Origin of the sequence: Micromonospora sp. 050-3, from assembly GCF_046549335.1 — a bacterium.
In the GTDB taxonomy this organism is placed as follows: Bacteria; Actinomycetota; Actinomycetes; order Mycobacteriales; family Micromonosporaceae; genus Micromonospora; species Micromonospora trifolii.
This window is the reverse complement of record NZ_JAJPVX010000004.1, coordinates 1-113,335: the sequence shown is the minus strand read 5'-3', so window position 1 is coordinate 113,335 and position 113,335 is coordinate 1. Positions and strand designations below refer to the sequence as shown.

The window sequence follows — 113,335 nt, the reverse complement described above, 5'->3', positions numbered from 1 at the left end:
GGCTCCCGGGCGGTCACCGGGCTCTGGGCCTGCCACTGCTGGTCCTGCTGGTAGCGGTCCTCACCACGCTGGCCGGCCTGCTGGTGGTCACCTGGCCCCGAGCCAACCGCGGCACCGACCGGCCGACCCCGGCCCCCTACGCGCCGCCCGCGACCCTCGTCGGTCGGGCGCTGCCCGCACTGGACCTGGTAGACGCGGACGACGCGACAGTGCCACTGCGCGGCCTGCTACCCGCCATGATCATTCTGTTGGACGGCTGCCCCTGCCCGGACCGGGTCACCGACGCTTTGGCGGCCGCCCCCGCCGGCGTCTCAGTGGTCACCGTCACCGGGGGGCGGACGGTCCCGGCCGGGCCCACCATCGGGCGGCAGGCTCGCGCCCTGGCCGACCCCGCCGCAGGGCTGCGCTCGTTCCTCGGTCAACCGGCCCGCCCCGGCGCCGCGACCGCCCTGTTTGTCGACCGGGCCGGCATCGTGACCCGGGTGCTGCCCGAGCTCGGCACCAGCGACTCCTACCGGAACGACCTGAGCGCCCTGGCCGCCTGAGCGGCCCTGTCAGCGAGGGGGCAGGGCGACGAGCTGAGCCTGGATGTCGATGGGCCGGTCGACGGCCGACAGCGACACCCGGAACGGCCCGGCGCCGGGCAGCACCTCGGCATTGGCGATCGTGCCGTCGCAGTCGATGCGCACCGGACCGTTGATCTTGGCGCCGTCGGTCGTAACCGCCATCGCGCCGGGGCGGGTGCACTGGTACTGGAGCAGGTAGCGTGCACCGTCGTTGCCGGCCTGCCGGGTCACTTCCTGGCCGGGGGCGAGGTCCCGCTGCTCCCGCCAGATCGTGTGGTAGAACACGGGCAGGTCGCCCGGGGCGAAGAGCGCCCCAGGATCGCCCTCGATGTCGCTGATCGAGCCGGACTCCGGGTCGATCACCAGCCGCGGGCCGCTTCGCACCCGGAGGACCTCGCCGGTGTTGGGGTCCATCCGCACCGTCAGCCGCTCATCAGGCTCCTCAGCCGCGAGGAGACGTTCCATTGGGGTGCTGACGCTCGGCCCGACCGATGGCACCGCCGCCGCCGAAGGGACAGCCGCCCCGGCCGTCGACGCGGGCGCGGCGGCACGCCACCACCAGCCACCGGCGACCAGGACGGCCACCGCAGCACCAAACAGCACCACCGAGCGCAGCCGGTCGTCCGCCGTCGCATCCACCCCCCGAGCGTACCGGCCGGGCCGACGAGGTTCAGTCCTGTCGATCGAGCAGGGCGGCGTACAGGGTGAGGCCGGGGCCGAAGGCCAGCATGACGATGCGCCGAGCCGCCGGTGTCGCCCTACCCAACCGGTCCAGGATCAGCAGCACTGTCGGCGACGAGCAGTTGCCGTGCTCGTCCAGCGTCGCCCGGGACGCCGCCAGCCCCAGCGGGGGCAACGCCAACTCCCGCTCGACCACGTTGAGGATCCGCGGCCCGCCCGGGTGCACCGCCCAACCGTCCACCTCGGAGCTGGCGACACCGTGCCGTGCCAACAGATCGTCGACCAGCCCTCGGACGTGCCTCGACAGCACCTGCGGCACCTTCGGCGACAGCCCCATCCGGAACCCCGCGTCGGTGACGTCCCAGGTCATGTGGTCGGCGGTGGAGGTGTCGGTGACGGCGGTGACCTCGCGCACCGCGTACCCCGAGCCGCCCGGCACGATCACAGCGGCGACCGCCGCGTCCGAGAAGAGCGCGTGGGAGACGATCTGCTGGGTGTCCACCCGGGCGCTGGACGGCTGGATGTGCAGGCTGGTCAGCTCCGCGCAGAGCAGTAGCGCCGGCCGCCCCCGGGCGGTGACGAAGTCACTCGCCGCGCCGAGCCCGGGCAACGCCGCGTAACAGCCCATGTGGCCGATGAACATCCGCTGGGTGTCCGCAGCCATGCCCAGGTCCCGGGCGAGCAGGATGTCCAGCCCGGGGGTGGCGTACCCGGTGCAGGAGCAGACGACGAACAGCCCGATGTCGCCGGCGCTCAGCCCGGCCGCGGTCAACGCCCGACCCACCGCCTCCTTGCCGAGCGGCAGCGCCTCCACCTGGTAGCGGCGCATCCGGCGCTCGGTCGGCCAGTCCGAGACGTCCTCCAGCAGCGGGTTGACCGCGGCCTGCCGACGGGTCACCCCCGAGTTGGCGAAGATTCGCTGGGCCAACGACCGGGTGGTGCCGGAGAAGTGCCGGGAGAAGAAGCCCTCCCACAACTCGTCCTGCGAAGCGGACGGCGGCTGCGCTGTCCCGAGCCCCGCGATCACTGGTACGGACACGATCCCCACCTCTCGTCAGAAGCTGTCCTCCCCCTGGCCGTCCCACCAGCCACCTCGACTGGTCGTCCTTCCGCGCGAGCCCGGTGCGGCGGGCTCACCAACGCGGTGCCGATCCGTCACGATCCGGGTCGCCGCCCAGCGCGGCGATGCCGAGCCAGTCGGCGCAGACATCCGACGTGGCCGGATGCAGTGAGCCGCAGCGGGCGTCGCGGTAGAGCCGCTCCAACGGGTGACCACGGCGGGTCGCCGAGGTGCCCGCCGCCTCCAGCACCGACGCCGCCACCTCGGCGGCAGTGGTCCCGGCGAGCAGCTTCGCCCGCCACACCCAGCGGTTGGTCTCCTCGTCACCGGGCGCCCCGTCCACCCGGCGGGCCGCCTCGGCCACCACCAGCTGAGCGGCTGCCGTCGCCGCGTCCGCCCGACCCAGCCGGGCCCGCACCGCCGGCAGACCGGCCAGGTTGCGGGCGTTGAGGTGCTCGGCCGCCGCGTCGATCGCCGCGCGGGCCACCCCCACGTAGACGGCCGCGTAGCTGGCCACCAGCCAGTGCGGCATCAGCTGGGCCACCACCAGCGCCAACCCCTCCACCCCACCGAGCAGCCGATCGGCGGGCACTGTGACGTCCAGGTGCAGGTCGTGGGACGAGGTGGCGCGCATGCCGAGCGAGTCCCAGGTCGGCTCCACTGTCAAACCGTCGCCGGCCGGCACCAGGAACTGTGAGACCACCGACTGGTCGGCCGCGCTGCGCGCCGCCACCAGATAGCCGTCCGCGTGCCCGGCGCCGGAGCAGAAGGTCTTGCTGCCCTTGAGATGCCAGCCGCCGTCGGTCGGCTCGTACGCGGTGGTCAGCTGGGACAGCCGCGCGCCCGCGCCACGCTCGCTCATCGCGACCGCGTACCAGGAGCCCTGGGCCGCCGCGCTGAGCAGCCGGTCGCGGGCGACCAGCGCCTCGTCCGGTACGCCCAGCGCCTCGGCCAGCTCCTCGGTGACAGCGCCCAGCGCGCCGGTCACCGAGGCGTGCATGTTGAACACCAGGGCCGTCGCACCGTTGCCCCGGGCAAGCTCAGTGGCCACCGCGGCGTACTCGGCGAAGGTGGCGCCCAGACCGCCGAGCGCCCTGGGCACCATCAGCCCGAACAGGCCGGCCTCGCGCAGGTCGGCGAAGTCGTCCACGGGGAAGGAACCATCCCGGTCGTGCTCGGCCGCCCGCGCGGCGAACCGCGGCGCCAACCGGCGTGCTGCCTCAAGCGCGTGCACCGTCATCTCGTTCCTCCTCGGCGTTCCATACCCCGCCACGGCCGGACTATCCTTTGCGGACCCCCCGGCCCTGGTACAGCACGGCGGTGGAGCGGGTCGGCACGATGCGCGGCGCACGACCGGCGGGCACCGCACCGGCCGTTCGGCTCGCGCGAGCGCGGCGCAGCAGCCAGGCGAACATGCCGCCGACCTGGGGGCGGATGCCCCGCAGACTCAGGTCGACACCGTGTCGGGCGCACTCGGCCACCAGCGCCCGGGCGTCCACGAACAACTGTGGATCGTGGATGCCACGGGGCACCGTCGGCAGCCGCTCGGCGATCCGGACCGCGACGAGCCGGGCCACCGCCGTGTCGTTGAGGGTGTCCAGCACCAGCACGCCACCGGGGCGCAGCAGCCGACACGCCTCGGCCACCGCGCGCGGCCAGGCCGGCACGTGCTCCAGCAGCTCACCCGCCGAGACCACGTCGGCGCAGCCGTCAGGCAGCGGGACCGCTGTGGCATCACCCTGGACCACCCGCACGCCGTGCTGGGCCGCCTGGACCAGCGCCGAGCGGGTCAGATCCACCCCGACGTGGCGATAGCCCTTGCCGGCCAGGTGTGGCGCGAGCAGGCCGGCGCCGCATCCCAGATCGACGAGCAGCGCGTCCGGACGGGTGGCCGGCGGCACCAGCGCGGCACGGGCCTCGGCCAGCCAGTGCAGCATCGCGAACGCGCCATCGGGCCGCCACCACTCACCGGCCAGATCGTCGTACTGACGCGGATCGTTTCGCGGCAGCACCCTCGGACCGGTGGACGCCCCGGCCGCAGCCACGTCTCGCATGGGACCGAGCGTGGCACGACTGCTCGGTAACGACCAGACTTCCCTTATGTCGTCGAGGGTGTTAGGGCTGGTCAGAGCGAGCCATCCGGAACCGGCCGCAGCGGTGACCACGGTGGCCGGTCTGCTGGCCTGGGGAGTCGGCCACCGGCCGGCCGGAATCGTCTCGGTGGTGCTCGCCGTGCTGGCCAGCCAACTCGCCGTCGGCTGGACCAACGATGCGCTGGACGCCGAGCGGGACGCCACTGTGGGGCGTACCGACAAACCGGTCGCCAGTGGCGCGGTCGGTCGACGCGTCACGGCCTGGGCCGCCGCGGCGGCCGCGGTGGCCTGCCCGCTGCTGGCGCTGACCACGAACCCGGTGGCGGCGTTCTGGCTGACACTCGCCCTGGTCTCCGCCCTGCTCTACGACTGGCCGCTCAAGGCGACCGCGTTCTCGGTGCTGCCCTACGCCGTGTCGTTCGGCGCGCTGCCCGCCTTCGTGGTGCTGGCGCTGCCCGATCAGCCGGCCCCGCCGGTCTGGCTGGTGACGGCGGCGGCCTGCCTGGGCGCCGGCGCCCACTTCGCCAACGTGCTGCCCGACCTGGCCGACGACGCCCGCACCGGCGTGCGCGGCCTGCCCCACCGGCTGGGCGCCGCCGGCAGCCGGGTAGCCGCGGCGGGTCTCCTCCTCGCGGCGACAGCGACCCTGGTCCTCGGACCACCCGGGCCGCCGTCGGCGATCGGCTGGGCGGCGGTCGGCACGGCCGCCGTGGTGCCGCCGCTGAGCTGGTACGCCGGGCGCTCGGCGATCCGGGCCGGCCGGCGGCCGGTGGCGGCCTTCCGGGCGGTGATGCTGGTGGCCCTGATCGACGTGGTTCTGCTGGTGGCGAGCGGTCGGGTGGTGTGAACGCCACCCGGGCAGGTGGCATTGCCGGGTCCGCGTGCGGGCCTCGATCAGTCCCAACTACCCTGGAGCGCGGTCTGCGCGGGTATGGCCACCGTGCCCGGCGTACGACCCGGGTGGGGATTGTGACGAGGAGGACCGACGTGACGCGCTCGATCAGGGGATCCCGGCGGGCGGCCCTGTTGCTGTCCGGGATTGCGGCGGCCAGCCTGCTGGCTTCCGGATGCGGCACCGGTCAGATCGCCGAGACCGCGTTGAAGGAGCCGTCGGTCCAGGGCGTCAGCCTCACGACCAGCAACGGTTCCTTCTCGGTGCGAGGCCTGCTCGTGGACTTTCCGGGCACCGAGGGTTACAAGGCCGGCCAGGACGCCGGGCTCGGCGCGGTGATCTACAACGACTCCAAGGAGACGGTGACTGTCACCGTCACCACGGAGAGCGCCCGCGAGGTGGTGATCAGCGGCGGCTCGGCGAGCCCGTCGCCGTCCGCCTCGGAGTCCGCCTCCATGAGCCCGTCGCCGTCCGGTTCGGGCAGCCCGTCGAACTCGACGTCCGGTTCGCCGACCCCGTCGGTGACGCCCTCCGAGACCGGGTCGTCCTCGGCCACCCCGTCCGCCCCGGAGTCGGCGCGGGCGTCCGGTTCGGCCAGCCCCTCCGCCCCGGGCCAGCCGGCCCGGATCGAGCTGGCGCCGTTGAGCTACATCCAGTTCAACTCCGAGGCCACCACCCAGCTCCGGCTCATCGGCCTGAACGAGGCGCTGCGCTCCGGGCAGAACGTCGTCGTGACCTTCGACTTCGGCAACGGCAACACGGTCACCGGCCAGGCACCGGTCGCGGTGCCGCTCACCCCGGCGGCCCCTCCGTCGCCGATCATCGAGCGCGAGGGCGGCTACGAGGGCAACGAGGGCGGCACTACCCACGAGTGACCCGACCCGCACATCGACAAACGCCCCGGCGTGGTGACCACCACGCCGGGGTGTTTTCGTCGTACGCGAGGGCTAGCGTCCTGATGTGACCACCTCCCGATCGACCCCTCCGCGTGGCGGCACGGCCGGTGCCGCCCGTGGTCGGTCCGCCGCCCGCGAGCCGCGTCCGGCCTACCAGTGCGACGCCTGCGGGCACCAGCCGCCCAAGTGGGTGGGGCGCTGCCCGGAGTGCGGCGAGTGGGGCGCGGTGGTCGAGAGCACTGTCACCGGCCCGACCGTCGCCGGTCGGGTGGTCAGCTCCCGGATGCCGTCCGAGCCGGCCCGTCCGATCGCCACCATCAGCGCCGCCCCGGCCCGCGCCGTGCCCACCGGGGTGAGCGAGCTCGACCGGGTGCTCGGCGGTGGCCTGGTCCCCGGTGCCGTGGTGTTGCTCGCCGGCGAGCCCGGCGTGGGCAAGTCGACCCTCCTGCTCGATGTGGCGCAGCAGTGGGCGATCGGTGCCGGCAGCCCCTCACTGGTGGTCAGCGGCGAGGAATCGGTCAGCCAGGTGCGCCTGCGCGCCGAGCGGATGGGCACCCTGCACGAGCAGCTCTACCTCGCTGCGGAGAGCGACCTGGGCTCGGTGCTCGGTCACCTCGACGCGGTCAAGCCGGGCCTGTTGGTGCTCGACTCGGTGCAGACCATCTCGACCACCGGCACCGAGGGGGTGCCCGGTGGGGTGACCCAGGTCCGCGCGGTCACGGCCGCGCTGGTCTCGGTCGCCAAGGAACGGGGCATCGCCACAGTGCTGGTCGGGCACGTCACGAAGGACGGCCAGGTGGCCGGGCCTCGGGTGCTGGAGCACCTGGTCGATGTGGTGCTGCACTTCGAAGGCGACAAGCACTCGTCGCTGCGCCTGGTGCGCGGCGTGAAGAACAGGTTCGGCGCGGCCGACGAGGTCGGCTGCTTCGAGATGCACGAGGGCGGCATCAGCAGCCTGGCCGACCCGTCCGGGCTGTTCCTGACCCGCTACGCGGAGCCGGTCCCGGGCACCTGCGTGACGGTGGCCATGGAGGGGCGACGGGCCCTGGTCACCGAGGTGCAGGCGCTGATCGGCGCGACAGTGGCGGGCTCTCCCCGACGCACCGTCTCCGGCCTCGACTCGGCGCGACTGGCGATGGTGCTCGCGGTGCTGCAACGGCGCACCGAGCGGCTGACCCTGCACGACCGGGAGGTCTTCGCCGCCACAGTGGGCGGGATCCGGGTGGTGGAGCCGGCCGCCGACCTGGCGGTGGCGCTGGCGGTCGCCTCCGGCGGGCTCAACCTGGCGATCGCGCCGCACCTGGTGGCGATCGGCGAGGTGGGGCTGACCGGCGAGGTGCGCCGGGTCGGGGCGGTGCCGCGCCGGCTGGCCGAGGCCGCCCGGCTGGGGTTCAAGGTGGCCCTGGTGCCGCCCGGCTGTGGCCCGGCCAGCACCGGCGCCGGTCCCGGTCAGATGCAGGTGACCGAGGTCACCGACGTCCGTTCGGCGCTGCACCATGCGGCCCGCGCGTCCGCCGAGTGACCCACCGTGCCGACGAGAGCGGCGAAACCGGACAGCACGTCGCAAGCGGGAAACGCTGGAAAGGGCGGCATCGTGACACATCACAGTAACCACGACAGCACCCACCGCACGGCAGTCCGTAGACTGTGCCCGTGCCGATCGACCGCGATACCACCAAGCCAGCCGGCGCGCCGCCCCAGGCCCGCACCGGCGCCGTGGGCTCGCCCGCCCGCCCGATCAGCGTGAGCGTGACTGCGGGGGCCGCCGGGAGCGCCGGAGATCCGCTACGGGCCAATCTCGCTCTGATGGCCCCGGGCACCGCCCTGCGCGACGGTCTGGAGCGCATCCTGCGGGGTCGCACGGGCGCGCTCATCGTGCTCGGCTACGACAAGGTGGTCGAGGGTCTCTGCACCGGCGGCTTCCCGCTGGACGTGGAGTTCTCCGCGACGCGCGTGCGCGAGCTGTGCAAGATGGACGGCGCTGTCGTGCTCTCCAGCGACGGCACCAGGATCGTCCGGGCGGCCGTGCACCTGATGCCCGACCCGTCCATCCCGACGGAAGAGTCCGGCACCCGGCACCGCACCGCCGAGCGGGTGGCCCGCCAGACCGGCTATCCGGTCATTTCGGTCAGCCAGTCGATGCGGATTATTAGCCTCTACGTCAACGGCCAACGGCACGTGCTCGACGACTCGGCGGCCATCCTCTCCCGCGCCAACCAGGCGCTCGCCACCCTGGAGCGCTACAAGCTCCGGCTGGACGAGGTCTCCGGCACGCTCTCCGCCCTGGAGATCGAGGATCTGGTCACCGTGCGGGACGCGGTGGCCGTGGTGCAGCGGCTGGAGATGGTTCGCCGGATCGCCGACGAGATCGCCGGTTACGTGGTGGAGCTGGGCACCGACGGTCGCCTGCTCGCCCTGCAACTCGACGAGCTGATGGCCGGCGTGGACGCCGACCGCACTCTGGTCATCCGGGACTACCTCCCCGTCGGCCGCAAGTCGCGCACCCTGGACGAGGCTCTCGTCGAGCTGGACCTGCTCGGTGCCACCGAGCTGATCGACCTGGTGGCGGTGGCGAAGGCGATCGGCTACCCGGCCGCGTCCGACGCGCTCGACGCCGCGGTCAGCCCGCGCGGCTTCCGGCTGCTGGCCAAGGTGCCCCGGCTACCGGTGGCGGTGGTCGATCGCCTGGTGCTGCACTTCGGCAGCCTCCAGCGTCTGCTCGGCGCGACAGTGGAAGACCTGCAAGCCGTCGAAGGGGTCGGCGACGCCCGGGCCCGCGGCGTCCGTGAGGGGCTGTCCCGGCTCGCCGAGGCATCCATCCTGGAACGCTACGTCTGACAGTGCTCAGCCGGTGACGGTGAGCTTCACCGGGTCGCTGAGCTTCGTGCCGACCCGAGCGAACACCTGGTACGACCCGACCGGCGGGAACGGCCCGGCGGCCAGCGCGCCGTCACAGCGGCTGGTGTCCCGCCCGTTCCACGGCACCTCGTAGGAGCGCTCGAAGTTCGGCGTGAAGGACTGCGGGTCCGAGCCCTGGACCTTGCCGCAGGTGTCCGACGACCAGACCTTCTCGGCACCGGACTTGATGAAGATCTCCTGAAGGTCGGCGCCGACGTTGCGACTGCACGTCCGGTTCGACGTGTTCTTGATCCTCAGTTGCAGCTCGACCACAGCACCCCGTTGCACCGAGGTCGGGCTCGCCGACGAGACGACGCTGATCTCCCCGTCGGTGCAGGTGCCGTCGTCCCCTGAACCGGCCGCCGTGCCCAGCGGTGGCGTGTTGCTGGTGATCGCCGGGCTCGGATTCGCCGGACCCGAATCAGCGGAGGCGGACGACGACGGACCGCCGGTCTGCGGTGTCAGCACCGGCCCAACGGGACCAGACGTCGCAGCGGACGTCGCCGACGGCGAACCTCCCGCCTTCGGCTCCTGACCGCCGGAACGACCCGAACCGGTACAGGAGTAGAGCAGGACAATCAGGAACAGAAACCCCGCTCCGAGTACGACGGCGCGACGCCGCCAGTACACGGCGGGTGGCAGGGGGCCGACCGTCAGACGCATGATGCCCTCCACCGTAGCCGCGCCGTACCCGGCAGTGCCGCGCGACGCGCCGGAGCCACTCCGAGGCGCCCGCACCACCCTCCACTGGGGACGGTCCGGCACCCGATCACAGGTAGACCTTGCGCTGATAGACCGCGTGCGCACCGGCCACCCGGTCCAGGAAGAGTAGCCCCGCACAGTGGTCGATCTCGTGTTGCAACGCCCGGGCCTCGAAGCCGTCGGTCACCAGCCGGACCGGCTCGCCGCTGCCCGGCAGGTCACCCTCCACCACCAGCCGGCTGGCCCGCTTCACGTCCCCGGTCAGGTCCGGCACCGACATGCAGCCCTCACGGCCCGGCTTCCACCGCGTCGCCTCGACCACGCGCGCGTTGCACAAGACGAAGACGCCGTGCACCGTCACCGCCTTCGGGTGCCCCGTCACGTCGACGGCGAAGACTCGAGCGCCCACCCCGACCTGCGGCGCGGCCAACCCGACGCAGCCCGGCGAGACCTTCATCGTGGCTATCAGGTCGGCCGCGAGTTGGACCGTCTCCTTTGCCGTGGGGTCGACCTCGTCCGCGGCCCGACTCAACACCGGATGCGGGGCGGACACCACAGCCCGCACCTCGCCCGGCACGTCCAGCGACTCCGGTGTCCAGTCCCCCAGGCCGACGTCCGGCCCGCGCTCCTCGCCGGTCACAACAGATCCGGGTCCGCCGGCCGGAGGGTGACCTCCACGCCCAGCTCGGCAGCCGTCCGGTGCAGCCGGTCGATCAGAGTGTCCGCCACACCGGCCGGCAACTCGACCTCCGCCAGGACCACGTACAGCGCACCGGTCAACCGGGTACTCAGGTCGGTGACATTCCCCCCGGCATCCACCAGCACCCGCGTCATCGCCGCGACGATCCCCATCCGGTCCGAACCGTGCACCGCCATCACGTACGGCTCACCCGCCGGAGGAACATCGCCGTCCGGGGTGACCGCGCGTACCGTCGCCAGCAGCTGACCGTCGGCGGCCAGCGACGCCAGTGCGGCCTCGACCTCGGCGGCGGCCGGACCGGTGCAGATGAGGGTCATCGCGAAATGCCCCCGCAGCCGCGTCATCGTGCTGTCGGTGAGGTTCGCGCCCAGTCGGGCCAGCACCTCCGCGACGTCGGCCACGATGCCCGGCCGGTCCCGACCGATGACGGTGATCGCGAGCTCATTCATCCGCGCATTCTCCCCCGTCCGCCGAACCACGACGTGGCACCCCGCCCGAGCCGCCCACCCAACGGGAACGCCGGGCGTGACATCATCGACGACGCCATGACTCAACCCGACTTCGCCACACTGGTCAGCCGGTGGTTCCAGCAGCACGCCCGTGACCTGCCGTGGCGCGAGCCCAGTGTCACCCCGTGGGCCATCCTGGTCAGCGAGGTCATGCTCCAGCAGACACCAGTGGTCCGGGTGGTGCCGGCCTGGCAGGCATGGCTGGCCCGCTGGCCCGAGCCGGCCTCGTTGGCGGCGGACACCCCAGCCGAGGCGATCCGGATGTGGGGGCGCCTCGGCTACCCCCGTCGGGCGGTCCGGCTGCGCGAATGCGCTGTCGCGATCGTCGACCGGCACGGCGGCCAGGTGCCGGACCGGCTGGAGCAACTGCTCGCACTGCCCGGCGTCGGCACCTACACCGCGCGGGCCGTGGCCGCCTTCGCGTACGGGCAGCGGCACCCGGTCGTCGACACCAACGTACGCCGGGTCGTGTCCCGGGCGGTGGCCGGCGAACCGGACGCCGGGCCCGTCACCCGACCAGCCGACCTCGTCGCCACCGAAGAGCTGCTCCCGACGGAACCGGCCGCAGCGGCGCTGGCCAGCGTCGCGTTCATGGAACTGGGCGCGGTGATCTGCACAGCCCGATCACCGCGCTGCACCGCCTGCCCCGTCGAGTCGGTCTGCGCCTGGCGGGCGTCCGGCCAGGAGGCGCCGGCCGGGCCGACCCGCAGACCCCAGCGGTACGCGGGCACCGACCGGCAGGTCCGCGGTCTGCTGCTCGGAGTACTCCGGGACAGCACCGGACCGGTCCCCCACCAACGGCTGGACCAGGTCTGGACCGACGACGTGCAACGCGCCCGCGCCCTCGCCGGCCTGGTGCAGGACGGGCTGGTCGAACCGGCTGGCGACGACTCCTTCCGCCTGGTCGGTGACGGCCCGTCCCTCCCCACCTCAGACCTCACCACCTGACCCGCCGACAGTGCGCATCCTGCGCACCGGCCCCACGTCGAACGCCCGAACGCGGTGCACGAAGGCCCGGCGATCGGCGCATTCCACCCCCAGATCGTGCTCGATCCCGGTTGTAGTGGTGTCGGGCGCGCCGGAGGTCACTACATCTGGGATGTAGCGCGATCTTGCGGGCGGGGGCACCGGGGGGTGGCCTGAGCTGAGGGGCACAAAAAGGCGGGGCCCCGGTGGCTTGCGCCACCGGGGCCCCGCCCCTTGCTGGTTGTGTTACTCGTCCACGCCTGCGGCGGCGGTGCCAGCGGCAGTGCCACCGAGGTCGGCCGGGACGGCGTCCGGAACTTCGACCGGCTTCTCCGCGCCCCGGAAGACGAGCTTGGAGTTGTCGATGTCGTCCGGGTCGCCCTCGCAGTCCACCACGACGATCTGACCCGGGGTCAGCTCGTTGAACAGGATCCGCTCGGAGAGGTTGTCCTCGATGTCGCGCTGGATCGTGCGACGAAGCGGACGGGCACCGAGCACCGGGTCGAAGCCCTTCGCGGCCAGGTACTTCTTGGCGTTGTCGGTCAGCTCCAGACCCATGTCCTTGTTCCGCAGCTGGCCCTCGATCCGCTGGATCATGATGTCCACGATCGAGAGGATCTCAGTCTGGCGCAGCTGGTGGAAGACGATGGTGTCGTCGATCCGGTTGAGGAACTCAGGCCGGAAGTGCTGCTTGAGCTCGTCGTTGACCTTCTGCTTCATCCGGTCGTAGTTGGACTCGGAGTCCTCCGACTGCTGGAAGCCCAGCGACACCGCCTTGGCGACGTCACGGGTGCCCAGGTTGGTGGTCAGGATGATGACCGTGTTCTTGAAGTCCACGATCCGACCCTGACCGTCGGTGAGCCGACCGTCTTCGAGGATCTGCAGGAGCGTGTTGAACACGTCCGGGTGGGCCTTCTCGATCTCGTCGAAGAGGACCACCGAGAACGGCCGACGCCGCACCTTCTCGGTCAGCTGCCCGCCCTCGTCGTAGCCGACGTAGCCGGGAGGGGCACCCACGAGCCGGGAGACCGTGTAACGGTCGTGGAACTCGGACATGTCCAGCTGGATGAGGGAATCCTCGCTGCCGAAGAGGAACTCGGCGAGCGCCTTGGACAGCTCTGTCTTACCGACACCGGACGGGCCGGCGAAGATGAACGAGCCCGACGGGCGCTTCGGGTCCTTCAGGCCGGCCCGGGTACGCCGGATCGCCTTCGAGACCGCCTTGACCGCGTCCTCCTGGCCGATGACGCGCTTGTGCAGCTCGTCCTCCATGCGCAGCAGGCGCGAGGTCTCCTCCTCGGTCAGCTTGTAGACCGGGATGCCGGTCCAGTTGCCGAGAACCTCGGCGATCTGCTCGTCGTCAACCTCGCTGACGACGTCCAGGTCACCGGCCTTCCACTCCTTCTCCCGCTGAGCCTTCTGGCCGAGGAGCTGCTTCTCCTTGTCGCGCAGCTGGGCGGCGCGCTCGAAGTCCTGCGCGTCGATCGCGGACTCCTTGTCGCGACGCACCTGGGCGATGCGCTCGTCGAAGTCACGCAGGTCTGGCGGCGCGGTCATCCGACGGATTCGCATCCGGGCACCGGCCTCGTCGATCAGGTCGATCGCCTTGTCCGGGAGGAAGCGGTCGGAGATGTACCGGTCGGCCAGAGTTGCGGCAGCCACGAGAGCTGCGTCGGTGATGCTCACCCGGTGGTGAGCCTCGTAGCGGTCCCGCAGGCCCTTGAGGATCTCGATGGTGTGGGCCAGCGACGGCTCACCCACCTGGATCGGCTGGAAGCGGCGCTCGAGAGCGGCGTCCTTCTCCAGGTGCTTGCGGTACTCGTCGAGCGTGGTGGCACCGATGGTCTGCAGCTCACCACGGGCCAGCATCGGCTTGAGGATGCTCGCGGCGTCGATCGCGCCCTCGGCGGCACCCGCACCCACCAGGGTGTGAATCTCGTCGATGAACAGGATGATGTCGCCGCGGGTGCGGATCTCCTTGAGCACCTTCTTGAGGCGCTCCTCGAAGTCACCGCGGTAGCGGGAACCGGCGACGAGCGCGCCCAGGTCGAGCGTGTAGAGCTGCTTGTCCTTGAGGGTCTCGGGCACCTCGCCCTTGATGATCTTCTGGGACAGGCCCTCCACCACGGCCGTCTTACCGACGCCGGGCTCACCGATCAGGACCGGGTTGTTCTTGGTACGGCGGGAGAGCACCTGCATGACCCGCTCGATTTCCTTCTCGCGCCCGATGACCGGGTCGAGCTTGCCCTCGCGGGCGGCCTGAGTCAGGTTGCGGCCGAACTGGTCCAGCACCAGGCTGGTCGACGGCGCGGCCTCACCCGGCGCGGCACCCGCCGCGGCGGGCTCCTTGCCCTGGTAGCCGGAGAGCAGCTGGATCACCTGCTGGCGGACCCGGTTGAGGTCGGCGCCGAGCTTGACCAGCACCTGGGCGGCGACGCCCTCGCCCTCACGGATCAGCCCGAGCAGGATGTGCTCAGTGCCGATGTAGTTGTGGCCGAGCTGCAGCGCCTCGCGCAGCGACAGCTCCAGCACCTTCTTGGCCCGCGGCGTGAACGGGATGTGCCCGCTCGGCGCCTGCTGACCCTGGCCGATGATCTCCTCGACCTGCTGGCGGACGCCCTCCAGGGAGATGCCGAGGCTCTCCAGGGCCTTTGCCGCGACGCCTTCACCTTCGTGGATCAGGCCCAGCAGGATGTGTTCCGTACCGATGTAGTTGTGGTTGAGCATCCGGGCCTCTTCTTGGGCCAGGACGACAACCCGTCGCGCTCGGTCGGTGAACCGCTCGAACATGCCCTCGTGCTCCTCACGTGCCGTGCGCCTTGATGGTCAAGATCTTGGCGGGGCCGGTGCACGAACGTCCAGGACGGGCGTCCGTGCCTCCTTACTCTATCGTCGCTGACCGACTCAGCTGAGGTCGTGTGTCTCTGCTCTGGGTCGGTTGCACGTCGTTTTGAACAACCGTCCGCGCTCAGGAGGTGTTCCGGTAGCCCTGTCGCTACGCGCAGAGCGAAATCCGACTGGCTCGACGGAAGCCCGATCCGGGGTTCGGAAGCCCTCCGGGAGGCCCGGGAGGGCCGACCGGCGGTCGCGGCGAGCGCCGCGCCGGGCCCCTGGGGGAGGTTGTCCACAGGCTGTGGATAGCTGTTCCACTGGTTGTGGACAACGCCGGTCGGCACGGAATGCTTCCCAACCCCGAACGGACACCACGACGGCACCCGGATACGGCGACGCCGGCCCGGAGAACCCCTCCGGCCCGGCGTCGGTGTCGCCTGCGGTGGCTGCTGGCCACCAAGTCGCTGACGGATCAGCGCTTCGCGTGGAACTCGTCCACGATCTCCTGCGGGATACGACCCCGGTCCGAGATGTCCTTGCCGGCCTTCTTGGCCCACTCCCGGATCGCCTTGTTCTGTTCCCGATCGGCGGTCGCGCCACCCCGACCGCGGGCAGCCCGCCCACCGATCACGACACCGCCCCGGCCGACCTTGGTGCCGGCACCCACGTACGACGCAAATGCATCGCGCAATTTCGCGGCGTTGGCGCTCGACAGGTCGATCTCGTACTGAACGCCGTCGAGGGCGAACTTGACGGTCTCGTCCGCGTCCCCGCCGTCCAGGTCATCGACCAGCTTGTGAATGATCTGCTTGGCCACGTCCCACATTCCTTTCGAGCAGGGTGCTCCTGCTAACGAGAGCACAATAACCCGCGCGCCGCTCGTCGCGTCAATAGGATCCGGTTACGACTCGGCGTGAACCCGGACGGAACTACTCCTGGCGGACCAACGGGAAGAGGATCGTTTCCCGAATTCCGAGGCCGGTCAGGGCCATCAAGAGCCGGTCGATTCCCATTCCCATACCGCCGGCCGGCGGCATTCCATACTCCATCGCCCGAAGAAAGTCCTCGTCGAGCCGCATCGCCTCGTCGTCGCCACGGGCGGCCAACTGGGCCTGGGCGACCAGTCGCTCGCGCTGCACGATCGGATCGACCAGTTCGGAGTACCCGGTGCCCAGCTCGAAGCCGAGCACGTACAGGTCCCACTTCTCGGCCAGCCCCGGCTCGCTGCGGTGCCCCCGGGTCAGCGGGCTGGTCTCCTCCGGGTAGTCCCGCACGAAGGTGGGCGCCTCCAGGCCGGGAACGACCAGTTCCTCGAACAGTTCCTCGGCCAGCTTGCCCGGGCCCCACTTCGGGTCCACGGCCAATCCCACCTTGTCCGCGTACTCCACCAGACGGGACCGTTCGGTACGGACCGTGACCTCCTCGCCCAGCGCTTCGGAAAGCACACCGAACAACGTCACGGACCGCCACTCGCCGCCCAGGTCGAACTCCCGCCCGTCGGCATGGGTCACCACCGTCGAGCCGCTGACCGCGATCGCCGCCTGTTGCACGAGATTGCGGGTCAGCTCGCCGATCGTGTCGTAGTCGCCGTACGCCTGGTACGTCTCCAGCATCGCGAACTCCGGCGAGTGCGAAGAGTCGACACCCTCATTACGGAAGTTGCGGTTGATCTCGAAGACGCGGTCGACACCGCCGACCACGGCGCGCTTGAGAAACAGTTCCGGAGCGATTCGCAGATACAGATCGGTGTTCAACGCATTGCTGTGGGTCACGAACGGTCGGGCTGCCGCGCCGCCATGCAGCAGTTGCAACATCGGCGTTTCCACCTCGATGAAGCCCTGCCCGTGCAGTGAATCGCGGAGACTGCGGACCGCGGCGGCCCGGGTGCGCACCATCTCCCGTGCCTGCGGCCGGACAATCAGGTCGACGTAACGCTGCCGGACGCGCGCCTCCTCGGAGAGGGGCTTGTGGGCCACCGGCAACGGTCGCAGCGCCTTGGCGGTCATCTCCCATTGCTGGGCCAGGACCGACAGCTCACCCCGGCGGCTGGTGATCACCTCGCCGGTGACGCCCACGTGGTCGCCGAGGTCGACGAGGCGCTTCCACGCCTCCAGCCGCTCCGGCCCGACCCGGTCCAGGGAGAGCATCGCCTGCAACTCGGTGCCATCGCCGTCCCGCAGGGTCGCGAAGCAGAGCTTGCCCGTGTTGCGTACGAAGATCACCCGGCCGGTGACAGCGACCTGGTCGCCGGTCGCGGTGTCGGTGGGCAGGTCGGCGTAGCCCGCCCGGACCTGCGCCAGGGTGGTGGTGCGGGGGAAGCCGACCGGGTAGGGCTCGACGCCCTCGGCGAGCATCCGGTCCCGCTTCTCCCGGCGGACCTTCATCTGCTCGGGAAGGTCATCGGCGGGGTCCACTGGCACGGGGTTCTGCTCGGTCACGGCACGCTTCCTCGTCACGGAGATACAGGGGGTCAGGCCCGAGCGTACTCAAGCGGTCCGGAGGCCGTTACGGGATAACCTGCCCGTCATGGTCGATCACACTCACGCCCTGTCGTTCGGTGCCGCCGCGAGTGATTACGACCGGTTTCGGCCGCGTTATCCCGAGGCTGCGATCCGCTGGGCACTCGACGGGCTGAGCGAAGCCCGGGTGGTCGATCTCGCGGCGGGCACCGGCATCCTGACCCGCGGTGTGCTGGCCCTGGGCCACGAGGTCGTACCGGTCGAGCCCGATCCGGGGATGGGGGCGCAGCTCGCCGCCAGCACCCCGGGCACGACGGCCCTGGCGGGCAGCGCCGAGGCCATGCCGCTGCCCGACTCGGCGGCGGACGCGGTACTGGTCGGGACGGCGTACCACTGGTTCGACCGGGAGCCCGCGCACGCCGAGATCGCCCGGGTGCTCCGTCCCGGCGGCACCTTCGCCCCCATCTGGAACATCCGGGACGGCAGCGTCGACTGGGTGACCGAGCTGGGTCGCATCGCCCACTTCGGGGACAAGTCGACCAGCGAGATCTTCGGCGAGCACCCCGACTTCGGCCCCGCGTTCGACGCCGTCGAGAAGCGCGAGTTCACGCACCGCACCACGCTCACACCGGACGAGTTGCTCGGCATGGTCCGCACCCGCTCGTACTGGCTCACCGCCTCCACCAACGATCGGCAGCGAGTCGAGCGGGAACTCACCGAACTCCTGAACACCCACCCCGCCCTGGTCGGCCGGGACACCATCGAGCTGCCGTACCGGACGCTGGTGCTGCGCGCCCGGCGGCGCTGACGCCGGCACGAAGGCCGGCGCCCGACGGCGGCCGGGGTCACAGGTTGCGGTCGTAGACCATCCGCAGACCGATCAGCGTGATCATCGGCTCGTGGTGGGTGATGCTGCGACACTCGTTGATCACCAGGGAGGCGAGGCCGCCGGTGGCGATCACCGCCCGCACCTCGCCCAGCTCCTCGGTCATCCGCTCGACGATCCGGTCCACCTGCCCGGCGAAGCCGAAGTACAGGCCTGCCTGGAGGCACTCAACGGTGTTCTTGCCGATCACCGAGCGGGGCTTTGTGGCCTCGACCTTGCGCAGCTGCGCGGCCCGGGCGGCCAGCGCGTCGAAGGAGATCTCGATGCCCGGGGCGAACGCGCCGCCGAGGAACTCACCGCGCTCGCTGATCACGTCGAAGTTGGTGGTGGTGCCGAAGTCCACAACGATCGACGGCCCGCCGTAGAGGGTGTACGCGGCCAGCGTGTTCACCACCCGGTCGGCGCCGACCTCCTTCGGGTTGTCGATCGCCAACTGCACCCCGGTCCGCACTCCCGGCTCGACCACGACGCTCGGCACTTCGGCGTAGTAACGACTCAGCATGGTGCGCAGCGACCGCAGCGCGGCCGGCACCGTGGAACAGGCGGCCACACCGGTGATCTCGACGTTGTCCCCGGCGAGCAGACCCCGGAACATCAGGCCCAGCTCGTCCGCCGTCGAGCGGGCATCGGTCTTGATCCGCCAGGAGTGCACCAGCTTGTCGCCGTCGAAGGTCGCCAGCACGGTGTTGGTGTTTCCGATGTCGATGCAGAGCAGCACGCACGCAGCCTAGACAACTAGTTGGCGCGCAGGTCCAGCGCGATGTCCAGGATCGGCGACGAGTGGGTCAGCGCGCCCACCGAGAGGAAGTCCACGCCGGTGGCCGCGTACCGGCCGGCCACCTCCAGGGTCAGCCCGCCGGTCGCCTCCAGCTCCGCCCGGTCGCCCACAGCGGCCACCGCCTCGGCCAGCACCTCCGGCGTCATGTTGTCGCAGAGCAGGAAGTCCGCCCCGGCCTCCACGGCCTCCACCGCCTCGTCGACAGTGGTTACCTCGACCTGCACCGGCACCTCCGGGAACGCCTCCCGGACCCGCCGGTAGGCAGCGGTGATGCCACCGGCTGCCAGCTTGTGGTTGTCCTTGATCATGGCCACGTCGTAGAGGCCCATCCGCTTGTTGGTGCCGCCGCCGGCCCGCACCGCGTACTTCTCCAGCGCCCGCAGGCCCGGCGTCGTCTTGCGGGTGTCCAGCACCATCGCCTTCGTGCCGGCCAGCGCGTCCGCCCAGGCGCGGGTGTGTGTGGCCACCCCGGACATCCGGCAGAGCAGGTTGAGCGCCGTCCGCTCGGCCGTCAGCAGCAGCCGGGTCGGGCCGGTCACCGTCGCCAGCACGTCGCCGCGGGCCACCCGCTCGCCGTCGCGGGCCAGCACCGACACCTCGACGGTACGACCGAAGCCCGTCACCTCGCCCACCAGCTCGAACACGGCGGCGGCCACCGCCATCCCGGCCAACACCCCGTCCGCGCGGGCCACCAGGTCGGCGGTGTCGGTCTGCTCCGCCGGAATGGTGGCCACGCTTGTGACGTCCAGGAAATCCGGGCCCAGATCCTCGACCAGCGCGCCCTCGATCACCTGCCGTACGTGCGCCGGATCCAACCCGGCCGCCCGCAACGCCGTCTCCGTCGACTCGATCACGAGTTCCCCTCCCACTGTTGCGTCACCCGGCCCTGCGCCCCGACCGCCCCGACCAGATGGCCCAGCCACCGTTCGTCGGCCGTCGGGAAGTCCTCCCGCCAGTGGCAGCCCCGGGTCTCACCACGGGCGTACGCGGCGGCCACCAGCGTCGATGCCACAGTGAGCAGGTTCGTCGCCTCCCAGTCGGCGGTCCGGGGCCGGCCCCGGGCAACGCCCAGCTCGGTCAACGTCCCGGCCGTCCCGGACAACGTCGCCGCGGATCGGAGCACCCCGGCCCCCCGGGTCATCGCCCGTTGCAGGGTCGGCGTCACCTCCGCGGGCAGCACCCAGCCCGTCCCGCCACGCCAGGCGCCGGTCTCCGCCGGCTGGGCCTGTTCGGGCAGGCCGGCCGCGATGTCCTCGGCGATCCGCCGGGAGAAGACCAGACCCTCCAGCAGCGAGTTGCTGGCCAGCCGGTTCGCGCCGTGCACGCCAGTGCAGGCGACCTCGCCGCAGGCGTACAGGCCGGGGATGGAGGTACGGCCGCGCAGATCGGTGCGGACCCCGCCGGAGGCGTAGTGGGCGGCCGGCGCCACCGGGATCAGGTCGGTCGCCGGGTCCACGCCGATCGCCAGGCAGGACGCCACGATGGTGGGGAACCGACCGGCCAGGAAGTCGCCGCCCAGGTGCCGTGCGTCGAGGAAGACGTGGTCCGCGCCGGTCGCCAGCAGCACCCGGTGGATGCCCTTGGCCACCACATCCCGGGGTGCCAGCTCGGCCAACTCGTGCTGGCCCACCATGAACCTCTTGCCGTCCGCGTCCACCAGGTACGCGCCCTCGCCGCGCAGCGCCTCCGAGACCAGCGGCTGCTGTGCGTGCCCCGCCCCGGGCACCCCCGCGCCGGGCGGGGTGATCAGGGCGGTCGGGTGGAACTGCACGAACTCCACGTCGGTCACGGCCGCGCCGGCCCGCAGCGCCAGCGCCACCCCGTCCCCGGTGGAGACCGCCGGGTTTGTGGTGGCCGAGAAGATCTGCCCCATGCCGCCGGTGGCGAGCACCACTGCACGGGCCAGCAGCGCGCCGACGCCGTCCTCGCTGCCCTCACCCAACACGTGCAGGGTGATCCCGCAGGCCGGGCCGAGGCCATCCGGGCCGTCGCCGGGCGCGCGCAGCAGATCCAGCACGAGAGCGTGCTCGACCAGCCGGATCCACGGGTCGCGCTGTACCGCGGCGTGCAGGGCCCGCTGCACCTCCGCGCCGGTGGCGTCCCCGCCGGCGTGCACGATCCGGTCCGCCCGGTGCCCGCCCTCGCGGGTCAGCATCAGCGAGCCGTCCGGGTGACGATCGAACTCGGCGCCGATCCGCATCAGCTCACGGAGCCGGGTCGGGCCCTCCTCGACCAGCACCCGAACCGCCGCCGGGTCGCACAGCCCCACCCCGGCGACCTCGGTGTCCCGGGCATGCGCCGCCGGGGTGTCGGCCGGGTCGAGCACGGCCGCGATGCCGCCCTGCGCCCACCGGGTCGAGCCGTCGTCAATGTTGACCTTGGTTACCACCGTGACGTGCAGACCGGCCTCACGCAGGTGCAGCGCCGCGGTCAACCCCGCCACGCCGGAACCCACCACGATCACGTCGGTGGTCTCCACCCAGCCGGGCGCGGGCGCGGCCAGCAGCGCGGGCAGGGCAGGCAGGTCGACGGTCGGAAGGTCCATCCCCCCAGTCAACCCGAACCATCCTCGCCCGGGGCGGCGGGGGCGGGACGAGTGTTTTGGGCGACCCCGTCCGGCGCGCGCCGACAGTCAGGCCGTGGTCACTTCGTCCGGACCGGTAGACCAGCCTGGCCCGCGCCCTTCAGCGTGGCGGTCACCGTACGGTCGCTGAGCCAGAGATAGCAGCGGACGCCCCGATCACCGACCGTCCAGCGCCCAGCCCCCGGCGGACGGACCACCACACCGCTGCGGAAGCGCAGCTTGGCGTCGTCCGGCACGCCCGCGTACCGCGCCAGGACGCTGCGACACCCCGTGTAGAGCGGCAGCCAGTCGGCGTCCCGGGTCGGGTACGCCAGATCCGGTGCGCGCCACACCCCGACGAACTCGGCGTCGTGCTGCTTGCCGCACTCCACCGGGGTCAGCGTCTGCACACCACGGCCGGCGCCACCGCGGGTCTGCTGGCAACCGAGGCGCAGCGCGGTGGGACCCTTCAACGCGTCCCGCAGACTGCCCGACCGGACCACAACTGTGGCCGCCGCCTCGACAGTGGTCAGCTCGGTGAGGTCGCAGCGGAACCACCGGGAACCCGCCGCCCAGCCCAGCCCGTTGGGCAGCGCCACGGACAGCCGCAGTCGGCCGGACCGCCAGTCGTCCCCCACGTAGCCGGTCGCCCGGGTGTCGCACTCGGCGAACGCACCCCGCAGCTCGGCCGAACCACCCGCCGGAGCCGTCGTCCGCCCGGCCGGGAACGCCCCGACGTGCACGGTCTCCAGGCGGTGCGGCCCGGCGCAGTCCACCGGCTCATAGCTGGCCAGGCTGACCAGGTCGGTGAAGTCGGCGGCGTGACACACACCGGCGGCCGGGGTGAACGCCGACGGTGCCGGCATCGCCGCCCAGTCGTCGGTCAGATCACCGTCCAGGCCACCAGACCCGGCGCAGCCCACCAGCAGCACTGCCGACACGGCAGCGGCGAACAGGGTCGTCATGGCACGGCTCATCGCGGCCTCCCCCAGCCACCGACCGGCTTCCGCCAGCGTGCCCAGGGTAACCGGAAATGACCTTCCGGTAACAGACCGGAATCGCGGTACGCGGGATCAGACTCCGGACACGGCCAGCGGGCTGGGTACCGGGTTCCCGGCCGTTCCCGGTGCCGCCGCAGCCGGGTCGGCACCCAACTCGATCACCCGGTTGTCGGCGTCGACGTGCACGACACGTGGCCGGTAGGTCCGGGCCTCGGCGTCGTCCATCTGCCCGTACGAGATCAGGATGACCAGGTCGCCGGGGTGCACCAGGTGCGCGGCGGCGCCGTTGATGCCGATCACGCCGCTGCCCCGCTCGCCGGGGATCACGTACGTCTCCAGCCGGGCGCCATTGGTGATGTCCACGATCGCCACCTGCTCGCCGGGGAGCAGGTCGGCGGCGTCGAGCAGATCCTCGTCCACCGTCACCGAACCGACGTAGTGCAGGTCGGCCTGGGTCACAGTGGCTCGGTGGATCTTCGACTTGAGCATGGTCCGCAACATCGGAGTGGCCTTTCGCGGTATCGGTGGGGGGTGGTGCGGCCGGGTCAGGGGCGCGGGGCGAGGTGGATCGCGGCGTTGTCGATCAACCGGGTGGCGCCCACCCAGGCGGCGATCACCAGCCGGGCCGGCCCGGCCACCGGCCCCGGTTCCAACTCGGGATCGGTGAGCACCAGGTAGTCGAGGCGGGCACCGGGCGTACCGGCGCCGAACGCGGCGTGCGCGGCGGTCAGTACCGCCCCCGCGTCCAGGCCGTCGTCGGCGGCTTGCGCGCCGGCCCGCAGCGCTGCGGACAGACTCAGCCCGGCGGCCCGCTCCGGCTCGCTCAGGTAACGGTTGCGGCTGGATAGCGCCAACCCATCCGACTCCCGGACGGTCGGCACGCCGACCACCTCGACCGGCACGTCCAGGTCACGGGCCATCCGCCGGACCAGGGTGAGCTGCTGGTAGTCCTTCTCGCCGAAGAACGCCAGATCCGGCTGGGTGAGCTGGAGCAGCTTCAGCACCACCGTGAGCACGCCGTGGAAGAAGCCGGGGCGACTCGCCCCCTCCAGCTCGGCGCCCAGCGGGCCCGGATCGAGGCGTACACGGGGTTGCCCGTCCGGATACATGTCCGCCACCGACGGGGCGAAGACCAGGTCGGCACCCGCCCGCCGGCACACCTCCAGGTCGGCGTCGAGGGTGCGCGGGTAGCGGTCGAAGTCCTCGTTCGGCCCGAACTGCAACGGGTTCACGAAGACCGTAACCAGCACGTGGTCGGCCTGTTCCCGGGCCGCGCGCAGCAACGTCTCGTGCCCGGAGTGCAGCGCGCCCATGGTCATCACCACCCCGACCGTGCCCTTCAGCCCGGCCCTGGCCTCGGCCAACTCGGCACGCGTGTGCACCACCTGGGTCACAGCGGCACCTCGGTTCGCGACTGCGGGGCTCGCAAGATCGGCTCACTCCTCACGCTCACGCAGCCACCTCCCGACCGCTGTCGGCCAGCACGCCGAGCAGCGACTGTGCGTCCACCGGCCGCAGCCGGCCGGCGGCGATCGCCCGGTCGGCGGTACGACGGGCCAGCGCCAGGTACGCGGGGACGGACTCCGGCGCGGTGGCCGCCAGCCGGGCCAGGTGCCGCTGCACGGTGCCCGCGTCGCCACGGGAAACCGGGCCGGTCAACGCGTCGTCGCCGAGCCGCAACGCGTTCTCCAGGGCGGCCCGCAGCAGCGGGGCGAGTACCTTCTCCGGCTGGGACACCCCGGCGTCCCGCAACCGGTCGGTCGCCTCGTTGACCAGGGTCACCAGGTGGTTGGCGCCGTGGGCCAGCGCGGCGTGGTAGAGCGGGCGGTCCGACTCGGCCACCCACTCGGGCACGCCACCGAGGTCGGCGACCAGCCGGGCAGCCAGCGGGCGCAGCTCCGCCGGGGCGGTCACCCCGTACGAGATGCCGTCCAGCCGGGCCAGGTCGTCCGGCGTACCGGTGAAGGTCATCGCGGGGTGCAGGGCGAGCGGCCGGGCGCCGGCCGCGACGGCCGGCCCCAGCACGGCCAGGCCGTGCGCTCCCGAGGTGTGCGCGACGATCTGACCCGGGTGCAGCGCGCCCCGCTGCGCGAGGTCAGCCACCACACCGGCGAGCCTGTCGTCCGGTACCGCGATCAGCAGCAGGTCGGCGGCGGCGTGGGCCACGGCGGCGACCGGGCGACGGGGCACCTCGGGCAACAGCAGGGCGAGGCGGGCGCGGCTGGCTCCGGAGCTGCCGGAGACGGCAACCACCCGGTGCCCGGCGGCGGCGAGCGCGGCGCCCAGCACGGCGCCGACCCGACCGGCGCCAACGACACCGGCGGTGAGCAGACGGGAGGTGGCGCGGGCGCCGGGAACGGCGCTATCCCACGAGGGGGCGGGCCCGGATGGGCCGGCCGGACGCGGGCGCAACGGTGCGCTCATGACGACGATCCAGTCCTCGAGAAGGGGTACCGGTCGATCGCAAGTATGCGCCCGGCCTACCGAACCCGGACAAGCATGTGTGAAAACCTTCACCACCGAAGGAGAGGCCCCTGTCAACGTCTTCCTGGGGACGACGACGTGATGGTGCTCAGCTCGGTGGCCACCTCGGCGATCAGGTCGGCGAGCGAGGAATCGCCGTCGGGCGCGACCCAGCGGGCGTACGCCACACGGAAGACCGTGCCACCCGACTCGGTGGCCAGCGTGGCCGTGGTCTCGTCGAGGCCCTTGGCACGGAGGGCGGCGCTGACGGCGGCCAGCAGTGCGCCCGTCTTGCGCAGCTCACGCTCCTGCAGCTCCGGGCTGCTCTCAATGATCGACTGGCGCATCCGGACCAGCTCGCGGCGGTCGGCGAAGATGTCCACCGCCATCTGACGGAAGGCGGCGATGACCACCTCAAACGGGGCGGCGTCCGTCTCGGCCACCACCTTGACCAGGGCCTCCTCCACGCGTTCGCTGCCGCTGAAGAGAGCCTCGCGCTTATCGCCGAAGAGCCGGTAGAAGGTGCGTTTGTCGAGGCCGGCACGGGCGGCGATGTCGGCGACCGTGGTCTGCTCGAAGCCGCGCTCGCGGAACAACTCGAAAGCAGCCGCCTCCAGGCGGCCGCGCGCGTCTGGTTGCCAGCGAGCCATGGGGCGATGGTATCCGATGTCACGCTGCGACATTATTTTCCCTGAGCCATGTCACATGGCGACATCGCGAGGTACGGTCATGTCGCAAGGTGACATGGCCCTACCCACGAAGGAATTACCATGCGCGTATTCGTCACAGGTGCCTCCGGCCACCTCGGCTCCGCAGTCGTGCCGGCACTGCTCTCCGCCGGACATGACGTCGTCGGCCTGGCCCGCTCCGAAACATCGGCCGCCGCGATCGAGAAGCTCGGCGCTGAGGTACGCCGCGGCGACCTGTCCGACCTCGACGTGCTCCGTAACGAGGCGGCCACCTCCGACGGAGTCATCCACCTGGCGTTCCGCCACGACCTGATGATCAACGGCGACATGGCCGGCGCAGCCGAAACCGACCTGGCCGCCCTCGGGGCACTCGCTGACGGCCTGGACGGCTCCGGCAAACCCCTGGTCGGCACGAGCGGGACGGCCATGCTCGCGCTGGGCGGCATCGTCGGGCGCCCCGGCATCGAAAGCGACACCTTCCCGAGCGGCTACCGGATCGACGCCGAAAACCTCGTGGCCGGCTTTGCCTCTCGCGGTGTGCGCTCCTCCATCGTCCGGCTCGCGCCCACAGTGCACAGCTCGCTCGACCACTACGGCTTCATCACCGCCATCATCGCTGCCGCCCGGCAGAACGGGTACGCCGCATACGTCGGCGACGGCGCCAACCGGTGGCCGGCCGTGCACACGCTCGACGCGGCCGAGCTCTACCGTCTGGCCCTGGAAAAGGCCCCGGCCGGTGCACGCCTGCACGCAGCCGCCGACGAAGGAGTCTCCTTCCGGCAGATCGCCACCGCCATCGGCCGCAACCTGGACATCCCGGTCCGAAGCATCAGCCCCGACGAGGCAGACAACTTCTTCGGCTTCCTCGGGTCGTTCGCGCAGATGGACAACCCGACGTCATCCGCGATCACGCGCGAACTGCTGGGCTGGGTCCCTGCCCGCCCCGGCCTGATCGCCGACCTGGACGAGGGGCACTACTTCCGGGCGTGAACCACGAACGGCGGCCCTGACCGTAGGGTCGGCACGGTGACCCACGCTCAACTCGGAGCGGACTGATGTCGGTCCTGTGGCGGGACGCCATGAGCCGGGCCCTTTACGGGCCGGGCGGCTTCTTCGTCGCCGGCACCGGGCCGGCCGACCACTTCCGCACCAGCACGCACGCCACCCCGGCCTTCGCCACCGCCCTGCTGCGCCTGATCACAGAGGTGGACGCTGCCCTCGGCCACCCTGACCGGCTCGATGTGGTCGACGTCGGGGCTGGGCGTGGGGAACTAATCCACGCACTGCTGGCGTCCGTCGGGGTTGCGGTGGGGGTTTCCGGGGCCGCCGCCCGTTCCCTGCGCGATGAGCCGTCGTCCGGCACGGTCCGACCGTCGCTTGCGGACCGCGTGCGCTTCACAGCTGTCGAGTACGCGGACCGCCCCGAGAACCTGTCCGAAGAGATCAACTGGACAGCCGAGATCCCCACCAAGATCACCGGAGTGCTACTGGCCACCGAGTGGCTGGACAACGTCCCGCTGGACGTCGCGGTGCACACCGAGGACGGCTGGCGATACCTGTTGGTCGACCCCGAGAGCGGTGCCGAATCCGTCGGTGAGCCGGTCAGCCCCGCTGATCTTGATTGGCTCACCACGTGGTGGCCCAGCCTCGAAACCGCGCCCAGCACGGACCGTGCTCCCAATCCGGGGGTTACCTGGGCCGACGCGACAAGCGATAGCGAGTCGGGTTTCGGGGCAGCCCGGCCGGCGCAGGGATCAAGCCTGACCGCCCGGAGCCGGCCGGGCTGCCCCGAAACCCCCCACAGCAACCAACAACGGGCCGAGATCGGCCGGACCAGGGACGAAGCCTGGGCGCAGGCGGTAAGGAACATCAGTCGAGGGCTGGCGGTAGCTGTCGACTACGGGCACCTGAGGGAGGCACGACCGGTCGACGGGACGTTGACCGGGTACCGGGGTGGGCGGCAGGTGCCTCCGGTGCCCGACGGGTCGAGTGATGTGACCGCGCACGTGGCCATGGACTCGGTCGCCTCCGCTGGTGCGGCGGTCGCCCGGTGCGCGTACTCCCTGGTCTTGCAGCGGGAGGCGCTGCGGACGCTCGGGGCCGACGGCGGGCGACCGCCGCTCAGCCTGGCCGGCACCGACCCGGTCGGCTACGTGCGGGCGCTGGCCGCCGCGTCGGCGGTGGCCGAGCTGACCGACCCGGCCGGGCTCGGCGGGCACTGGTGGTTGCGCCAGCCGGTCGGCATCCCGCTCGGGCCGGCCGTGGCACGATGACGGGCATGACCACCGACGCCGGGGACCTCCGTGAACTGACCGTCGGCACCGGGGCCGGGCTGATCGCCGGCACCGGTGATCAGCAGCTCGGCACCGACATGGTGTTGAACATCGGCCCGCAGCACCCCTCCACCCATGGTGTGCTGCGGTTGAAGCTGGTGCTCGACGGCGAGCGCGTGGTCGCCTGTGAACCGATCGTCGGTTACATGCACCGGGGCGCGGAGAAGCTCTTCGAGGTGCGTGACTACCGGCAGATCATCGTGCTGGCCAACCGGCACGACTGGCTCTCGGCATTCTCCAACGAGCTGGGTGTGGTGCTCGCTGTGGAACGCCTGATGGGAATGGAGGTGCCGGAGCGGGCCACCTGGCTGCGGATGGCCCTCGCGGAGCTGAACCGGGTGCTCAACCACCTGATGTTCCTCGGGTCGTACCCGTTGGAGATCGGGGCGATCACGCCGATCTTCTACGCCTTCCGGGAACGCGAGACCATCCAGGCGGTGATGGAGGAGGTCTCCGGCGGCCGGATCCACTACATGTTCAACCGGGTGGGTGGCCTCAAGGAAGAGGTGCCGTACGGGTGGACCGGGCGGGCCCGCGCGGCCATCGGCGAGGTACGCCGCCGCCTGCCCGACCTGGACCACCTGATCCGGCGTAACGACATCTTCCTGGCCCGCACGGTCGGCGTGGGCGTGCTGTCCGCCGCGGACGCCGCCGCCTTCGGCGCGTCCGGGCCGGTGGCCCGGGCCTCCGGGCTCGACCTGGACCTGCGCCGCGACGACCCCTACCTGGCGTACGACGAGCTGGACGTGCCAGTGGTCACCAAGACCGCCGGGGACTGCCACGCCCGTTTCGAGGTGCTGCTCGACCAGGTGTACGCGTCCCTGGACCTCGCCGAGCAGTGCCTCGACCGGGTGGACCGGCTGACCGGGCCGATCAACACCCGGCTGCCGAAGGTGCTCAAGGCGCCGGAGGGGCACACGTACGCCTGGACGGAGAACCCGCTCGGCATCAACGGCTACTACCTGGTGTCCCGGGGCGAGAAGACGCCGTGGCGGTTGAAGCTGCGCACCGCCTCGTACGCGAACGTGCAGGCGTTGGCCACCCTGCTCCCCGGGTGCCTGGTCCCGGATCTGATCGCGATCCTCGGCTCGATGTTCTTCGTGGTCGGCGACATCGACAAGTGACAGGGGTCGCCTGACCGGTCACCGCCAGCGGTCGGCGGGCGGCGCGCCGCCGGCACGCGGTACGTCGTCCTGGGGCGGGTAGCCGTAGCGCTCGTCGACCCGCCGTCGGCCGGTCCGTTCCGGCGCGGGTTCCGCCTGGTGGCCGCGTTGGCGCGGAGCGCGCCACTCGTCGGGCACCGGCACACCACCCACCGGCAGCGCCGGCCTTCCCGGCTCGGCCCGCCGGCCCCCGTCGTGGCGGCGCGGCTCCTCGTAGCGGTGCGGCTCCTCGTAGCGGTCGGCGTCCTCATGACGGCGCGGCTCCTCATGACGGCGCGGCTCCTCATGACGGCGCGGCTCCTCATGACGGCGCGGCTCCTCATGACGGCGCGGCTCCTCGTGGCGGACGGCCGCCCAGCGGTCGGCCACCCGGTACTCGGTGCCGGTGGCGTCGGCGTGCACCTCGGCCCGACGTTCGCCGACCCGCAACTCGCGACCGTTCTCGTCGTCGCGAACGGCGGCCCACCGGTCACCGGCCCGCAGTTGCGACCAGTACTCGCCGGTGTCGTCGGCCCGCAGCGGTGGCCCCGGCTGCGGCGCCGCGGCAGCCGCCCGCTCGCGCTGCTCCGACCAGCCCCGATCGTCCGGGCTGTCCCAGGATTCCGCCGCCGGCCTCTCCGGGGTGCGGTGTGACCGGGCCGCCGGGGCGGGCTCGTCGGGCTGGGCGTACGCGCCGCGCCGATCGGTCCACTCCGGTTCGTCGCGGCGGCCCGTCCAGCTTGGCTCGTCGCCGTACCCGGCCCTGGGGTGCTCCTCCGGCTCGCTCCTCGCCCGGCCGGCCGGACGGGGGCGTTCGTCGGCTTCGCCGCCCCGGGTCCACTCCTGCGCGGGAGGGGTCCACTGGCCGGCATACCCGCCGCCGTAGCGCCCGGCCGGCTCGGCCGGGCCACCGTCCACCACTGTGTGCCGGGTGGTGACGTGCACGGTCTCGGTGTGTCGGACCACGCCACCCGGCCGGTGCGCCGCCTCGGGGCGGTCGTGTTCCCGGGGGCGGGCTGAGCCGTACGCGGTGGCGGCCGGCCGTTCGCCGCCGTACGTCCCGGCTGCGGCCGGCGGCTCGGGGGCCTCCCGGGCGTACGCCGGCTCGTCGTCGGGGTGCTCGGGGCGCCCCCATCGGGGCGCGTCGTCGGGGCCGGACACCCGGGCGCGGCCGGCCGACGCGTCACCCCGGTTACGGGCCACCGGCACGTCGTCCACCGGCGGCTCGACGGCAGCCACCCGCGCCCGTCCGGCGCCCGCCGGCTCGACAGCGGGGGCGGCACCGGCGAGGGCGGCACCACTGGCGTCGAGACGGCGGCGCACCGCGGCGACACCCTCCTGGGCCCGTTGGGCCTGGTCGAGCGCCTGGTTACCGCGCTGGGCGGCGGCCACGATCTCGCTGCGCAGCTCCCGGCGCAGCTCCTCGATCTCGTCCAGCAGCTCGTCGGTCCGCGCCGAGTCGCCCTCGCCGTCGGACCGCAGCGCGATGGAGAGGCCGATCAGCACCACCGCGAGGATGGCGAGCACCGCGGCGAAGCGCAGCGGGCCGTTGCCGTCGGCCACCAGCAGGATCAGTGCCGCCACCGGCGCGAGAGCGACGCCCGCCCAGAAGAGCATGGTCAGCAGCGGTGGTCGACGCCGGGCGTCGGAGGTGGCCGGGGCTGGCATGGATGTGCAGCCTACCCACGATATCCATCGGAGGGAACGGGGTCCCCGGGACGCGCGGACGCCCCCGCCCGGTCGGGGGCGGGGGCGTCCTCAGCACGTACGGGGAGGGCTCAGCTGGTGGCGAAGGCGCCATCCGAGGAGAAGATCAAGCCCACGCTGATCGAACCGTCGCGCAGCCCGCTCTTGGTCAGCGGGCCGCCCTGGTCCAGCGAGGAGAACTTGCCGACCGACAGCCCGTACGTCTTCTCCAGGCCCGGCTTGCAGAACGGACGCTGCTCGCACTCCGGCGGGCCACCCAGCACTGTCGCGCTGCCGGAGCACTTCGCCGCCAGCTCGGAGAGGGTCCGCACGCCGTACTTGTCGGCGAAGGCCTGGGTCACCGCGAAGGCGTTCTGGTCCTGTGCGGCGGCCGGCGTGCCGAAGGTGAGGCCGGCCTTGTCGCCCTCGGCCTTGAGCGCGGTCACCGTCGTGTTGATGTCCGGCGAGGAGATCGGCTGGGCGTTCTGGCCGTTGGCCTTGGTGTTGAGGAACTCGGCCATTGTCGCCGCGTACTCCGGGACGACCTGGATCTCGCCCTTCTCCAGAGCCGGCGCGTACAGCTCCCGGTTGCCGATCTGCTGCACCTTGACCTGGTAGCCGGCGGCGGTGAGCGCGACCCGGTACAGCTCGCCCAGGATCTGGCTCTCGGCGAAGTTGCCGGCGCCCACAGTGATGTCGCCGCCCGGGCCCTTGGCGATGCCCGCGGTGAGGTTGTTCGCGCTGGCGAACTCCTCGGCCGCCACCTTGGCGGTCTTGCGGTCGTCGTTCACCGCCTTGTTGAGCTGGATCAGCTTCGGGGTGTCCAGCGCGGCGGAGACCTTGTCCAGTGCGGCGATCAGCTGCGGGTTGGCCGCCTTGCTGTTGACAGCGGGAATGACGTTGTCGGAGTTCTGGAGCTTCTTGTCGTCCTGCAGAGCGATGAGCTGCTGACCGGCGACCGGGGCGCACCCGGCGCCGGAGGCGCTCGTCTGGGGTGCGTCGGTGCCGGACGAGCCGGCGTCCCCGCATCCGGTGAGGAGCGCTGCCCCGGCGACGGCGCTGACAGCCCCAATCGCCAGACGTGTACGTGCGCGCATGTGCCCGCCTTCCGTGTCCCGGCGCGGCCCGTCCCGGGCCGGCCGCGTGTCCGACGGGCGATCCTGACTGTCGGTCGCCCGCGAATGTCCACCCAACATGCTCCGCAACCGACCGACAACTTGGGATGGACTTCGTCACCTCATCGTCACCGATCGGACGGGCCTGGGTCGCCGGCTCGACGCGGGCTCACCCGGACGGGTCAGGCGCTCCCGGTGGCGTCGGCGGCCCGGGGCCGTCCGAGACGCTGCCGCCCGCGCCGCAGTGGTTTGGGGGTGACCAGCCGTTCGACGCCGCCGAAGACCACCTCGGCCACCAGCGCGAGCCCGGCCACCAGCACACCGCCGGCGACGATCTGCCCGCCACCGGCCGCGATACCGATGCCGAAGCCGGTCCGGATGATCTGGCCCAGGCCGCCGCCGTTGACGAAGGACGCCAGCGCCGCTGTCGCGATCACCTGGACCGCCGCGGTCCGGAAGCCGGCCGCCAGGTAGGGCACCGCGAGCGGCAACTCGACCCGGCGCAGCAGCTGTGCGCTGGACAGGCCCATTCCCCGGGCCGCGTCGCGGGCCTCCGGGTCCACCTGCCGCACCCCGGTGAACGCGTTGGCCAGCAGCGGCGGCACGGCGAAGACGGCAAGTGCCACCACTACCGGTGTCTTCCCGAAGCCGCTGGAGAAGGCGATCGGCAGGATGGTCAGCAGCGCCAGAGTCGGGATGGCCAGGGTGGCGTTGGAGATCAGCACCACGAGGCCGCCACCTCGGCCGAGGTGCCCCAGCCAGAGCCCGAGCGGCCAGGCCACCAGGCAGCCGAGCGCCACCGCCAGGGCGGAGATCGTCAGGTGCTCGCCGAGCCGGTCCAGCATGCCGCCGGGGTTGGTCCAGTTCAGTGGGTCGTTGATCCAGGTGATCGCCTGCCCGATCGGGTTCGCCGCGACGGTCACCGTGCCCTCCGGGCGGACCAGGGGGTCACCAGTCGGGCGACCAGGATGAGCAGCAGGTCGAGCACAACAGCGAGCGCCACGCAGAGCAGCGCGGCGGTCATGATCTCGGCCTTGTAGAGGTTGTTCTGGAAGCCCGCGAAAATCAACTGCCCGAGCCCGCCGTGCCCGACCAGCACCCCGACCGTGACCAACGCCACTGTCGAGACGGTCGCCAGCCGTACGCCGGTCACGATGCCCGGCAGCGCCAGCGGCAGGTCGATCCGGAAGAGGCGTCTCCACCGCCCGTAACCCATGCCCTCGGCGGCCTCGCGAACCTCCGGGGGCACCTGGTTGAGACCGGCCACCACGTTGCGCACGATCAGCAGCAGCGCGTAGAGGACCAACCCGACCAGCACCGTGGTCGCCCCGGTGCCCAGGTAGGGGGCGATGAACGCGAAGAGCGCCAACGACGGGATGGTGTAGACCACCCCGCTGACGGCGAGGATCGGGCCGGCGAGCGGACGGACCCAGTACGCCAGCACGGACAACGGCAGCGCGATCAGCACCGCGATCAACACCGCTCGCCCGGTGAGGGAGGCGTGTTCGCGCACCGCGGCGAGGATCGTGTCAGAGTTGTCCCGCACGTACTGCCAGGAGAACCAGGGGTTACCCGGGTCGGCCCGGTAGCTCAGGCGGAAGGACATACGTGGACGTTACCCCGGAGGCTGCCAGCGTGGCCCAATCCCCTCGCGCGGCGTCGATCTCCCTGGAGGGCATCCAGAAGCGCTACCCGAACGGCACCGAGGCTGTCCGGGACCTCAGCCTGGAGGTCCGGGCCGGCGAGCTGGTGGTGCTGATCGGCCCGTCCGGCTGCGGCAAGTCGACAGTGCTGCGAATGATCAATCGCCTGATCGAACCGACCGCCGGTCGCATCACGCTCGGCGACGAGGACGTTACCGACGTCGACCCGGTACGACTACGCCGTCGCATCGGTTATGTGATCCAGAACGTCGGCCTCTTTCCACACCAGACGGTACGGGCCAACGTGGCCACAGTGCCGGGCCTGCTCCGCTGGCCCAAGAGCCAGACCCGGGCCCGGGTCGACGAGCTGCTCGACCTTGTCGGGCTTGACCCGGCGGAGTTCGGCGGTCGCTACCCGCACGAGCTGTCGGGTGGCCAGCGGCAGCGGGTCGGGGTGGCCCGCGCGCTCGCCGCCGACCCGGTGGTGCTGTTGATGGACGAGCCGTTCTCGGCCGTCGACCCGATCGTCCGGGCCCGCCTCCAGGAGGAGTTCCTGCGCCTCCAGGCCGAGGTGCGCAAGACGATCGTGCTGGTCACCCACGACCTCGACGAGGCCGTCCGACTCGGTGACCGGATCGCGGTCCTCTCCGAGGGCGGGCACCTGGAGCAGTACGACACGCCGGCCGCGCTGCTCGGCGCACCCGCCACCCCGTTCGTACGCGAGTTCGTCGGCGCCGACCGGGGCATCCGCCGGCTGGCGGTCACCCCACTCGACCGGGAGGCGCTGGATCCGGTGCCCGAGGACGCCTCACCGGACCTGCCCACCGTCGAGGTGGACGGCTCGGCGTACGACGCGTTGGCGGTCCTGCTCACCTCGGGCCGGGACCGGCTCCTCGTGACCGACGCCGGCCGGCCGGTGGGCGCGCTCAGCCGACAGCGCCTCCTCGACCTCGGCCGCCCGACCAGCTGAACCACCCCGGTCAGGGCGCACGTACGACCCGCCGCGCCTGGCCCGCCTCCGCGGGTCAGGCGCGACCACCGAGGCTGGCGATGCCGATGATCCACCCGGTGAGGAAGCCGTAACCGGCACCGGTGCTGGCGTCCTGCAGGGCCCCCAGCAGTGACGGTGCCGGGCCGAGCAGCGCCGCCAGCACGGCGGCCAGCCCACCAGCCAGCACGTACGCGGCCCAGCCGGAGAAGAACTGGCTGACCGGGCCGGGCACCCGGGCGACCTGGGCGGCCGGCAACAGGTAGAGCAGCGCCACCGCGAGGACCACCAGCAGCACGGCTCGCGCGTCGGCGGCGAACAACCCGCCGGCCTGCCCGTCCGCGTCGAGCCGCCAGGCCGGCCAGGCGAGCAGGCGCGCGTAGAACGCGCCGGCCGACTCCGGGTCGGTCAGGGTGACGGCCCAACCGGTGTACGCCGGACTGCCGCAGATGCCGACCAGCAGCAACACGGCGAGCGCGCCGGTGCCGGCGGCCGTGCCGTAGCGGCTGACCGGGCCGGAACGGTGGATGAACGACGCGATCCGCCCAGACCCCGAACCGATGGCTCGGGCGGACCTGGGCTGCCCCGAGCGGCTCAGTGCTTCATCAGGTAGTCGATGAAGGCGGCCCGCAGCAGCGGCGCCGACTCCTCGTAGCCGTGACCGGTCAGCTCCCGCCACAGCGCGTTGGCCTCGTCGATCGTCGGGCCGATCGAGTTCGGAGCGCCGTCGAGCACCGTGGCCTCGTCAGCGTTCGGCAGGTGGCGCAGCACCGACCAGTAGAACTTCACGTCCCGACGCTCCCGGGCGAGGGCGAACGCCCGCTCCCGCAACTCCTCGGTGGACAGCGCGTCAAGCTCGGCGAACGAGGTTCCGCCCGGGGTGGCGGCAGGTGTGTCGGTCATGTCGCCGAGCCTAACGGTCGAGATCAGCTCCGGCTCGGCGGACGCGACGGGGCTCACCGCTCGTCGGTGTCCCACCGCCGCGGGCCGTCCTCCCACCGCGGATCCCGCCACGGGTCGACCGTTTGCGGCGCCGCCTGAGTCGGCAGCGTGGGAGGCCAGTTGTCGACGGACTGCGGCTGCGGTGTGGTCCAGCCCGAGCTGATCGTGCCGTCGCTGACCGGCTCGGGCCGTTCCGGGCTGCCGGTTCGGGGCCGCCCGAGCGTCTCGACCAGCCGGGTGGCCAGCAGCCCGACGCCGAGCGCGGCCCCGCCGACCACCCAGTTGCTCAGCGTCCAGCCGCGCTCCGACGCGTACACCTGGAAGACGGTGACCAGGCCGACCGCCAGCAGCGTGCCGAACACACCGCCCCGGCGGCCGTACGCGCTGGTGCCGGCGAGCAGGGCCACCCCGATGGCCAGCACCGTCCAGTCCAGCCCCGAGGTGGGCGCCACCGGACCGGGATCGTTGGCGGCGAGCAGCACGCCGGCCAGAGCGGCCAGCACCGTGGAGACGGCCAGAGCGACGGCGGTCACCACGGCGGCCACAGCGCCCCGCCGACGGGCCGGGTCGGCAATCGGTCGGTACCGCCCGACGAGCCGGCGGATCGCCCGGATCGCGCCGAACAGCCCGCCGAGCACGGCCACCGCGGCGAAGCCGGCGAAGAGGTAACCGGCGCTGCTTGTCGGGTCGTAGTCACCCTGCACCAGCACGGGCGCCGAACGGCGCTCGATGTACACCACCACGGCGGCGGCGCCGGCCAGGCTGGCGGCCCAGCCCGGCACGTGCAGCACCACAACGACCAGCGCCAGCGCCAGCCCGCCCACCGCGGCGACCGCCACGGCCGGGCCGAGCGACGCCGGCAGGCCCCGGTCACCCTGCTCGGCGTAGTGCAGTGCGGCCGCTACCGCGATCGGGCCGACGGCCAGGTTAGGCGCGGCCGTACGCAGGCTCAGCCCGGCGGCCAGGGCGAGCAACCCCAGCCCGACCGCGTCGATCAGCAGCGTGCGCAGGTTACCGTCGCGCACCGCTGTCGGATCCTCCCGCCAGAGCAGCCAGCTCACGGCGGCCAGCCCGGCCAGCAGCAGCAGCTCCCAGCCCAGGTGGACGCCGATCCGATCCCGGCCGGGCTCACCGTGGGTGGGGTCGTCGAAGACGTTGTCCAGAACGGCGGCCGGCACCCCCGACGAGGGTTCGGCCGACCGGTCCCGGCCCGCTTCTTCGTACCCCATGACGCCGCCTCCCCAGTGGCCGACCGTCCCCAGTCCGGCGCACGGACGGACCCTGGGCGGCCCTTGCTCTCCGATCGCAGGCACCGTACCCGCGCCCGCAGCCGGGCGTAACCCCCTGCTCAGCGCTGGCCGGGGCGGCTCTCCCGAGGGTCCTGCTCGCGCTCGTCGTCCGGGCGTTCCGGCACGCGGCAGGAGCGCTCCAACCAGAGCGCGGCGCCGACCAGTGCCAGCGAGGCGAGCAGGCCCCCGCCGGCGGCCGGTCGATCGTCCAGGGCGGCGCGGGTGGTTTCCACGAAGAGCCAGCCGCTGAGCCCCGCGTAGAAGCCCGCGAAGATCGCCGCGGCCAGTGCCGACGCCTTGGCCAGCACCACGAAGCGGGCGACCAACAGTGGATTGACCGGGTCCCGACCCGGCTTGCGCTCGATCCGGCCCTTGGTGTTGATCGCGGCGTACGCCTCCAGCACGGCGAGCCCGGCCAGCGTCACCACCGGCAGCCAGGGAAGCCGGGGAATTCCGCTGTAGTAGAGGGTGCTGATCAGCAGCCAGGCCACTGCCGCCGCAGCCAGGCCGGCCACGACCAGGGTCGAGATCCGGGTGGGGCCCATCCGCGACCCGTCCGGGCCCGACCCGCCGGGTGGGGGCTTCGCCTGCGTCATGCCGGCCGGTTCCGCTCGGTCATGCCGTCGACTCTAACGCCAACTCCGGCCGGGGACGCAGCTCCAACGCCTCGTCCGCCGCCGGGCCGGTGGTCAGCAGGTCGGTCAGCCACCCGTGACCGGGCAGCCGACCGTACGGCTGGATGTCGATCCACGGACGCAGCACGAAGGCGCGCAGGTGCGCCCGGGGGTGCGGCAGGGTCAGCTCCTCCTCGTCGCTGAGCACCGGCTCGTCGTCGTCGCCCCAGACCGCGATCACGTCCACGTCGAGGGTGCGCGGCCCGAACCGCCGCTGCGGGTCACGGACCCGGCCGGCCGCGCGCTCCGCGTCCCGGGCCCGCTCCAGCCAGTCGCGCGGGGTCGCGCTCTCGTCCTGCACGAGCACCACCGCGTTGAGGTACGCGGGCTGGTCGGTGTCGCCCCACGGTGGAGTCTCGTACACCCCGGAGAGCACGAGCACCGCGTCGCCGAGGGTGGCGACGGCCGTGCGCAGGTGCTCCAGGCGGTCGCCGAGGTTGCTGCCGAGCGAGAGGACCGCCCGGGTCACCGGGTACGCGCCCGGGTCATGGTGACGGCCACGTCGGTGAATGTGTGCGGCACCGGGGCCTCCGGCTTGTGCACTGTGATCGTCGCGGCGTCGACCCGAACGTCTGCGAGGCAGACAGTGAGGAGTCGGTCCGCCAGGGTCTCGATCAGGTTGACCGGCTCGCCGGTCACCACCGCGACCAGGCGTTCGGCCAGCTCGCCGTAGTGCACTGTGGCGGTGACGTCGTCGCTGGCGGCGGCCGGGCCGAGGTCCAGCTCCAGGACGGCGTCGACCACGAAGTCCTGCCCCTGTTCGCGTTCGAAGTCGTACACCCCGTGCCGGCCGCGCGCCCGCAGGCCGGTCAGGTGGATCCGGTCCGTCGTCATCGCCGTACCCCATGCTCGTGATCGTGTTGCGTTCGCTTCTGGTCATGCGGCGACACGGCCAGCCGGGGGCTACCGGTCGCCGCCCAGACGGCGAGTGCGTCGGCGGTGGCCTGGACGTCGTGCACGCGTACGCCCCAGGCGCCCGCGGCGACCGCCAGCACGCTGGTGGCCACGGTGGCGGCCTCCCGCTGGGCGGTCGGTCGCGGCGTGCCGTCCGCGGCGGCGAGCAACCCACCGAGGTAAGACTTGCGGCTCGCCCCGAAGAGCAGCGGGTAGCCGAGATCCAGCAGCTCCGGCAGTCGGGCGCTGAGTTCCCAGTTGTGCGAGGCCGTCTTGGCGAAGCCGAGCCCGGGGTCGACGATGAGGCGGTCGGCGGCCACTCCGGCGGCCAGCGCCGTGTCGATCCGTTGGGCCAACTCGGCCCGGACGTCGGTCACCACGTCGGTGTAGGTGGCCAGCTCGCGCATCGCCCGGGAGTGCCCGCGCCAGTGCATCAGCACCCATGGGCAGTGCGCGTCGCGGACCACCCGGGCCATGTCCGGGTCGGCCAGGCCACCGGAGACGTCGTTGACCACCGCCGCGCCGGCGGCCAGGGCGGCCTCCGCGACCCGCGCACGACTGGTGTCGACGCTGACCGTCACACCGGCGGCGGTCAGCTCGCGGATGACCGGCAACACCCGCTCGGCCTCGGTCGCGGCGTCGATCCGCTCGGCGCCCGGACGGGTCGACTCGCCACCGATGTCGACCACGTGCGCACCGGCGTCGCGCAGACGGACGCCGTGTCCGACGGCAGCGTCCAGGTCGGCGTACCGTCCGCCGTCGGAGAAGGAGTCCGGTGTGACGTTGAGGACGCCCATCACCACCGGGCCCGAAGCCCGCACCAGATCGGTCACGACTAGACGGTACCGGTCGCGGCAGCGGCGCCCAGCGACCCGGGTCGGCCCCGCACCACTGCCCCTGACGTGCCGATTAGAACAGGTGTACGATCGGTCATCCGGGCAGTATCGGGCAGCCCCTTCGCGGCTTGTCGCAATCCGGGGCGGCCCGTACGCTTTGGAATTGGCCAGCATCGAGATGGCGAAGCTTGGAGGGAGGGCCGAAGCGGGGAAAATCCGCCCAAACCTCGCCACCCTCCGTGGTGAGTAACGAACACAGGGTCAAGAACGCCATGCCCTGTGGAGCGCTTTTCCTGCCAGGCTTGCCTATTGCACCGCCGCGGCACCGCCGGCCGCGCTATGGGGAGGTTCCAGTGATCGCCTTCGAGCTCATGGAGACGGCGTCGTCCGGCGTCGCCCACGCGCTCTCCACCCTGGCGTCGGCTCCACTCGCGGAGCCGGCACCGAAGGGGATCGACACCAACAGTGTCGTCACCTTCTTCGCCAGCAAGATCGCGCCGATCCTGCTCGCCGTCCTGGGCGTCATCTTCATCGGCCGTGCCAGCCGAGGCGAGATCTCCAAGGTGCTGACCAGCTCCGCGATCGCCATCGTCGGGCTCGCCTTCATCGCGGGCGCGGCAACACTCTTCTTCGTCGGCGATTACCTGATCGACCTGATCTTCGAATAGGCGCGTTCACCACATGCGGCTGCGCACCGACGACGACATCTACCGGGCACGCCTGGTCTACCTCGGGCCGCCCGGTTACACCCTTCCGGTCCACCTGCCCTACGCCCAGTACGGGCTCTTCATGCTGCTGGTCCCCCTCTACATGTTCATCCACTGGCTGTTCACGCTGACGGTCGAGCTTTTCCCCGCCTGGGAGATCGCGCTCGCCATCGTGACCACGTCGTTCATCTTCCGGCACGTCGACCCCGATCGGCCGGCGCGGGTGGTCATCCGCACCGCGCTGACCGACTGGCGACGCACCCGGGAGCCGGCGGTCGAGCAGCGCGATCCGCGCCTGGTCGGCAGCCGGATCAGGATTCGGGAGGAGCTGGCATGACCGGACGTACGTCGAACGGTCCGTCGCAGGACGCGGGCAGGGGTCTGCCGACAGTCGCCGAGGCGATCGCATGAGCCGCTCCTCCACGCCGGGCTCCCCGGCCGGTCGCCCGGGCGTACCGGCCGGTCACCGTGCGCACTCGTTCGACTACACCGAGGACGAGGACGAGGTTGCCCTCGACCCCGCGCTGGTGACGTCGCCCGGCCACGGCGCCGTCGGCGTGTTCCAGGCGCCCCGGCCGGTTCCCCGCCGGACGCCACCGGCCGAGCCCAGCGCCGTGTCGGCCGGCGAGAACGCCGACATCGACTCTCCCTTCCTGGACCTCTTCGGCGGTGGAGGGCGACCCGGCTCGCCACGAGCCGTCACCGCCGGCCCGAGCACCCGCGAGCAGCCGACGATCCCGCATCAGCCGCCACCCACCGCCAGCCCGGCACCTGCCCGCGTGGTTCCCGAGCTGGAGCCACCGTGGACGCCCGCCGAGCCGCCCGGCAACGGCGGCCGACCCGCCGAGCCACGGCACGGAGGCGGCCACCCGGCCAGCGAGTCCCGGGTGCCGCACCAGGCCGGCGACCGACGGCCGATGCTGCGTCCTCCGGACGAGCCCGACCCGTCCACCGGCGAAGGGTCGCCGTCGGCTACCACCGGCCCCGTCCGCCGACCCGCCAGCACCGCGCCGGGCGCCCGCCCCGCAGCGACGGCCCGACCGGCGGTCCAAGCACCCCAGCCGACGGCCGCAGCCGGCCGGTCCACGGCTCCGCCGGAGCAGCCGGCCATGATCACATCTGCGGATCGCCCAGCTCTCGAACGCACGGCGCGCCGGGCCACCGACACGGATCGACCCAGGAGCACCGGCACCGCGGCCACCGGCAAGGAGGTCGCCGCGCCCCGACAGCGCACGGCGAGCCGACCGGACCGACCAATCAAGCCGGCCCGGGTTCGCGCTCCGAAGATCAAATTCGGGGACCGGGATCCGTCCGTCGAGCTGGCCATCACCGAGATCGCCGGCCACCTGACCTTCACGCCGAACACCGTCACCGCCTGGTACTGGCTGCCCGAGGTCCGCTGGGCGTTCCGGCCGGACGCCGAACGCGAGGCGCTGTTGTCGGCGATCTCCGAGCAGTACGCCGGCCTGGCCGGCTTCCGACTGCACCTGCGCCGCACCACCCGGCCGTTCCCCGCCGACGAGTGGGCGCGCACGATCGACACGCACACCTCGGCGCCGCTGCCCGACGTACCCGGCACCACCGGCTGGGCCGACCACCTGGTCGCCGCCCAACGCCACCTGATGTCGGTCAACCACGCCGAGGGCCAGACCTACCTGGGCGTCACCTTCGCCCGACGGTCCCTCGGCGACTCACTCACCGAGCGGCTGCTGCGCACCTTCGGCCGGGGCACCGCCGATGGGGAACGCCGCAAGCTGGGCCGCACCGTGGAACAGTTCGACGAGGTGCTCGGCGCGTTCGGCATGCGCGGCCGGCGGGTCACCGCCCAGGAGCTGGAGTGGCTGCTCTACCGCTCGGTGGCGCTGTGCATGTCACCTCCGAGCACCCTCTCCCCCGTCACCGACGGGCGCTGGGAGCGCGGCGACCTGCTCGCCATGACCGAGCAGGTGGAGCGCTACCGCACCCCGTACGGCTCGACGGTCAAGCTGGTCAACCGGATGACCGGCGAAGAGCGGCACGTGGCAGTGCTCGCTGTCGGCCGGATGGAGCCGCTGGAGATCCCGGAACGACACGAGCCCTGGCTGCACTTCCACGAGCGGCTGCCCTGGCCGATGGAGATCTCCACCCGCGTCGACATCCTCGGCTCCGGCGACTCCTTCCGCAATCTCGAACACCGGCTGCGGATGATCCGCTCGCAACAGCTCGACTACGCCGAACACGGCATCGACGCGCCCCCCGAGCTGGAACGACTGGCCAAGCGCGCCCTGGTGATCGGCGACGAGATGACCACCGGCCTGCCGGTCGACTCGGCCCGTGCGCACGGCTGGCACCGGATCGCTGTCGGCGGCCGGACCAGGGAGGAATGCCTGGAGCGGGCCCGTCGGCTCATCCAGCTCTACTCCCGGGAGCTACGCATCTCGCTGCAGCACCCGAAGAACCAGGACTGGCTGGCCCGCGAGTTCATCCCCGGCGAGCCGATCGCCAACACCGGCTACGTGCGTCGCATGCCGGTGCCGCTGCTCGCCGCCGCGCTCCCCCAGGCCGCCTCCAACGTGGGCGACCGGCGGGGCGACCTGATCGGCCGTACCGCCGGCACCTGCCGCCGCCCGGTCTTCCTCGACCTGCACTTCCCCATGGAGGTCCGGGAACGCTCCGGGCTCGCGGTCTTCGTCGCCGAACCGGGTGGTGGCAAGTCGACACTGCTCGGCGCCCTGGGCTACCTGGCCGCCCGCCGAGGTGTCCAGGTGACCCTGCTCGACCCGTCCGGCCCGCTGGCTCGCCTCTGCGCGATGCCCGAGCTGCGGCCGTACTCCCGGGTGTTGAACCTGACCGGCTCGGAGCACGGCACCCTGGCGCCCTACTCGCTCATCCCGACGCCGCTGCGCTCCGAGTTCGGCACTGGGGCACCCGGTGACCGGGAGTTCGAGATCGCGGTCTCCAACGCCCGTGCCGAGCGGCGGATGCTGGTCCAGGACATCTGCATGATGCTCGTCCCGCCGCAGGTGGCCAGGGAGGCGTCGACCGCCACCCTCTTCCGGCACGCCGTCCGCCAGGTCCCCGCCGAGGAGACCTCCACCCTGGACGACGTGGTGAGCTGCCTCGGGCGGCTCGACGACGACGCCGGCAAGGAACTGGCCAACCTCCTGCTGGACACCGCCGAGATGCCACTGGCCATGCTCTTCTTCGGCCGGCCGCCGGAAGGGCTGCTCGGTGCCGACGCGGCACTCACCGTGATCACCATGGCCGGGCTACGGTTGCCCGACCTCAAGATCGAACGCGAGTACTGGTCAGCCGAGGAAGCACTGGCCCTGCCGATGCTGCACACCGCGCACCGGCTCGCCGTCCGGCGCTGCTACGGCGGCTCGATGTCGTCCCGCAAACTCGTCGGCCTGGACGAAGCGCACTTCATGGAAGGCTGGCGGTCCGGGCGCTCCTTCCTGGTCCGGCTCGCCCGCGACTCCCGCAAGTGGAACCTGGCCGCGCTGGTCGCCTCCCAGAACCCCAAAGACATCCTCGGCCTCGACGTGCAGAACCTCGTCTCCACAGTCTTCGTCGGCCGCATCGCCGAGGACGCCGAGATCGCCTCCGAAGCGCTGCGGCTGCTGCGGGTGCCGGTCAACGACGGGTACGAGGCCACCCTGGCCTCACTGTCCGCCGCCGACACCAGCTCGTCCAGCCGGCTCGGCTTCCGCGAGTTCGTGATGCGCGACGTCGACGGCCGGGTGCAGAAGGTCCGAGTCGACGTCTCGTACGTCGAAGGGCTGCTGGACCACCTCGACACGACGCCCGCCGCGATCGCCGCAGCGGCCGGAGTCCTGCCGAGCATCCCCCTGCCGGATCTGGAGGCGTGACATGGCTAGGGCCTGGGCAAGGACTGCGTCGTTCCTGCTCGCCCTTGGCGTACTGGCCGGGGCCACCCTCACCTGGCCGCTGATCGGCGCGGAGGCCGCAGCCGCCGCACCGCCCGCCGCCCAGGCCCGCGCCGACCTTTGCACGACCGCCGAATGGCAAGCCGACTTCCGCGCCTGCGTGGCAAAGCTACAAGCGGTCAGCGAAGACCAGGTCACTTGCCGCAACGCACCGACCCCGGGTACACCGGATTCCGGTCTTGCCGGCTGGTTCGCCGCCGCGCCACCAACGGACGCCGCAAATGGGGTAGCTGGTCGGTACAGCCTCTATGGCTATGGTGGCTACAGCTATAACACCTATGACATCGACGGTGGCTGCGCCTCAAGCGTGCTTCATCCGGACTACAAGTTCACCACGACGATCGCCAATGGCGAGTTTATGGCCGCCACGGCAATCATCGGCGCGTCAAACGCGCTCAGAGAGCGCGCCTGGGACCCGGGCTCGATGTGGGGATGGGCTGACCCGCTTGTCGAACAGGCGACCAAGGCCGTGTACCAGAAGGTGTTCAGCGTCTTCGGCATCGTCACCCTGTGCGTGGTGGGACTCTACCTACTCTGGCGGTCCCGCCAGTCAGACATGAGCAACGCGATGACCACCGCAGGGTGGGCACTTCTGGTGATGGTCGCGGTCACGGCGCTGGCCGCTTGGCCAGTCAAGTCAGCGAACATCGCCGACGGTGCGCTTGTCACCAGCCTCGGAGTGGTACATGACGCCGTTGGGCCGCAGGCGAAGGAACCGGATCCAGGACGGTGCATCGATCCCGACCGCTGCAAAGACCTCCGAACCCCTGCCGTCCGAGCCAGCGACACCGCTACCGAGACAATGCTGTACCGGAACTGGCTCCGCGGAGTGCTTGGCTCGGCCGACAGTGAGACCGCTCGTAAGTACGGTCCGGCACTATACGACGCGAAGGCCCTTTCCTGGGAGGAGGCCGAGAAGCTACGCGCCAACCCGGCCACTCGGCCAGCGACGATCAAGGCAAAGCAGCAGCAGTGGGCGCGGGTGGCGCAGCAAATCAAGACCGAGGATCCAGAGGCGTACGAGTACCTCCAGGGTGTACGCGATATGGATCGTGTCGGCGCAGGGTTCATCGCCGTGCTCGCGGCCGTACTCTTTGCAATGTTCGACCTCACCGCGTCGCTACTGGTCCTGCTAGGTTTCCTGATCTTCCGGTGGGCGGTGATCGCGGCACCCATCCTGGGCACCATCGGGCTATTGCGGCCGGCCAGCGCCGGCCTGCGGCGGTTGGCGAACGCCGTGGTCGCCGCACTGTTCAACATCGCCATCTTCGGCACCGGGGCAGCCATCTACCTGTTCGCCGTCGACCTGATCATGAGTACCCCCACCATGCCGGGTTGGCTCCAGGTGGTGCTGGTCTGGCTCTGTGGAGTGGTCGGATGGCTGCTGCTGCGGCCGTACCGGCGGATCACCCAACTCGGTGGTAAGGACAGCAGCGAAGCGGTCAGCTCGGCCGGGTCCTGGCACCGCCGGTTCTTCCGCGACATGCGGACCGCCGCTCGGCTGGACGTGGCCGAGCCGGGCGGCACCGCCGAGCCGGTGGGCGGACGTCGACGGTCGCCCGACGCAACGCAGACCCGGCTACGTCCGGAGGCGCGGCGGGAGGACCCGGTGCCGACCGCCACGGCCGAGGGCCGACGCGCAGACGCGATGCGCCCCGACGGTCGAGAGCGGCCCGAAGAGGCCCCGGCGGAGGAGGGCAGAGGTCGGAGCCGGCCAACCGCCCCGCAGCCTCGGCGCCGACAGCCGGCGACCTGGACCGAGCCGGATGTGCCGGCTGAAAACCCGTCCTTCGTGGTCTATCGTCCGGGCTCCACCGAGCGAGCACCGGATCGCACCGGACCCCGGGTGCGCTCAGAGGCGAGGTGACGGCCATGCGACGGGCGTTGGAATTCCTCTTCACTCGGGCGCTGCGGTCCCGGCTGGGCGTTGCGCTGCTCATCGGGGTGGTGGTCGTCGGCGTGCTCGGGGCGACCCGGCTGATCTCCAACCCGGGCGACTCAACCGATGGGTTGAGCAGCCGTCCGAATGGGCCGATCATCACCGTGGACCCGACGGCCGGGGACGACGGTTTGCTCAACAGCGCGGCCCCGCCGTCACCCGTGACGTCGCCCGGCGCCCGCACGCCGGAACAGACCGCCGACCGCTTCGCCAAGGCCTGGCTGGGCCGTCCCGGGATGACCACCGAAGAGTGGCAGGCTGGCCTACGGCCACTCTCCACGCCGGCGCTGAGGGAAAAGTTGACCGGCGCCGAGCCCGAGAGCGTGCCCGCCGAGAAGATCACGGGTCCTCCGACCATGCGAGAGCGAACCGAGACCTTCGTCGAGTTGCTACTCCCCCTTGATGCCGGTGGGCTCCGGCTGGAGCTGGTCACCTCGGACGGCGGTTGGCTGGTCGACGTTCTGGACTGGGAGCGGCCGTGAGCGACGTTGGTAGCGCCAAAAACCGCCGCGGGCCCCTCCGGCTCGGTGTGGTCGCCGCGGTGCTCACCGGGATGCTGCTCCTACTCTGCTGCACCGGCGGCACCGCGGCGTTCTTCCTCACCGGGCTCGGTGGTGACGACGCCGAGAACGGCGACACCATGGCTGGCATGGAGTGCGGACCGGTCCGAGCGGTCAACATCACGGGCAAGCTGCCGCGATTCGCCCAGTACGGCGACACCCAAGTCCGCAATGCCGCGATCATCATCAAGGTCGGCCAGGACATGGGCGTACCCTCCCGAGGCTGGGTGGTCGCCCTCGCCACCGCGATGCAGGAGTCGGCCCTACGCAACCTGGCGAACAGCGGCGTACCCGCGTCCCTGGCTCTGCCGCACGAGGGAGTTGGCGCGGACCACGACTCGCTGGGCCTGTTCCAGCAGCGGCCGGGGTGGGGCAGCGTCGCCGAGCGGTTGAACCCCGCGTACGCGGCCCGCAAGTTCTACGAAAAGCTCGTCACGGTGGAGAGCTGGCAACGCCGACCACTGACCGTGGTCGCGCAGCGGGTGCAGGTCAGCGCATATCCGGACGCGTACGCCAAACACGAGGAGGTAGCCAGCCGGATCGTGGACGCGCTGGCCGGCGGCGCAGCCCGCACCGTCGAGATCAACGGCAAGGCGGTGTGCAACGCTGCCGAACGCGGTCAGATCGCTGCCTCCGGCTGGACCGCGCCGATCCCCGGCGGAGTCGGCTCCGGTTTCCGCACCACCAGCCGACCCAGCCACAACGGAGTCGATATCGGCGCGGCCAAGGGCACCGAGATCCGCGCGGCAGCGACCGGTCGGGTGCTGGTCTCGACCTGCGACGAGGACCAACGCGGCCGCCAGGACTGCAACGTGGACGGATTCCCCGGCAAGGGGGGCTGCGGCTGGTTCGTCGACCTGCTGCACGCCGGTGGCTACATCACCCGGTACTGCCACATGGTGGTCCAGCCCTTCGTCATGAAAGATCAGACCGTCACAGCCGGTCAGGTGATCGGTAAGGTCGGCAGCAGTGGCAACTCCTCCGGCCCGCACCTGCATTTCGAGGTGCACCTGCGCAACAACCGCAGCGCGTCCGGCGCGGTGAATCCGGTTCCGTTCATGCGCGAGCGGGGCGCCCCACTCCGCGCCGCTGAGTGAGGCCGTTGCGGTCATGACCGGACCACTGCCCGATCCGTTCGCCGACCAGCCCGACTGGGCACCACAGCCGCCTAGACCCATGGCCATCGTCCCCGCGACCGAGCGGGTCGAGCTACGGGGGCAACGGGTGCTGGTCGGGCTGCCCGGGATGGGTTGGCGCGGGGACCTGCGCGCGGACGACCGGGTGGTGCAGAGCGCCCGAACCTACGTGCCGGTGATCCCCGAGCACGAGTGGTACCGGGCCGAAGCCGACCAGGTCGAGGTTTTCGCGCCGCTGGTGCCGGTGGAGCGGGTCTGGGTGGAGACCGTCGGCAGCCGAGCGGGGGTGGACGACGCCCGGGACACGGGCATCCGGTTGGTCTCGCTGGACGGCCCGGCACACCGGACCCCCACACCGGTCTTCGAAGCGGACGCGGTCACCGGTCGACGGGTGGTGCACGTCGAGGGTGGACTGGAGCACCGTGACCTTCGAGCGGTCACCGAAACCTACTCGGGTGCCGAGGGGGACATCTGCGTGCGCATCACACCTGAGGTCGATTGGTACCGCTGGGCCTGGCGCGGTCAATCACCCACCACGCTGGAGGTTCCGGTTCACCTTCTGTGGATTGAGTAAGGATCAACCTAACTTTAGGCCGCCACAAACGCGCCAGCTCTCCTGCTTAACGACGTCGAACCGCCAATTGTCCGTCAGGCTTTGTGGCACCCCATCCACGGTGGCGCTGCGCCGAATTACCGTCACAACGGAAGCGGTATCACCATCGGAGTCAACGTCAAGGCTGCCCCAGCTAACGAGAATTGTGACGCCGAGTTGCTGCTCCCGCGCGAGTAGATCGGTCCGCAGAGAGCGTATTGCCTCCAACTGCGACCCGCTCTCACAGGTGAAGAGGTCAGCTCTTGCGTCGTTGCGATCCACGAGGAACGCGCGCAGATAGTTGTCCACGACCACGTCGGGTGTGCTGCGGTCCGGGGTTGAGGCGCGGGTGTACCAAACGTAGGCCGTGGCGACCCCGCCGAGACAGAGCAGGGCGAGCACGCCGGCGACGACCGTGAGCGCTGTCCGCATCCGGCGGCGTGGCGGCTGCGGTGCCGCCGTTGCCGGGGCAGGCGGCAGCTGCTCGGACGGTGTCCGCTGGGCCGGTACGCGGGAGACCTGGGAACCGGCGGGGGGCTGCACTGATTCCACCTCCTGAAGTTATCGGCTGGACGCTCCGGAGCCAATGCCTCAGATCCAGCGGATCGTGACGGACCCCTCCCCACCGGTGAGATCCACGACAACACCGGCGCAGCGCCGAGGCACCTCCCGGAGGAGGGCCGTCGGCTGGGATACCGTCTCTGCTTGGGGAGGGGTTGCCAACCTCGGGTAGAGGGGGTGGACGCGGTGGCCGGTCCGAAGGCTCGCACGAACCGCGCCGCAGCCCTGCACCGTCGGGCAGCAGCCGTCGCGACCGCAGCTGCTGGGATCCTCGACGAGACGCGGCCGGCTCCGGCCGATCAGCGCCGTCAGTACGAGGTGGCCGACCGGCTACGCACGGCTGCGGCCTTGCTGGCTCCGGGCTGGTCGGGCGCGGCGCTGGACTCGCTCACAGTGGACTCGCCGGCGGGTGATGGCCCGCCGCCGTTCGTTCGGGTCGGTACTGCGGCGCCGTTGGACGACGCTCGTTTCCCCGCGTTGGTGCCGCTTGTCGGCACCGGTCACCTCAGCGTGGACGCTGATGCGCGGGAGCCGCGGGTGGCGGGGTTGCTCCGGGCCGTACTTCTGCGGTTGTTGGGTGCGGCACCGGCGGGTGCCCTGCTGATTCGTGCGGTGGATGCCACCGGTGCTGTGCTGACGCCTTTCGGGGCGCTCGCGGATGCTGGCCTGTTGCCGCCGCCGGCGGTGGACGTGGCGGGGTTGCGCGTGGTGCTGACCGAGGCGGAGCAGTGGGTGACGCCGGGGGCGAGTGGGCGGCGTCGTCACGATCGGACGTTGTTGCTGGTGGTGGCCGCGCTGCCGGAGTCGACCGGCCCGACCGATCTGGCGCGCATCGAGACGTTGGCCGAGCAGGGGCCGGCTGCCGGGCTGCATCTGGTGGTGGCGGGTTGGCCGCCCGCCGGCCCGTACTCGGCCCGGGCACCGCTGCCGCACACCACTTCGCTGGCGCTGCGTAATGCGTACGCGCTGCTGGGCGATCCGCCGGGGGCGTCGTTCGCCGGGCCGGGCGCCGATCCGCCGGGCGGTTTGAACTCGCCGGTCTTCGTCGAGGCGGACCCGCCGGCCGAGCTGGTCGACGCGGTCTGTCGGCGGCTCGCCGAGCAGGTGGAGGCGGGTTCCCGGTTGGCGTTGGGCGCTCTGCTGCCGCCCACGGGTGAGCGACTGTGGGAGTCGGACTCGGCCGACGGGCTGACCACTACCGTCGGCGACGCCGGGGGCCGGTCGGTGCCGCTGGGCTTCACCGAGTTGACCCCACACTGGCTGGTGAGTGGCCGGTCCGCTGCGGGCCGGGCGGCGTTCCTGACCACCGCGCTGCTCGGCTTGGCCGCCCGGTACGGCCCGGACGACCTTGCGTTCTACCTGGCGGATCTCGGTGACGGCGAGTCCTTCGTGGAGTTTCTGCAGACCGAGCGGGACCGGTCGTGGGTGCCGCAGGTGCGCGCGGCCGCGATGGCCGCCGACCGGGAGTACGTCCGGGATCTGTTGGACGAGTTGACGGTCGAGGTCCAGCGCCGCACGGAGGCGGGTGCCCGGGCCGGGGGGCAACGCTTCGCGGAGTTGCGTCAGCACCAGCCGCTGCCGCGGATCGTCTGTGTGGTGGAGAATGTGCCGCTGCTCTTCGCCGAGCGGGACCGGCTGGCCGCAGAGGTGGCCGCCCAGTTGGACGGGCTGGCCCGGGCGGGTCGGGCGTACGGCGTGCACCTGGTCTTGGCGGGCGCGGGCGAGTTGGGGTTGAGTCCGCGCCCGGATGCTGGTCACCGGGATTCGGTGCTCGGGCAGTTCCCGGTGCGGGTTGCGCTGCCGGGTGGCAGTCCGGTGTTGGAGCCGACGAACGACTCGGCGGCCGGTCTGCCGGTGGGCAGCGCTGTGGTGAACACGGCCGGCGGCCTCGGTGGCCCACGGGGTGCGATCCGGGGTCACGAACGGCTGATCCGCCACCCGGACCCGCAGGATCATCCGGAGGTCGTGGAGAAGCTGCGGCACGAGTTGTGGGCGGCCCGTCCGGCCGGGTCGGTGCCGCCGGTCGTCTTCGCGGGTTATGCCCGGCCGCTGCTGGCCAACGATCCGCGTCACCGGGCGGCCCTGGCGGGGCAGGCGCACGGCCCGGCCGCCCTGCTGGGTCGGGCGGTTGACGTGGCCCGCTCGACGGTCGCCGTGCCGCTGGGGCCGGCAGCCGGGCGCAACCTCGCGGTGCTGGGCTCGGGCACCGCGGCGGGTGGGCTGCTGGCGACGGCGGCGCGGAGCACGTCTGCTCACCACGCACCGGGCGGTGCCCGCTTCCTGGTGGCGGCACCGGATCCGGGCGCCCGGGCAATGGCCGAGGCCCTGACGGCCGATTTGGCGACCCGGCATTCGGCCGAGTTGGTGGATCTGCCGACGCTGCTCGCTGACGCGGCCGACGACCTGCCGACGTATCTGGTGGTCTTCGGTCTGGACCGGCCGGGTCCTCGGGAGCTGCCGGTGGACCGGCTGCGCTCTCTCCTGCGGGATGGGCCGCCGGCGGGGCGGCATCTGCTGGGCTGGTGGCGTGCGGTGCCGCCGTTCGCCGCGTTGTTCGAGCCGGCGGGCGAGGTCGACAAGCTTGCGGCGGTGGCCGTGCTGGACGTGCCGGTCCCGCAGCTCACAGCGGTCTTCGGTCGGCCGGTCGAGTGGCAGGTGCGCCCCGACCGCGCGGTGCTCTGGGACGGCCCGGACGAGCGGGGCACCGTCCTGGTGCCGTTCGCCGACGAGGCCGGCTGATCGGGTGGCGCGCATGGAGGGTGTCGAGGTGGATCCGAACGCGACGGTGACCGGGCCGGGGCGGCAGCGGGCCGTCGCGGCGACCGGGGACGCCACACCGCGGGCCGTCGAGCCCAGCACGGCCTGGACGGAGTATCTTGCTGCCGCCCGCCAGCTGGACGGGGTACGCCGGAGCGCGGCTGCCGCCGCCGGTGAGCAGGCCCGGTCGGCGGAGGCCGCCCGGGAGGAGTTGACGGTGGTCCGTACCGGGCTGGCGACTCAGCAGGAACGGCTGCGCGAGTTGGGCGTACCGGCGATCTCCCTGGTGCCGTCGCCGCCGGAGCTGACCGAGGCGGCCCGGTCGATGGCGGGTGGTCCGGCGGCCGTGTTGGCGGCGCTGCGGACCGCGCGTGGTCGGGCCGAGGCGGCGGACGCGGCGCTGACCCCGCGCCGCCGGTTCCGGCCGGGGTCCTGGCCCGCGCGGGCGCGCAACCTCCTGGTGTACGGGCCGTTTGCGCTGCTGGTGCCGCTGATCCAGGTTGTGGTTCTGGCGGCGACGGGGGTCGGACCGGCCACCGTGGCGGCGTTGATCTGCGGGCTGCCGATGCCGGCGGTCGCATTCGTCGCCGGGTGGATCGGCATTGGGCGGTTGTTCCGGGTCAGTCCCACCGAGCGGCTGGACCGTACTGTGCGTTTCGGCGCGTTGGTGTGCCTGGTGCCGGCGGTGCTGGCCACGGCTGGCCTGCTGCTGGCCCTGCTCGCCGGCTGACCCGCCGGGCCGAGAAGCCGCCCGGCCGGAACAACAGCGGAAACGCGACGGCCGGCCGTCCCAGGTGGGTGTCGGCCGGCCGTGGTGCGTCGGGGTGTCAGCGGGGGATGATCAACGCCATCGCCTCGGCCCGCGACTTGGAGTCCGTCTGCAGGATGCCGCGTACGGCCGACGTGATGGTCTTGGCACCAGATTTCTGGATGCCTCGCATCGCCATGCACATGTGCTCGCATTCGAGCACGACGACGACGCCGCGTGGTGCGAGTTTGCTCATCAGCAGGTCGGCGACCTGCGAGGTGAGCCGTTCCTGCACCTGCGGCCGACGGGCGAAGACCTCGACGAGTCGGGCCAGCTTGGACAGGCCGGTGATCCGCCCATCGGGGCCCGGGATGTAGCCGATGTGCGCGCTGCCCCGGAAGGGCAGCAGGTGGTGCTCGCAGAGGCTCATCACGTCGATGTCCCGGACGATGACCAGTTCTTCGTGGTTGGCCTCGAAGGTGGTGCTGAGCACCTGGGCCGGGTCGACCCGCAGGCCGGCGAAGAGTTCGGCATACGCCCGGGCGACCCGGGCCGGGGTCTGCTGGAGTCCGTCGCGGTCCGGGTTCTCGCCGACCGCGATCAGGATCTCGCGGACGGCCTTCTCGATCCGGCCAAGGTCGACAGCGTCCTCGACGGGGCGGCCGGTCAGCCTGCCGCTGATCAGGCGCGCGGCCACGTAGTCCAGCTCGTCGTCGCCGTCGGGCTCGGTCGCGGAGACGGCCAGCTCCCGGTGTGGGGAGCTGGCCGTCGGGTCGTTGCTCAGTGCGTGCCGTCCGAGTTGTTGGACGGCGCCACGCCGCCGACCGACGCCTGCGCGCCGTCAGCCTGGGCCTGCGCCTTGAGCTTGTCCTTCTCCGCAGGGGTGAGCACTGGCGGCTCGGTGGAGGGCTGACGCTTGCCGAAGCCGTTGTACGGCGCCAGCGGCGGGCGCTTGACCACCCGGGAGCAGATCCGCGCCATGTCGGCCGTGGAGAGGGTTTCCTTCTCCATCAGCTCGAGCACGATGTTGTCCAGGACGTCCCGGTATTCCACCAGGATCTCCCAGGCCTCGTCGTGCGCCAGCTCGACCAGTGCCCGCATCTCGCCGTCGATCTCGGCGGCCACCGAGTCCGAGTAGTCCCGCTCGTGGCCCATGTTGCGGCCGAGGAACGGCTCGTCCCCGCTGGTGCCGTACTTGATCGCCCCGAGCTTGGAGCTCATGCCGTATTGGGTGATCATCGCGCGGGCCAGTTGAGTGGCCTTCTCGATGTCGTTGCCGGCACCGGTGGTCGGCTCGTGGAAGACAAGTTCCTCTGCGGCGCGACCGCCCAGCGCGTACGCCAGGGTGTCGATCATTTCGGCGCGGGTCTGGGTGTACTTGTCTTCGGTCGGGAGCACCAGGGTGTGGCCCAGCGAGCGACCACGGGACAGGATCGTCACCTTGTGCACCGGTGCGGCGTGCGGCAGCGCCCAGGCGACCAGCGCGTGGCCACCCTCGTGGTACGCGGTGATCTTCTTTTCGTTGTCGCTCATCACCCGGGTCCGCCGCTGCGGACCGGCGACCACCCGGTCGATCGACTCTTCGAGCGAGTCGTTGGAGATCGCCCGCTGCTCCTTACGAGCGGTGAGCAGGGCCGACTCGTTGATCACATTGGCGAGGTCGGCGCCGCTGAAGCCTGGCGTGCGACGGGCCACCGCGTCGAGGTCGACGTCGGGCGTGAACGGCTTGCCCTTGGCGTGCACCCGCAGGATGGCCTTGCGGCCCTCCATGTCGGGGGCGTCCACCGGGATCTGCCTGTCGAACCGGCCCGGGCGCAGCAGCGCCGGGTCGAGGATGTCCGGCCGGTTGGTGGCCGCGATCAGGATGACCCCGCCCTTGGTGTCGAAGCCGTCCATCTCGACGAGCAGCTGGTTGAGCGTCTGCTCCCGCTCGTCGTGGCCGCCGCCCATGCCGGCGCCACGGTGCCGGCCGACGGCGTCGATCTCGTCGACGAAGACGATCGCCGGGGCGTTCGTCTTGGCCTGCTCGAACAGGTCACGGACCCGGCTGGCGCCGACGCCGACGAACATCTCCACGAAGTCGGAGCCGGAGATGGAGTAGAAGGGCACGCCGGCCTCGCCGGCGACCGCGCGGGCCAGCAGCGTCTTGCCGGTGCCGGGCGGGCCGAACAGCAGCACGCCCTTCGGGATCTTGGCGCCCAGGGCCTGGTACTTGGCCGGGTTCTGCAGGAAGTCCTTGATCTCGTACAGCTCTTCGACGGCCTCCTCGGCACCCGCGACGTCCGCGAAGGTCGTCTTCGGAGTGTCCTTGGTGATCATCTTGGCTTTGGACTTGCCGAAGTTGAGCACCCGGGAGCCGCCGCCCTGCATCTGCGACATGAAGAACAGCAGCAGGAGCACGAGCAGCGCGATCGGCAGCAGGTTGACCAGCAGGCTCACCCAGATGCTGTCCGAGGAAACCTTGGCGTCGGCCGGGCCGGTGACCCGGTTGTTCGCCTTGGCGTCCAGCACCTCGTTCCAGATCTGGTCGCCAGCCTGGTACGGGAACTGGGCCTCGATCTTGTTGGTCTCGGTCTTACCGAACTTGGTCTTCTGGGCCAGGTCCAGCTGGAGCGTCTGCTCCTTGTCCTGGAAGACCACCTTGTTGATCTTGGCGGTGTGCAGTTGATCGAGCGCAACGGAAGTGTCCACGCGGTGGTAGCTGGGACCACTGGTGAACAGCTGACTGAGCACAACGGCGCCGAGGATGACCAGGATGATCCAGACCACCGGTCGGCGGAAGAAACGCGTACGTTCCATACTGTTGTCGAGCGCCGGGGCGCCCGCATCCTCCTGATCGACGTCCTGACCGTCTGATGGTGTCGCCGCGTTGAGCGGCGGCCGGAGCCGCCGTGCGGGCCGGCCTCGACCCCGAGGCGCGAAAACTACCGCGCCGCGGTCATTCGACGGTACACCGTGTACGCGAGGAGTGAGCTTGCGAGCCCCGCAGTCGTGCACCATCAAAAGACCATGTACGCCAGCAGCGAACCTGCGAGCCCCCCGCACTCTGCGCGCCCTCGACATCGACGACACGCACCGTGGGCAGGCCCACCAGCCCCGCAGCCAACGTACGGCGAGTCCGGGTGGAAGCCGGCGTGGCGGGGAGTCCGGCTCGGCCACCCGAGCGCCCGGTCACGCGATCGAGAGGGTCGAGCGCGGAGAAACCTCCGGGCCACCGTGCTACACGGTAACCGCATCAGCTGAGAGCGCGCTGAACGTCGGCTTGATGGATGCCGATACAAGTCGGGCTCATGTCGACCGGCGGGCCGCTCCGACGGGTCGGGCCGGCGTCAGGAGCGGGCGTAGACCTCGGGCTTGAGCACCCCGACGTACGGCAGTTCCCGGTAGCGCTCAGCGAAGTCGAGGCCGTACCCGACCACGAACTCGGTGGGGATGTCGAAGCCGACGTACTTCACTCCGACCGGCACCTTCACCGCGTCCGGCTTGCGGAACAGGGCGACCACCTCGACGCTCGCCGCCGAGCGCGACTCGAGGTAACGCAGCAGCCAGGAGAGCGTCAGCCCGGAGTCGACGATGTCCTCGACGACGATCACGTGCCGACCGGCGATGTCCCGATCCAGGTCCTTGAGGATGCGGACCACCCCGGAGGAGGTGGTGCCCTGGCCGTAGGACGAGATGGCCATGAAGTCGAGCTCCGCCGGCGGGCCGTTGCGGCCCAGCGCCCGGGCGAAGTCCGCCATGAACATCACCGCGCCCTTGAGTACGCACACCAGCAGCAGTCCGTCGCCCACGTGGGCGTAGTCGGCGGAGACCTGCTTGGCCAGCTCCGCCGTCTTCTCGCGGATCTGCGCCTCGGAGATGATCACGTGGTCGATGTCGGCGTCGTACCAGGAGCCGTCAGCCATGACTCCTAGCCTGCCGTACGTCGGATGGCCTCCGTCGGCGGGGCCGCACCTTTTAGCGCGGTCCCGCCAAGGATTTTCTGCGCAAACAACGCTAATCACATCAGTTGGTGCGTGACCGCCAGCGACGGCCATCGTCGCTGGGCTTCCAGTCGGCCGAATCGTGGCTGTCGACGGTGAGGCCGGCCGCCGAGGCGGCGACGAGCAGGACGAGGAACAGGAGGAAGAGCAGGAACTCCATGGCGGCGCTCGCTTTCGCATGATTGCTGTGGGTTTCGCCGCCGGTGCGCACCGGACTGAGACCAGTCTGCGACCTGATGAAGCGACCGGACAGTGGCAGGAATGCCATTGGTCATCGATTTACTGCCACCTGTCGGGTTACCCTCGTCACATGCTGCGGTCCGTTGCCGTCCTCGCCCTCGACCAGGTCGCTCCCTTCGAGCTCGGCGTACTCGCCGAGGTGTTCGGCACCGACCGGACAGCCGACGGTTTTCCCGCCTACCGCTTCCAGGTGTGCAGCCCGGACGGCGCGCCAGTGCGTACCTCGTCCGGCTTCCACCTCACCCCACACGCCGACCTCGGCCCGGTCGACGAGGCGGACCTGGTGGCCATCCCCGCGCACAGCCAGGGCACCAGCGTCCCCGGTCCGGTGCTCGACGCGCTACGCCGGGCCGACGCCCGCGGCGCCCACCTGTTCAGCGTCTGCTCCGGAGCCTTCCTGCTCGGCGAGGCCGGGCTGCTCGACGACCGCGAGTGCACGACCCACTGGCGGTACGTGGACGAGCTGCAACGCCGGCACCCGCGCGCCCGGGTTCGCTGCAACTCGCTCTACGTCCAGGACGGTCGGCTGCTCACCAGCGCCGGCACGGCGGCCGGCATCGACGCCTGCCTGCACCTGATCCGCCAGGAGCACGGCTCGGCCACCGCGACCCGGCTGGCCCGGCGGATGGTGGTCCCGCCGCACCGCGACGGCGGTCAGTCCCAGTACGTCGAGGCGCCCATCCCGAAGGCCCCCGAGGCACCCACCCTGGAACCGGTGCTGGAGTGGCTGATGGGTCACCTGGACCGGACGATCACAGTGGAGGAGTTGGCCGCCCGCGCCGGCATGGCGCCCCGCACGTTCGCCCGTCGGTTCCGCGCCGAGACCGGCACCACCCCGCACGACTGGCTCACCAACCAGCGGGTGCTGCTCGCCCGGCGACTGCTGGAGGAGACCCCGTTGAGCGTGGAGGCGGTCGCCGACCAGTCCGGCTTCAGCGACGCGGCCGCGCTGCGCCACCACTTCAGCCGTCGGGTCGGCGCCACCCCGCACAGCTACCGGACCACCTTTCGGGACCGGGCGCACAGCAGCTGAAAACGGCCGGTCAGGTCAGGCGGGGCGCACCGAGGCCAGCCGGCCGTCGCGGCGGAGCACCCGAACACCGCCGGGCAGGTCGGCCGGGCCCTGACCGTGCCAATCGGTGACCAGGGCGTCCAGGGCGGCGACGTGCCGATGCGACAGGGCACCGGGCAGCGCGCCCAGCTCGCGGGCCCAGGAGTGCAGCACCCGGCCGCGTACGGCGGGGACCAGGCCGAGCAGCGCCGGCACGGACAGCCCGCCGTCGGGGCATCGGGCCGCCGCCAGCGCCGTCCCCGCCAACTCGTCGAGCGCGGCGTTGTCGGCGGCCACCAGCCGGGCGGTACGCGCGAGGTTGTCCACCACGCCCGGCCCGAGCGCCCGCACCAGCGCCGGCAGCAGGTCGGCCCGCACTCGCGACCGGGCGTACGACGGGTCGGTGTTGTGCGGGTCCTGCCACGGGCTCAGCCCGAGCACCGCGCAGGCGGCGCGCGTCTGCTCCCGGCCGATCTCCAACAGCGGGCGCAGCAGCGGGACCCCGCCCAGATCACGCCGGGCGGGCATCCCGGCCAGCCCTCGTGGGCCGGCGCCCCGGGCGAGCGCCAGCAGCACCGTCTCCGCCTGGTCGTCACGGGTGTGCCCGGTGAGCACCGCGACGGCGTTCTGCTGCCGGGCCGCCTCGGTCAGCGCCTGGTACCGGGCCTCGCGGGCGGCCGCTTCCGGCCCGCCGGGACGCCCGGCCACCTCCACCCGGACCACCGTCGCCGACCCGAAGCCGACCCCCCGCCCCCAGGCGGCCACTGCCTCGGCGCGCTCCGCGGAGCCGTTTTGCAAGCCGTGGTCGACGGTGACGAGGGCCGCGGCGCGGCCCAGCCGAGGCGCCACGAAGACGGTGGCCGCCGCGAGCGCGAGTGAGTCGGCGCCACCGGAGCAGGCCACCAGCACCGGACCGCCGGACGGGGGCAGACCGGTCAGGGCGCGGCGGACCGCCACCCGGATCGCTGCCACCGGCGGAGCGAGCGCGGCCACCGGCGGGTGATCAGCCAGCGGCCGGGATGGTGCCGGCCGGGCCGTGCACCCGGGCGACCCAGGCGTCCGGGTCACCCAGCTCCGACAGTCGCGGCAGGGTCAGCGGCGAATTGAAGATCGAGTTGAACCCGTCCATGCCGACGCGTTCCACAACCCCATGCACGAACTTGCGCCCCTCGGCGTACTGGCGCATCTTGACGTCCACCCCGAGCAGCCGGCGGATCGCCTTCTCCAGCGGGTTGCCCGCCTCCCTGCGTCGGTTGAACGACGCCCGGATCCGGTCCACGCTCGGGATCACCTGCGGGCCGACGCCGTCCATCACGAACTCGGCGTGCCCCTCCAGCAGGGTCATCAACGCGGTGAGCCGGTCCAGTACGGCCCGCTGTGCCGGGGTCTGCACGATGTCCAGCATGCTGGTGCGGCTCTCCGGGTCACGGACCGCCTCGGACAACGTGGCCACCCCGCGCCGCAACCGCTCGACCAGGTGCTCACTTCCGCTGGACGAGGCGTCGACGAACGCCTGCACCTCGCTGAGGAAATAGGCCCGCATCCACGGCACGGCCGTGAACTGGGTGCGGTGGGTGACCTCGTGCAGACAGACCCAGAGCCGGAAATCGCGAGGGTCGGCGCCGAGCTTGCGCTCCACCTCGACGATGTTCGGTGCGACAAGCAGCAGCTGGCCCGGGTCAGCCGAGAAGACCTCGTACTGGCCGAGCACCCGGCCGGAGAGGTAGGCCAGAACCGTCCCGGCCTGCACCCCGGTCAGCCGGGACCCGATCGCCTCGGTCAACGCGCCCGGCTGCTTGTCGCCGGAGAGCCGACTCACCAGCGGAGTGATCACCTCGCGGAGACCGGCGATGTTGGTAGCGGCCCAGTCACGGCGATCGACCACCCGCACCGGCGGATGCGACACCTGCGCCCGCAACCCCGTGTAGTCGGCCACGTGCCCGGCCGCCTCGTCGGTCAGCCGACGCAGGTCGCCGACCACGTCGGTGGCTTCGGCGTACGACACGCGAGGGCCAGACTTGCTCAACGCCCCCGCCGTGGCGGCGGCCAGATCCCAGTCCACGAACTGCGCCATGGACCCACCGTACCCGCGCCGCGACACCCCGGCCCGGGCTCGCGCCCTCGATCGACACCGATGGCGACGGCGTCACCTCGAACCGGCGACGGTCAGCCGCAGCCGCAACCGGCCAGCGCGGCGGCGATCCGGTCCAGTGCCGGCTGGGCGGTGTCCCGGTCACCCGGCACCTTGTCGGTGAGCACCGCGAAGGTCAACAGCCGACCATCGGCGGTGGTGACCAGGCCCGCGATGGAGTGCACGCCGGTCAGGGTGCCGGTCTTGGCCCGGACGCTGCCCGCGCCCGCTGCGGTGCCGGCGGCGGTGCGGTAGCGCTCGTTCAGGGTCCCGGACCAACCGCCCACCGGCAGGCCACCGAAGACGCCGGCCAACTCCGGGTGGTCCGGGCTGGCGGCCAACCGGACCAGATCGGTCAGCAGCGACGGGCTGATCCGGTTGAGACGGGACAGGCCGCTGCCGTCGGAGACGCTGATCTCCTCGGCGGGCAGGCCCAGCTCCGCCACCTCGGCGTCCATGGCGGCAGCCCCGCCGTCGAAGGAGGCGGGCTGACCACTGGCCAACGCGACCTGCCGGGCGAGCGCCTCGGCCACCAGGTTGTCGCTCTCACTGATCATGACATCGACCAGCCGGATCAGCGGCGGAGACTGCACCACGCCCAGCTCGGTACCCGGCGCCGGGCTGGCACCGGCCGCCGCCTGAGGCGGGGCGGTGCCACGCTTCACGGCTTCGGTCGGCACCCCGAGCAACCTGGCGAACGCCTTGCCGGCGGCCAGGTCCGGCTCGGCGAACCGCGGGGCGGACCCGTGCTCGACGCCCGGGTCGGTACGCGCGCCGTCGATCATCAACGCGGTCACCGCGCCGCCCGAGCCGCCGGTGGGGATGTCGTCGTCCCAGCCAGGGCCGTAGACCGGGCCGGAGTAGACCGAGCCGTCGACGACGATGCTGGTTGGGGATGTGCCGCCGAGCGCGGTACGCACCTGGGCGGCCAGGTCGTCGAGGCGCGCCGCGCCCGGGTAGTAGCCCTTCTTGTTGATCGCAAGGGTCGGGTCGCCGCCCCCGACGATCACCACCTCGCCGGCCTTCGCGCCGGCCACCACACGAGTGGGAATTCGGTAGCCGGGCCCCCGGGCCGCCAGCACGGTCACCGCGGTCGCGAGCTTCGTCACCGAAGCGGGCACGGTGCCGTCGTCCGCCCCCTTGGCGAACAGCGTCTGGCCGGTGATCACGTCGGCGACCGAGACGTTCACCCGGTCGCCCAGGGCGGCGACGCCGACCAGTGGATCGAGCACGGCACGAACCCCGTCCGGGGTGGGCACCGGGGCGTTCGAGTCCGGGCCGCCCAGCACGTCCGACGGGGCGGGTTCCGGAGTCACGCCGACAGCGTTCGGCCCGGACCCGGCGTCGTCGCCCAGCCACCCGGCGACCGGGCCGGGACGGGTGATCACGACGCCGACGCCGGCCAGCACCAGCAGGAGAACGGCGGCCAGCACCACCGGCAGCCGCCTCCGGCGGCGCGGCGGTGCGGGTGCGGGTGCGGGTACGGCATCGGCGGGTGCCGGCAACGCGGAGATCGGCGGGCCCACCGGGGGGACCCCGCCGGGGCCGGTCGGCCCGGAATTGAACGACGGGCTGAGCGGCGCAGGGCTCACCGGAACCGTGGCACTGCCGCGCGGCGGGCCGCTCACCGGCCGCTCACCGCCGGCCACCGGGAACTGACCGGTGTTCGGAGCGGGCGAAGCCGACCCGGTCGGCGGGCGCCAGGGCAGCGGCGCGGGCCGCTCGGGAACCGTCTCCGGTGCCGGGGTCGGTGCTTCAGGAGCCCGTGGAAGGTGCGCCTCCGGCACCGGGACTCGCCCCTTGGCACTGCCGGAGCCGGATCGTCCGGTACCGTGCGCGGAGCCCCCGTCCGGGCGGTAGTGTGAATCTTCCCTCCCCACGACCCCCTCCTCCCCCAGCGAAAATCGGCTTGGGTGACACTACTTCGGTCCGAAGACTATGCGGCGGCCGGAGTCGGCGGGTGGGCATTCACCTGTCCGGAGGGCCGCCAGTGGTTCCGTTAGCCAGCGTGGGCAGACGAGGGAGCGTGCAGATGGATTTCGACGTGACGGTTGAGATCCCCAAAGGTCACCGGAACAAGTACGAGGTGGACCACAAGACCGGCCGGATCCGGTTGGACCGCACCCTCTTCACCTCCACCCAGTACCCGGCCGACTATGGGTTCATCGAGGGCACCCTGGGCGAGGACGGCGACCCGTTGGACGCCCTCGTGCTGGTCCCCGAGCCGACCTTCCCGGGTTGCCTGATCCGCTGCCGCACCATCGGCATGTTCCGGATGACCGACGAGAAGGGCGGGGACGACAAGGTCCTCTGCGTGCCCTACGAGGACCCCCGCCAGGAGCACCTGCGCGACATCCATCACCTGGGCGAGTTCGACCGCCTGGAGATCCAGCACTTCTTCGAGGTGTACAAGGACCTGGAGCCCGGCAAGTCGGTGGAGGGCGCGACCTGGGTCGGCCGCACCGAGGCCGAGGCTGAGATCCACAACTCCTACCAGCGGGCCAGGGACGCCGAGGCGCGCGGCGAATCCGCCCACTGACGACCGCTGACGCACCGGGCCCGAGGGTCGCTCAACCGAGCAACCCTCGGGCCCGGTCGTACAGGTCGAGCACCGCGCAGGCGATCGGCACCACGGCGACCACCAGGGCCGTGTCGGTGAGGTCGGCGATCCTCCCGAGGTACGGCGAGACCGGCCGGCGGGCGTACCCGGTGCCGCTGGCGACCGCCACCAGGGCCAGTGCCGCCCCGCCCAGGACCAGCACCAACCGCCCGGTCTCGTCGGCCCGGCCGACCAGCACCACACCCAGCGCCGCGTAGCCGGCCAGCCCGGCGAGCACCGTCGGTACCCGGTGTCGCAGCGCCACGAACAGCCGCGACCGCAGCAGCAGCACGGCCGAGGTGACCGCCACCAGCACCCGACCGGCCATGCCACCGGCGACCACGAGTACGACCGCTGTGGCCACCACCAGCAGCGCGTGGCCGATCAGCATTCCGGTGAGCATCTCCTCGGTGCGGATCACCGCGGCGAGCACCCGGCCCCGGTCCGGCAGATCCCGGACCCGCTCCGGCTCCTCCGCGGTGGTGGCAGCCGGCAGGGTGATCGGCGGCAGCGGCAGCTTGCCCAACCGGATGGCCAGCAGCGGGATCACGCCGACGGCGAAGACCAGTGCGCTGAGCAGCACCGCCGCCGTACCGGCCGTGGTCATCAGCAGCCCACCGAGCGCGGCCCCCGCGCCGAGCAGGCCGACAGTGACACCGGCCACGAAGACCCGCAGTCGACTGGCCACCCCGAGGAGACCGATCAACGCCACCAGCAGCAGCGCGACCGAGCCGGCCAGCAGTTCGGGAGCGCCCACCCAGCGAGCCGGGCCGATCGGCCCGACCGGGTCGCCGGAGCCGACGGCCAGGGCACCGGCAGTGAACGCGTAGGGCAGCGCGTAGCCGCCGAGCGTCGCCCCGGCGGTGCCGTCGCCGTTGGCGCGGGAGGCCACGGTGCCGGCCACTGTGAGCACCAGCGCCACCGCGACGGCCGCCAGCCAACCGGCCCGGTGCGTCGGGCCGCCGGCGAGCAGCGCGAGCAGTCCGACCGCGAGCGGTACGGCGGCACCGGCCAGACCGGCTGCCCGGGTGGCGGTGGGCGACCAGGCGCCGCCGCGGCGGCGAGCACCGTCGGCGATCGCCTCGATGACGTCGTCGTACTCCAACTCGGGCCAGTGCGCGCGGGCCGGCACGAGGTGCAGCACCTCACCGTCGCGGACCCCCTGCGGCAGCAACGCCTGTGCGGTCACCAGCAACGCCCCGTCGGTGCGGCGGAGCACCCAACCGCCGTGCTGCTCGCCGTCGTCGGCCAGCCCGACACCTGCGTGCCGGAGCACGTCGGGCAGCAGCTCAGCCAGTGGCACCTGCTCCGGCAGGGCGACGTCCACCCGTCGTTGCGGCGCACTGATGGTGACGCGTGCCAGCCCGGTAGTCATCGACTGGTCTCCATATCGAAGGGGATCGGAGGCTGCGCGGACGACAGGACTTTACCTACCATGAGCCAGGCTCGGGTTACCCAGCGCTGTCAGGAGGCCGAGTGTCCACCGTCGTCATCAAGCGCCCACCGCGCCGACCAGCGCCGGAGATTCCCGCCGGTGAGCTGTCGGTAGACGCACCGCCGGAGATCCCCGTGGTGACCGGCGGGCGGTGGCAGCAGCTGCTCATGCTGCTACCCATGCTGGGCGGCACTGTGGCGATGGCGATGATGTTCGGCCGGGGTGGCGGCGCCTACTCGTACGTGGTGGGCGGCATGTTCGGGCTCTCCTCGTTGGCGATGCTGGTGACGTCCTGGGGCAGCGCCTCCGGCACCCCGAAGAAGTCCGAGATGATGGCCGCCCGCAGGGAGTACCTGCGCCACCTGGCCACACTGCGGCGGCGGGTCCGGCGGACCGCGGGCCAGCAACGGGCCGGGCTCTACTACCGGCACCCGGATCCGGGCCGGCTCTGGTCGACGGTGGACAGCCACCGGATCTGGGAGCGGCGCCCCGCCGACCCGGATTTCGCTGTGGTGCGGGTCGCCGTCGGGCCGCAGACACTGGCCACCCCACTCGTCCCACCGGTCACCCGGCCGCTGGAGGAGCTGGAGCCGATGACCGCCGGCGCGCTACGCCGCTTCCTGGACGCGTACTCCGTGGTGCCGGACCTGCCGGTGGCGCTGTCGCTGCGCAGCTTCGCCCGGGTGCACGTACGCCCCGCCGGCCGGGGCCGGGCGACCACCCCGACCACCGGCGGGCCACCCACCGGCGACCCGGCGGCGCAGGCGCTGGTCCGGGCCGTGCTGACCCAGCTGGCGGTCTTCCACGCCCCCGACGAGCTGCTCGTCGCGGTCTGCGCCGGGCCGGAGCGGCGCGCCCGCTGGGAGTGGGTGAAGTGGCTCCCGCACGCCCACCACCCCGGCCGCACCGACGCGCTCGGCCCGGTACGCCTGGTCACCAGCTCCGCCGCCGAGTTGGAGTCGCTGCTGGCCGACGTGCTGGCCACCCGGTCCCGGTTCAGCCCGGCCGGCCCGGCCACCGACGGTCCGCACGTGGTGGTGGTCCTCGACGGCGGCGACCTGACCGGCGCCAGTGATCTGACCGGCGACGGCGGCATCGACGCGGTGACAGTGCTGGACCTGGACACCCCGCCGCCCCGACTGCTGGACCGGTACGCGCTGCTGCTGGAGTTGCACGGCCGGCGGCTGCACTCGCGGTCGTCCGACGGGCACGCCGAGGTGGGCACCGCCGACCAGTTGGACCTGGCCGACGCCGAGGCGGTCGCCCGACGGTTGGCGCCGCTGCGGCTCGCCGGCGCGGCCCGCGGACCGGACGCTCCACTTCAAGCCGACCTGGGCCTCCCCGAGCTGCTCGGTCTCGGTGACCCGGAGAGCTTCACGGCGGAGCAGGGCTGGTTGCCGCGCTCGGCACGGGATCGACTGCGGGTGCCGATCGGGGTGGGCGCGGACGGCGGCGCCATCGAGCTGGACCTCAAGGAGTCCGCCCAGGACGGCATGGGTCCGCACGGCCTGCTCATCGGGGCGACCGGCTCCGGCAAGTCCGAGCTGCTCCGCACTCTGGTGCTGGGGCTCGCCGCCACGCACAGCTCCGAGCAGCTCAACTTCGTGCTCGTCGACTTCAAGGGTGGCGCCACCTTCACCTCGTTCGACCGGCTGCCGCACACCGCAGCCGTGATCACCAACCTGGCCGACGCGTTGCCCCTTGTCGATCGCATGGTGGACGCGATCAACGGAGAGTTGGTCCGCCGTCAGGAGTTGCTCCGGCGCGCCGGCAACTTCGCCAGCGTGCGCGACTACGAGCGGGCCCGGGCGGCCGGCAGCCCCCTCGCACCGCTGCCGTCGTTGCTGCTGATCTGCGACGAATTCTCGGAGCTGCTCTCCGCCAAGCCCGACTTCATCGACCTGTTCGTGCAGATCGGCCGGCTGGGCCGCTCGCTCGGCGTGCACCTGCTGCTCGCCAGCCAACGCCTGGAGGAGGGCCGGCTGCGCGGGTTGGACACCCACCTCTCGTACCGGATCGGGTTGCGCACCTTCTCGGCACTGGAGTCCCGGACGGTGCTCGGCGTGGCGGACGCGCACGAGCTGCCCCGCTCGCCGGGCCACGGCTACCTGCGTGCCGGCACCGACCCGCTGGCCCGCTTCAAGGCCGCGTACGTCTCCGGCGCCGTCCGCCGTCGGGCCGCGCCGGGCGGCGTCGCCGCCGAGGGAGGCGCGCGGCTGCTCACCTTCACCACCCACGTCGTACCGGTGCCCGAGCCGGCAGCCCCGGTCGTGCCCGTCGTGGCGGAGGAGGAGGGCGGCAGGACGCTGCTCGACCTGCTGGTGGACCGGCTCGTCGGGCAGGGCCCGCCGGCGCACCAGGTCTGGCTCCCGCCGCTCGGCCAGCCGCCGGCCCTGGACGAGCTGCTCGGTCCGGTCGAGGTGCACCCGAAACGCGGGCTGACAGTGGGCAACCCGGAGTTGCACGGAGCACTCGGCGTGCCGATGGCGGTGGTGGACAAGCCGTTGGAGCAACGCCGGGACCTGCTCTGGCTGGCGCTGGACGGCGCTGCCGGGCACGTCGCCGTGGTCGGTGCGCCGCAGAGCGGCAAGTCCACAGCCCTGCGCACGCTGATCTGCGCGTTGGCGCTCACCCACACACCGGCCGAGGTGCAGGTCTACTGCCTCGACTTCGGCGGTGGCGGGCTGGCCGCGCTGCGCGACCTTCCGCACGTCGGTGGGGTCACCGGCCGCGCCGACCCGACCGCAGTACGACGCACCGTCGGCGAGATGACCACCCTGCTGGTCGACCGGGAACGCCGCTTCGCGGAGCTGGGCGTGGAGTCGATGGCCGCGTACCGGCAGCGTCGAGCGGCGGCGGGGACGGCCGGCCAGCCGGGCGCCGACCCGTACGGCGACGTGTTCCTGGTGATCGACGGGTGGAGCACCATCCGCGGGGAGTACGACGACCTGGAGCCACTCGTCACCGACCTCGCCACCCGGGGTCTGTCGTACGGGGTGCACGTAATCGCCACCGGGCTGCGCTGGCTGGATTTCCGCCCGGCGATCCGGGACCTGTTCGGCTCCCGGCTGGAGCTGCGCCTCGGGGACCCGACCGACTCGCTGGTGGCCCGGCGCGCGGCCGCCAACGTGCCCGAGCGCGCCGGCCGAGGGGTGACAGCTGAGGGCCTGCACTTCCTCACCGCACTACCCCAGCTCGGTACTGCCGGCGGCGACACCGCCGACCTGGTCAAGAGGGCCGCCGGCGGGTGGGCGGGCGCTCCGGCGCCCCGGGTGCGGCTGCTCCCGCCGGTGCTGCCGTACGCCGATCTCGACCTCACCTCAACGACCGGGCTGCGGCTGCCGATCGGGATCGCGGAGGCGGACCTGCGCCCGGTGCTGCTCGACTTCGCCACCGAGCCACACTTCGTGGTCTTCGGGGACTCGGAGTGCGGCAAATCGTCGTTCCTGCGCGCGCTGGCCACGTCGATCATCACCCGGTTCACTCCCGAGCAGGCCCGGGTGATCCTCGTCGACTACCGGCGCAGCCTGCTCGGCGCCATCGAGACGCCACACCTGATCGGGTACGGCACCGCGGCGGCACACACCGCCGACCTCGTCGAGTCGGCCGCCGGTTACCTGGAGCGGCGGGCTCCCGGGCCGGAGGTCACGCCGCAGCAGCTGCGGGACCGGTCCTGGTGGTCCGGGCCGGAGCTGTTCGTGCTGGTGGACGACTACGACCTGGTGGCGGCGGGGCCGGCGAACCCGTTGCGCGCGCTGGAGGAGCACCTGCCGCACGCCCGGGACATCGGGCTGCACCTGGTGTTGGCCCGCCGGTCCGGCGGGGCGAGCCGAGCCCAGTACGAGCCGATCGTGCAGCGCCTGCGGGAGCTGTCCACCGCAGGCCTGGTGATGGCGGGCAGCCCCGAGGAGGGGGCGCTCGTCGGGCCGGTGCGACCCGGACCGCTGCCGCCGGGGCGTGGTCGGCTGGTCACCCGGCGGGAGGGCGTACGCCTCGTTCAGCTGGCGCAACTGCCGCCGCAATGACCTGACTCGCCGGTTCTTCCCGTGACGGGTGGGGAAACCGGTAATCTCCGATCGTCATGGTTCCGTCGGGATGAATGGCTGGGGATGTGACTGGGGTGCGGTACAGCGGTCCGTCAGCGGCCCGACGGGCGACCGGCCGGGCGCTGCTCGGCGTGGCCGCGGCGCTTGCCGTCGTGGCCCCGACCGCGGCAGCCGTGCCCGTCGCCGCGCCCACTAACGGTGGACAGCTCGCCGGCGCGCCGATGGCGTTCGCCCCCGGTGACGCCGTGGCCCGCACCGACCAGGTCCGCGACGAGCAGTGGCAGCTCGACGAGTTGCAGGCCGAGACGGCGTGGCGCAGCTCGACCGGCCGGGGCGTGACGGTGGCGGTGGTCGACTCCGGAGTGGACGGCAACCACCCCGACCTGGTCGGCCAGGTGCTGCCCGGCAAGGACCTGGTCGGCCCCGGTGGCGCGCCGGGCCCGGATCCGGTGGGTCACGGCACCACTGTCGCCGGCCTGATCGCCGGGCGCAACGACGACAAGCGGGGTGTGGTCGGCCTGGCGCCGGACGCCCGGATCCTGCCGGTCCGTGTGCTGGACGAGGAAAACCGGTACGACGACGCGCTGATCGTCGCCCAGGGGGTCCGCTGGGCGGTCGACAACGGCGCCCGCGTGATCAACCTGTCGCTGGGCGGCAGCGGCGACAGCCCGGCCCTGGCCGCCGCCCTGGACTACGCGTTCGTCCGGGACGTGGTAGTGATCGCCTGCACCGGCAACCTGGCCACCTCCACCAGCACCAAGGTCTGGTACCCGGCTCGGGAGCCGGGTGTGATCGCGGTGTCCGGTCTCGAACGCAGCAGCGACAACATGTGGTCCGGCTCGATCACCGGCCGGGCGACGGTGCTCACCGCTCCCGCCAGCGGGCTGGTCGGCGCCAAGCCTCCCGGCGGGTACTGGCGGGTGCAGGGCACCAGCTTCGCCGCGCCACTGGTGGCGGCGACCGCCGCGCTGGTCCGGTCCCGCTATCCGCAGATGCCAGCGGGTGAGGTGGTCAACCGGTTGTTGGCCACCGCCCGGGACCTGGGCCCCACCGGGCGGGACGACCGCTTCGGGTACGGGGTGGTCGACCCGGTGGCGGCGTTGACCGCTCAGGTGCCGCCGGTGACCGCCAACCCGCTGGACGACCAGACGTCGCCGGGCGTGACCGGTTTCGGTCCGGCGCCCGGCTCGGTCGACGACGACCCGGTGGCCGGTGCCGGTGCCGATCCACTCGGTCTCGCCGCATCCGGTCAGCAGAGCCGCTGGACGGCTCGGGCGGCGGGCGGTCAGGACACCTCCGCTCCGAAGCAACTGTGGACCACTGTCGTGCTCCTCGTCGCTCTGGTCGGCGGTGTGGCCCTGATGCTGCGCCGGCTGCGTCAGCGGACCCGTTGATCGAGGCCGACCGGCAGGCCTGACCGGCTGCCCGGTCGGGTAGAACGGACCCATGAGTACGCACCGGCCGCCCACCCTCGCCCCCACCGGCCAGCCGTCCTGGCGGCACCGCCGATTCGACAGGGACCACGCGCTGGGTCTGCGGCTCACTCTCGCCGCGACAGCGGCGTTCCTGGTGCTGGTGCCGTTCGCGCTGCTCACACTGCTGGTGCTCGGCGCCTGGGCACCGCTGCACCGGCTGGACACGGCGGTCACCGACGCGCTGCACGGCTACGCCCAGGATCACCCGGCCTGGGTCGTGCTGATGCGGGTCTGGACCGAGGTCTTCGCACCGATGCCGCTGCGCGCCGTCGCCCTGCTCCTGGTGGTCTGGCTGCTGCGCCGGGGAGCGCGCCGGCTGGCCCTCTGGGCGGCCACCACAATGGTCGTCGGCGGGTTGGTCGGTCCGCTGCTCAAGTTGCTGGTCGGCCGGGACCGGCCGGAGTTGCTGGACCCGGTGGCCCGGGCCGCCGGTTACTCGTTCCCCTCCGGGCACGCGTTGAACGCCACCCTGGCCGCCGGGGTGCTGCTGCTGGTGCTCCTGCCGTACGCCGGGCGGGGGGCGGCGCGGGCCGCGCTCTGGGTGGCGGCGGTCCTGCTCACAGTGGTGACCGGGCTGAGCAGGGTGGCGCTCGGCGTGCACTTCACCAGCGACGTGGTGGGTGGATGGCTACTCGGCGTGGCGGTGGTCGCGGCCACCACCGCCGCGTTCACCAGTTGGCGGGCACACACCGGTCTTCGGCCGGTCCGGCCGACCCGCGACGGCGTCGCTCCCGAGATCGAGCGGCACCCGGAAGCGGCCTGAGGAGTGACGACGAGGCCGGCCGGGTACTGGCCGACCCATGTCCGAGACCGTGGTCCAGATCGTCCGGCGGGTCCTGCTGCCGGTGTCCCTCCTGCTCGGGCTCATGGTGCTGCTCGGGATGCTGGTCACCCGGGTGTTCGCCCGGACCTGGCCGTTCACCGTGGAAGACGCGGTGAACCGGGAACTCGCCGCCGACCGCACCGGCGACTGGAACAACGTCTCGCTGGTGTTCAGCACGCTGGCCAGCACCCAGATGATCGTCGTGGTCACCGTGCTGGTGGCGTTGGCGCTGCGGCTCTGGCTGAAGCGCTGGCGCGAGCCGCTGTTCCTGTGCGCGGCGGTGACCGCCCAGGCGCTGGTGTTCCTGCTGACCACGCTGGCGATCGACAGACAGCGGCCGGCGGTGGAGCACATGGACGTCTCGCCACCCACGTCGAGCTTTCCGTCCGGGCACACCTCGGCGGCGGTGGCGCTCTACGTCGGCATCGCCGTGCTGATGGCACTGCGGGCACGGAGCACCGGAGCGAAGGTCGCCTGGTGGACGCTGCTGCTGATGGTGCCGCTGGGCGTGGCGCTGACCCGGATGTACCGGGGAATGCACCACCCGAGCGATGTGGTGGCGTCCTTCCTCAACGGCGGCACGTGCGTCGCGATCATGGCCCGTGCCGTGCTGGACCGGGGGCTGCGGTGGGGCCGGGCGAAGCGACCGACAGTCGGGCGTCGCGCCCAGCCGGCTCGGAGCTGAGCTGACCTCGCAGCGACGCTCAGGTGCACTCGCCGGTGGCGACCTGCCGGTTGCGTTCGGCCCCGGCCAACGCCACCGGACGGGCTTCGGCCGCCGTCACCGCGAAGCCGGTGTTCGGGTCGTCGGACGCCGCCGCGAAGATCACGCCGAGCACCAAGCCGTTGGCGGAGAGCAGCGGACCGCCCGAGTTGCCGCTGCGGACCAGCGCCCGGATCGTGTAGATCTCCCGGGTCACCTCGCTGGACGAGTAGATGTCCGGGCCCTTGATCCGGTCGACGTCCCGGACCCGCGCCGACTGCGCGTTGTACGGGCCGTCGAGTGGGAAGCCGAGCACGATCGCGTCGGAGCCGCTGCCCGCGTTGCCGGCGGCGAACCGCAGGGACGGCCCGGGCAGCCCGGGCACGAGCAGCACCGCCAGATCCCGGTTCGGGTCGTAGACCACCACCTTGCCGTCGTACCGCTCGCCACCCAACTCCACGGCGACCGAGCGGGTGCCGGCCACCACGTGCGCGTTGGTCATCACCCGGTCGTCCGCGTACACGAAGCCGGATCCCTCGATCCGGCGTGAGCAGCTGGGCGCGGAGCCGAGCACCTTGACGACCGACTGCTGACCGCTGACCACCACCTGCGAGCCGGCCAGTGCCGGGTCCGGCGGGTCGACCTGCCGGGCCCGGGTGGGCGCGAGGTCACCGAAGACGTCCGGGAATCCGTCGGTGTCGACGGTGTCCTCGAGCGCCGTGGACAGCTGGTGGGCCTGCTCCGGCAGGACCTGGTTCACCACTGTGATCAACGCGCTGTTGCGGACCGAGGCGGCGAGCCAGGGCACCGAGGACGAGCCGAGCGGCACGGCGACCAGCCAGGCGAGCAGGAGCACCGCAAACAGCGAGACGAACGCCCCACCGACGTCGTCGGCCCGTTTGCCAACGTCGCTGGTGATCGTCTTGCGCAGGTGCGAGCCGAGCCAACCGGCGAGCGCCTGCCCGACCACGGCCAGCCCGAAGATGGCCACCAGCGAGATCAGCACACGGGTGCCGGCGTCCACGAACTGTCTGGCGAACAGCGGCCCGAGCTGGAGACCCAGCAGCAGACCCAGGAAGAAGCCGGACAACGACGTGACGCCGATGACGAAGCCCTGGCGGTATCCGCTGATCGCGAACACGAGCATGAGCAGCAGCAGGACGAGATCCACGACGGACACGGGTCAAGCGTACGGGCAGTGTGCCCACCGGATGACCATCGCTTGCGGATGGTGACCGTGGGGTCAGCGCAGGGCGTTCTCGTCAGCGTCGTCGGTGCCGGCGGACGGCGCTGGTGTCGCCCCGGTCGGCGGAAGCTCCATCACCCGGCCGCGCGACCAGGGACGGGCCCAGCCGCCCATCTCGAGCAGGGTGGCGAGCACGCCGGCGGTGAAGCCCCAGACGAGCATCCCGCGCGCCGAGAACGCCGGCCCGATCCAGCCGCTCGGGTGGCGGACGCGGAGGCGGTTGGCCGGATCGACCAGCTCGCTGACCGGCAGGCGGGCGACGTGTGCCACCTCGGCCGGCTCCCGTGGGTGCACCGGGTGCGGGTCGTGCCACCAGGCCAGCACCGGCGTGACCACGAAATCGCTGACCGGGATCCACAGCTTCGGCAGCTCGGCCAGCACTGTCACGCTGGAAGGGTCGAGGCCCACCTCCTCGTTCGCCTCGCGCAGGGCGGTGGCGCGGACGTCGGCGTCCTCCGGGTCGGCAGCACCTCCGGGAAAGGCGGGCTGGCCGGCGTGGTTGCGCAGGGTGGCGGCGCGTTGCAGGACCAGCACGTCGGGACCGGCGCCGGGCTGCTCGCCGAGCAGCACCAGCACGGCGCTCTCCCGACCGCCTTCGGCCGGGGTGATCAGCCGGGTGAAGTCCTCGGCGCGGGCGGTGCCCAGCCGGGTCAGCAGCGGCTCGATCCACTCGGGGGGCCGACGGGTCACGCCGGCACCGCCAGACCGAGGTGCTGGCGGACCAGCTTGGCGAGCTTGGTGTCGTCAAGAGCCCCGCTGGCGTCGATGTGCCGGACCTGACCGTCGGCGCCGACGAAGAGGGTCAGCGGAATGGCGTTGCGCTTCAGCTCGCGCTGCAGCGCCTCGCCCTGGTCCACCAGCATCGGGAACCGGACGCCGAAGTCCTCACCGATGGACTGGGCGCCGCTGCGGCTGTCCCGGCTGTTGACCCCGACCACCTGGAGCTGACCGGCGGCCCGCTCGCTGAGGCGCTGGAAGGCGGGCAGCTCCTTGCGGCACGGCGGGCACCAGGAAGCCCACACGTTGATCACCGCCGGCCCGGCCACCTCCCGCAGCACGACGGGGGCGCCGCCGGTGAAGCAGGAGAGCGTCAGCTCCGGCAGCGACGACCCGCCAGCGGCGGGGGCCGTCGTGCCAGATGTGCCGGGCGAGGCGGGGGTAGACGTTGTGGGAGTCGCCGTGCCGGAGCTGGGCGACGTGGCAGTGGGCGCCGTGCTCAGCGTGGCGCAGTCCCGGAACGGGGACGGTCGCTCAGCGGCGGCCGGACGGGGAGCTGGCTCGTCGTCGGCCGGGCCGCTGGTGCAACCGGTGACCGCCAGCAGCAGCGGCAGAACGGCGAGGGCGAGGCGGCGGTTCACGGCACCTCCGCCGTGATCGCCTGCGCCGGCACCAGCTCCGGGTCGACCCCGGCGGCCACCGCGAGGTCGCGCGCCCGAGGGCCCTTGAGCAGCTTGGCGGCGGCCGCCGGCTCGGTGGGGCCGGTGCCGTACGAAGGGCAGAGCTTCGCGAGGGTGCAGGCGCCGCAGGCCGGCTTGCGGGCGTGGCAGACCCGTCGCCCGTGGAAGATGATCCGGTGCGAGAGCATGGTCCAGTCGCGCTTGTCGTACAGCGCGCCGATCGCGTGCTCGATCTTGACCGGGTCGGTCTCGGTGGTCAGGCGCCACCGGTGGACCAACCGCTGGAAGTGCGTGTCGACGGTGATGCCCGGGACGTCGAAGGCGTTGCCCAGGATCACGTTGGCGGTCTTGCGGCCGATGCCGGGGAGCGTCACCAGGTCGACGAGCCGGCCCGGGACCGCGCCGTCGTACCGGTCGAGGAGGGCCTGACCGAGCTTGAGCAGTGAGTCGGTCTTGTTGCGGTAGAAACCGGTGGGCCGGATCAGCTCCTCCATCTCGCCCCGGTCGGCGCCGGCGTACGCGGCAGCGCTCGGGTAGCGGGCGAAGAGCTTCGGGGTGACCTCGTTGACCTTCTTGTCCGTGCACTGCGCGGACAGGATCGTGGCGACGGCCAGCTCCAGAGCGTTGGAGTGGTCCAGCTCACAATGCGCGTCGGGATGCGTCTCGGCCAGCACCCGGCCGATCTTGCGCGCACGGCGTTTGCGCCCGAGATCGGTCTCGCTGGCACCGGGAGGGCTACTGGTCACGACGGTCAGCCTACGTCGCACCCCGGACGCTCCTCGTCGGGTCAGCCGCCGGTCGGCGGCGAGATCTTCCCCTGCCCGTCGAGGCGAGCGCCGCCCTTCGAGAAGTCGGCGCGGCTCAACTCGGTGACCAGGCCCAGGCCCCGGTCGTCCGGGTCCATCGTCGGCTTGCCGGCGGAGTTCATGTACGTGGAGGCGAACGAGCCGCCGGCCCAACTGCCGTCCGGCTTGAGCGACACCTTCAGCACCCCGCCCCAGCCGAGGCGGCCGGCGTTGCTCAGCGAGTTGCCGCCGCCGGCGAAGTTGCCCAGGCTGTACGCGATCAGGCGCCCCTGGTAGAACTCCATCCCGCGCAGCACGTGCGGGCCGTGCCCGACGATCAGGTCGGCGCCAGCGTCGATCATGGCGTGCGAGAACTTCACCGGGTCGCCCCGGTTTTCACCCAGGAACATCTCGGTGCCCGGCTTCACCCGGGTCTTGTCGGCGCCCTCGCCACCCATGTGCACCTGCACCACGACCAGGTCGGCCATGGTGGCGGCCTTGGCGACCACCGCCTTCGCCTTGTCGATGTCGACGAGGCTGTTGGACCAGACGTACGACGAGAAGCCGGCGACGGCGACCTTGACGCCCTTGACGTCGACCACGGTGATCTCGTTCGGTGCGCCGGTGTGCTCCAGGTCGTACTTCTTCAGCGCCTTCTGGGTGTTCTCGTAGCCCTTGGGTCCGTAGTCGTACCCATGGTTGTTGGCCTGGTTGAGCACGTCGAAGCCGGCGTCACGCAGGTGGGCGGCGTACTCCGGCGGGGCACGGAACTGGAAGCAGCGGGTGGAGTTCGCCCCGCACTTACCGGTGCCGGTGTCGACGGTCAGCGGCTCCTCCAGGTTGCCCATCACCAGGTCGGCCTTGAGCGCCTCGGTGACCGAGGCGAAGAAGCCCTTACCGCCGGCGGCGGGCAGCCGACTGGGCGCGTTGCCCATGATGATGTCGCCGGTGGCGGAGAGCGAGATCGCGCCACCCTGACCGGACGACGACGGCCCGGTGGCCTTCGGGCCGGCCGTGGAGACCGGCGCGCCGGTGCCACCACCTCCCGCGCCGGGCTGCCAGACGGGTGCCTCACCACCGGAGTCGGCACAGCCGGCCACGAGGAGGGCGGCCAGCAGCGCGGCGAGGCCGAGGGCGACGCGGCGGCGCGGGCGGGACGCGAGGAGGGCGGGAGCGTACATCGCCCGCGACCCTACCGGTCGTTAAACGCGCCGACGACAGCCGATCGGCTGGACTTTGCGCCCCTGAGCTGGTCGGACCACGGCACGACCGGCCGGGAACCACCGGCGAGCACCGCCGCGTGCACCGCTCGGGCGAGCGGGGCACCCCAGGTGGAGCGCGGCCCGCCGTACGCGGCCTCCGGCCCGTCCACCGGGCAGAGCACGGTGACCGCGTCGGTGGGCGTGCCGGTCCCCGGCACCCCCAGCTCGGTGATCGCCTGGGTCTTCGCCTCGGTCGCGGTGGCCACCGCGTTGACCAGCGCCGAGTCGGCGAGCCGGGCCGGCACGTACACCACGATGTTGACAGTGCCGACGCGTTGGGTGAGCGCGGCCGGCGTCGGCGCTGCCGCGGGCACCGGCGTACCGAGCCCGACCGTCGCCCAGGCGCGCACCCCGGCGTCGGTTCGCGCCACCACCTCGGTCACATCGACGCCGGTCAGCAGGCCGATCCCAGGCCCGTCGAGGGCCAGTTCGGCGGCGAGCGAGGCCAGGTGCGCCGCGGGGTCGTCCCGGTCGTACGACATCGGTACTGTCGCGTTCAACACCCACCGCCGGACCCCGATGCCACCGCCCAGCGGGGCACTGCTGACCGCCCGCAGGGGCACGTCCGCGCGCCAGACGAGCAGCGGGACGCGCCGCCCGTCCTCGGCGCGGCTGGTCAGAGTTGGCTCGCTCAGCACGTCGGGCAGGTTACGCCCACCGATCAAGATTCCAGGGGCGACCTCTGATTCATGCTCACGTGCGCCTAGACTTGGCGGCGCGCGAGGGGATCAGCGGACGGCGGCCCCGGCCGACGGACGGCACGCGCAACCGGAGGTGCGCAATGGACGAGGTACTGGCCCGCAGCGGGATCTTCCAGGGTGTTGACCCGGAAGCTGCCGAGGCGCTTGCCAAGGAGATGGAGACGATCGAAGTCCGCAAGGGCGAGATCGTCTTCAATGAGGGCGAGCCCGGTGACAGCCTCTACATCCTGCTGTCCGGGAAGATCAAGGTTGGTCGCCGCGCAGCGGACGGCCGACAGAACCTGATCGCGGTGATGGGGCCGTCGGACATGGTCGGTGAGCTGTCGCTCTTCGACCCGGGTCCGCGTACGGCGACCGCCACCGCGGTGACCGACACCCGGCTGGTGCGGCTGCGTAAGCAGGCGCTGCGGCCGTGGCTCAACAACCGCCCGGAGATCGCCGAGCAGTTGCTCCGGGTGCTCGCCCGGCGGCTGCGCCGGACCAACGACTCGCTCGCCGACCTGATCTTCACGGACGTGCCGGGTCGGGTCGCCAAGAACCTGCTCCAGATGGCGGGCCGCTTCGGCACCCGCGACGGCGGCGTTCTGCGGGTCACCCACGACCTCACCCAGGAGGAGATCGCCCAACTGGTCGGCGCCTCCCGGGAGACCGTCAACAAGGCGCTGGCCGACTTCGCCTCGCGCGGCTGGCTGCGGTTGGACGGCAAGAGCATCATCATTTTGGACCCGGAGCGCCTGGCCCGTCGCGCCCGCGTCTGAGCAGCACCCGACGTCCCCGCCTGTCGTCACCGACGGTAGGCGGGGACGTTTGCCATCTGCCTGGCGCAGAATCGCTGGCCCCGGGCCGGGGCCAGCGGTGAGGGTGGGGCAATGGTGAACCGAGTTGCGGTGCTCTCCGACATCCACGGTGTCCTGCCGGCGCTGGAGGCCGTACTGGCCGAGCCGGACGTCACCGCTGCCGATCTGATCGTGCTCACCGGCGACATCGCCGCCGGCCCGCAACCGGTCGAGGTGCTGGACGTGCTCGCCGACCTGGGTGACCGGGTGTGCTGGGTCGGCGGCAATGCCGACCGCGAGCTGGTCGAGGCCCGGGCCGGCCGCCCGGCGTCGATCGAGGTGTCGAACTGGGCCGCCGGGCAGCTACGCGACGACCAGGTGGCCCGACTCGCCGCGCTGCCGGCGACGGCGACGCTGGAGATCGACGGCCTCGGGCCGACGCTGTTCTGCCACGCCACGCCCCGCGATGACGAGGAGGTCGTGCTCGTCGACTCCCGGCTGGCGCGCTGGGCGGAGGTGTTCGACGGTCTCCCCGCCGAGGTCACCACTGTGGTCTGCGGCCACACGCACATGCCCTTCACCCGGCTGGTCGACCGGCGTCTGGTGGTCAACCCGGGCAGCATCGGCATGCCGTACGGGGGCGCGGGCGCGTGGTGGGCGCTGCTCGGGCCGGGCGTGCAACTGCGCCGCACCGCCTTCGACGTGGACGCGGCCTGCGCCCGGGTGGCGGCCGAGTCGACGTTCCCCGACGCTGCCGCCTGGGCCGACGAGTACCTGCGCTCTCAGCACAGCGACGCCGACGCGCTGACCGTCTTCGGCCCCCGCGACGGCCGCTGAGCGAGCAGTCGGAAGCCCACCAGTCTCCATCCGAGCGTCGCGGGCTCAGAAAAAGTCAGTCTTGACTGTTTGTTTCGTAGGCCGCAGGCTGTCCCCGTGCCCCCCGCATCGACACGTGTCCCTCAGCAGGAACGCAGCCGCGCCACCCAGGCCCGGCTGCTGGAGGCGACAGTCGACTGCCTGATCGAGCACGGCTGGTCCGGCACCACGACCACAGTCGTCGCCGCGCGGGCCGGTGTGTCGCGTGGGGCGCAGCTGCACCACTACCCCACCAAGGCGGCGCTGGTGACGGCCGCCGTGGCCCATCTGGCCGAGCGCCGGGCCGACGAGTTGCGCACCGAGGCCGAGGCGCTGCCGACCGGCCCGCAACGGTTGGACCGGGTCGTCGACCTGCTCGCCGTGGCGTTCACCGGGCCGCTGTTCGTGGCCGCGCTGGAGCTCTGGGTCGCCGCCCGCACCGATCGGGAGCTGCGGGACGCCCTGGTGCCGCTGGAGGCGACGGTCGGACGGGAGATGCACCGCCTCACCGTCGCCCTGCTCGGAGTCGACGAGCGTCGACCCGGTGTCCGCGAAGCGGTGCAGGCCACGCTCGATCTGCTCCGTGGGCTCGGGGTGGCCAACCTGCTCAGCGACGATTCCGCCCGGCGGACCGCCCTGTTGACCACCTGGAAGCGCCAGCTCGCCACCCTGCTCACGCCCTGACCGCCGGCCGCACCGGCCACCACCGACCGGAGGCACAATGGTCGACCTCAGCGACCTGCTCACGGACCTGGCCGACGAGTCCGCCCAGCTGGACGCCCTGGTGGCGCCACTGCCCATAGCCGACTGGGCGAGACCGACCCCCGCGCCGGGCTGGAGCATCGGGCACCAGATCTCCCACCTCGCCTGGACCGACCACGTCGCGCTGTTGGCCGCGACCGACCCCGAGGCGTTCTACGCGACTGTCACCGCCGCACCGGACGTGACCCGACTCGTCGACGTCGGCGCCGAGGAATTCCTCGCCCCGCCGGCCGAGCTGCTCGCCCGCTGGCGGGCCGGGCGCACAGCGCTCGTCGACGCACTGGCCGCCGTTCCGGCCGGCGGCAAGCTGCCCTGGTACGGCACCCGGATGTCGGCCACCTCGATGGCCACCGCCCGGATCATGGAAACCTGGGCGCACGGCGCGGACGTGGCCGACGCCCTCGACGTGGTCCGCCCCGACAGCGACCGGCTTCGGCACGTGGCGCACCTGGGCGTGCGTACCCTCGGGCACGGCTTCGCCGCGCACGGCCGGGAGGCACCGACGGCGCCGGTCCGGGTCGAGCTGGTCGGGCCCGACGGGCAGACGTGGAGCTGGGGTCCGACGGACGCCGCCGACCGGGTCACCGGCCCGGCTCGGGACTTCTGCCTGCTGGTCACCCAGCGCCGACACCGCGCGGACCTCGCTCTGGTCGCCACCGGGCCGGTCGCTGACGAGTGGCTCGACGTGGCACAGGCCTTCGCCGGGCCGCCGGGTGACGGCCGGCAGCCGGCCGGCCGCAGCGGCGTACGGGCATGATCCGCATCGGCAACGCCTCCGGCTTCTACGGCGACCGGTTCACCGCCTGGCGGGAGATGCTCGACGGCGGTGAGTTGGACGTGCTGACCGGCGACTACCTGGCCGAGTTGACCATGCTGATCCTCGCCCGGGACCGCCTGCGCGACAGCGACCTGGGCTACGCGAAGACGTTCCTGCGGCAACTGGAGACCTGCCTCGGCACCGCCCTCGACAGCGGGGTGCGGATCGTGACAAACGCCGGCGGGCTGAACCCAGCCGGCCTGGCCGCCGCCATCGAGAAGCTCGCCCACCGGCTCGGCCTGCCGGCCCAGGTCGGGTACGTCGAGGGCGACACGATCCAGCGACCGGACGCGTTGAGCGCCAACGCCTACCTCGGCGCGTTCGGGATCGCCGCCTGCCTGGACGCCGGTGCGGACGTGGTGGTCACCGGCCGGGTCACCGACGCGTCGCTGGTGGTCGGCCCGGCCATCGCCCGGTACGGGTGGGGGCGCGACGACCTCGACGAACTGGCCGGGGCCACCGTCGCGGGGCACCTCGTCGAGTGCGGCGCGCAGGTCACCGGCGGCAACTACAGCTTCTTCACCGAACTGCCCGACGGCGGGCACCGGCCCGGGTTCCCGATCGTCGAGGTGCACAGCGACGGCTCGTCGCTGGTCACCAAGCATCCGGGCACCGGCGGCGCTGTCACAGTGGAGACGGTCACGGCCCAACTGCTCTACGAGATCGGCGGGCCGTCGTACCTGGGGCCGGACGTGGTGACCCGACTGGACACCGTGACGCTGCACCCCGACGGTCCGGACCGGGTCCGGGTCTCCGGCGTACGGGGCACGCCGCCGCCACCCACGCTCAAGGTGGGCGTCAACAACCTCGGCGGCTTCCGCAACTCGATGACGTTCGTCCTCTGCGGTCTGCAGATCGAGGCCAAGGCGGCCCTGGTCCGTGGGCAGGTCGAGGAGGCGGTGGGCAAGGACGGGCTGGAGTTCACGCTGGCCCGGACCGACCATCCGGACGCCGCCGACACCGAGGCCGCCAGCGCCCTGCTGCACGTACACCTGCGCGACGGCGACAAGGCGCGGGCCGGGCGCGCGTTCTCGGCCGCCGCGGTGGAGCTGGCTCTGGCCTCGTACCCGGGCTGCACGCTGACCACGCTGCCCGGTGACGCGACACCGTACGGCGTCTTCACCGCCGACGCGGTGCCGCAGGATGCGGTGGCGCACGTCGCGGTGCTGCCCGGCGGCGAGCGGGTGCCGATCGCCCCGCCGATCCGCACCGCCCCCGCCACACGGGACGACTCGACAGCGGGTGACGACGCGGCGGTCGAGGGCCCGACCCGGCGCGGGGCGCTCGGTGAGGTGGTCGGCGCACGCTCCGGGGACAAGGGTGGGGACGCCAACCTCGGTGTCTGGGCGCGTTCCGACGCCGGGTACGCGTGGCTGCGGACCTGGTTGACGGTCGATCGGCTGGCCGAGCTGGTGCCGGAGACCGCGCCGCTGTCGGTGCGGCGCTACGAGTTGTCGAACCTGCGCGCTGTCAACTTCGTGATCGAGGGCCTGCTCGGCGCGGGGGTGGCCGCGTCCACCCGGTTCGACCCGCAGGCCAAGGCGCTCGGCGAGCTGCTGCGCGCCCGGATCGTCGACCTACCGACCGACCCTCCGGCGGAGGCCCGGTGAGCATCGTGGACACGCCGGAGCGCCGGCAACTGCGCGAGCTGACCCGGGCGTTCGTGACCCGGGAGGTGTTGCCGCACCTGGACGACTGGGAGCGAGCCGGCGAGGTGCCCCGGGCTCTGCACGCGACAGCCGCGAAGCTCGGCCTGCTCGGCATCGGCTTCCCGGAGTCGGTCGGTGGCAGCGGCGGTGACCTGCTCGACTCGATCATCGTGACCGAGGAGCTGATCCGATCCGGTGGCTCGTCCGGGCTGGTGGCGGCCCTGTTCACGCACGGAATCGCGTTGCCGCACATGGTAGCTGCGGCCGGTGCCCGCACCGGTGGCTCGCTGGGCGGTCGGCTCGGCGGTGTCTCGTCCCCCGGCGACGACGGCCTGATCGAGCGGTACGTGCGGCCCACGCTGTCCGGGACCATGATCGGCGCGCTGGCCATCACCGAGCCGGACGGCGGTTCGGACGTGGCCGGCATCCGCACGACCGCCCGCCGCGACGGCGACCACTACGTGGTGAACGGGTCGAAGACGTACATCACCAGCGGGCACCGGGCCGACTTCGTGACCACCGCGGTGTGTACCGACTTCCCCGGCAGCGGCGAACTCACCCTGCTGGTCATCGACAAGGGGTCGCCCGGGTTCACAGTGGGACGCCGGTTGGAGAAGCTGGGCTGGCACTGCTCGGACACCGCCGAGCTGTCCTTCGCGGACGTGCGGGTGCCGGTCGCCAACCGGATCGGCGCGGAGAACACCGGCTTCTTGGCGATCATGCAGCACTTCGCGGCGGAGCGGCTGTCGCTGGCGACCCAGGCGTACGCGACAGCGCAGCGCTGCGTCGAGTTGGCGGTGCGCTGGTGCCGGGACCGGGAGACCTTCGGGCGTCCGCTGGCCAGCCGGCAGTTGATCCGGCACCGGTTGGCCGAGATGCACACCCGGGCCGAGGCGGCCCGGTCCTACGTGCACGTGGTCGCGGCTCGGGTAGCGGCCGGCGAGCCGGTGGTGACCGAGGTGGCGATGGCGAAGAACGTGGCGGTGGCCGCCTGCGACCACGTCGTCGACCAAGCGTTGCAGTTGCACGGCGGCTTCGGCTACCTGCGCGAAGCCGAGGTGGAGCGGCACTACCGCGACGCGCGGATCCTCGGCATCGGCGGCGGCACCACCGAGATCATGAACGAGATCATCGCGAAGGGCATGGGCCTATGACCACCTTGGACAGCGCTGTCGATCCGTCCGCGTCCTCGTACCTGGCGAACCGGGTGGCGTTGCTGGAGCGATTGACCGAGTTGGACGCCGCGCTGGACCAGGCACGGGCGGGTGGTGGCGAGAAGTACGTGACCCGGCACCACGCCCGCGGCAAGCTGCTCCCCCGGGAGCGGATCGAGCTGCTGGTGGACGCCGACAGCCCTTTCCTGGAGCTGTCGCCGGTCGCCGCGTACGGCTCGGACTTCCCGGTCGGGGCCAGCGTGGTCACCGGCATCGGGGTGGTCGAGGGCGTGGAGTGCCTGATCGTCGCCAACGACCCGACGGTACGCGGCGGCGCGGTCAACCCGTGGTCCCTCGCGAAGACCCGACGGGCCGGCGAGATCGCCCTGGCCAACCGGTTGCCCATGGTCAACCTGGTGGAGTCGGCCGGGGCGGACCTGCCCACCCAGGCGGAGATCTTCATCCCCGGTGGTCGGGTGTTCCGTGACCTCACCCGGCTCTCGGCGGCCGGCATCCCCACTGTCAGCGTGGTCTTCGGAAACGCCACTGCCGGCGGCGCGTACGTGCCGGGGATGTCCGACCACGTGATCATGATTCGGGACCGGTCACAGGTCTATCTGGCAGGTCCGCCGCTGGTGAAGATGGCGACCGGCGAGGTCACCGACGACGAGTCGCTGGGCGGCGCGGCGATGCACGCCGGCACGTCCGGGCTCGCCGACTACCTGGCCGCCGACGAGCGGGACGGCATCCGGCTGGCCCGGCAGTGCGTCCGCCGGCTGAACTGGCGCAAGCAGGGCCCGTCGCCGCGGACGGCGGTGCCGCAGCCGCCGAAGTACGACCCGGAGGAGTTGCTCGGCATCACCAGCGCCGACCTGAAGGTGCCGTTCGACCCCCGGGAGGTGCTGGCCCGAATACTCGACGGGAGCGACTTCGACGAGTTCAAGCCGGCGTACGGGGACGCGCTGGTCACCGGTTGGGGCGAGCTGCACGGTTACCCGGTGGGGGTGCTGGCGAACGCCCGGGGGGTGCTGTTCAGCGCGGAGGCGCAGAAGGCGGCCCAGTTCATCCAGCTCGCGAACGCCTCGGATACCCCGTTGATCTTCTTGCAGAACACCACCGGCTACATGGTCGGCACCGAGTACGAGCAGCGCGGCATCATCAAGCACGGCGCCCTGATGATCAACGCGGTGTCGAACTCGACGGTGCCACACCTGACGGTGAACCTGGGCGCCTCCTACGGGGCCGGCAACTACGGCATGTGCGGCCGGGCGTACGAGCCGAGGTTCCTGTTCACCTGGCCGAACGCGAAGTCGGCGGTGATGGGCCCGGCGCAGCTCGCGGGGGTCCTGTCGATCGTGGCCCGACAGGCGGCTGCCGCACGGGGGCGCGACTACGACGAGGACTCCGACGCGGCGATGCGAATGATGGTCGAGCAGCAGATCGAGTCGCAGTCCGGAGCGCTCTTCCTCTCCGGCCGGCTCTACGACGACGGGGTGATCGACCCCCGGGACACCAGGACCGTCCTCGGGCTCTGCCTCTCGACGATCCACAACGGGCCGGTGAAGGGCGCCGACGGTTTCGGCGTCTTCCGGATGTAGACCGTGAGCGCGAGGAACGCAGCGAAGCGAAGTCCCGCAGTCGCGAACAAAAGGCAGGCACCGTGAGCGCGAGGAACGCAGCGAAGCGAAGTCCCGCAGTCGCGAACGAAAGGCAGGCTCAGAGCACCATGATCAACAGACTGCTCGTTGCCAACCGGGGCGAGATCGCCCGTCGGGTCTTCGCCACCTGCCGAGCGCTCGGCGTGCAGACCGTCGCCGTGCACTCGGACGCGGACGCCGACGCGCCGTTCGTGGCCGAGGCCGACCAGGCCGTACGCCTGCCGGGGAGTTCGCCGGCCGAGACGTACCTGCGGGTCGACCTGATCCTGGACGCGGCCCGGCGCAGCGGCGCGGACGCCGTCCACCCCGGCTACGGGTTCCTCGCCGAGAACGCCGAGTTCGCGGCGGCGGTGGCCGACGCTGGTCTGACCTGGGTCGGCCCGCCGGCCAAGGTGATCGCCGCGATGGGCGACAAGCTGGCGGCGAAGGCGCTGCTCGCCGAGGCGGGCGTGCCGATGCTGCCGAGTTGGACCGACACCGACGGGATCGCGGACTTCCCGGTGCTGGTGAAGGCGTCCGCCGGCGGTGGTGGCCGAGGCATGCGGATCGTCCGGACCGCCGACGAACTGGCCGAGGCCGTGGCCTCCGCGCGCCGCGAGGCGGCTGCCGCGTTCGGCGACGGCACTGTCTTCATCGAGCGGTACGTCGAGCGAGGGCGGCACGTCGAGGTGCAGATCTTCGGTGACGCCCACGGTCGAGTGGTGGCTCTCGGCGACCGGGAGTGCTCGATCCAGCGGCGGCACCAGAAGATCGTCGAGGAGGCGCCGGCTGTCGTACCGGACCGGGTGCGAACGGCGTTGCACGAGGCGGCGGTGGCCGCCGGACGCGCTGTCGACTACCTGGGCGCGGGCACCGTGGAGTTCCTGCTCGCCCCGGGTGGTGAGTTCTTCTTCCTGGAGATGAACACCCGACTTCAGGTCGAGCACCCGGTCACCGAGTTGTGCACCGGGCTGGACCTGGTGGGGTTGCAACTGCTCGTCGCCGAGGGTGAGCCGTTGCCGGCGGCCCTGCCGGCGAGCACCGGGCACGCGATCGAGGTACGTCTCTGCGCCGAGGACGCGGCGGCGGGTTGGCGGCCGGCCACCGGGACCCTGCACCGATTCAGCGTCGGCGCGGTGGCGACCGAGTTCGGTGGGCTGGCCGGGCCGGGCCTGCGACTCGACTCGGGTGTGCTGGCCGGGTCGGTGGTCGGGGTGCACTACGACTCGATGCTCGCGAAGGTGATCGCCTGGGGTCGTACCCGCGCAGAGGCGACCCGTCTGCTGGCCGGCGCGCTGACCCGGGCCGAGCTGCACGGGGTGACCACCAACCGGGACCTGCTGGTCCGGGTGCTGCGCAGCCCCGCGTTCGCCGCCGTGGAGATCGACACGGGTTTCCTGGACCGGCACCCGGAGGTCTTCGCCCCGCTGCTCCCCGCCGACCAGGTCCCACTCACCGCCCTCGCGGCCTCACTGGCGGGCGCCGCCCAGCGCCGGGCGACCGCGCCGGTGCTCTCCGGGCTCCCCTCCGGTTGGCGCAACGTGCCCGCCGTCCCCCAGGTCAGCCGCTTCGTCGGGCCGGACGGCGACGAGATTGAGATCCGCTACCGGCTGGACCGGACCGGCCGGCTCGCCGACTGGTCCAGCACGCCGACGAAGGACCCCGGCGCCGAGCGGCCGGCAGCGCCCACCGTGGCGCTGGTCGAGGCCACCCCGGACCGGGTGGTGCTCGACGTCGACGGGGTTCGACGCGCGTACCGCGTACACCGGGTGGGGTCGGTTGTCTTCGTGGACGGCCCGGACGGGGCGGCGAGCCTGGCCGAGCTGCCGCGTCTCCCGCTGCCCACAGCGGCGGTGGCGGCCGGGTCACTGCTCGCGCCGCTGCCCGGCGTGGTGACCCGGGTGCACGTCGAGGTCGGCCAGCGGGTCGCGGCCGGCGATCCGCTGCTCACGCTGGAAGCGATGAAGCTGGAACATCCCGTGCTCGCCCCGATCGACGGTGTGGTCGCCGAGCTGCCGGTGCCGACCGGCGGTCAGGTGCAGACGGGCGCCGTGTTGGCCGTTGTCGACGAAAAGGACTCCCGATGACCTTCGACCTCACCCCCGAGCAGGACCAGCTGCGCGACGCCGTGCGGGCGTTGGGCCGCCGGTACGGCCACTCCTACTTCGTCGAGAAGGCGAGGGCCGGCGAACACACCACCGAACTGTGGGCGGAGGCCGGACGGCTCGGCTACCTCGGGGTGAACATCCCCACCGAGTACGGCGGCGGGGGCGGCGGCATCACCGAGCTGGCCATCGTCTGCGAGGAGTTGGCGGCGGCGGGTTGCCCGCTGCTGCTGCTGGTGGTCTCCCCCGCCATCGCGGCGACAGTGCTCAGTCGGCACGGCACCGAGGAGCAGCGCAAGCGGCACCTGCCGGGCCTCGCCGACGGCTCCCAGAAGATCGTCTTCGCGATCACCGAGCCGGAGGCCGGTTCCAACTTCCACCGGCTCGGCACCGTGGCTCGCCGCGACGGCGACGGCTGGCTGCTGAACGGCCGCAAGTGCTACATCTCCGGCGTCGACGAGGCCGGTCACGTGCTGGTGGTGGCCCGTGTCGCCGTCGATGACGGCCCAGCCGGTTCAGCGGATGCGTCTCCGCAGAAGCTCAAGCCGGCGCTGTTCCTGGTGCCGACCGACGCGGCCGGGCTGACCAGGTCCAAGCTGGACATGGAGATCGTGTCCCCGGAGAACCAGTTCCTGCTCTACCTGGACGACGTGCGGGTGCCCGCCGACGCGCTGCTCGGTGAGTCGCTGGACGCCGGGCTGCCGGCCCTCTTCGCCGGGCTCAACCCGGAGCGGATCACGGTTGCCGCCATGGGTGCCGGCACCGGCCGGTACGCCATCGAGCGGGCCAGTGAGTACACAGCCACCCGCAAGGTCTGGGGTGGTCGGAGCATCGGCTCGCACCAGGGGGTGTCGCACCCGCTGGCACACGCGGCGGTGCAGGTGGAGCTGGCCCGCCTGATGATCCAGAAGGCGGCCACCCTGTACGACGCCGGCCGTGACCTGGAGGCGGGGGTCGCTGGCAACATGGCCAAGTACGCGGCCGGGGAGGCCGCCGCGCTCGCCGTGGACACCGCCGTGCAGGTGCTCGGTGGCGCCGGCATGACCACCGAGTACGGGGTGGCGACCCTGCTCGGCGCGGTCCGGGCCGGCCGGATCGCCCCGGTCAGCCGCGAGATGCTCCTCAACTTCGTGGCCCAACACGTCCTCGGCCAGGACAAGTCGTACTGACGCTGCCGCAAGGTCGACTCGGTTTTCTTGAATCCGGGGGGTCCGAGGGCCAAGGACCCCCCAACTTCCTGAAAACCGAGTCGATCCCGCGTGGCGCGGCCGCCTCACGCTCCTTGGCTGCCCGGCCGCTCCCGGTGGTGCAGGACCGCCACGGCCACCGCGAAGAACAGCGCAGGCGTCAGCGCCAACACCAGCCACTGCGCCGGGGTGAGCGCAGCGAGGACACCGTCGTGGGAGGGGCGCTCCAGGAACGTCCCAGTGGTGCCGAGCCCCACCCGAGTGAGCAGCAGCGTGGCAGCCACCGGAACCACAAGCGCGAGCAGGCGCCGCCGTAACACCGCCGGCGTCGACAGGATGGCAAGGGCGAAGAGTAGGTATCCCGCCGTCAGCAGGATTGCCTCGATCCGGCCGGGGGCGGCGGTGAAGATCAACGTGCCGTAAACGGGAGTCGTCGAGTCATCAGCACCAGTCACCTGGGCGATGCTCGGAGCACCGACGCTGACCAGCGTCGCCGCCGCCAGCGTGCCGAGCCGCCAGCGCGCGAGGAAAGCCGTCGCGGAACGGGGAGCACGGACGGCGAGCACCAGCGGAACCATCGCGGCGAGCACGGCGGGCCAGAGATTGCGCACCGTGGAATATTGCCCGTAATCCTCGGCGACCCGCACCACCTCGAACGCCGCGCAACAGACGGCGATCGCGGCTGCTGCCCGGCCCCACCCGAACACGGCCGACACCGCCACGGTGAGCCACAGCAGCGCCACGAAACCGACCGGCCAGAGGACGAACGGTTCTCCTAACCCCTCGGGATAGCTGTCCGCGAACATGGCGAGGTGCAGCACCGGAACGCGCGCATCCCGCACGAACAACATCAACGCCGCGATCAGGCCGAGCGCCTGTGCCGCCTCCCGCCACGCATCGCCCGAGAATCGCGCACCAGCCTGGCGGACATGCGCGTGCAACGCCCCGCCGAGCAGGGCGAGCACGTCTCGCGGCACAGGCCTGCGCTGGCCCGGTGACGCGTCGTCCAGCAGCACCCCGATCAGCTCGTCCTCGTACTGCCGACGGTAGGCGCGGGGATAACAGGCCAGCAGCCACCGGTAACCGTGTTCCAACGTCATGCCGCACCCCCGTCGACGATGAGACCGGCGCGGCGCAGTCGCACGCTCGCCGCGTCGGCGTTGCTCCGCAGACGCGCCGACTCCTCGGCCAGGCGTTGCGCCCCCGACGCCGTGAGTCGGTAGTAGCGGCGCAACCTGGACTGCACCTGCTCCTCGCGCTCGATGTCGATGAGGCCCTCGGTCCGCAGCCGGTCGAGGGCCGCATAAAGGGTGCCGGCGCGCAGGTCGACCCGCCCATCGGAGATCTGGCGGACCTCCTCGAGGACGGCGTAACCGTGCCGTGGAGCCTCGACGAGCGCGGTAAGGATCAGATAGGTGGACTCGTGCAGGGAAGCCTTCGCCATTGCCGCAGCATATACCGTGCGACTGTATATACGGCAGCGGTCTCGCCGCGATTCCTATCGTGTTTACCGGCCCGCCCCGCCGGACATGGAGAGCGGCATGGATCTGCTGCGAACCCGTCGCCCGCCGGCACCATTGTTCGCCGGGCTCGGCCTCGTCGTCGTCATCGGCTTCGCCATCGCCGCCTGGACGGTGTGGAGCAACGACAAGGCGCTACAGGATCGGGGAGTGCAGGCCACCGCCCAGGTCGTCAAGGTCAACAAGGGCCGTATCCACGTCGAGTTCGAGACCCCGGACGGGCGGCGGGCGCAGACGCTTGTCGGTCAGGGCGACGAGCCTCCGGGTGCTGCTCCGGCGGTGGGCGACGAGATTCCGATCGTCTACGACCCGCAGGACCCGGAGGCGGAGGTGGCCGACCGCCGCGCTCCGCAGAACCACAGCACCGCCTACCTGCTCGCCGGGGTCGCGGCCTTCGCGGCGGTCAGCGTGCCGCTGGCCACCGTCGCGCTCGTGCGGGCCAACCGCCGGGCACGGTAGGCGACGCGCTGCCCTCCTCAGACGGGCGTCAGGCCGGGGTACGGCAGGCGGCGTCGATGCGGTGGACCGGGCGGACCCGACGACCCATGCCCTCCAACAGCGAATCCTCGACGTGGAAGTCGTGAATGCGCAGTTGGTGGCGGGGCAACTCCTCCTCGCTCGGGCAGAGCACCTGGGCGCGGACCAGACCGACCGGAACGTACCGGACGCCGCCCCGCTCCTGAAGGATCACCATGTTGACGTCGTCGGTGGTGACCACGTGTCCGCGTACGTCCTCGGTGGGCCCACTCTCCGGGCCCACCGTGGTGACTGTCAGCGGCAACACCGGTGTGGTGATCACCGGCACCGCGGCCCAGATCAAGGTGGCCAGCACCGCCACCTCGGTCACCGACGCGAGCGGTCGGATCACCATGCCCGGCAGCGGCCCCGCGATGAACAGGGCCAGCAGCGGAGGCACCACGATGAGCACTAGCACCAGCCACTCGTCGCCCTGCCGCATCGCGTCGCGCATCGTGGGCAGCATCAGCCAGCCGTACCCGGCCAGCAGCGCGCCGATCAGCAGCAGCCGAGGCACCACCCGCTCGTGCAGCCGCCCCGGGCGCAGTTGGAACGCGGCCACGAACGCCGGCAACAGCAGCGGAAGGTAGAGCAACGGCCAGGTGATCAGGGCTAGCAGGAAGCTGGCCAGCACCACCCAGGCCGGGGTGATGTCGGCCCAGCGGGCGAAGAGTGGGCGGCGACGGGTGCCCGGCGGAAGCCGATCCGCGCTGACGGCCAGCACCGCGCCGAGCGCGAAGACGGCGACCAGCCCGGTGGAGAGCAGCCGGGCCGCAGTGGTCAGGAACCCGGCGAGCAGGTTGACCGGCCCGACGTTGGCCACCAGCAGCAGCGTGGTTTGGAGCTCCCCGCCGGCCTCCACACCGAGGCGGAGCACCGAGAAGATCGCCGGTACGCCCACCACTGCCGTCCAGAACGACTGGCTGGCGCGGGCGCGGCGCTCCGCCGGATCCCAACGGACCCGCCCGGGCTCGACCGCGGCGACGACCGGCTCGGCCGGTTCGGCTACCGGCACGGCAGCCGGCCAAGCAACCCCACCTTCCGCGCCGGCCGGCGGACGATCGACGGCCGGCGACGCTGCGGCCGTACCGTCGATTGTCGACGCGGCGCCGCCGGGCACTGACGTGCGGGGCGGCGGGACCGGCCCGTCGCCGCCGGTGGCGGTCGGCGCCGCGCTCACTTCGCGGGTGCCTTGTCGTCGAAGTCGACAAGCTTCGGCACCTCCAGCGGCTGCGGCTGGCGCTTCTCGGCCTTCAGCCAGGGGCCCAGGGTCCGGTTGTACGCGGTCTGCCAGGGGGTCGCCTGATCGTCGCGCCCCTGCTGGTAGCTCTTCTGCAGGAAGAACGCGACCAGGTCGCGCAGGGCGGGATCACCGATCGGCACGCCGATGCCCAGCAACTCGCTGGTGCCGAAGGGCATGTCGACGATCTCGAACTCCTTCGGGTGGCGCGCCAGGAAACCGGCGAGGATCGTCTCGTCGGAGCTGACCGCGTCGTAGCGGCCCGTTCGGATGCCGGCGACGCAGTCCCCAACGGTCTTCACGACCAGCGCCTTGACCTGGTGGCTCCCCAGCTCCGCCTCGGAGGTGGAGCCGCCGCTCGTGCAGATCTTGTAGTCCGGGTTACGGAGGTCCTCAATCGTGCTGATCTTGCCTTTCAGCCGGGCCGGCACCATCACCTCCTGCGTGGTGACGAAGTACGGCCCCGCGAAGCTCACCACCTTCTTGCGCTCCTCGGTGATGGAGAAGCTGGACACCACGAGGTCGACAGTCCCGCCCTGTAGCGCGGGGATCCGTTCCTCGGTGGCCACCGGTACGAACTCCAGCCGCTGATCCCCCTCGTAGCCAAGGGAGGCCGCGATGTATCGGGCGATCTCGACGTCGAAGCCGACCGGCTTGCCGTTGCGCAGCTCGCTCATCAACGGCTCGTTGGTGGCGACACCGACCCGCAGTTTCGACTGACCGTAGATATGCGTCTCGCGCATCTTCTCCTGCACGGAAGGCAGGTCCGGTTCCCTCCGGCTGTCGCAACCGGCTGCGGCGGCGAGCACGAGAGTGAGAGCGACCGCCAGCGTCGACGCGATCGAGCGGAGCCGGAACTGCGAACTGCCTGAGTTCATGGGCGACCTCGCTGCCGGAAGAGCCTGCGGAACACCGAGAGTAGCCGTTCTTGTCGAATCCGTGTGGATGCGATGATCCATGTCGAGTGGGCCGCTCGGATCGACGCCCATCGGCGCGGCGGTCGGCTCTGCGGTTGACAGTCGGCCTCGTCACGACATGCTGGACAGGTGAGCCGATTGTCCAGACCCGATGCGCGCACGGTCGCTGTGCTCGCGGCGTTGGGAGCCCTTGCGCCGCTGGTCATGCTGGTCGTGTGGCGCCGACAGGACCTCCTCGGCGTGGTTCTCGCGCTACTCTGCGTGCTAATGACCATGATTGCCGGGGTGGCGGTCTCCGCCGCTCGCCAGGTCGACGATCCCGAGCCGGCGGACCGGTCGGCTGCCCTCGGGCCGCCCGAGCTGATGCCGTACGGGATCGACGCGGACACCCTCGACGCCCTGGACCCCCGAGACGCGTTGCGTGCGGTGCGTGACCGCCGACGCGGGTCGAACGGGCTCAGCGGCCGGTGAGCGTGGGTGCGGATAGCGCGTCCACGCCGCGGCCCGCCAGACACCGGTAGGTCCGGTCGATGCTGCCGTCGATCGGCGGTAGCACCTCCAGGTGCCATCCGGTCGCCTCGGCGATCCCGGTGGTCAACCGGAACGTCGTGGCGCTGCACACCTGACGCACCGGCTCGGCGGCGGCCACCTCGTCGTAGTCGGCCCTGACCAGCGACACCGGCAGGATGCCCTCGGCGTACGTCTCCCAGGTGTGTCGGCCGGCGCAGGACAGCCGAGCCGCCTCGGCGCGGCTGCCACGGATCCGCATCGGACCGAAGCACTCCAGCTCGGGCAGACACCGGGCACCCTCGGGCAGGGCGGTGGGTGCACCGGTGCCGGTCGCGCAGCCGGGCAACGGCCCGGTCGCCGGTGCGGCGATCTGGGTGGCCGACGGGTACGGGGCGGGTGGTGGCGCCCGGTCGGCGACCCAGGCCCCGGCGGTCGCGGAGGCGGCGAGCGCGAGCACCCCGGCGCCGCCGAAGAGCCAGCGCCGCCAACGCCGACCGGCGGGAACCGCTCGCTGGGTGTCCTCGATGGGCGATCGGGGCACCGGCTGGCTGGCCGCGTACGGGCCGGAGAGCGTCGCGGCACCGCTGACCGGAGCGCCGCTGACAGGTGTCGCCGGCGAGCCGAGGGGCAGGCTGGTGAGCAGGTCGTGCAACTCCAGGGCCGACGGGCGCTCGCCCGGATCGTTGGCCATGCCCACGCGCAGCACGTCGATCAGCTCGTCCGGAACCCCGGGTAGGGCGGGAAGCGGCTGGTTGAACATCTCCAGCACGGTGACCAGGCTGGGGTTGCGCTCGGACTGCCAGCGCGGCGGCCGGCCGTGCATCACCGCGTAGAGGGTGGCGCAGAGCGCGTACACGTCGACGGCCGGCGACGGCGGGCTGTGGCTGAACATCTCCGGCGGCGCGTACGCCGGGGTGAGCACCTCCAGGGTGACCGAGGCGTCCCGGTGCTCGGCGAGGACGGCGAGCCCGAAGTCGGCGAGCACCGCCGAGTTGAAGGGCGAGTAGAGGATGTTGGCCGGTTTCACGTCCCGGTGCAGCACCCCGGCGGCGTGCGAGTGGGCCAGCGCGTCCGCGATCTTGATGCCGAGGTCGCGGGCCTCCACCGGGCCGAGCGGCGAGTGGCGCATCCGTTCGGCGTACGAGCCGTCGCAGAGCTCCATGATCAGGTAGGGGTGCTGATCGACGGTGACCCCCACGTCGAAGAGGTCCACCACGTGCGGGTGGGACGACATCCGGCCAGCCGCCCGCGCCTCGCGCAGGAACCGGGCCTGATCCCGCTCGCTGTCCAGCGTCCGGTTCTCCACCTTGACGGCGACCTCACGACCCACGGAGATCTGGGTGGCCTGGTAGACGGTCGCGTACCCGCCCCGGGCAAAGACCCGCAAATCAGTCAGGCCGGGCACGATCGGCACTGGCAGGCCGCCGGTCGGGGTGTCGGTCACCGCTCGAAAATACCCAACCCGACCGATGGCTCAGCGCACCGCGTCCGCCGGAGCCGCACCGGCGGGACCGGTACCCTCCTCGGCGACCGCAGTCGTCCCGACACCCTCGGACGATCCGACCCCGCCGGCCGGGATGCCCCGGCGGGCGTCCAGACGCAGACCGATGGCGGTGGCCACGGCTCCCAAGCCTTCCCACGCCGCCACCCCGAAGAACCGGTCGGGAGCGATGTCGGCCAGCACCGCGATGGTGAACACGGTGAACGTGACCAGCCGGAAGACCACTGTGAACCGGTAGAACGCCCGCCACTCGGTCACCGTGGCGAGCAGGTAGTAGACGCCCATGTTGAACGCCGCCATCGAGGACGCCAGCAGGAACGTCCCGGTGTGGTCACCGACGGCTCGCGTCGCCGGCACCTCGAAGCCGAGCATGCGTAGCTGCGCCTCCGGCCAGAGCAGCCCAACCGCGCCCATCACCAGCGCCAACACGCCGAAGACCGCGATGGTCCAGCCCGCGATGGATCGCGGCAGCTTCATGAAGGGCCTCCCCAGGCACGGCGACGGTCACCACTGTGGACCCGTACGCGGTGGTGACACGCTAGCCGCTCACCCCGACCACCACATCCCCAGAACCGGCAAACTGCCCGCCCTGGTTCACGTTGATCAAGAGATTTCGGTCATCGAAGACCCGATTGCTGACGCAAACCTCTTGATCAACAGCGGAGGGTGAGGGGTGGGGCAGCGAAGGCGCTAGACCAGGGCGGTCAGGCGGGTGTGGAGGGCGTCGGCTGCGGCGCGTTCGCTGCGCTGCTCGGTGGCGTACGCCAGGCGGACCGCCTCCTGCGCACAGGACAGCGCCTCCGCCGGGCGACCGCAGGCGGCCAACGCCTCGGCCAGCACACGCGCCGCGATCACCTGGCTGCGCACGTCCTCGGCCGGTGCGGTGACCGCCCGGCGGGCCCAGTCCAACGCCTGCTCCCGCTGACCGTGCGCGAGCAGCGCCGCAGCGTACTGGGCCATCGTCTGGCGGCGGGAGAAGAGCAGTGAGGGTGCGTTCGCGGCGGCCGTGGCCACCGGGGCGAGCAGCCCGACCGCGGTAGCCGAGTCGCCGGCGGCGAGACGGGCCGTCGCCAGCAACACCCGGGGCGCCACCTGCGCCGGGGCCTGCGGGTTGTGGGGCTCCACGGCGGTCAGCACCGCGCGGGCCACCCGCTCGGCCGTCTCGCAGTCGCCCATGTCCAACGCGACGAAGCCACGCAGTGTGCCGGCCATCCCGGTGAGCAGCGGATGCGAGGTGCGCTCCGCGTACGCCAGGGCGTCGGTGAGCAGGTCCGCCGCGTGCTCCGGCTCACCCAACCCGCGTGCCACCACCGCCCTGACCACCAGGGCGAACCCACGCCCCCAGTCGTCGGACGCGGCGGCGAACTCCCGGTACGCCCGCCGGGCCTCCCGGTCCGCCTCGGCCAGGTCACCCAGCTCAGCCGTGGCGAACGCCGCCACCGCGCGCAACGTGCCCACCGCCCACGCCTCACCGACCCGCTCGCCGAACGGCAGGAACACCTGCGCCATCCGACACGCCTCGCGCAGCCGGCCGGCGAGCAGCCGGGCGAACGCCGTGGTGCCGCGCAGCCAGGCCCGCCCGTACGGGTCCTTCAGCTCGGCGAAGAGCCGGGCGGCCCGGCCGAGCACCGCGTCGGTGCCGGCGAAGTCACCCCGGGTGGTGGTCACCCAGGCCAGGTTCTGCAGGGACCACGCCTGCCCGCGTCGGTCCTGCGCGCCGAGGCTGACCTGGTACGCGGCCGCCAACCGGCTGCTCGCCTGACTCAGCCGCCCCGCCACGAAGTCGGCCATGCCGAGCCGGCGCATCGCCGTGGCGCGCTGCGTGGGCAGCCGACCCTCGGTGGCCACCTGCAACGCCTCCTGCCAGGCGGTCACCGCCCGGGCCTGGTCGCCGAGGGTCTCCTGGGCCTGCCCCGCCAACAGCAGGGCGCTGACCCGGGTGACCTCGTCCCCCGCGTTCGCGGCGATCTTCTCGGCGTACGCCAACGCGTCGGAGACTCGGCCGACCTGGAGCAACGCCCGCGCGTGCACCACCCGATCGACTGCCGGCACTCCGTCGCGGGCCAGTTCGGTGGCGCGCTCGGCGTACTCGACGGCCATTGCCGGCTCACCGGCGGAGAGCAACCGGCGGGCGGCCCGACCGAGCGCGGCGACGCCGAGCGGAACGACAGCCCGGGCCGGCGCGTCCGGGCGCAGCTTCACCGCGTCGGCAAGCGTGGCGGCCCGCTCGACGTGCATCGCCACGAAGTCGTCCCGGGCCTCGTCGGTGAACCCGCCCACAGCGCTGGGCGTGGTCTCGTCCGCCGGTGCCGCCCAGCGGGCCAGCGCGGCGTGCCGCTCGGCCAACTCGGCCTTGCTCACCCCGGCGTACGCGGCCTCCCGCATGAGCGGGGTGGCGAACGAGTAACCGGCACGCGAGCGGTGCAGCATGCGGCGTTGCAGCAACTCCTCGACCGCCCGGTCGAGCTCGACAGCGACCACTGCCGACGGCCGGCCGTCGCGACCGCCGCGCTGTTCCCGCATCGCCTCCAACGCGCCGGTCGGCACCGTGTCACCGGTGACCGCGGCGTCGCGCAACACCGACCGGGCGTCCGGCGGCAACGCGTCGATCCGGGCCGCCAGCACGGCGGCGAGGTCCCGGGAGAGCAGCCGGCTGCCCAACGAACCGGGCACCAACCGCCAGCCGGTCGACCCGCTCTGCTCCCGTTCGCCGGAGCCCGGCCGCTCCGCGGCGGCACCCCGCGCCGAGGCGGCGCCGCGCACCGATTCGGTGGTGAGCGCTCCCCGCTCGATCAGCAGGGTGACCAGCTCGGCCAGGTAGAACGGATTGCCCTGCGCGGTGGCGAGCAACCTGTCGGTGTCGGCCTGCGGCAACTTGCCGCCACCGAGGTAGGTCGTGAGCAGCCGGGCCGCGTCGGCACCGCGCAGCGGCGGCAGCGAGTGCACCTCGGCGTCCGCGACCCGGGTCAGCGCGCCAGCGGTACGCACCAACTCGGGGCGGCCGAGCAGCAGCACCAGCACGGGGCCGGTGAGCCTGGACAGGGTCAAACCGAGGGCACTGATCGTCTCGGCGGTGGCGTCGTGCAGGTCGTCCACCACGATCACCAGCGGCGCCTCCGAGGCGAGACCGCTGAGCAGGTCGGCGACAGCGTTCGGCACCACCTCGGCGTCCGCGGCCGGAGTGCCCGATCCGCCCCACTCGCCGCTGTCGGTGCCTCCGTGCGCTGGGAGTTCGGCGTAGCCGAGCAGGGCGAGCAGCTGCTCCGTGGCGATCGGCGGTGTCTCCGCACCGGAGCGGGCGAGCCGCTGCCCGAGCCGGCGCAGCCGCTCCTCGACCGCCGGGCGGGTCAGCGCTGTGGACGCGTCGCTGGGCAGGCCGACGGCGGCCCGCACCAGGTCGGCCAGGGGCGCGAGCCGTCGCCGCTCTCCGAACGCGGCACAGCGCACCGAGAGCACCCGGGCCCCGGTGTGCGCCGCGTACCGGCCAGCACCGACGTCGTACCCGGCGGCGAGGCGCTCCACCTCGGCGGCGAACCGGGACTTGCCGATGCCCGCCTCGGCGGTCATCAGCAGCACCCGTGGGTCGCCCTGGTCGATCACCTCGGCGAGCCGGCCGGCGACCCGACCGATCTCCGTCTCCCGGCCGACGTACGGCGCCTCGTCGCCGAGCCCCGAGCGGGTGCCCGGCGCGTCCAGCAGACCCAGCAGCTCGTACGCCTCGACCGGCTCACGCTTGCCCTTGAGCCGCAGCGGGCGCAGCGCCCGCCAGGAGGCGACGTGCCTGGTGGCCGCGGCGGTGCGTCCACCGGCGTAGACGGCTCCCACAGCCGCGGCGTCGGCGAGCCGGGCCGCGGTGTTCACAGTGTCGCCGATGACCGTGTATTCGATGGCGGCCTGGATGCCCGCGATGACGTCGCCGGTGTTCAGCCCGACCCGCAGCCCGAGCGGGGCGCCGCCGCCCCGCTCGTCGTCGAGCACCCGGCGGACGGCCCGTTGCATGGACAGGGCGGCCCGGACGGCGCGTTCGGCGTCGTCCTCGTGCGCCACCGGGGCGCCGAAGACCGCCATGATGCCGTCACCGGTCAGCTTGTCGACGTGCCCGCCGAACGTCTTCACCGCACCGGCGAGGGCGGCGAGCACCCGGTCGGTGACCGCGCCGACGCGTTCCGGGTCGAGGTCCTCCGACCAGGAGGTGAACTCGGAGAGGTCACCGAAGAGCACGGTGACCACCCGGCGCTCGGCCGCCGGCAACGTGGCGGCGGCCGGCAGCGCGGCGCCACAGTTGTGGCAGAACCGCGCGCCGGGAACGGCAACGGTTCCACACACGGGGCAGGTCACATGTGCTCCAACCCACTGACCCCGGGCGCGGATTCCCCGGTGTCGACGCCCAGATACTCCAACTGGGCCCGGACCGACCATTCGGCCGCCCACCAGAGCGAGCGGTCCACGTCCGCGTAGACCGCCGCCACCACGTCCGCAGGGGTGTGGGCACCGGCGGCGACCGCCGCCCGGACCTGATCGAGCCGGGCCTGGCGGTGGGCGAGGTAGAAGTCGGCAGCGGCGGCGCAGTCGGCCAGCGCCGGGCCGTGTCCGGGCAGCGCCGGGATCCCCCGGTACGCGGACAGCAACTCCAGGCTGCTCAGGTAGTCACCGAGGTGCCCGTCCGGGTGGGCGACCACGGTGGTGCCCCGGCCGAGGATGGTGTCACCGGTGAGCACCACCCGCTCGTCGTCGTGTTCGACCAGGAAGCAGACCGAGTCGGCGGTGTGCCCCGGAGTCTCCAGCAGACGGACCGTCAGACCGAAGCCGCCGAAGTGCTCGCCCGGCTCGGTCAGCGGCTCGCCGCCGATGGTGTGCGCCGGGTCGACGGCGAGCACGTGCACGCCGCCGAGCAGCTCACTCAGCCGGGCTGCACCCTCGGTGTGGTCGGCGTGGCCGTGGGTGATCAGGATCAGCCCGACCGGGCCGTGCTCGGCGATCCGGGTCAGGTGCCCCTCGTCCGCCGGCCCGGGGTCGACCACGATGCCGGACTCGGCCGCCGGGGCGCGCAGCACCCAGGTGTTGGTGCCGTCGAGGGTCATCGGCCCCGGGTTCGGCGCACGCAGCAGTGAAACCCAGCGGGGTAACTCGTCGGCAAGCGCCGCCACCGCCCCCGTCACGTGCCCGCTCATGGCTGCGATCGTACGACCCCGCCCGCCACACCCCACGATCTTGCACTTGCGGCCCCTGATTCATCCCCGTTCAGGGCTTTCGTCCGAGCAGAAAGTGCAAGATCGCGGGGCGGTGAGGACGCGTCAGGCGACCTCGACGATCAGCTCGATCTCCACCGGGGCATCCAGGGGCAGCTCGGCCACGCCCACCGCGCTGCGCGCGTGTCGGCCGGCCTCCCCGAAGACGGTGCCGAAGAGGTCGGAGGCACCGTTGATCACGGCGGGCTGACCGGTGAAGCCGGGCGCGGAGGCCACGAAACCGGTCACCTTGACCACCTTGACCACGTTCTCCATGCCGACCAGCGAGTCGACAGCGGCCAGCGCGTTCAGCGCACACCGCTGGGCCAGGTCCTTCGCCTGCTCGGCGGAGATCCCGGCGCCGACCTTGCCGGTCGCCAGCAACTTGCCCTCGGCCATCGGCAACTGGCCGGAAACGTACACGTGCTGCCCGGACTGCACGGCCGGGACGTAGCTGGCCACCGGCGGCACGACCTCGGGCAGTTCGAGACCCAGCTCGGCGAGCTTCGCGTGCGGACCGTTGCTCACGCCTTCGGCCGCTTCAGGTAGGCGACCAGCTGGTCCGGATTCGGGCCGGGGACCACGGCGACGAGCTCCCACCCGTCCTCGCCCCAGTTGTCGAGGATCTGCTTGGTCGCGTGGACCAGCAGCGGGACCGTGGAGTATTCCCACTTCTGCATCGCTGAAGGGCTCCCTCTCGGTGCGGAATTGTTCGAGGGACAGCCTACGGTCCGCTGGCCGGACGAGGTACGGGACGCTGCTCCGGCGCGGCCGGCAGCTCCCCGCAGCGCCCTTCGTGCTCGTACCCCTGGGGGCAGCGGGACCGGTCGGGCAGCAGCAGGTCACAGAAGACCCGGTGCCTGTTGTTCTGGTCGTCGGCGTTGGAGACGGTGGTCTCGCCGGCGTCCAACTCGGGCAGGAAGCCCAGGGACACCGCAACCCGGCCGGCCAGCACTGTCGCCGCCGCCAGGTTCGGCACCCGGATCGGCAGGTGGATGACGAAGCCCGGCTCGTCGTCCTCGCGGGTCCGCTCGGCGGGCTGGCTCGGCACCCGGGCCGTCTCCGCCTGCTCCGGCATCCGGCGGTACGACCGTTCGTTGATCGGCTGGTTGGTGACCTGCCCGCCGGCCTCGACCACGGACCCGGCCCGGCGGGGCCGGTCGTTCGTCGGGAACTGGGTGCGAGGGATGTTGTCCGCGTCGCGCATGTACTGCCTCCGGTCGTACCTCTCGGACCATGCTTCCGGCCCGGACCCATTCGTCCGTTCCGGCCCCCGCACCGGGACGAAGGTAGGTCTGTGGCCACGGTCCCGCCAACAGGACGCGCACAAGAGGTCACCAACAGTCACATATGCGACACACCGCAGGTCGGGGGCCTGACACCGAAACCGACGCGGGTACCGCTCACCGGATCGCTGGGTCGCCCGACAGGCAGGGGCGACACCGATGGGGTCATCGACCGCTACCCTTCCGGTCGGACGGTCGCGCTGCGCCCGGCCGCCCGCTCGATCACGCTCGGCGCCAGGGGTGGCGGCGGGCGCCGCACCCCTGGGGGAACGACATGACCCACCCGCCCAGCGGCGACCAGGCCGGCACACCCGCTCACCCGCCGGCCCACCCGGATCCCGCCGGTCAGCCCGGCGCGCCGGCCATCCCCAGCCAGCCAACCCCCGCTCCACCACCCGGGCAGCTCGCCCTCCCCGCCTCTCCCGCCCAGCCGGCGCTCTCCGCCGCCCCCACCTCACCGGCCTTCCCCGGGCAGCACACCGGCTCCAGCCAGCCGGTGTTCCCCGGCCAGCCCGCCGGCCCCAGTCAGCCGGAGGGGCCTGGCGGGCCCACCTCGGCCGCCGCACCGACGCAGCCGGGCGCCCCGAACCCCTCGTCGATCCCCCCGGCCCCACCGGCCTACCCGCCGTATCAGGGCACGGCCGAGCCGAAGAAGAAGCGCGGTCTGCTGATCGCGGCGATCGCCCTGGTCGTGATCATGGTGCTCTGCGTGGGCGGCGGGGTGGTGGCCTTCCTGACCCTGCGCGATACCGAGAGCGGCGAGGGCGCCAAGGAGCCGGCGGTCGCCGTTGACGAGTTCCTCACAGCGGTCTACAAGGATCGCGACGCGACCAAGGCGGCCAGTCGCGTCTGCGCCGCCTCCCGCGACGACGACAAGATCGCCGCGAAGGTGGCCGAGGTGGAGAAGTACGCCTCCACCTACCAGAACCCCCGCTTCCGGTGGACCACCCCGAAGGTGGACAACCAGACCGGGGAACGGGCCACCGTCTCCACCCGGCTCACCATGACCACCGCCGACGAGAAGGTCGCCGACCAGGAGTTGCGCTTCACTGTGGTGCAGAAGACGGGTTGGTGGGTCTGCGAGGTCGCCTGACCGCCCAGCCTGGATAGGCTCGACGGGTGTGTGCAGCTGAGCGTCCGATCGACCCGGCCGGTACCGGATGGCCCGCCCGTCTCCATGTGGTGACCGGCAAGGGCGGCACCGGTAAGACCAGCGTGGCCGCGGCGCTGGCCCTCGCGCTCGCCGCTGGTGGCCGGCGCACCCTGCTGGTCGAGGTCGAGGGGCGGCAGGGCATCGCCCAGCTGTTCGGCATCGAACCGCTGCCCTACGAGGAGCGGCACCTCGCCGACGCGCCAGACGGCGGTGAGGTGCGCGCGCTCGCTGTGGACGCCGAGGAGGCGTTGCTCGAGTACCTGGACATGTTCTACAAACTGGGCGCGGCGGGCCGGGCACTACGCAAGCTCGGCGCCATCGACTTCGCCACCACCATCGCGCCCGGCCTGCGGGACGTCCTCCTCACCGGCAAGGTGAAGGAGGCCACCACCCGCACCACCGGGCAGCGGCGCGCGTACGACGCGGTGGTGCTGGACGCCCCGCCGACCGGGCGGATCGGCCGGTTCCTCAACGTGACGGCGGAGACCGCCCGGCTGGCCAAGGTGGGCCCGATCAAGACCCAGAGCGAGGGGGTCGCCGCGTTGCTGCGGTCCCCGATGACAGCGGTACACGTGGTCACGCTGCTGGAGGAGATGCCGATTCAGGAAACGGTCGACGCGATCGCCGACCTGACCGCCCTCGGCTTCGGCGTCGGGAAGGTGCTCGTCAACGGAGTCCGGCCCCCGCTGCCCGCAGGACCTGCGGTCACCGCTGCGGAGTTGAAGCGCGGGCTGGTCGCCGCCGGGCTGCCGGCCGATCGGGACATCGTGTCCGGACTGCACGATGAGGCGCGTGACCAGCTCATCCGGCGCGAACTGGAGGATTCGCTCCGCGCCGACCTGGTGGAGTTGGGGCTGCCGATGATCGAGCTGCCGTTGCTGCCCGACGGGGTGGATCGGGCAGGGCTCGCGACGCTGGCCCAAGCCCTCGTCCGCGCCGAATGACTCACACCTGAGCGCAGCACGGGCGCGCGGACCCACCGGCCCGATACGCTCGATTGGTGCCTTCCGAAGACGCGGCGCCGCAGCTGGACGTCGACCAGATCCTCGCCGACCCCGGCGTGCGGATCGTCGTGTGCTGCGGTGCCGGCGGAGTGGGAAAGACGACCACGGCCGCGGCGCTGGCGCTGCGGGCTGCCGAGCACCACGGCCGGCGCACTGTGGTGCTCACCATCGACCCGGCCCGCCGGCTGGCCCAGTCGCTCGGCCTGACCGAGCTGGACAACACCCCTCGCCAGGTCAAGGGGATCGACGTCGAGAGCAGCGGCGGCGAGTTGCACGCCATGATGCTGGACATGAAGCGCACCTTCGACGACGTGGTGTTGCAGCACACCGACCCGACGAAGGCCGCGGAGATCTTCGCGAACCCGTTCTACCAGGCGATGAGTTCGACCTTCGCCGGCACGCAGGAATACATGGCGATGGAGAAGCTGGGTCAGCTGCACGCCCGGGGCGAGTGGGACTTGATCGTGGTGGACACTCCACCGTCCCGCTCGGCACTGGACTTCCTGGACGCGCCGGCTCGGCTCTCCCGTTTCCTCGACGGCCGGATGCTGCGACTCCTGCTGGCCCCGGCGCGCAGCGGTGGCCGGAGCATGTTCAGCCTGGTCACGGCCTCGTTCGGAATGTTCTCGAAGGTGGTGCAGAAGGTGCTCGGCGCGCAGCTGCTCACCGACCTGTCCGGCTTCGTGGCCGCACTGGATTCGATGTTCGGTGGTTTCCGGCAGCGCGCCGAGCAGACGTACCGCATCCTTCAGGCTCGGGAGACGGCCTTCCTGCTGGTCGCGACGCCGGAGCCGGACGCGGTCCGGGAGGCCGCCTACTTCGCGGGCCGGCTGCGGGACGAGCGGATGCCGCTGGCCGGCCTGGTGCTCAACCGGGTGCACCGCCCTGCGGTCCCGGAGCTGGACGCCGAGCAGAGCCGGGTCGCCGCGGAGCGGCTGACCGAGCTGGGTGGACATGAGGCCACCGCCGACGTGCTGCGGGCGCACGCGGCTCTGGCTCGCCAGGCGGTACGCGAGCAGCAGGTCGCCGCGCGCTTCACCGAGGCGTTCCCGGCCGTGCCGGCGGTTTCGGTCACGGCGCAGCCCGCCGACGTACACGACGTCGACGGGCTACGGACGATCGGCGCGGCGATCAGCCGGCCGTGACCGGCGTCAGTTGGCCGCGCTGACGAGAATCTTGTCCTTGCCGGCCTTGTCCTTGCTGTTCTTCTTCATCGCGGCCTCGAACATCTTGCGCCAGCTCGTCACCTGCGGGTGACGACGCAGGAGCGCCCGCCGTTCGCGTTCGGTCATGCCGCCCCACACACCGAACTCGATCCGGTTGTCCAGCGCGTCGGCCAGGCACTCGTACCGAACAGGGCAGCTCCGGCAGATCCGCTTCGCCACGTTCTGTTCGGCGCCCTGTACGAACAACGCGTCCGGGTCCCCGTTCTGACATGCCGCAAGCGACGGCCAGTCAGTGATCATGCCCATGTGTACACGTCCCCCCTTGCAGTACCTACCGACCTCGTCGATGCACGTCAGCCGGCAATTCCCCCCGATCGTCCGGCCTGCCTTCCCCAAGGCGGCGCGGACGACATGTGGCGCTGTCGCCGCCCCCATCATGCTCTGTAGTCGACTGATTACGCAACGTTGTCGACGAAATCCATCATTCCGGACACTCCCGGCTTCCCGGGCCTTCGACCGCCGGTTACCCCGCCGAGGTCGGCGATAACGCTGCGCCGCCTCTCCGAATCGGAGGAGACTCACGCCGGGTCACACGCAACCAAGTACCGGGGGTCGTGCGTTTAGCACAACGAGGGCAGCGCGCGCAGGAAATGGGGAAAGAACGCCCCAGCGCCCCTCGTCCCCTACTCGCGTACCATGCCGAGGTGACCTGGATGCGGAAACGTGACCACAATGTGCTGACCAACGCCGCATCGCTACTCGTGTGCGGCCTGCTGGCCGGCGTGGTGGTCGCTGCGGCGGCCTTCCCCGCGGTAGCGATGTCCGGCCTGGCCGCGAAGGCCGGCGCCGAGACATTCGGTGCCCTGCCCACGGAGCTGACGGTGGCCCGCGCGCCACAGATCAGCTACCTGCTGGCCTCGGACGCCAAGACGCCGCTCGCGACGATGTACGACGAGAACCGGCGGGACGTGAAACTCGCCGACATCTCGCCGTTCATGCAGAAGGCCATCATCGCGGCCGAGGACCATGACTTCTACAAGCACAACGGCGTCGACATCAACGGTGTCGCCCGCGCGTTCGTCAACAACCAGAGCGAGGGCTCCGGCCGGCAGGGCGCCTCGACGCTGACCATGCAGTACGTCCGGCTGGCCATCGCCTACTCGGCCACCCACCCGGCGGACGTCGTCGCGGCCACCGAGGACACCAGCGCCCGCAAGCTGCGCGAGATGCGGCTGGCCCTCCAGGTCGACAAGGAGTTCTCCAAGGACGAGATCCTCACCCGCTACCTCAACCTCGCCGCGTTCGGCAACGGCGCGTACGGCATCTACGCCGCCAGCCAGGTCTACTTCGGCAAGCCGCCGAGCAAGCTCAAGATCGAAGAGGCGGCGCTGCTGGCCGGCATGGTCAAGGCACCGACGACGAACGACCCGACCACCGAGCTCGGCTTCCCGCGCGCACTGGAGCGACGTGACTACGTCATCCAGAACATGGTCGACATCAAGGCCATCACCCAGCAGGAGGCCGACGCCGCCAAGGCCGTCGACCTGGTGGTGAAGGACAAGCGCACCCCGAACGGCTGCGTCGCCGCCAACGTCAACGAGTGGGGCTTCTTCTGCGACTACTTCTACCGCTGGTGGATGGATCAGGAGACGTTCGGCTCGACCAAATACGACCGGGAGCGCCGGCTGAAGAGCGGCGGCTACAACGTCGTGACCTCGATCGACGTCCAGGCGCAGCGCGCCGCGGACAAGGCGGTCCGTAAGGCCAAGAGCGTGAACAGCAAGGAAGCGGCGATGGTCGCGGTGATCGAGCCGGGCACCGGCCGGGTGCGGGCGCTCGCGGTCAACCGGCAGTTCAAGCTCGACGACCCGAAGAACCCGAAGAACAAGATCTCCAGCGATCCCGCGAAGAGCAAGAAGAAGATCCGGGGCAACTACCCGGCGACGGTCAACCCGCTGCTCACCGGCGGCGACGGCATCACCGGCTACCAGGCCGGGTCGACGTTCAAGATGTTCACCATCGTCGCGGCGCTGGAGAAGGGCATCCCGCTCGGCCACACGATCAACGCTCAGAAGCAGTTCCGGTCGGAATACATCATCCGGCCTGGCCCGGCGGCCTGCCCGGGGACCAACCTCTACTGCCCCACCAACTCGACCGAGAGCATGGCCGGCGTACACAACATGTGGAGCGCGTTCGGCCGGTCGGTGAACACCTACTTCGTGCCGCTCCAGCAGCAGGTCGGCGCCGAGAACGTGGTCAAGGCCGCCAAGCGGCTGGGCATCAACTTCCGCTCCGAGGAAGATCTGACCCTGGAGAAGGGCGCGCACCAGTGGGGCGCCTTCACCCTGGGCGTCTCGCAGACCACCCCGCTGGACCTGGCCAACGCCTACGCCACCCTGGCCGCGGACGGCAAGTACTGCGAACCGATCCCGGTGCAGGAGATCCGCGACCCGGAGGGCAACAAGCTGGACATCGCCAACCCGCGCTGCGAGAAGCGGTTCAGCACCGAGGTGGCCCGCGCCGCCGTGGACGCGGCCCGCTGCCCGGTCGGCGACAGGTCGTCGTCCTCCCGGTGCACGGGGGCGACCGCCGGAAACGTGCGCGGCGACGTCGGTTACCCGGTGGCCGGCAAGTCCGGCACCACCGACTCGGAGAAGACCGCCGCACTGGTTGCGATGACCAAGCAGTACGCGGTGGCCGGCATCATGGCCGACCCGGACTGGCCGCAGACCAACGTAGAGATGAAGCACGCGGAGAAGGACGGCATCAACCCGCCGGTCTGGGAGACGCTGCGGGACGCGATGAAGGGCAAGCCGAAGATCCAGTTCGAGCCGCCGGGTCAGAAGATCTCCGAGGGTGACCAGCGCAGCATCCCCGACGTGAAGTGCATTTCGGTGGAGCAGGCGAAGACGCGGCTCAAGGGCGCCGGCTTCGAGCCGACCGTCTCCAGCGCGAGGGTGCCGTCCTCCTGCAAGGCCGGCGAGGCGGCCGGCACCAGCCCGGACGGACGCACGATCAAGAATGGTGTGGTCACCATCGAGGTGAGCAGTGGCGGCGGCACGCCGGGCAACACCAACGGCACTCCGGGCGGCCAACCCGCCAGACCCGGCGGGCGTCCGAACGGCTGAGCCGACGAGTAGGACACAACGGGCGGGCACCCTCAGCGGGTGCCCGCCCGTTTCGTCTGTCCGGATCGGTGAGCGGCGGCAGGACGTTCTGCCGTGCCGCTGATCCGTTGGGTCAGAGACCGAGCTGACGGCGTACCTCGGCGGCCACCCGGCCACCCTCGGCCTGGCCCGCCACCGCGGCCTGGGCTGCCTTCATCGCCGGGCCCATCTGGGCCTTGCCGGTGAAGCCGCCCGCGGAGAGCGCCCCCGACACCAGCTCGGTCAGCTCGGCGTCCGAGAGTTGCTTGGGAAGGTAGCGGTCCAGCACCTCACCCTCGGCGCTCTCCTTCGCGGCCTGCTCGGCGCGCCCGGCGTCGGCGAAGGCGGTGGCCGCCTCCCGACGCTTCTTGGCTTCCTTGGTCAGCACCGCGAGCACCTCGTCATCGGTGAGCTCGCGCTTGGCCTTGCCAGCGACCTCGGCGGTGCCGACGGCGGCCAGGGCCATCCGCAGCGTGGAGGTGGTCAGCTCGTCGCGCGCCTTGAGCGCGGAACGCATGTCGGCAGTGAGGCGGTCCTTCAGCGTGCTCATGGACGGTCAAACTACCCTGAACGCCATGCGAAAGCGCACACTATTCCGGCTCGCCGCCGGAACCGCCACGATCGGCGCGGCCACCCTCGCGTACGCGTCGCTCGTCGAGCGCAACATGTTCACCCTGCGGCGGTACGACGTGCCGGTGCTCCCGGCCGACGCGGAGCCGCTGCGCGTGCTGCACCTGTCGGACCTGCACATGATGCCCGACCAGGCGCGCAAGCAGCGCTGGGTGGCATCGCTGGCCGCGCTCGACCCCGACCTGGTGGTCGTGACCGGCGACAACATGGCGCACCCGGGCGCGGCGCCCGGGGTGCTGCGGGCACTGCAACCACTGCTGGACTACCCGGGCGCGTTCGTGTTCGGCTCCAACGACTACACCGGGCCGGTGTTGAAGAACCCCTTCACCTACTTCCTGCCCGACCGGGAGTACACCGAAGGCGTCGAGCTGCCCTACGAGGAGCTGCGTCAGGTCTTCACCGGCGCCGGCTGGGCCGACCTCAACAACGCCCGGACCATGCTGAAGGCTGGCGGCCGACAGCTCGACCTGATCGGCGTCGACGACCCGCACATCGACCGGGACGACTACCCCTCAGTGGCCGGCGCGGTGTCGTCCTCGGCTGACCTCTCCATCGCGCTGACGCACTCACCCGAGCCACGGGTGCTCGACCAGATGGCGGCGGACGGCTTCGGGCTGCTGCTGGCTGGGCACACCCACGGTGGTCAGGTCTGCGTACCGGGCTACGGGGCGCTGGTGACCAACTGCGGCCTGCCCCGTTCGATGGCGCGCGGTCTGCACCGGTGGCCGGGCTCGGACTCCTGGCTGCACGTCTCCGCCGGCCTCGGCACCCACCCGACCGCCCCGATCCGCTTCGCCTGCCCACCGGAGGCCAGCATCCTCACCCTCATCCCCCGCTGACCGTCTCGCTGCCCGCCCGGCCACGCCGGGCAGGGTCGGGGCGGCAGGGGTACCGAGTTTGACCATCGGGGCGGGTGGGCTACTATTTGTCGGCACGCCTCGGGGTGTGGCGCAGCTTGGTAGCGCGCTTCGTTCGGGACGAAGAGGTCGTCGGTTCGAATCCGGCCACCCCGACCAGAGGTAAGAGGGCACATCCGATTCGTGGATGTGCCCTCCGGCATATCCACGGTCCGCAGCGGCTCCACGTCCCCAGCGGCGACCGCATCCCGCTGGGCGACCTGGCAGCGCCTCGATGATGCCCCTCGGCCCAGTTTCACAGTCTGCTGCCGGCCTTCAACCTTTTGACCCTCGACGGAGTCGTGAGAGGTAACCAATCGAGGCGGGGGCTTATGGCAGCTGACGACGAGCATTTTCGAGAGTTCGTCGAGACGCGCTACATCGATCTCTTGCGCGTGGCGTACCACCTCACCGGCTCGACCCAGGATGCCGAGGATCTGGTGCAGGCCGCGCTGGTGAAGGTGATGCGTCGGTGGCGGCGGGTCGACGACCCGATGGCCTACCTGCGGCGAGTCATGATCAACCAGCACATCAGCGTCTGGCGTCGCCACCGGATGCACGAGGTGGTGACGGCGTTCTTCCCCGAGCGGCCCACCCGCGACATGACCGAGACGGTTACCGAACGGCGCGCTCTCTACGAGGCTATGCGCGCGCTGACACCTCGTACCCGTGCCGTGATCGTGCTTCGGTACGTGGTCGATCTGCCGGAGGCGGAGGTCGCGGCCGCTCTCGGCTGCTCCGTCGGGTCGGTCAAGAGTCGCGCATCACGAGGATTGGCTCGCCTGCGCCTGGCGCTGGCGCCGGATGCGCCCCCGTCGGCACAGTCCCCGACTCCGACACCAACGTCAGCTGATCCAGCACCGACCGGGACGACGAAGATGACGGGGGTAACACCATGACTGTCGACGATGAGCTGAGCCGGGCCCTCGCCGAGTTGAGCAGGACACTGACCCCGCAGCCAGACCCGTACGGCCGAGCGAGGGCGCGATACCGACGGAGCCGGCAGCGACGCCTCGGTGGGCTGGTTCTGGCCCTCGTGGTCTCCGTGGGGAGCACGGCCTTCGCCATCGCCAGCCCGGGCCGGACCACGCAGCCACTTCCGGCCGACCCGTCCGAGTCCATCGCACCCGTGCTGGCGTGGTCGGACCGACTCCTCCAGTCGCCGCCGCGCGGCGCCGTCGCCGGGGACAGCAGCTACGTGCGTCAGCTCTCTGAACAGTTGATGGCCGCCCAACGCCGGGGAGAATTCTCCCGCTTGACGGTGCCGGTGAGCGGGGTCAAGGTCCTCTTCGCCGACGACGTGGACGGCCACCGGGTCGCCCTCGCCGCCTTCGTCCGTAACCAGCCCGATCCGGTCACCGGCTGGCCGAGCGCCGCGGTGTGGCTGGTCGCCGACGAGGGTGCCAGCGCCCAGGAACTGGCCAGCACCGCCTCTATCCGGGGGGTCAGCGACGCTCTGGAACCCTACGAGAGCCTGGCCGTGGACGGCCCGGAGGATGCACACGTGGCGATCGCTCCGGCCGGCTGCGTCTTCCTCAGCTCACCGTTGCCCGACGGGGACACCTTCCGGTGGGCCCCGGAGCCGACCGGGTCCTACCTGGTTCGTACGGCACGCACTCAGCGGCCCGAGTGGTGGCGGGTCGACTGCGGCGAGGTGACTCGCCAGATAACGCCCGGGCCGGGTTCGCTGGCTTCCAAGCCGATCACCGACGCTCAGCTCGCGACGGCGATGTCCCGCGTACGCGGCAGTGTCGAGCAGCAACGTGCCCGGGAGTTGGTGTACCAGTGGGCCCAGTCGGAGGGTTACCGCCTGACCGCCCTTCCGAGCGTGGTGTGGGGCGGGCGCCTCGCTGGCCTCCCCACCGGCCTGGCCGACGACACGTCACCGGCCGCTGGAGAGCCGTCGGTGGAGGACGCCCAGGTGACGGTCCTGGCTGCTCCCGGGGTGGGCGGCGACTGGGTCGGCGAGGTGTCGATCGCCCCCGATCAGCCACGGCCCGACGGTGTGCTCAGCACCGGCACCTCCTTCACCGCGACGGCCGACCCGACCGATCCCGCCGGCGTGCTGGCCGTGTCCATCGACGATGACACCGGCGGCAGCGAGGGCCAGCAGTTCCTGCTCGTGGTGACGCCGGAAGCGGCCACCACTGTGCGCGTCCTGCACGATGGGCAGGAGGTGGCGAGGAGCGCCGTCAGCGGCTCCGGGACGGCCATGCAGGTGCCCCGCCCCACCGCGGGCCTCGTCGTGGAGGCGCTCGACGCTTCCGGCGGGACAATCGCCAGCGGTCAGGTGTCCACGCAGGGCTCCCGGCGGACAACCGAGACCGACACCTGGAACGAGGAGTGATCGCGTCCGGGACGGCCAGCGGCACTGTGACGCCTATCCAACACCGCCGGCCAGCCCTTCAGCTGCCGATATAGGTGTTTCTACCGATCCCCCGAGGGGGTGCCGCCCCTAGCGTCAGTGGCACACCACACTGTCCGAGGGAGACCACCGATGACCATCGCACCCGATCTCATCGCAGTGAAGGCACGCCAGCAGGTGACATGGGCCAGCGGTGACTACGGCGCGGTCGCCGCTCTCATCCACCCGATCTCCGAGCTTCTGGTGACCGCCGCCGACCTGTCGGCCGGCGCCCGCGTACTCGACGTGGCGACCGGGTCCGGCAACGCCGCCATCGCCGCCGCCCGCTGCGGCTGCGTCGTGACCGGCGTCGACTACGTACCCGAACTGTTGGAACGCGGCCAGGCCCGCGCCTCTGCGGAACGACTCCCGGTCACCTTCGTGACCGGCGACGCGGAGCGACTGGCGTACGCCGACGGGGCCTTCGACGCGGTCCTCTCCGTCGTCGGGGTGATGTTCGCGCCCGACCAGGAGCGGGCGGCGGCCGAGCTGGTCCGGGTCTGCCGACCCGGCGGCACTGTGGCGCTGGCGTCCTGGACGCCGCAGGGCTTCATCGGCGACCTGTTCCGCACTGTGGGGCGGCACGTGCCGCCACCGGCGGGGCTGCGCCCGCCGGTGGAGTGGGGCGACGAGGGCCGGATCCGCGAGCTGCTCGGCGCGGCCGTGAGTGAACTGCGGGCGGTACGCCGGGAGTTCGTGTTCCGCTTCGGCACACCTGAGGAGTTCGCCGACTTCTTCCGGGTCAACTACGGGCCGACGTTGAAGGCGTTCGAGGCACTGCCCGAGGAGCGACGCCCGGACCTGCACGCCGATCTGGTGGAGCTGGCCCGCACCCACAACCGCGCCACCGACGCCACGGTGCGCATCCCGGCGGAGTACCTGGAGGTCGTGGCGAAGCGGACCCCCGACCCGGCCTGACGCCCGTCCGCGCCACCCCGTTCGAGGTGGCGCGGGCCGGTCAGTCCTGCCGTTCGGTGCGCTCGATTTCCGCGAACGCGGCGGCCAGGTAGTCGTCCAACGGCACGTTGGTCGCCGTCAACAGGTCGGCCACCAGCAGCGGGGCGTGTCGGGCCAGCGCCGTCGCGTCCGGCGGTGACTCGTCGCCGTCGGGGTCGTACACGCCCAACGCGCCGGCCAGCAGGACAAGCACCACGTGCGGGTCCACATCCGTTCGCCACCGCGTCGACTCCTGCACGCAGTGGGTCAACACCTTGCGGATGTCGTCGCCGGCCAACCCGTCCGGATGGCTCTCCTCCAGCAGCAACCGGACCACCGCGCCGAGCACCAGGCCGGAACGCTCGTCCGCGGCGAGACCGCCGACCGCCTCGTCGTACGCCTGACCGTCGCGTGCCTGGGCGGCGGCGACGGCCGTCGTTGCTGTCCACGCGATGGCGCGGGCGGTAGCGGGCAGATGTCGCCAGGTGCCGGTCATCGAGCCAGCATCGCAGACCCGGCGGACACCAACCGACCGCGATCACGGCGAGTGGATCAACGTGGGATTGGTCACCCGCCGGTCCCGGTGACCGCGAGGCGTGGCCAAAACGGTTCGCGCGGCGTCAGACCCACCGAACAGAATGCCGGCATGCTGCGTCGCGCCCTGCCCCGCCGTTCGGAAGCTCGCCGGATCCTCCTCGGCACTCTGCTGTCGGCGATCGGGCGGGGTCTGACCCTGCCGTTCCTGTTCATCTACCTGACCGACGTACGCGGGCTCACCGACACCCGTGCCGGGCTCGTCATCGGCTGGTACGGCGTTGTCACCCTGGCCCTGTCGCCGCTGGGCGGGACGCTGATCGACCGGATCGGCGCCCGCCGCGTGGTGGTGCCCTGCCTGCTGATCGAGGCGATCGGCACCGGCTCGCTGGCGCTGGTCCACTCGACCGGCTCGGCCCTGCTGGTGATGACGGTGATCGCCATCGGCAGCTCGGCGATCTGGTCCGGACAGAACACCATCCTCGCGTCGTTGACCGACGACGATGAGCGGCAACGCGTCTTCGGGTTGAACTTCGCCCTGCTCAACCTCGGCATCGGCATCGGTGGCATGACCTCCGGCGCGATCGTCGACACCGCCCGGCCCGGCACCTTCCAGGCGATCTACCTGCTGGACGCGGTGACCTACCTGATGCCGGCGCTGATCCTGCTCACCCTGCCCGGCGTGGGCCACCGACTCGGCAAACGTCGAGGGGTCGACGAGCCGTCGGACGGCGGCTACCTGACGGTGCTCCGTGACCGCCCGTTCCGGCGGCTGGTGATCTTCGGGCTGATCCTCACCACCTGCGGCTACGCGCAGGTGGAGGTGGGCTTCGCCGCGTACGCGGTGCGGGTGGCCGAGGTGAACCCCCGGGTGGTGGCCTGGGCGCTCGCGGCCAACACCGTCATGATCGTGCTCGCGCAACTGCTGGTGATCCGCCGGATCGAGGGACGCAGCCGCACCCGGGCGTTGGCCGTGGTGGGAGCGGTGTTCGCCGCCGCCTGGCTGGTCCTCGGCGCAGCCGGCCTTGTCAGTGGTGAGAACGCCGTACTGGCCGCCCTGTGCGTGGTGCTCTGCTCGGCGATCTTCGGCTTCGGCGAGACGATGCTGTCCCCGGTGATGCCCGCACTGACCAACGCCCTGGCCACCGACGAGCTGCGCGGCAGGTACAACGCGATGAGTTCGATGATCTTCGGAATCAGCGGCGTGATCGGCCCAGTGACCGCCGGCCCGCTCATCGGCGCCGCCAACGGCATGGTCTGGGTGGCGACGGTGGTCGGCGGCTGCCTGGTCGCCTCGCTGGTAGCGCTCTCCCTGCGCCGGCTGCTCACCACCGAGCAGGACGGCCTGGCGGCGACCACCCCGGCATCCCCCACCCCCACGCCCGCCCCCGCCTGACCTCGATCGCCCCCTCCGCACCCCGCACCCCGCACCCCGCACCAAGATCCGAGCAACTTCCCGGAAGGTGGTGCCTCGGGCGCGCGGGAGACAGCAACATCCGGGAAGTTGCTCGGATCTTCCTCATCGACCTCGTCATTGATCTTGTCGCTGACCAAGATCGCGCTCAATCCTGGATGTAGTGGCATCCCCGCGCGCCGATGCCACTACATCCATGTTCGAGCGCGATCTTGCCGCGCGGGCCGACGCAGGGCGCGGGCCGGCGGGGCCTGGGACGGGTCGGCGGGGTCGGCAACGGGTCGCGGGGTCGGCAACGGGTCGCGGGGTCGGCAACGGGTCGCGGGGTCGGCAACGGGTCGCGGGGTCGGCAACGGGTCGCGGGGTCGGCAACGGGTCGCGGGGTCGGCAACGGGTCGCGGGGTCGGCAA

104 protein-coding genes and 1 tRNA gene (1 of these 105 cut by a window edge) are annotated in these 113,335 nt (G+C 71.9%); 47 read left to right on the top strand and 58 right to left on the bottom strand.

Translation table 11 applies throughout. The features are described 5' to 3' along the window. On the top strand, positions 1–545 hold the 3' portion of the coding sequence (locus tag ACLJOK_RS32665) for a hypothetical protein (RefSeq protein WP_410822327.1). 148 nt of this gene lie to the left of the window's left edge; the window shows 545 of its 693 coding nt (coding positions 149–693); the start codon falls outside the window, past its left edge; the stop codon is at positions 543–545. 9 nt (positions 546–554) lie between these two features. Here the strand turns inward: ACLJOK_RS32665 and ACLJOK_RS32660 are convergent, their stop codons facing one another. From ACLJOK_RS32660 to ACLJOK_RS32645, 4 genes are all read right to left on the bottom strand, one after another. Continuing rightward, positions 555–1,205, bottom strand: coding sequence for a hypothetical protein (locus tag ACLJOK_RS32660; RefSeq protein WP_410822326.1), 651 nt, complete (start codon positions 1,203–1,205; stop codon positions 555–557). 31 nt (positions 1,206–1,236) lie between these two features. Further along, on the bottom strand, positions 1,237–2,286 hold the full coding sequence (locus ACLJOK_RS32655; protein WP_410822325.1) for a type III polyketide synthase: 1,050 nt from the start codon (positions 2,284–2,286) through the stop codon (positions 1,237–1,239). A 94-nt stretch (positions 2,287–2,380) separates the two neighbouring features. Then, positions 2,381–3,547, bottom strand: a complete 1,167-nt coding sequence (locus ACLJOK_RS32650) for an acyl-CoA dehydrogenase family protein (RefSeq protein ID WP_410822324.1) — start codon at positions 3,545–3,547, stop codon at positions 2,381–2,383. A 40-nt stretch (positions 3,548–3,587) separates the two neighbouring features. Beyond that, on the bottom strand, positions 3,588–4,361 hold the full coding sequence (locus ACLJOK_RS32645; protein ID WP_410822323.1) for a class I SAM-dependent methyltransferase: 774 nt from the start codon (positions 4,359–4,361) through the stop codon (positions 3,588–3,590). 46 nt (positions 4,362–4,407) lie between these two features. On the opposite strand from ACLJOK_RS32645, the gene ACLJOK_RS32640 reads away from it, so the two are divergent. From ACLJOK_RS32640 to disA, 4 genes are all read left to right on the top strand, one after another. Further along, positions 4,408–5,247, top strand: coding sequence for a UbiA family prenyltransferase (locus ACLJOK_RS32640; RefSeq protein ID WP_410822423.1), 840 nt, complete (start codon positions 4,408–4,410; stop codon positions 5,245–5,247). A gap of 140 nt (positions 5,248–5,387) precedes the next feature. Beyond that, complete coding sequence (locus ACLJOK_RS32635) at positions 5,388–6,167, top strand: hypothetical protein (protein WP_410822322.1); 780 nt, start codon at positions 5,388–5,390, stop codon at positions 6,165–6,167. Positions 6,168–6,252: 85 nt separating this feature from the next. After that, positions 6,253–7,710 carry a DNA repair protein RadA gene (gene radA, locus ACLJOK_RS32630; protein ID WP_410822321.1) on the top strand — a complete coding sequence of 486 codons (1,458 nt, stop codon included), beginning with the start codon at positions 6,253–6,255 and terminating at the stop codon, positions 7,708–7,710. Positions 7,711–7,841: 131 nt separating this feature from the next. Continuing rightward, positions 7,842–9,026: a DNA integrity scanning diadenylate cyclase DisA gene (gene disA, locus ACLJOK_RS32625; RefSeq protein WP_238676544.1), complete on the top strand. Its 1,185-nt coding sequence runs from the start codon at positions 7,842–7,844 to the stop codon at positions 9,024–9,026. Between the two features lie 6 nt (positions 9,027–9,032). Here the strand turns inward: disA and ACLJOK_RS32620 are convergent, their stop codons facing one another. From ACLJOK_RS32620 to ACLJOK_RS32610, 3 genes are all read right to left on the bottom strand, one after another. Continuing rightward, positions 9,033–9,749, bottom strand: coding sequence for a hypothetical protein (locus ACLJOK_RS32620; RefSeq protein WP_410822320.1), 717 nt, complete (start codon positions 9,747–9,749; stop codon positions 9,033–9,035). Positions 9,750–9,855: 106 nt separating this feature from the next. Beyond that, a complete protein-coding gene (locus ACLJOK_RS32615; RefSeq protein ID WP_238676542.1) occupies positions 9,856–10,428 on the bottom strand; it encodes a peptide deformylase in 573 nt (190 codons plus the stop codon). Further along, entirely contained in the window at positions 10,425–10,937 is a 513-nt protein-coding gene (locus ACLJOK_RS32610) for a glycine cleavage system protein R (RefSeq protein ID WP_410822319.1), read from the bottom strand. Before ACLJOK_RS32610 ends, ACLJOK_RS32615 begins: the two co-directional genes overlap by 4 nt. A 96-nt stretch (positions 10,938–11,033) precedes the next feature. On the opposite strand from ACLJOK_RS32610, the gene ACLJOK_RS32605 reads away from it, so the two are divergent. Then, entirely contained in the window at positions 11,034–11,945 is a 912-nt protein-coding gene (locus tag ACLJOK_RS32605) for an A/G-specific adenine glycosylase (protein WP_410822318.1), read from the top strand. A 264-nt stretch (positions 11,946–12,209) separates the two neighbouring features. On the opposite strand, the gene ACLJOK_RS32600 is transcribed toward ACLJOK_RS32605, so the two are convergent. From ACLJOK_RS32600 to lysS, 3 genes are all read right to left on the bottom strand, one after another. Further along, a complete protein-coding gene (locus ACLJOK_RS32600; protein ID WP_354940166.1) occupies positions 12,210–14,753 on the bottom strand; it encodes an ATP-dependent Clp protease ATP-binding subunit in 2,544 nt (847 codons plus the stop codon). A gap of 514 nt (positions 14,754–15,267) precedes the next feature. Further along, complete coding sequence (locus ACLJOK_RS32595) at positions 15,268–15,612, bottom strand: histone-like nucleoid-structuring protein Lsr2 (protein ID WP_036392792.1); 345 nt, start codon at positions 15,610–15,612, stop codon at positions 15,268–15,270. A gap of 112 nt (positions 15,613–15,724) precedes the next feature. Next, positions 15,725–17,233 (bottom strand): lysine--tRNA ligase, encoded by a 1,509-nt coding sequence (gene lysS, locus ACLJOK_RS32590; RefSeq protein ID WP_410822317.1) that lies wholly within the window; start codon positions 17,231–17,233, stop codon positions 15,725–15,727. 88 nt (positions 17,234–17,321) lie between these two features. Here lysS and ACLJOK_RS32585 point away from each other — a divergent pair, with 88 nt between their 5' ends. Beyond that, positions 17,322–18,062 carry a class I SAM-dependent methyltransferase gene (locus tag ACLJOK_RS32585; protein WP_410822316.1) on the top strand — a complete coding sequence of 247 codons (741 nt, stop codon included), beginning with the start codon at positions 17,322–17,324 and terminating at the stop codon, positions 18,060–18,062. Between the two features lie 37 nt (positions 18,063–18,099). Here the strand turns inward: ACLJOK_RS32585 and ACLJOK_RS32580 are convergent, their stop codons facing one another. The 8 genes from ACLJOK_RS32580 to ACLJOK_RS32545 all read right to left on the bottom strand — a co-directional run bounded on the left by ACLJOK_RS32580 (position 18,100) and on the right by ACLJOK_RS32545 (position 25,595). After that, complete coding sequence (locus ACLJOK_RS32580) at positions 18,100–18,858, bottom strand: type III pantothenate kinase (protein WP_354940157.1); 759 nt, start codon at positions 18,856–18,858, stop codon at positions 18,100–18,102. 17 nt (positions 18,859–18,875) lie between these two features. After that, a complete protein-coding gene (gene nadC / locus ACLJOK_RS32575; RefSeq protein WP_410822315.1) occupies positions 18,876–19,772 on the bottom strand; it encodes a carboxylating nicotinate-nucleotide diphosphorylase in 897 nt (298 codons plus the stop codon). Continuing rightward, positions 19,769–21,463 carry an L-aspartate oxidase gene (locus ACLJOK_RS32570; protein ID WP_410822314.1) on the bottom strand — a complete coding sequence of 565 codons (1,695 nt, stop codon included), beginning with the start codon at positions 21,461–21,463 and terminating at the stop codon, positions 19,769–19,771. Before ACLJOK_RS32570 ends, nadC begins: the two co-directional genes overlap by 4 nt. A 98-nt stretch (positions 21,464–21,561) precedes the next feature. Next, positions 21,562–22,458, bottom strand: coding sequence for a septum formation family protein (locus tag ACLJOK_RS32565; RefSeq protein ID WP_410822313.1), 897 nt, complete (start codon positions 22,456–22,458; stop codon positions 21,562–21,564). A gap of 96 nt (positions 22,459–22,554) precedes the next feature. Further along, entirely contained in the window at positions 22,555–22,983 is a 429-nt protein-coding gene (gene panD, locus ACLJOK_RS32560; protein WP_112674301.1) for an aspartate 1-decarboxylase, read from the bottom strand. Between the two features lie 44 nt (positions 22,984–23,027). Then, positions 23,028–23,876 (bottom strand): pantoate--beta-alanine ligase, encoded by an 849-nt coding sequence (gene panC, locus ACLJOK_RS32555; protein ID WP_410822311.1) that lies wholly within the window; start codon positions 23,874–23,876, stop codon positions 23,028–23,030. A gap of 55 nt (positions 23,877–23,931) precedes the next feature. Then, complete coding sequence (locus ACLJOK_RS32550; RefSeq protein ID WP_410822310.1) at positions 23,932–24,906, bottom strand: Rossmann-like and DUF2520 domain-containing protein; 975 nt, start codon at positions 24,904–24,906, stop codon at positions 23,932–23,934. Positions 24,907–25,019: 113 nt separating this feature from the next. Beyond that, complete coding sequence (locus ACLJOK_RS32545; RefSeq protein ID WP_410822309.1) at positions 25,020–25,595, bottom strand: TetR family transcriptional regulator; 576 nt, start codon at positions 25,593–25,595, stop codon at positions 25,020–25,022. Positions 25,596–25,715: 120 nt separating this feature from the next. Here ACLJOK_RS32545 and ACLJOK_RS32540 point away from each other — a divergent pair, with 120 nt between their 5' ends. From ACLJOK_RS32540 to ACLJOK_RS32530, 3 genes are all read left to right on the top strand, one after another. Continuing rightward, the gene (locus ACLJOK_RS32540) at positions 25,716–26,624 is read left to right on the top strand and encodes an SDR family oxidoreductase (protein WP_410822308.1); all 909 of its coding nucleotides are present in this window, start codon (positions 25,716–25,718) and stop codon (positions 26,622–26,624) included. 65 nt (positions 26,625–26,689) lie between these two features. Beyond that, entirely contained in the window at positions 26,690–27,907 is a 1,218-nt protein-coding gene (locus ACLJOK_RS32535; RefSeq protein WP_410822307.1) for an SAM-dependent methyltransferase, read from the top strand. Beyond that, complete coding sequence (locus ACLJOK_RS32530; RefSeq protein ID WP_196920100.1) at positions 27,904–29,091, top strand: NADH-quinone oxidoreductase subunit D; 1,188 nt, start codon at positions 27,904–27,906, stop codon at positions 29,089–29,091. The genes ACLJOK_RS32535 and ACLJOK_RS32530 overlap by 4 nt, the downstream gene beginning before the upstream one ends. 18 nt (positions 29,092–29,109) lie before the next feature. On the opposite strand, the gene ACLJOK_RS32525 is transcribed toward ACLJOK_RS32530, so the two are convergent. The 4 genes from ACLJOK_RS32525 to ACLJOK_RS32510 all read right to left on the bottom strand — a co-directional run bounded on the left by ACLJOK_RS32525 (position 29,110) and on the right by ACLJOK_RS32510 (position 33,516). Continuing rightward, positions 29,110–30,777 carry a hypothetical protein gene (locus ACLJOK_RS32525; protein WP_410822306.1) on the bottom strand — a complete coding sequence of 556 codons (1,668 nt, stop codon included), beginning with the start codon at positions 30,775–30,777 and terminating at the stop codon, positions 29,110–29,112. Between the two features lie 110 nt (positions 30,778–30,887). After that, a complete protein-coding gene (locus ACLJOK_RS32520; protein WP_410822305.1) occupies positions 30,888–31,892 on the bottom strand; it encodes a glycine betaine ABC transporter substrate-binding protein in 1,005 nt (334 codons plus the stop codon). 200 nt (positions 31,893–32,092) lie between these two features. After that, a complete protein-coding gene (locus tag ACLJOK_RS32515; RefSeq protein WP_410822304.1) occupies positions 32,093–32,833 on the bottom strand; it encodes an ABC transporter permease in 741 nt (246 codons plus the stop codon). Next, complete coding sequence (locus tag ACLJOK_RS32510; protein ID WP_354940124.1) at positions 32,830–33,516, bottom strand: ABC transporter permease; 687 nt, start codon at positions 33,514–33,516, stop codon at positions 32,830–32,832. Before ACLJOK_RS32510 ends, ACLJOK_RS32515 begins: the two co-directional genes overlap by 4 nt. Before the next feature lie 2 nt (positions 33,517–33,518). Here ACLJOK_RS32510 and ACLJOK_RS32505 point away from each other — a divergent pair, with 2 nt between their 5' ends. Next, positions 33,519–34,523, top strand: coding sequence for an ABC transporter ATP-binding protein (locus tag ACLJOK_RS32505; protein ID WP_410822303.1), 1,005 nt, complete (start codon positions 33,519–33,521; stop codon positions 34,521–34,523). Positions 34,524–34,578: 55 nt separating this feature from the next. Here ACLJOK_RS32505 and ACLJOK_RS32500 read toward each other — a convergent pair whose 3' ends face one another. The 7 genes from ACLJOK_RS32500 to folP all read right to left on the bottom strand — a co-directional run bounded on the left by ACLJOK_RS32500 (position 34,579) and on the right by folP (position 39,173). Next, complete coding sequence (locus ACLJOK_RS32500; protein ID WP_410822302.1) at positions 34,579–35,010, bottom strand: hypothetical protein; 432 nt, start codon at positions 35,008–35,010, stop codon at positions 34,579–34,581. 125 nt (positions 35,011–35,135) lie between these two features. After that, on the bottom strand, positions 35,136–35,444 hold the full coding sequence (locus ACLJOK_RS32495; protein WP_410822301.1) for a hypothetical protein: 309 nt from the start codon (positions 35,442–35,444) through the stop codon (positions 35,136–35,138). A 53-nt stretch (positions 35,445–35,497) separates the two neighbouring features. Further along, positions 35,498–36,712, bottom strand: coding sequence for an ABC transporter permease (locus ACLJOK_RS32490; RefSeq protein WP_410822300.1), 1,215 nt, complete (start codon positions 36,710–36,712; stop codon positions 35,498–35,500). A 119-nt stretch (positions 36,713–36,831) separates the two neighbouring features. Continuing rightward, positions 36,832–37,368 carry a DUF3180 domain-containing protein gene (locus ACLJOK_RS32485; protein WP_410822299.1) on the bottom strand — a complete coding sequence of 179 codons (537 nt, stop codon included), beginning with the start codon at positions 37,366–37,368 and terminating at the stop codon, positions 36,832–36,834. 19 nt (positions 37,369–37,387) lie between these two features. Continuing rightward, complete coding sequence (gene folK / locus ACLJOK_RS32480; protein ID WP_112601537.1) at positions 37,388–37,915, bottom strand: 2-amino-4-hydroxy-6-hydroxymethyldihydropteridine diphosphokinase; 528 nt, start codon at positions 37,913–37,915, stop codon at positions 37,388–37,390. After that, a complete protein-coding gene (gene folB / locus ACLJOK_RS32475) occupies positions 37,912–38,280 on the bottom strand; it encodes a dihydroneopterin aldolase (RefSeq protein WP_410822297.1) in 369 nt (122 codons plus the stop codon). The genes folK and folB overlap by 4 nt, the downstream gene beginning before the upstream one ends. After that, complete coding sequence (folP, locus tag ACLJOK_RS32470; protein ID WP_410822296.1) at positions 38,277–39,173, bottom strand: dihydropteroate synthase; 897 nt, start codon at positions 39,171–39,173, stop codon at positions 38,277–38,279. The genes folB and folP overlap by 4 nt, the downstream gene beginning before the upstream one ends. Before the next feature lie 356 nt (positions 39,174–39,529). On the opposite strand from folP, the gene ACLJOK_RS32465 reads away from it, so the two are divergent. The 7 genes from ACLJOK_RS32465 to ACLJOK_RS32435 all read left to right on the top strand — a co-directional run bounded on the left by ACLJOK_RS32465 (position 39,530) and on the right by ACLJOK_RS32435 (position 48,021). After that, positions 39,530–39,844 carry a hypothetical protein gene (locus ACLJOK_RS32465; RefSeq protein WP_030327982.1) on the top strand — a complete coding sequence of 105 codons (315 nt, stop codon included), beginning with the start codon at positions 39,530–39,532 and terminating at the stop codon, positions 39,842–39,844. 13 nt (positions 39,845–39,857) lie between these two features. After that, the gene (locus ACLJOK_RS32460; RefSeq protein WP_053654782.1) at positions 39,858–40,220 is read left to right on the top strand and encodes a hypothetical protein; all 363 of its coding nucleotides are present in this window, start codon (positions 39,858–39,860) and stop codon (positions 40,218–40,220) included. Positions 40,221–40,290: 70 nt separating this feature from the next. After that, positions 40,291–43,734, top strand: a complete 3,444-nt coding sequence (locus ACLJOK_RS32455; protein ID WP_410822295.1) for an ATP-binding protein — start codon at positions 40,291–40,293, stop codon at positions 43,732–43,734. Position 43,735: 1 nt separating this feature from the next. Then, a complete protein-coding gene (locus ACLJOK_RS32450; RefSeq protein ID WP_410822294.1) occupies positions 43,736–45,679 on the top strand; it encodes an MFS transporter in 1,944 nt (647 codons plus the stop codon). Then, positions 45,676–46,233, top strand: a complete 558-nt coding sequence (locus tag ACLJOK_RS32445; RefSeq protein WP_410822293.1) for a hypothetical protein — start codon at positions 45,676–45,678, stop codon at positions 46,231–46,233. Before ACLJOK_RS32450 ends, ACLJOK_RS32445 begins: the two co-directional genes overlap by 4 nt. After that, the gene (locus tag ACLJOK_RS32440) at positions 46,230–47,408 is read left to right on the top strand and encodes a M23 family metallopeptidase (RefSeq protein WP_410822292.1); all 1,179 of its coding nucleotides are present in this window, start codon (positions 46,230–46,232) and stop codon (positions 47,406–47,408) included. Before ACLJOK_RS32445 ends, ACLJOK_RS32440 begins: the two co-directional genes overlap by 4 nt. Before the next feature lie 13 nt (positions 47,409–47,421). Next, positions 47,422–48,021, top strand: coding sequence for a hypothetical protein (locus tag ACLJOK_RS32435; RefSeq protein WP_410822291.1), 600 nt, complete (start codon positions 47,422–47,424; stop codon positions 48,019–48,021). A gap of 3 nt (positions 48,022–48,024) precedes the next feature. Here the strand turns inward: ACLJOK_RS32435 and ACLJOK_RS32430 are convergent, their stop codons facing one another. Further along, entirely contained in the window at positions 48,025–48,582 is a 558-nt protein-coding gene (locus tag ACLJOK_RS32430) for a hypothetical protein (RefSeq protein ID WP_410822422.1), read from the bottom strand. A gap of 195 nt (positions 48,583–48,777) precedes the next feature. Here ACLJOK_RS32430 and ACLJOK_RS32425 point away from each other — a divergent pair, with 195 nt between their 5' ends. Then, positions 48,778–51,339, top strand: a complete 2,562-nt coding sequence (locus tag ACLJOK_RS32425) for an FtsK/SpoIIIE domain-containing protein (RefSeq protein WP_410822290.1) — start codon at positions 48,778–48,780, stop codon at positions 51,337–51,339. 13 nt (positions 51,340–51,352) lie between these two features. Then, positions 51,353–52,087 carry a hypothetical protein gene (locus tag ACLJOK_RS32420; RefSeq protein ID WP_410822289.1) on the top strand — a complete coding sequence of 245 codons (735 nt, stop codon included), beginning with the start codon at positions 51,353–51,355 and terminating at the stop codon, positions 52,085–52,087. Positions 52,088–52,184: 97 nt separating this feature from the next. Here the strand turns inward: ACLJOK_RS32420 and folE are convergent, their stop codons facing one another. From folE to ACLJOK_RS32400, 4 genes are all read right to left on the bottom strand, one after another. Next, the gene (gene folE, locus ACLJOK_RS32415) at positions 52,185–52,850 is read right to left on the bottom strand and encodes a GTP cyclohydrolase I FolE (RefSeq protein WP_410822420.1); all 666 of its coding nucleotides are present in this window, start codon (positions 52,848–52,850) and stop codon (positions 52,185–52,187) included. A 35-nt stretch (positions 52,851–52,885) separates the two neighbouring features. Continuing rightward, positions 52,886–54,904: an ATP-dependent zinc metalloprotease FtsH gene (gene ftsH / locus ACLJOK_RS32410; RefSeq protein WP_238667228.1), complete on the bottom strand. Its 2,019-nt coding sequence runs from the start codon at positions 54,902–54,904 to the stop codon at positions 52,886–52,888. Positions 54,905–55,434: 530 nt separating this feature from the next. Further along, entirely contained in the window at positions 55,435–56,010 is a 576-nt protein-coding gene (gene hpt / locus ACLJOK_RS32405) for a hypoxanthine phosphoribosyltransferase (protein WP_238682307.1), read from the bottom strand. Positions 56,011–56,110: 100 nt separating this feature from the next. Continuing rightward, positions 56,111–56,356 (bottom strand): hypothetical protein, encoded by a 246-nt coding sequence (locus ACLJOK_RS32400; protein WP_410822429.1) that lies wholly within the window; start codon positions 56,354–56,356, stop codon positions 56,111–56,113. Between the two features lie 42 nt (positions 56,357–56,398). Here ACLJOK_RS32400 and ACLJOK_RS32395 point away from each other — a divergent pair, with 42 nt between their 5' ends. Next, positions 56,399–57,361: a GlxA family transcriptional regulator gene (locus tag ACLJOK_RS32395; RefSeq protein WP_410822288.1), complete on the top strand. Its 963-nt coding sequence runs from the start codon at positions 56,399–56,401 to the stop codon at positions 57,359–57,361. Positions 57,362–57,376: 15 nt separating this feature from the next. Here the strand turns inward: ACLJOK_RS32395 and tilS are convergent, their stop codons facing one another. The 3 genes from tilS to dacB form a co-directional block, all read right to left on the bottom strand. Next, positions 57,377–58,372 (bottom strand): tRNA lysidine(34) synthetase TilS, encoded by a 996-nt coding sequence (tilS, locus tag ACLJOK_RS32390; protein WP_410822287.1) that lies wholly within the window; start codon positions 58,370–58,372, stop codon positions 57,377–57,379. A 10-nt stretch (positions 58,373–58,382) separates the two neighbouring features. Beyond that, positions 58,383–59,453 carry a zinc-dependent metalloprotease gene (locus ACLJOK_RS32385; protein ID WP_410822285.1) on the bottom strand — a complete coding sequence of 357 codons (1,071 nt, stop codon included), beginning with the start codon at positions 59,451–59,453 and terminating at the stop codon, positions 58,383–58,385. Between the two features lie 92 nt (positions 59,454–59,545). Further along, positions 59,546–61,015, bottom strand: coding sequence for a D-alanyl-D-alanine carboxypeptidase/D-alanyl-D-alanine-endopeptidase (dacB, locus tag ACLJOK_RS32380; RefSeq protein ID WP_410822419.1), 1,470 nt, complete (start codon positions 61,013–61,015; stop codon positions 59,546–59,548). Between the two features lie 527 nt (positions 61,016–61,542). Here dacB and ACLJOK_RS32375 point away from each other — a divergent pair. After that, the gene (locus tag ACLJOK_RS32375) at positions 61,543–62,049 is read left to right on the top strand and encodes an inorganic diphosphatase (protein WP_272614018.1); all 507 of its coding nucleotides are present in this window, start codon (positions 61,543–61,545) and stop codon (positions 62,047–62,049) included. Between the two features lie 31 nt (positions 62,050–62,080). Here the strand turns inward: ACLJOK_RS32375 and eccD are convergent, their stop codons facing one another. Continuing rightward, positions 62,081–63,484 (bottom strand): type VII secretion integral membrane protein EccD, encoded by a 1,404-nt coding sequence (gene eccD / locus ACLJOK_RS32370; protein ID WP_410822284.1) that lies wholly within the window; start codon positions 63,482–63,484, stop codon positions 62,081–62,083. A 101-nt stretch (positions 63,485–63,585) separates the two neighbouring features. On the opposite strand from eccD, the gene eccCa reads away from it, so the two are divergent. The 4 genes from eccCa (at position 63,586) to ACLJOK_RS32350 (ending at position 70,573) form a co-directional block, all read left to right on the top strand. After that, the gene (eccCa, locus tag ACLJOK_RS32365; RefSeq protein ID WP_410822283.1) at positions 63,586–67,569 is read left to right on the top strand and encodes a type VII secretion protein EccCa; all 3,984 of its coding nucleotides are present in this window, start codon (positions 63,586–63,588) and stop codon (positions 67,567–67,569) included. Between the two features lie 74 nt (positions 67,570–67,643). Continuing rightward, positions 67,644–68,984, top strand: a complete 1,341-nt coding sequence (mycP, locus tag ACLJOK_RS32360) for a type VII secretion-associated serine protease mycosin (RefSeq protein WP_410822282.1) — start codon at positions 67,644–67,646, stop codon at positions 68,982–68,984. Positions 68,985–69,036: 52 nt separating this feature from the next. Beyond that, positions 69,037–69,828, top strand: coding sequence for a phosphatase PAP2 family protein (locus ACLJOK_RS32355; protein ID WP_410822281.1), 792 nt, complete (start codon positions 69,037–69,039; stop codon positions 69,826–69,828). 37 nt (positions 69,829–69,865) lie between these two features. Beyond that, entirely contained in the window at positions 69,866–70,573 is a 708-nt protein-coding gene (locus ACLJOK_RS32350; RefSeq protein ID WP_410822280.1) for a phosphatase PAP2 family protein, read from the top strand. Positions 70,574–70,592: 19 nt separating this feature from the next. Here the strand turns inward: ACLJOK_RS32350 and ACLJOK_RS32345 are convergent, their stop codons facing one another. The 6 genes from ACLJOK_RS32345 to ACLJOK_RS32320 form a co-directional block, all read right to left on the bottom strand. After that, positions 70,593–71,771, bottom strand: coding sequence for a MarP family serine protease (locus tag ACLJOK_RS32345; RefSeq protein ID WP_238682318.1), 1,179 nt, complete (start codon positions 71,769–71,771; stop codon positions 70,593–70,595). A gap of 63 nt (positions 71,772–71,834) precedes the next feature. Continuing rightward, on the bottom strand, positions 71,835–72,527 hold the full coding sequence (locus tag ACLJOK_RS32340; protein WP_410822279.1) for an NUDIX hydrolase: 693 nt from the start codon (positions 72,525–72,527) through the stop codon (positions 71,835–71,837). Beyond that, a complete protein-coding gene (locus tag ACLJOK_RS32335; RefSeq protein WP_410822278.1) occupies positions 72,524–73,195 on the bottom strand; it encodes a TlpA family protein disulfide reductase in 672 nt (223 codons plus the stop codon). The genes ACLJOK_RS32340 and ACLJOK_RS32335 overlap by 4 nt, the downstream gene beginning before the upstream one ends. Next, positions 73,192–73,980 (bottom strand): endonuclease III, encoded by a 789-nt coding sequence (gene nth / locus ACLJOK_RS32330; RefSeq protein WP_145789750.1) that lies wholly within the window; start codon positions 73,978–73,980, stop codon positions 73,192–73,194. The genes ACLJOK_RS32335 and nth overlap by 4 nt, the downstream gene beginning before the upstream one ends. 41 nt (positions 73,981–74,021) lie before the next feature. Further along, complete coding sequence (locus ACLJOK_RS32325; protein ID WP_410822276.1) at positions 74,022–75,200, bottom strand: CapA family protein; 1,179 nt, start codon at positions 75,198–75,200, stop codon at positions 74,022–74,024. 11 nt (positions 75,201–75,211) lie between these two features. Beyond that, positions 75,212–75,919 (bottom strand): adenosylcobinamide amidohydrolase, encoded by a 708-nt coding sequence (locus ACLJOK_RS32320; RefSeq protein ID WP_410822275.1) that lies wholly within the window; start codon positions 75,917–75,919, stop codon positions 75,212–75,214. Positions 75,920–76,062: 143 nt separating this feature from the next. On the opposite strand from ACLJOK_RS32320, the gene ACLJOK_RS32315 reads away from it, so the two are divergent. The 9 genes from ACLJOK_RS32315 (at position 76,063) to ACLJOK_RS32275 (ending at position 86,906) form a co-directional block, all read left to right on the top strand. Further along, the gene (locus ACLJOK_RS32315; RefSeq protein WP_007466162.1) at positions 76,063–76,740 is read left to right on the top strand and encodes a Crp/Fnr family transcriptional regulator; all 678 of its coding nucleotides are present in this window, start codon (positions 76,063–76,065) and stop codon (positions 76,738–76,740) included. 111 nt (positions 76,741–76,851) lie between these two features. Continuing rightward, positions 76,852–77,595, top strand: a complete 744-nt coding sequence (locus tag ACLJOK_RS32310; protein ID WP_410822274.1) for a metallophosphoesterase family protein — start codon at positions 76,852–76,854, stop codon at positions 77,593–77,595. Positions 77,596–77,691: 96 nt separating this feature from the next. After that, positions 77,692–78,297, top strand: a complete 606-nt coding sequence (locus ACLJOK_RS32305) for a TetR/AcrR family transcriptional regulator (protein WP_410822273.1) — start codon at positions 77,692–77,694, stop codon at positions 78,295–78,297. 37 nt (positions 78,298–78,334) lie between these two features. Further along, entirely contained in the window at positions 78,335–79,132 is a 798-nt protein-coding gene (locus ACLJOK_RS32300; RefSeq protein ID WP_410822272.1) for a TIGR03084 family metal-binding protein, read from the top strand. After that, on the top strand, positions 79,129–80,802 hold the full coding sequence (locus ACLJOK_RS32295) for an acyclic terpene utilization AtuA family protein (protein WP_410822271.1): 1,674 nt from the start codon (positions 79,129–79,131) through the stop codon (positions 80,800–80,802). The genes ACLJOK_RS32300 and ACLJOK_RS32295 overlap by 4 nt, the downstream gene beginning before the upstream one ends. Further along, the gene (locus ACLJOK_RS32290; protein ID WP_410822270.1) at positions 80,799–81,995 is read left to right on the top strand and encodes an acyl-CoA dehydrogenase family protein; all 1,197 of its coding nucleotides are present in this window, start codon (positions 80,799–80,801) and stop codon (positions 81,993–81,995) included. The genes ACLJOK_RS32295 and ACLJOK_RS32290 overlap by 4 nt, the downstream gene beginning before the upstream one ends. Beyond that, on the top strand, positions 81,992–83,593 hold the full coding sequence (locus tag ACLJOK_RS32285; protein ID WP_410822269.1) for an acyl-CoA carboxylase subunit beta: 1,602 nt from the start codon (positions 81,992–81,994) through the stop codon (positions 83,591–83,593). Before ACLJOK_RS32290 ends, ACLJOK_RS32285 begins: the two co-directional genes overlap by 4 nt. A 128-nt stretch (positions 83,594–83,721) precedes the next feature. Then, a complete protein-coding gene (locus tag ACLJOK_RS32280) occupies positions 83,722–85,719 on the top strand; it encodes a biotin carboxylase N-terminal domain-containing protein (protein WP_410822268.1) in 1,998 nt (665 codons plus the stop codon). Beyond that, entirely contained in the window at positions 85,716–86,906 is a 1,191-nt protein-coding gene (locus tag ACLJOK_RS32275; RefSeq protein WP_410822267.1) for an acyl-CoA dehydrogenase family protein, read from the top strand. The genes ACLJOK_RS32280 and ACLJOK_RS32275 overlap by 4 nt, the downstream gene beginning before the upstream one ends. Before the next feature lie 104 nt (positions 86,907–87,010). Here ACLJOK_RS32275 and ACLJOK_RS32270 read toward each other — a convergent pair whose 3' ends face one another. Further along, complete coding sequence (locus tag ACLJOK_RS32270) at positions 87,011–88,024, bottom strand: hypothetical protein (RefSeq protein WP_410822266.1); 1,014 nt, start codon at positions 88,022–88,024, stop codon at positions 87,011–87,013. Further along, on the bottom strand, positions 88,021–88,368 hold the full coding sequence (locus tag ACLJOK_RS32265) for a PadR family transcriptional regulator (protein ID WP_410822265.1): 348 nt from the start codon (positions 88,366–88,368) through the stop codon (positions 88,021–88,023). The genes ACLJOK_RS32270 and ACLJOK_RS32265 overlap by 4 nt, the downstream gene beginning before the upstream one ends. Positions 88,369–88,465: 97 nt before the next feature. Between ACLJOK_RS32265 and ACLJOK_RS32260 the strand changes: the two genes are divergently transcribed. Continuing rightward, complete coding sequence (locus ACLJOK_RS32260; RefSeq protein WP_410822264.1) at positions 88,466–88,903, top strand: DUF3592 domain-containing protein; 438 nt, start codon at positions 88,466–88,468, stop codon at positions 88,901–88,903. A 28-nt stretch (positions 88,904–88,931) separates the two neighbouring features. Here ACLJOK_RS32260 and ACLJOK_RS32255 read toward each other — a convergent pair whose 3' ends face one another. Continuing rightward, positions 88,932–90,140 carry a hypothetical protein gene (locus tag ACLJOK_RS32255; protein WP_410822263.1) on the bottom strand — a complete coding sequence of 403 codons (1,209 nt, stop codon included), beginning with the start codon at positions 90,138–90,140 and terminating at the stop codon, positions 88,932–88,934. After that, positions 90,137–91,078, bottom strand: coding sequence for a transporter substrate-binding domain-containing protein (locus tag ACLJOK_RS32250; protein WP_410822261.1), 942 nt, complete (start codon positions 91,076–91,078; stop codon positions 90,137–90,139). Before ACLJOK_RS32250 ends, ACLJOK_RS32255 begins: the two co-directional genes overlap by 4 nt. A gap of 177 nt (positions 91,079–91,255) precedes the next feature. On the opposite strand from ACLJOK_RS32250, the gene ACLJOK_RS32245 reads away from it, so the two are divergent. Next, positions 91,256–91,588: a hypothetical protein gene (locus ACLJOK_RS32245; RefSeq protein WP_146754555.1), complete on the top strand. Its 333-nt coding sequence runs from the start codon at positions 91,256–91,258 to the stop codon at positions 91,586–91,588. Here ACLJOK_RS32245 and ACLJOK_RS32240 read toward each other — a convergent pair. From ACLJOK_RS32240 to ACLJOK_RS32210, 7 genes are all read right to left on the bottom strand, one after another. Beyond that, positions 91,575–93,071 (bottom strand): serine/threonine-protein kinase, encoded by a 1,497-nt coding sequence (locus ACLJOK_RS32240; RefSeq protein ID WP_410822260.1) that lies wholly within the window; start codon positions 93,069–93,071, stop codon positions 91,575–91,577. The genes ACLJOK_RS32245 and ACLJOK_RS32240 overlap by 14 nt on opposite strands. A 30-nt stretch (positions 93,072–93,101) precedes the next feature. Further along, a complete protein-coding gene (locus ACLJOK_RS32235) occupies positions 93,102–93,605 on the bottom strand; it encodes a hypothetical protein (protein ID WP_410822259.1) in 504 nt (167 codons plus the stop codon). 213 nt (positions 93,606–93,818) lie between these two features. Then, a complete protein-coding gene (locus ACLJOK_RS32230) occupies positions 93,819–97,466 on the bottom strand; it encodes an adenylate/guanylate cyclase domain-containing protein (RefSeq protein ID WP_410822258.1) in 3,648 nt (1,215 codons plus the stop codon). Then, positions 97,463–98,299 (bottom strand): MBL fold metallo-hydrolase, encoded by an 837-nt coding sequence (locus tag ACLJOK_RS32225; RefSeq protein WP_410822257.1) that lies wholly within the window; start codon positions 98,297–98,299, stop codon positions 97,463–97,465. The genes ACLJOK_RS32230 and ACLJOK_RS32225 overlap by 4 nt, the downstream gene beginning before the upstream one ends. A 123-nt stretch (positions 98,300–98,422) precedes the next feature. Then, positions 98,423–98,884 carry a RidA family protein gene (locus ACLJOK_RS32220; protein ID WP_410822256.1) on the bottom strand — a complete coding sequence of 154 codons (462 nt, stop codon included), beginning with the start codon at positions 98,882–98,884 and terminating at the stop codon, positions 98,423–98,425. Further along, complete coding sequence (locus ACLJOK_RS32215; protein ID WP_007466198.1) at positions 98,881–99,036, bottom strand: DUF4177 domain-containing protein; 156 nt, start codon at positions 99,034–99,036, stop codon at positions 98,881–98,883. The genes ACLJOK_RS32220 and ACLJOK_RS32215 overlap by 4 nt, the downstream gene beginning before the upstream one ends. A gap of 44 nt (positions 99,037–99,080) precedes the next feature. Next, a complete protein-coding gene (locus ACLJOK_RS32210) occupies positions 99,081–99,563 on the bottom strand; it encodes a hypothetical protein (protein ID WP_410822255.1) in 483 nt (160 codons plus the stop codon). A gap of 575 nt (positions 99,564–100,138) precedes the next feature. On the opposite strand from ACLJOK_RS32210, the gene ACLJOK_RS32205 reads away from it, so the two are divergent. Genes ACLJOK_RS32205 through ACLJOK_RS32195 form a run of 3 tightly spaced genes read left to right on the top strand, consistent with a single transcriptional unit; the run spans position 100,139 to position 102,944 of the window. Beyond that, the gene (locus ACLJOK_RS32205; protein ID WP_410822418.1) at positions 100,139–100,735 is read left to right on the top strand and encodes a hypothetical protein; all 597 of its coding nucleotides are present in this window, start codon (positions 100,139–100,141) and stop codon (positions 100,733–100,735) included. A 26-nt stretch (positions 100,736–100,761) separates the two neighbouring features. After that, on the top strand, positions 100,762–101,739 hold the full coding sequence (locus ACLJOK_RS32200; protein ID WP_410822254.1) for an ArsA-related P-loop ATPase: 978 nt from the start codon (positions 100,762–100,764) through the stop codon (positions 101,737–101,739). 53 nt (positions 101,740–101,792) lie between these two features. Continuing rightward, complete coding sequence (locus tag ACLJOK_RS32195) at positions 101,793–102,944, top strand: ArsA family ATPase (protein ID WP_410822253.1); 1,152 nt, start codon at positions 101,793–101,795, stop codon at positions 102,942–102,944. Between the two features lie 6 nt (positions 102,945–102,950). Here ACLJOK_RS32195 and ACLJOK_RS32190 read toward each other — a convergent pair whose 3' ends face one another. Then, on the bottom strand, positions 102,951–103,271 hold the full coding sequence (locus ACLJOK_RS32190; protein ID WP_030328078.1) for a WhiB family transcriptional regulator: 321 nt from the start codon (positions 103,269–103,271) through the stop codon (positions 102,951–102,953). A 407-nt stretch (positions 103,272–103,678) separates the two neighbouring features. Here ACLJOK_RS32190 and ACLJOK_RS32185 point away from each other — a divergent pair, with 407 nt between their 5' ends. After that, positions 103,679–106,093: a penicillin-binding protein gene (locus ACLJOK_RS32185; RefSeq protein ID WP_410822252.1), complete on the top strand. Its 2,415-nt coding sequence runs from the start codon at positions 103,679–103,681 to the stop codon at positions 106,091–106,093. A gap of 112 nt (positions 106,094–106,205) precedes the next feature. Here the strand turns inward: ACLJOK_RS32185 and ACLJOK_RS32180 are convergent, their stop codons facing one another. Further along, positions 106,206–106,661, bottom strand: a complete 456-nt coding sequence (locus tag ACLJOK_RS32180) for a GatB/YqeY domain-containing protein (RefSeq protein WP_410822251.1) — start codon at positions 106,659–106,661, stop codon at positions 106,206–106,208. Between the two features lie 25 nt (positions 106,662–106,686). On the opposite strand from ACLJOK_RS32180, the gene ACLJOK_RS32175 reads away from it, so the two are divergent. The 5 genes from ACLJOK_RS32175 to ACLJOK_RS32155 all read left to right on the top strand — a co-directional run bounded on the left by ACLJOK_RS32175 (position 106,687) and on the right by ACLJOK_RS32155 (position 110,959). Further along, on the top strand, positions 106,687–107,580 hold the full coding sequence (locus ACLJOK_RS32175; protein ID WP_410822250.1) for a metallophosphoesterase: 894 nt from the start codon (positions 106,687–106,689) through the stop codon (positions 107,578–107,580). Between the two features lie 100 nt (positions 107,581–107,680). After that, positions 107,681–107,757 (top strand) — tRNA-Pro (locus ACLJOK_RS32170). Between the two features lie 212 nt (positions 107,758–107,969). After that, positions 107,970–108,536 carry a SigE family RNA polymerase sigma factor gene (locus ACLJOK_RS32165; protein WP_410822249.1) on the top strand — a complete coding sequence of 189 codons (567 nt, stop codon included), beginning with the start codon at positions 107,970–107,972 and terminating at the stop codon, positions 108,534–108,536. Next, the gene (locus ACLJOK_RS32160; protein WP_410822248.1) at positions 108,533–109,984 is read left to right on the top strand and encodes a hypothetical protein; all 1,452 of its coding nucleotides are present in this window, start codon (positions 108,533–108,535) and stop codon (positions 109,982–109,984) included. The genes ACLJOK_RS32165 and ACLJOK_RS32160 overlap by 4 nt, the downstream gene beginning before the upstream one ends. 150 nt (positions 109,985–110,134) lie before the next feature. Continuing rightward, complete coding sequence (locus tag ACLJOK_RS32155; RefSeq protein WP_410822247.1) at positions 110,135–110,959, top strand: class I SAM-dependent methyltransferase; 825 nt, start codon at positions 110,135–110,137, stop codon at positions 110,957–110,959. 40 nt (positions 110,960–110,999) lie between these two features. On the opposite strand, the gene ACLJOK_RS32150 is transcribed toward ACLJOK_RS32155, so the two are convergent. Continuing rightward, positions 111,000–111,473, bottom strand: a complete 474-nt coding sequence (locus ACLJOK_RS32150; protein WP_410822246.1) for a hypothetical protein — start codon at positions 111,471–111,473, stop codon at positions 111,000–111,002. 150 nt (positions 111,474–111,623) lie between these two features. On the opposite strand from ACLJOK_RS32150, the gene ACLJOK_RS32145 reads away from it, so the two are divergent. Further along, positions 111,624–112,907 (top strand): MFS transporter, encoded by a 1,284-nt coding sequence (locus tag ACLJOK_RS32145; RefSeq protein WP_410822245.1) that lies wholly within the window; start codon positions 111,624–111,626, stop codon positions 112,905–112,907. The last annotated feature ends 428 nt before the right edge of the window (positions 112,908–113,335 follow it).

Coding starts and splice junctions, on each gene's coding strand:
- ACLJOK_RS32545 (WP_410822309.1), bottom strand. CDS start 25,595: ATGGCTCGCTGGCAACCAGACGCGCGCGGCCGCCTGGAGGCGGCTGCT.
- ACLJOK_RS32485 (WP_410822299.1), bottom strand. CDS start 37,368: ATGACGCAGGCGAAGCCCCCACCCGGCGGGTCGGGCCCGGACGGGTCG.
- ACLJOK_RS32295 (WP_410822271.1), top strand. CDS start 79,129: ATGATCCGCATCGGCAACGCCTCCGGCTTCTACGGCGACCGGTTCACC.
- ACLJOK_RS32325 (WP_410822276.1), bottom strand. CDS start 75,200: ATGTACGCTCCCGCCCTCCTCGCGTCCCGCCCGCGCCGCCGCGTCGCC.
- ACLJOK_RS32270 (WP_410822266.1), bottom strand. CDS start 88,024: ATGACGTTGGAACACGGTTACCGGTGGCTGCTGGCCTGTTATCCCCGC.
- ACLJOK_RS32570 (WP_410822314.1), bottom strand. CDS start 21,463: ATGGACCTTCCGACCGTCGACCTGCCTGCCCTGCCCGCGCTGCTGGCC.
- ACLJOK_RS32215 (WP_007466198.1), bottom strand. CDS start 99,036: ATGCAGAAGTGGGAATACTCCACGGTCCCGCTGCTGGTCCACGCGACC.
- folB (WP_410822297.1), bottom strand. CDS start 38,280: ATGACGACGGACCGGATCCACCTGACCGGCCTGCGGGCGCGCGGCCGG.
- ACLJOK_RS32530 (WP_196920100.1), top strand. CDS start 27,904: ATGACGGGCATGACCACCGACGCCGGGGACCTCCGTGAACTGACCGTC.
- panD (WP_112674301.1), bottom strand. CDS start 22,983: ATGTTGCGGACCATGCTCAAGTCGAAGATCCACCGAGCCACTGTGACC.
- ACLJOK_RS32235 (WP_410822259.1), bottom strand. CDS start 93,605: ATGAAGCTGCCGCGATCCATCGCGGGCTGGACCATCGCGGTCTTCGGC.
- ACLJOK_RS32190 (WP_030328078.1), bottom strand. CDS start 103,271: ATGGGCATGATCACTGACTGGCCGTCGCTTGCGGCATGTCAGAACGGG.
- ACLJOK_RS32225 (WP_410822257.1), bottom strand. CDS start 98,299: ATGAGCGGGCACGTGACGGGGGCGGTGGCGGCGCTTGCCGACGAGTTA.
- ACLJOK_RS32520 (WP_410822305.1), bottom strand. CDS start 31,892: ATGCGCGCACGTACACGTCTGGCGATTGGGGCTGTCAGCGCCGTCGCC.
- ACLJOK_RS32550 (WP_410822310.1), bottom strand. CDS start 24,906: ATGAGCGCACCGTTGCGCCCGCGTCCGGCCGGCCCATCCGGGCCCGCC.
- ACLJOK_RS32620 (WP_410822320.1), bottom strand. CDS start 9,749: ATGCGTCTGACGGTCGGCCCCCTGCCACCCGCCGTGTACTGGCGGCGT.
- ACLJOK_RS32285 (WP_410822269.1), top strand. CDS start 81,992: ATGACCACCTTGGACAGCGCTGTCGATCCGTCCGCGTCCTCGTACCTG.
- ACLJOK_RS32565 (WP_410822313.1), bottom strand. CDS start 22,458: ATGAGCCGTGCCATGACGACCCTGTTCGCCGCTGCCGTGTCGGCAGTG.
- ftsH (WP_238667228.1), bottom strand. CDS start 54,904: ATGGAACGTACGCGTTTCTTCCGCCGACCGGTGGTCTGGATCATCCTG.
- ACLJOK_RS32510 (WP_354940124.1), bottom strand. CDS start 33,516: ATGTCCTTCCGCCTGAGCTACCGGGCCGACCCGGGTAACCCCTGGTTC.
- ACLJOK_RS32250 (WP_410822261.1), bottom strand. CDS start 91,078: ATGAACTCAGGCAGTTCGCAGTTCCGGCTCCGCTCGATCGCGTCGACG.
- ACLJOK_RS32460 (WP_053654782.1), top strand. CDS start 39,858: ATGCGGCTGCGCACCGACGACGACATCTACCGGGCACGCCTGGTCTAC.
- ACLJOK_RS32495 (WP_410822301.1), bottom strand. CDS start 35,444: ATGACCGACACACCTGCCGCCACCCCGGGCGGAACCTCGTTCGCCGAG.
- ACLJOK_RS32175 (WP_410822250.1), top strand. CDS start 106,687: ATGCGAAAGCGCACACTATTCCGGCTCGCCGCCGGAACCGCCACGATC.
- ACLJOK_RS32385 (WP_410822285.1), bottom strand. CDS start 59,453: ATGGCGCAGTTCGTGGACTGGGATCTGGCCGCCGCCACGGCGGGGGCG.
- ACLJOK_RS32605 (WP_410822318.1), top strand. CDS start 11,034: ATGACTCAACCCGACTTCGCCACACTGGTCAGCCGGTGGTTCCAGCAG.
- ACLJOK_RS32455 (WP_410822295.1), top strand. CDS start 40,291: ATGAGCCGCTCCTCCACGCCGGGCTCCCCGGCCGGTCGCCCGGGCGTA.
- ACLJOK_RS32610 (WP_410822319.1), bottom strand. CDS start 10,937: ATGAATGAGCTCGCGATCACCGTCATCGGTCGGGACCGGCCGGGCATC.
- ACLJOK_RS32265 (WP_410822265.1), bottom strand. CDS start 88,368: ATGGCGAAGGCTTCCCTGCACGAGTCCACCTATCTGATCCTTACCGCG.
- ACLJOK_RS32350 (WP_410822280.1), top strand. CDS start 69,866: ATGTCCGAGACCGTGGTCCAGATCGTCCGGCGGGTCCTGCTGCCGGTG.
- ACLJOK_RS32165 (WP_410822249.1), top strand. CDS start 107,970: ATGGCAGCTGACGACGAGCATTTTCGAGAGTTCGTCGAGACGCGCTAC.
- ACLJOK_RS32600 (WP_354940166.1), bottom strand. CDS start 14,753: ATGTTCGAGCGGTTCACCGACCGAGCGCGACGGGTTGTCGTCCTGGCC.
- ACLJOK_RS32260 (WP_410822264.1), top strand. CDS start 88,466: ATGGATCTGCTGCGAACCCGTCGCCCGCCGGCACCATTGTTCGCCGGG.
- ACLJOK_RS32155 (WP_410822247.1), top strand. CDS start 110,135: ATGACCATCGCACCCGATCTCATCGCAGTGAAGGCACGCCAGCAGGTG.
- ACLJOK_RS32420 (WP_410822289.1), top strand. CDS start 51,353: ATGGAGGGTGTCGAGGTGGATCCGAACGCGACGGTGACCGGGCCGGGG.
- ACLJOK_RS32375 (WP_272614018.1), top strand. CDS start 61,543: ATGGATTTCGACGTGACGGTTGAGATCCCCAAAGGTCACCGGAACAAG.
- ACLJOK_RS32180 (WP_410822251.1), bottom strand. CDS start 106,661: ATGAGCACGCTGAAGGACCGCCTCACTGCCGACATGCGTTCCGCGCTC.
- ACLJOK_RS32210 (WP_410822255.1), bottom strand. CDS start 99,563: ATGCGCGACGCGGACAACATCCCTCGCACCCAGTTCCCGACGAACGAC.
- ACLJOK_RS32395 (WP_410822288.1), top strand. CDS start 56,399: ATGCTGCGGTCCGTTGCCGTCCTCGCCCTCGACCAGGTCGCTCCCTTC.
- ACLJOK_RS32300 (WP_410822272.1), top strand. CDS start 78,335: ATGGTCGACCTCAGCGACCTGCTCACGGACCTGGCCGACGAGTCCGCC.
- ACLJOK_RS32150 (WP_410822246.1), bottom strand. CDS start 111,473: ATGACCGGCACCTGGCGACATCTGCCCGCTACCGCCCGCGCCATCGCG.
- ACLJOK_RS32355 (WP_410822281.1), top strand. CDS start 69,037: ATGAGTACGCACCGGCCGCCCACCCTCGCCCCCACCGGCCAGCCGTCC.
- ACLJOK_RS32315 (WP_007466162.1), top strand. CDS start 76,063: ATGGACGAGGTACTGGCCCGCAGCGGGATCTTCCAGGGTGTTGACCCG.
- ACLJOK_RS32650 (WP_410822324.1), bottom strand. CDS start 3,547: ATGACGGTGCACGCGCTTGAGGCAGCACGCCGGTTGGCGCCGCGGTTC.
- ACLJOK_RS32145 (WP_410822245.1), top strand. CDS start 111,624: ATGCTGCGTCGCGCCCTGCCCCGCCGTTCGGAAGCTCGCCGGATCCTC.
- ACLJOK_RS32275 (WP_410822267.1), top strand. CDS start 85,716: ATGACCTTCGACCTCACCCCCGAGCAGGACCAGCTGCGCGACGCCGTG.
- mycP (WP_410822282.1), top strand. CDS start 67,644: ATGGCTGGGGATGTGACTGGGGTGCGGTACAGCGGTCCGTCAGCGGCC.
- hpt (WP_238682307.1), bottom strand. CDS start 56,010: ATGGCTGACGGCTCCTGGTACGACGCCGACATCGACCACGTGATCATC.
- ACLJOK_RS32645 (WP_410822323.1), bottom strand. CDS start 4,361: ATGCGAGACGTGGCTGCGGCCGGGGCGTCCACCGGTCCGAGGGTGCTG.
- ACLJOK_RS32280 (WP_410822268.1), top strand. CDS start 83,722: ATGATCAACAGACTGCTCGTTGCCAACCGGGGCGAGATCGCCCGTCGG.
- ACLJOK_RS32160 (WP_410822248.1), top strand. CDS start 108,533: ATGACTGTCGACGATGAGCTGAGCCGGGCCCTCGCCGAGTTGAGCAGG.
- ACLJOK_RS32310 (WP_410822274.1), top strand. CDS start 76,852: ATGGTGAACCGAGTTGCGGTGCTCTCCGACATCCACGGTGTCCTGCCG.
- ACLJOK_RS32525 (WP_410822306.1), bottom strand. CDS start 30,777: ATGCCAGCCCCGGCCACCTCCGACGCCCGGCGTCGACCACCGCTGCTG.
- ACLJOK_RS32400 (WP_410822429.1), bottom strand. CDS start 56,356: ATGGCATTCCTGCCACTGTCCGGTCGCTTCATCAGGTCGCAGACTGGT.
- ACLJOK_RS32490 (WP_410822300.1), bottom strand. CDS start 36,712: ATGGGGTACGAAGAAGCGGGCCGGGACCGGTCGGCCGAACCCTCGTCG.
- ACLJOK_RS32535 (WP_410822307.1), top strand. CDS start 26,690: ATGTCGGTCCTGTGGCGGGACGCCATGAGCCGGGCCCTTTACGGGCCG.
- ACLJOK_RS32185 (WP_410822252.1), top strand. CDS start 103,679: ATGCGGAAACGTGACCACAATGTGCTGACCAACGCCGCATCGCTACTC.
- eccD (WP_410822284.1), bottom strand. CDS start 63,484: ATGACTACCGGGCTGGCACGCGTCACCATCAGTGCGCCGCAACGACGG.
- ACLJOK_RS32540 (WP_410822308.1), top strand. CDS start 25,716: ATGCGCGTATTCGTCACAGGTGCCTCCGGCCACCTCGGCTCCGCAGTC.
- ACLJOK_RS32585 (WP_410822316.1), top strand. CDS start 17,322: ATGGTCGATCACACTCACGCCCTGTCGTTCGGTGCCGCCGCGAGTGAT.
- ACLJOK_RS32450 (WP_410822294.1), top strand. CDS start 43,736: ATGGCTAGGGCCTGGGCAAGGACTGCGTCGTTCCTGCTCGCCCTTGGC.
- ACLJOK_RS32640 (WP_410822423.1), top strand. CDS start 4,408: ATGTCGTCGAGGGTGTTAGGGCTGGTCAGAGCGAGCCATCCGGAACCG.
- ACLJOK_RS32435 (WP_410822291.1), top strand. CDS start 47,422: ATGACCGGACCACTGCCCGATCCGTTCGCCGACCAGCCCGACTGGGCA.